This is a genomic window from Alcaligenes nematophilus, assembly GCF_026344155.1.
Taxonomy (GTDB): Bacteria; Pseudomonadota; Gammaproteobacteria; order Burkholderiales; family Burkholderiaceae_B; genus Alcaligenes; species Alcaligenes phenolicus.
This window is the reverse complement of sequence record NZ_JAPKMZ010000002.1, coordinates 230687-344146: the sequence shown is the minus strand read 5'-3', so window position 1 is coordinate 344146 and position 113460 is coordinate 230687. Positions and strand designations below refer to the sequence as shown.

At 57.2% G+C, this 113460-nt stretch carries 102 protein-coding genes and 6 tRNA genes (1 of these 108 running past the window's edge); 53 read left to right on the top strand and 55 right to left on the bottom strand.

What is annotated here, in order from left to right; genetic code table 11:
• Positions 1-73 precede the first annotated feature (73 nt).
• On the top strand, positions 74-1177 hold the full coding sequence (gene moaA / locus OSH04_RS06675) for a GTP 3',8-cyclase MoaA (protein ID WP_080748026.1): 1104 nt from the start codon (positions 74-76) through the stop codon (positions 1175-1177).
• Entirely contained in the window at positions 1174-1773 is a 600-nt protein-coding gene (gene mobA, locus OSH04_RS06670; protein WP_115634241.1) for a molybdenum cofactor guanylyltransferase MobA, read from the top strand. Before moaA ends, mobA begins: the two co-directional genes overlap by 4 nt.
• A gap of 229 nt (positions 1774-2002) precedes the next feature.
• Here the strand turns inward: mobA and OSH04_RS06665 are convergent, their stop codons facing one another.
• From OSH04_RS06665 to OSH04_RS06635, 7 genes are all read right to left on the bottom strand, one after another.
• Entirely contained in the window at positions 2003-3208 is a 1206-nt protein-coding gene (locus tag OSH04_RS06665; protein ID WP_266108144.1) for a molybdopterin molybdotransferase MoeA, read from the bottom strand.
• Positions 3209-3308: 100 nt separating this feature from the next.
• A complete protein-coding gene (locus OSH04_RS06660; protein ID WP_060186308.1) occupies positions 3309-3839 on the bottom strand; it encodes a molybdenum cofactor synthesis domain-containing protein in 531 nt (176 codons plus the stop codon).
• Positions 3832-4311 (bottom strand): molybdenum cofactor biosynthesis protein MoaE, encoded by a 480-nt coding sequence (locus OSH04_RS06655; RefSeq protein ID WP_266108143.1) that lies wholly within the window; start codon positions 4309-4311, stop codon positions 3832-3834. Before OSH04_RS06655 ends, OSH04_RS06660 begins: the two co-directional genes overlap by 8 nt.
• A gap of 1 nt (position 4312) precedes the next feature.
• Positions 4313-4570 carry a molybdopterin converting factor subunit 1 gene (gene moaD / locus OSH04_RS06650; RefSeq protein WP_009463873.1) on the bottom strand — a complete coding sequence of 86 codons (258 nt, stop codon included), beginning with the start codon at positions 4568-4570 and terminating at the stop codon, positions 4313-4315.
• A gap of 19 nt (positions 4571-4589) precedes the next feature.
• Positions 4590-5093: a cyclic pyranopterin monophosphate synthase MoaC gene (moaC, locus tag OSH04_RS06645; RefSeq protein ID WP_009463872.1), complete on the bottom strand. Its 504-nt coding sequence runs from the start codon at positions 5091-5093 to the stop codon at positions 4590-4592.
• Positions 5094-5172: 79 nt separating this feature from the next.
• A complete protein-coding gene (locus tag OSH04_RS06640; RefSeq protein WP_266108142.1) occupies positions 5173-5811 on the bottom strand; it encodes a response regulator transcription factor in 639 nt (212 codons plus the stop codon).
• Positions 5804-7774 carry a PAS domain S-box protein gene (locus OSH04_RS06635; protein ID WP_052159349.1) on the bottom strand — a complete coding sequence of 657 codons (1971 nt, stop codon included), beginning with the start codon at positions 7772-7774 and terminating at the stop codon, positions 5804-5806. The genes OSH04_RS06640 and OSH04_RS06635 overlap by 8 nt, the downstream gene beginning before the upstream one ends.
• A gap of 115 nt (positions 7775-7889) precedes the next feature.
• On the opposite strand from OSH04_RS06635, the gene OSH04_RS06630 reads away from it, so the two are divergent.
• The 3 genes from OSH04_RS06630 to OSH04_RS06620 all read left to right on the top strand — a co-directional run bounded on the left by OSH04_RS06630 (position 7890) and on the right by OSH04_RS06620 (position 10950).
• A complete protein-coding gene (locus OSH04_RS06630; protein WP_026485094.1) occupies positions 7890-8873 on the top strand; it encodes a TRAP transporter substrate-binding protein in 984 nt (327 codons plus the stop codon).
• 119 nt (positions 8874-8992) lie between these two features.
• On the top strand, positions 8993-9628 hold the full coding sequence (locus OSH04_RS06625) for a TRAP transporter small permease (RefSeq protein WP_035271196.1): 636 nt from the start codon (positions 8993-8995) through the stop codon (positions 9626-9628).
• Positions 9625-10950, top strand: a complete 1326-nt coding sequence (locus OSH04_RS06620; protein WP_035271195.1) for a TRAP transporter large permease — start codon at positions 9625-9627, stop codon at positions 10948-10950. Before OSH04_RS06625 ends, OSH04_RS06620 begins: the two co-directional genes overlap by 4 nt.
• A gap of 187 nt (positions 10951-11137) precedes the next feature.
• Here OSH04_RS06620 and tetR read toward each other — a convergent pair whose 3' ends face one another.
• A complete protein-coding gene (gene tetR / locus OSH04_RS06615) occupies positions 11138-11773 on the bottom strand; it encodes a tetracycline resistance transcriptional repressor TetR (protein ID WP_266108141.1) in 636 nt (211 codons plus the stop codon).
• Positions 11774-11940: 167 nt separating this feature from the next.
• Here tetR and tet point away from each other — a divergent pair, with 167 nt between their 5' ends.
• The 3 genes from tet (at position 11941) to OSH04_RS06600 (ending at position 15538) form a co-directional block, all read left to right on the top strand.
• Positions 11941-13155, top strand: a complete 1215-nt coding sequence (tet, locus tag OSH04_RS06610) for a Tet(A)/Tet(B)/Tet(C) family tetracycline efflux MFS transporter (protein WP_407066153.1) — start codon at positions 11941-11943, stop codon at positions 13153-13155.
• Positions 13156-13352: 197 nt separating this feature from the next.
• Positions 13353-13862: a peroxiredoxin gene (locus OSH04_RS06605; RefSeq protein WP_009463866.1), complete on the top strand. Its 510-nt coding sequence runs from the start codon at positions 13353-13355 to the stop codon at positions 13860-13862.
• A gap of 167 nt (positions 13863-14029) precedes the next feature.
• Positions 14030-15538: an MFS transporter gene (locus OSH04_RS06600; protein ID WP_266108140.1), complete on the top strand. Its 1509-nt coding sequence runs from the start codon at positions 14030-14032 to the stop codon at positions 15536-15538.
• Positions 15539-15640: 102 nt separating this feature from the next.
• Here OSH04_RS06600 and OSH04_RS06595 read toward each other — a convergent pair whose 3' ends face one another.
• The 3 genes from OSH04_RS06595 to bioB all read right to left on the bottom strand — a co-directional run bounded on the left by OSH04_RS06595 (position 15641) and on the right by bioB (position 18694).
• The gene (locus tag OSH04_RS06595; RefSeq protein ID WP_266108139.1) at positions 15641-16660 is read right to left on the bottom strand and encodes a BMP family protein; all 1020 of its coding nucleotides are present in this window, start codon (positions 16658-16660) and stop codon (positions 15641-15643) included.
• Positions 16661-16824: 164 nt separating this feature from the next.
• A complete protein-coding gene (locus OSH04_RS06590; protein WP_035271192.1) occupies positions 16825-17676 on the bottom strand; it encodes an EamA family transporter in 852 nt (283 codons plus the stop codon).
• Between the two features lies 1 nt (position 17677).
• Positions 17678-18694 (bottom strand): biotin synthase BioB, encoded by a 1017-nt coding sequence (gene bioB / locus OSH04_RS06585; protein WP_083054143.1) that lies wholly within the window; start codon positions 18692-18694, stop codon positions 17678-17680.
• Between the two features lie 288 nt (positions 18695-18982).
• On the opposite strand from bioB, the gene OSH04_RS06580 reads away from it, so the two are divergent.
• Positions 18983-19405 carry an acyl-CoA thioesterase gene (locus tag OSH04_RS06580; protein ID WP_266108138.1) on the top strand — a complete coding sequence of 141 codons (423 nt, stop codon included), beginning with the start codon at positions 18983-18985 and terminating at the stop codon, positions 19403-19405.
• On the opposite strand, the gene OSH04_RS06575 is transcribed toward OSH04_RS06580, so the two are convergent.
• From OSH04_RS06575 to OSH04_RS06555, 5 genes are all read right to left on the bottom strand, one after another.
• Positions 19382-19864, bottom strand: a complete 483-nt coding sequence (locus OSH04_RS06575) for a DUF3293 domain-containing protein (protein ID WP_035271189.1) — start codon at positions 19862-19864, stop codon at positions 19382-19384. The two genes, OSH04_RS06580 and OSH04_RS06575, sit on opposite strands and share 24 nt — an antisense overlap.
• Positions 19865-19979: 115 nt before the next feature.
• A complete protein-coding gene (locus OSH04_RS06570; RefSeq protein WP_266108137.1) occupies positions 19980-23042 on the bottom strand; it encodes an efflux RND transporter permease subunit in 3063 nt (1020 codons plus the stop codon).
• Positions 23039-24124, bottom strand: coding sequence for an efflux RND transporter periplasmic adaptor subunit (locus tag OSH04_RS06565; RefSeq protein WP_009463858.1), 1086 nt, complete (start codon positions 24122-24124; stop codon positions 23039-23041). Before OSH04_RS06565 ends, OSH04_RS06570 begins: the two co-directional genes overlap by 4 nt.
• 54 nt (positions 24125-24178) lie before the next feature.
• On the bottom strand, positions 24179-24790 hold the full coding sequence (locus OSH04_RS06560) for a TetR/AcrR family transcriptional regulator (protein WP_035271186.1): 612 nt from the start codon (positions 24788-24790) through the stop codon (positions 24179-24181).
• A gap of 175 nt (positions 24791-24965) precedes the next feature.
• On the bottom strand, positions 24966-27677 hold the full coding sequence (locus OSH04_RS06555) for an ATP-binding protein (protein ID WP_266108136.1): 2712 nt from the start codon (positions 27675-27677) through the stop codon (positions 24966-24968).
• Positions 27678-27798: 121 nt separating this feature from the next.
• On the opposite strand from OSH04_RS06555, the gene OSH04_RS06550 reads away from it, so the two are divergent.
• Positions 27799-28986, top strand: a complete 1188-nt coding sequence (locus tag OSH04_RS06550) for an MFS transporter (RefSeq protein WP_266108135.1) — start codon at positions 27799-27801, stop codon at positions 28984-28986.
• 91 nt (positions 28987-29077) lie between these two features.
• Here OSH04_RS06550 and OSH04_RS06545 read toward each other — a convergent pair.
• The 6 genes from OSH04_RS06545 to OSH04_RS06520 all read right to left on the bottom strand — a co-directional run bounded on the left by OSH04_RS06545 (position 29078) and on the right by OSH04_RS06520 (position 29750).
• A tRNA-Asp gene (locus OSH04_RS06545) sits at positions 29078-29154 on the bottom strand.
• Positions 29155-29173: 19 nt separating this feature from the next.
• A tRNA-Glu gene (locus tag OSH04_RS06540) sits at positions 29174-29249 on the bottom strand.
• 25 nt (positions 29250-29274) lie between these two features.
• Positions 29275-29350 (bottom strand) — tRNA-Ala (locus OSH04_RS06535).
• A gap of 124 nt (positions 29351-29474) precedes the next feature.
• Positions 29475-29551, bottom strand: a tRNA-Asp gene (locus tag OSH04_RS06530).
• A gap of 20 nt (positions 29552-29571) precedes the next feature.
• A tRNA-Glu gene (locus tag OSH04_RS06525) sits at positions 29572-29647 on the bottom strand.
• A gap of 27 nt (positions 29648-29674) precedes the next feature.
• Positions 29675-29750 (bottom strand) — tRNA-Ala (locus OSH04_RS06520).
• A 555-nt stretch (positions 29751-30305) separates the two neighbouring features.
• Between OSH04_RS06520 and OSH04_RS06515 the strand changes: the two genes are divergently transcribed.
• Positions 30306-33128: an EAL domain-containing protein gene (locus OSH04_RS06515; RefSeq protein WP_060185582.1), complete on the top strand. Its 2823-nt coding sequence runs from the start codon at positions 30306-30308 to the stop codon at positions 33126-33128.
• Positions 33129-33181: 53 nt separating this feature from the next.
• Here the strand turns inward: OSH04_RS06515 and lnt are convergent, their stop codons facing one another.
• The 5 genes from lnt to miaB all read right to left on the bottom strand — a co-directional run bounded on the left by lnt (position 33182) and on the right by miaB (position 38686).
• Positions 33182-34801 carry an apolipoprotein N-acyltransferase gene (gene lnt / locus OSH04_RS06510; protein ID WP_266108134.1) on the bottom strand — a complete coding sequence of 540 codons (1620 nt, stop codon included), beginning with the start codon at positions 34799-34801 and terminating at the stop codon, positions 33182-33184.
• Complete coding sequence (locus OSH04_RS06505; protein WP_009463852.1) at positions 34788-35669, bottom strand: HlyC/CorC family transporter; 882 nt, start codon at positions 35667-35669, stop codon at positions 34788-34790. The genes lnt and OSH04_RS06505 overlap by 14 nt, the downstream gene beginning before the upstream one ends.
• A 148-nt stretch (positions 35670-35817) precedes the next feature.
• Complete coding sequence (gene ybeY / locus OSH04_RS06500) at positions 35818-36294, bottom strand: rRNA maturation RNase YbeY (RefSeq protein WP_022983424.1); 477 nt, start codon at positions 36292-36294, stop codon at positions 35818-35820.
• Positions 36287-37282, bottom strand: a complete 996-nt coding sequence (locus OSH04_RS06495; RefSeq protein WP_035271175.1) for a PhoH family protein — start codon at positions 37280-37282, stop codon at positions 36287-36289. Before OSH04_RS06495 ends, ybeY begins: the two co-directional genes overlap by 8 nt.
• A 3-nt stretch (positions 37283-37285) precedes the next feature.
• Complete coding sequence (gene miaB / locus OSH04_RS06490; RefSeq protein ID WP_009463849.1) at positions 37286-38686, bottom strand: tRNA (N6-isopentenyl adenosine(37)-C2)-methylthiotransferase MiaB; 1401 nt, start codon at positions 38684-38686, stop codon at positions 37286-37288.
• Between the two features lie 262 nt (positions 38687-38948).
• On the opposite strand from miaB, the gene OSH04_RS06485 reads away from it, so the two are divergent.
• Together OSH04_RS06485 and map are read left to right on the top strand one after the other, a co-directional pair.
• A complete protein-coding gene (locus OSH04_RS06485; RefSeq protein ID WP_009463848.1) occupies positions 38949-39170 on the top strand; it encodes a ParD-like family protein in 222 nt (73 codons plus the stop codon).
• Positions 39167-39934: a type I methionyl aminopeptidase gene (gene map, locus OSH04_RS06480; RefSeq protein WP_060185584.1), complete on the top strand. Its 768-nt coding sequence runs from the start codon at positions 39167-39169 to the stop codon at positions 39932-39934. The genes OSH04_RS06485 and map overlap by 4 nt, the downstream gene beginning before the upstream one ends.
• Positions 39935-40528: 594 nt before the next feature.
• On the opposite strand, the gene secF is transcribed toward map, so the two are convergent.
• The 5 genes from secF to queA all read right to left on the bottom strand — a co-directional run bounded on the left by secF (position 40529) and on the right by queA (position 46083).
• The gene (gene secF, locus OSH04_RS06475; protein ID WP_009463846.1) at positions 40529-41467 is read right to left on the bottom strand and encodes a protein translocase subunit SecF; all 939 of its coding nucleotides are present in this window, start codon (positions 41465-41467) and stop codon (positions 40529-40531) included.
• A gap of 52 nt (positions 41468-41519) precedes the next feature.
• Complete coding sequence (gene secD, locus OSH04_RS06470; RefSeq protein WP_022983425.1) at positions 41520-43391, bottom strand: protein translocase subunit SecD; 1872 nt, start codon at positions 43389-43391, stop codon at positions 41520-41522.
• 60 nt (positions 43392-43451) lie between these two features.
• Complete coding sequence (yajC, locus tag OSH04_RS06465) at positions 43452-43796, bottom strand: preprotein translocase subunit YajC (RefSeq protein ID WP_003803689.1); 345 nt, start codon at positions 43794-43796, stop codon at positions 43452-43454.
• Between the two features lie 89 nt (positions 43797-43885).
• Entirely contained in the window at positions 43886-45022 is a 1137-nt protein-coding gene (gene tgt, locus OSH04_RS06460; protein WP_035271173.1) for a tRNA guanosine(34) transglycosylase Tgt, read from the bottom strand.
• On the bottom strand, positions 45019-46083 hold the full coding sequence (queA, locus tag OSH04_RS06455) for a tRNA preQ1(34) S-adenosylmethionine ribosyltransferase-isomerase QueA (RefSeq protein ID WP_060185585.1): 1065 nt from the start codon (positions 46081-46083) through the stop codon (positions 45019-45021). Before queA ends, tgt begins: the two co-directional genes overlap by 4 nt.
• 158 nt (positions 46084-46241) lie before the next feature.
• On the opposite strand from queA, the gene dacB reads away from it, so the two are divergent.
• From dacB to OSH04_RS06390, 13 genes are all read left to right on the top strand, one after another.
• Entirely contained in the window at positions 46242-47690 is a 1449-nt protein-coding gene (gene dacB, locus OSH04_RS06450; protein ID WP_052159346.1) for a D-alanyl-D-alanine carboxypeptidase/D-alanyl-D-alanine endopeptidase, read from the top strand.
• Between the two features lie 70 nt (positions 47691-47760).
• A complete protein-coding gene (upp, locus tag OSH04_RS06445) occupies positions 47761-48411 on the top strand; it encodes a uracil phosphoribosyltransferase (protein WP_009455167.1) in 651 nt (216 codons plus the stop codon).
• Between the two features lie 101 nt (positions 48412-48512).
• Positions 48513-49235 (top strand): hypothetical protein, encoded by a 723-nt coding sequence (locus OSH04_RS06440; protein ID WP_009455166.1) that lies wholly within the window; start codon positions 48513-48515, stop codon positions 49233-49235.
• Positions 49236-49380: 145 nt separating this feature from the next.
• Positions 49381-49698 (top strand): DUF883 family protein, encoded by a 318-nt coding sequence (locus tag OSH04_RS06435; protein ID WP_009455165.1) that lies wholly within the window; start codon positions 49381-49383, stop codon positions 49696-49698.
• 158 nt (positions 49699-49856) lie between these two features.
• Positions 49857-50246 carry a phage holin family protein gene (locus OSH04_RS06430; RefSeq protein WP_009455164.1) on the top strand — a complete coding sequence of 130 codons (390 nt, stop codon included), beginning with the start codon at positions 49857-49859 and terminating at the stop codon, positions 50244-50246.
• On the top strand, positions 50243-50632 hold the full coding sequence (locus OSH04_RS06425) for a hypothetical protein (RefSeq protein WP_035271170.1): 390 nt from the start codon (positions 50243-50245) through the stop codon (positions 50630-50632). Before OSH04_RS06430 ends, OSH04_RS06425 begins: the two co-directional genes overlap by 4 nt.
• A gap of 158 nt (positions 50633-50790) precedes the next feature.
• Complete coding sequence (locus OSH04_RS06420; RefSeq protein WP_125303742.1) at positions 50791-51669, top strand: LysR substrate-binding domain-containing protein; 879 nt, start codon at positions 50791-50793, stop codon at positions 51667-51669.
• Between the two features lie 519 nt (positions 51670-52188).
• Complete coding sequence (locus tag OSH04_RS06415) at positions 52189-53412, top strand: aromatic ring-hydroxylating oxygenase subunit alpha (RefSeq protein WP_266108133.1); 1224 nt, start codon at positions 52189-52191, stop codon at positions 53410-53412.
• Between the two features lie 18 nt (positions 53413-53430).
• Positions 53431-54396 carry a PDR/VanB family oxidoreductase gene (locus tag OSH04_RS06410; protein ID WP_266108132.1) on the top strand — a complete coding sequence of 322 codons (966 nt, stop codon included), beginning with the start codon at positions 53431-53433 and terminating at the stop codon, positions 54394-54396.
• Positions 54397-54416: 20 nt separating this feature from the next.
• Positions 54417-55289 (top strand): NAD-dependent epimerase/dehydratase family protein, encoded by an 873-nt coding sequence (locus tag OSH04_RS06405; protein WP_035271165.1) that lies wholly within the window; start codon positions 54417-54419, stop codon positions 55287-55289.
• Between the two features lie 47 nt (positions 55290-55336).
• Positions 55337-55951, top strand: coding sequence for a hypothetical protein (locus OSH04_RS06400; RefSeq protein WP_035271164.1), 615 nt, complete (start codon positions 55337-55339; stop codon positions 55949-55951).
• Positions 55952-55960: 9 nt separating this feature from the next.
• Entirely contained in the window at positions 55961-57127 is a 1167-nt protein-coding gene (locus OSH04_RS06395; protein ID WP_266108131.1) for an oxamate carbamoyltransferase subunit AllG family protein, read from the top strand.
• Entirely contained in the window at positions 57108-58418 is a 1311-nt protein-coding gene (locus OSH04_RS06390; RefSeq protein WP_266108130.1) for an amidase, read from the top strand. The genes OSH04_RS06395 and OSH04_RS06390 overlap by 20 nt, the downstream gene beginning before the upstream one ends.
• A 58-nt stretch (positions 58419-58476) precedes the next feature.
• Here the strand turns inward: OSH04_RS06390 and OSH04_RS06385 are convergent, their stop codons facing one another.
• Entirely contained in the window at positions 58477-58911 is a 435-nt protein-coding gene (locus tag OSH04_RS06385; RefSeq protein WP_035271159.1) for a hypothetical protein, read from the bottom strand.
• A gap of 246 nt (positions 58912-59157) precedes the next feature.
• A complete protein-coding gene (locus OSH04_RS06380) occupies positions 59158-60537 on the bottom strand; it encodes an MFS transporter (protein ID WP_022983431.1) in 1380 nt (459 codons plus the stop codon).
• A gap of 305 nt (positions 60538-60842) precedes the next feature.
• Here OSH04_RS06380 and OSH04_RS06375 point away from each other — a divergent pair, with 305 nt between their 5' ends.
• Both OSH04_RS06375 and gloA read left to right on the top strand, forming a co-directional pair.
• Entirely contained in the window at positions 60843-61766 is a 924-nt protein-coding gene (locus OSH04_RS06375) for a LysR family transcriptional regulator (protein ID WP_230940579.1), read from the top strand.
• Between the two features lie 94 nt (positions 61767-61860).
• Positions 61861-62277, top strand: a complete 417-nt coding sequence (gene gloA, locus OSH04_RS06370) for a lactoylglutathione lyase (protein ID WP_266108129.1) — start codon at positions 61861-61863, stop codon at positions 62275-62277.
• 125 nt (positions 62278-62402) lie between these two features.
• Here gloA and OSH04_RS06365 read toward each other — a convergent pair whose 3' ends face one another.
• Positions 62403-63947 (bottom strand): UbiD family decarboxylase, encoded by a 1545-nt coding sequence (locus tag OSH04_RS06365; protein ID WP_035271470.1) that lies wholly within the window; start codon positions 63945-63947, stop codon positions 62403-62405.
• 96 nt (positions 63948-64043) lie between these two features.
• Here OSH04_RS06365 and OSH04_RS06360 point away from each other — a divergent pair, with 96 nt between their 5' ends.
• Positions 64044-64883, top strand: coding sequence for a lytic transglycosylase domain-containing protein (locus OSH04_RS06360; RefSeq protein WP_035271154.1), 840 nt, complete (start codon positions 64044-64046; stop codon positions 64881-64883).
• A gap of 94 nt (positions 64884-64977) precedes the next feature.
• On the opposite strand, the gene OSH04_RS06355 is transcribed toward OSH04_RS06360, so the two are convergent.
• Positions 64978-66138, bottom strand: coding sequence for a pyridoxal phosphate-dependent aminotransferase (locus tag OSH04_RS06355; protein ID WP_026485133.1), 1161 nt, complete (start codon positions 66136-66138; stop codon positions 64978-64980).
• A 142-nt stretch (positions 66139-66280) separates the two neighbouring features.
• Here OSH04_RS06355 and OSH04_RS06350 point away from each other — a divergent pair, with 142 nt between their 5' ends.
• The 4 genes from OSH04_RS06350 (at position 66281) to OSH04_RS06335 (ending at position 71363) form a co-directional block, all read left to right on the top strand.
• Complete coding sequence (locus OSH04_RS06350; protein ID WP_203145078.1) at positions 66281-67180, top strand: hypothetical protein; 900 nt, start codon at positions 66281-66283, stop codon at positions 67178-67180.
• Between the two features lie 216 nt (positions 67181-67396).
• Positions 67397-69691 (top strand): NADP-dependent malic enzyme, encoded by a 2295-nt coding sequence (locus OSH04_RS06345; RefSeq protein ID WP_266108128.1) that lies wholly within the window; start codon positions 67397-67399, stop codon positions 69689-69691.
• 8 nt (positions 69692-69699) lie between these two features.
• Positions 69700-70896 carry a patatin-like phospholipase family protein gene (locus OSH04_RS06340; protein ID WP_035271147.1) on the top strand — a complete coding sequence of 399 codons (1197 nt, stop codon included), beginning with the start codon at positions 69700-69702 and terminating at the stop codon, positions 70894-70896.
• The gene (locus OSH04_RS06335; protein ID WP_009455142.1) at positions 70896-71363 is read left to right on the top strand and encodes a barstar family protein; all 468 of its coding nucleotides are present in this window, start codon (positions 70896-70898) and stop codon (positions 71361-71363) included. The genes OSH04_RS06340 and OSH04_RS06335 overlap by 1 nt, the downstream gene beginning before the upstream one ends.
• 3 nt (positions 71364-71366) lie before the next feature.
• On the opposite strand, the gene OSH04_RS06330 is transcribed toward OSH04_RS06335, so the two are convergent.
• Positions 71367-72095 (bottom strand): 16S rRNA (uracil(1498)-N(3))-methyltransferase, encoded by a 729-nt coding sequence (locus OSH04_RS06330; protein ID WP_251197166.1) that lies wholly within the window; start codon positions 72093-72095, stop codon positions 71367-71369.
• 194 nt (positions 72096-72289) lie between these two features.
• Between OSH04_RS06330 and tkt the strand changes: the two genes are divergently transcribed.
• The 3 genes from tkt to OSH04_RS06315 all read left to right on the top strand — a co-directional run bounded on the left by tkt (position 72290) and on the right by OSH04_RS06315 (position 76614).
• A complete protein-coding gene (gene tkt, locus OSH04_RS06325) occupies positions 72290-74335 on the top strand; it encodes a transketolase (protein ID WP_035271142.1) in 2046 nt (681 codons plus the stop codon).
• 12 nt (positions 74336-74347) lie between these two features.
• Complete coding sequence (gene gap, locus OSH04_RS06320; RefSeq protein ID WP_009455139.1) at positions 74348-75361, top strand: type I glyceraldehyde-3-phosphate dehydrogenase; 1014 nt, start codon at positions 74348-74350, stop codon at positions 75359-75361.
• Positions 75362-75423: 62 nt separating this feature from the next.
• Positions 75424-76614 (top strand): phosphoglycerate kinase, encoded by a 1191-nt coding sequence (locus OSH04_RS06315; protein ID WP_063688601.1) that lies wholly within the window; start codon positions 75424-75426, stop codon positions 76612-76614.
• 134 nt (positions 76615-76748) lie between these two features.
• Here OSH04_RS06315 and OSH04_RS06310 read toward each other — a convergent pair whose 3' ends face one another.
• Both OSH04_RS06310 and OSH04_RS06305 read right to left on the bottom strand, forming a co-directional pair.
• Complete coding sequence (locus OSH04_RS06310) at positions 76749-76928, bottom strand: type II toxin-antitoxin system HicB family antitoxin (RefSeq protein ID WP_238441692.1); 180 nt, start codon at positions 76926-76928, stop codon at positions 76749-76751.
• Between the two features lie 10 nt (positions 76929-76938).
• Positions 76939-77781 (bottom strand): NAD-dependent epimerase/dehydratase family protein, encoded by an 843-nt coding sequence (locus tag OSH04_RS06305; RefSeq protein WP_266108126.1) that lies wholly within the window; start codon positions 77779-77781, stop codon positions 76939-76941.
• A gap of 75 nt (positions 77782-77856) precedes the next feature.
• On the opposite strand from OSH04_RS06305, the gene OSH04_RS06300 reads away from it, so the two are divergent.
• From OSH04_RS06300 to OSH04_RS06265, 8 genes are all read left to right on the top strand, one after another.
• On the top strand, positions 77857-79299 hold the full coding sequence (locus OSH04_RS06300) for an aldehyde dehydrogenase family protein (RefSeq protein WP_083054125.1): 1443 nt from the start codon (positions 77857-77859) through the stop codon (positions 79297-79299).
• Between the two features lie 136 nt (positions 79300-79435).
• Positions 79436-80194 carry an SDR family oxidoreductase gene (locus OSH04_RS06295; RefSeq protein ID WP_009455130.1) on the top strand — a complete coding sequence of 253 codons (759 nt, stop codon included), beginning with the start codon at positions 79436-79438 and terminating at the stop codon, positions 80192-80194.
• An 80-nt stretch (positions 80195-80274) separates the two neighbouring features.
• On the top strand, positions 80275-80904 hold the full coding sequence (gene mog / locus OSH04_RS06290) for a molybdopterin adenylyltransferase (protein ID WP_052159344.1): 630 nt from the start codon (positions 80275-80277) through the stop codon (positions 80902-80904).
• An 81-nt stretch (positions 80905-80985) separates the two neighbouring features.
• Entirely contained in the window at positions 80986-82050 is a 1065-nt protein-coding gene (gene fba, locus OSH04_RS06285) for a class II fructose-bisphosphate aldolase (protein ID WP_009455128.1), read from the top strand.
• 139 nt (positions 82051-82189) lie between these two features.
• Complete coding sequence (locus OSH04_RS06280; RefSeq protein WP_009455127.1) at positions 82190-83071, top strand: phosphoribosylaminoimidazolesuccinocarboxamide synthase; 882 nt, start codon at positions 82190-82192, stop codon at positions 83069-83071.
• A 242-nt stretch (positions 83072-83313) separates the two neighbouring features.
• Entirely contained in the window at positions 83314-83826 is a 513-nt protein-coding gene (gene purE / locus OSH04_RS06275) for a 5-(carboxyamino)imidazole ribonucleotide mutase (RefSeq protein WP_009455126.1), read from the top strand.
• A 15-nt stretch (positions 83827-83841) separates the two neighbouring features.
• Complete coding sequence (locus tag OSH04_RS06270) at positions 83842-85023, top strand: 5-(carboxyamino)imidazole ribonucleotide synthase (RefSeq protein WP_407066156.1); 1182 nt, start codon at positions 83842-83844, stop codon at positions 85021-85023.
• Positions 85016-86041, top strand: a complete 1026-nt coding sequence (locus OSH04_RS06265) for an L-threonylcarbamoyladenylate synthase (protein ID WP_266108125.1) — start codon at positions 85016-85018, stop codon at positions 86039-86041. Before OSH04_RS06270 ends, OSH04_RS06265 begins: the two co-directional genes overlap by 8 nt.
• Positions 86042-86106: 65 nt before the next feature.
• Here OSH04_RS06265 and OSH04_RS06260 read toward each other — a convergent pair whose 3' ends face one another.
• Entirely contained in the window at positions 86107-86922 is an 816-nt protein-coding gene (locus OSH04_RS06260) for an alpha/beta fold hydrolase (RefSeq protein WP_060185596.1), read from the bottom strand.
• Between the two features lie 374 nt (positions 86923-87296).
• Between OSH04_RS06260 and OSH04_RS06255 the strand changes: the two genes are divergently transcribed.
• The gene (locus tag OSH04_RS06255; protein ID WP_035271462.1) at positions 87297-87743 is read left to right on the top strand and encodes a MaoC family dehydratase; all 447 of its coding nucleotides are present in this window, start codon (positions 87297-87299) and stop codon (positions 87741-87743) included.
• Between the two features lie 263 nt (positions 87744-88006).
• Here the strand turns inward: OSH04_RS06255 and OSH04_RS06250 are convergent, their stop codons facing one another.
• Positions 88007-89200 carry an acyl-CoA dehydrogenase gene (locus OSH04_RS06250; protein WP_022983442.1) on the bottom strand — a complete coding sequence of 398 codons (1194 nt, stop codon included), beginning with the start codon at positions 89198-89200 and terminating at the stop codon, positions 88007-88009.
• Between the two features lie 290 nt (positions 89201-89490).
• On the opposite strand from OSH04_RS06250, the gene OSH04_RS06245 reads away from it, so the two are divergent.
• The gene (locus OSH04_RS06245) at positions 89491-90372 is read left to right on the top strand and encodes a LysR substrate-binding domain-containing protein (RefSeq protein ID WP_026485149.1); all 882 of its coding nucleotides are present in this window, start codon (positions 89491-89493) and stop codon (positions 90370-90372) included.
• Positions 90369-92114 (top strand): gamma-glutamyltransferase, encoded by a 1746-nt coding sequence (gene ggt / locus OSH04_RS06240; RefSeq protein ID WP_266108124.1) that lies wholly within the window; start codon positions 90369-90371, stop codon positions 92112-92114. Before OSH04_RS06245 ends, ggt begins: the two co-directional genes overlap by 4 nt.
• A gap of 322 nt (positions 92115-92436) precedes the next feature.
• Here the strand turns inward: ggt and purU are convergent, their stop codons facing one another.
• The 5 genes from purU to OSH04_RS06215 all read right to left on the bottom strand — a co-directional run bounded on the left by purU (position 92437) and on the right by OSH04_RS06215 (position 96386).
• Positions 92437-93291 (bottom strand): formyltetrahydrofolate deformylase, encoded by an 855-nt coding sequence (purU, locus tag OSH04_RS06235; protein WP_164837966.1) that lies wholly within the window; start codon positions 93289-93291, stop codon positions 92437-92439.
• A gap of 25 nt (positions 93292-93316) precedes the next feature.
• Positions 93317-94432 (bottom strand): NAD(P)/FAD-dependent oxidoreductase, encoded by a 1116-nt coding sequence (locus tag OSH04_RS06230; RefSeq protein WP_266108123.1) that lies wholly within the window; start codon positions 94430-94432, stop codon positions 93317-93319.
• An 88-nt stretch (positions 94433-94520) separates the two neighbouring features.
• Positions 94521-95033, bottom strand: coding sequence for a flavin reductase family protein (locus OSH04_RS06225; RefSeq protein WP_009455106.1), 513 nt, complete (start codon positions 95031-95033; stop codon positions 94521-94523).
• 39 nt (positions 95034-95072) lie between these two features.
• A complete protein-coding gene (gene pdxH / locus OSH04_RS06220) occupies positions 95073-95705 on the bottom strand; it encodes a pyridoxamine 5'-phosphate oxidase (protein WP_266108122.1) in 633 nt (210 codons plus the stop codon).
• Positions 95706-95714: 9 nt separating this feature from the next.
• The gene (locus OSH04_RS06215; RefSeq protein ID WP_009455103.1) at positions 95715-96386 is read right to left on the bottom strand and encodes a gamma-glutamylcyclotransferase; all 672 of its coding nucleotides are present in this window, start codon (positions 96384-96386) and stop codon (positions 95715-95717) included.
• Positions 96387-96638: 252 nt separating this feature from the next.
• Between OSH04_RS06215 and OSH04_RS06210 the strand changes: the two genes are divergently transcribed.
• Entirely contained in the window at positions 96639-97439 is an 801-nt protein-coding gene (locus OSH04_RS06210; RefSeq protein ID WP_035271118.1) for a tRNA threonylcarbamoyladenosine dehydratase, read from the top strand.
• On the opposite strand, the gene OSH04_RS06205 is transcribed toward OSH04_RS06210, so the two are convergent.
• Genes OSH04_RS06205 through uvrA form a run of 3 tightly spaced genes read right to left on the bottom strand, consistent with a single transcriptional unit; the run spans position 97416 to position 104864 of the window.
• The gene (locus OSH04_RS06205) at positions 97416-98066 is read right to left on the bottom strand and encodes an aminotransferase class IV (protein WP_266108121.1); all 651 of its coding nucleotides are present in this window, start codon (positions 98064-98066) and stop codon (positions 97416-97418) included. The two genes, OSH04_RS06210 and OSH04_RS06205, sit on opposite strands and share 24 nt — an antisense overlap.
• A 10-nt stretch (positions 98067-98076) precedes the next feature.
• Positions 98077-99189, bottom strand: coding sequence for an aminodeoxychorismate synthase component I (gene pabB, locus OSH04_RS06200; RefSeq protein ID WP_266108120.1), 1113 nt, complete (start codon positions 99187-99189; stop codon positions 98077-98079).
• Positions 99162-104864 carry an excinuclease ABC subunit UvrA gene (uvrA, locus tag OSH04_RS06195; protein ID WP_266108119.1) on the bottom strand — a complete coding sequence of 1901 codons (5703 nt, stop codon included), beginning with the start codon at positions 104862-104864 and terminating at the stop codon, positions 99162-99164. The genes pabB and uvrA overlap by 28 nt, the downstream gene beginning before the upstream one ends.
• Positions 104865-105089: 225 nt before the next feature.
• Here uvrA and OSH04_RS06190 point away from each other — a divergent pair, with 225 nt between their 5' ends.
• Together OSH04_RS06190 and OSH04_RS06185 are read left to right on the top strand one after the other, a co-directional pair.
• The gene (locus OSH04_RS06190; RefSeq protein ID WP_003803595.1) at positions 105090-105218 is read left to right on the top strand and encodes a hypothetical protein; all 129 of its coding nucleotides are present in this window, start codon (positions 105090-105092) and stop codon (positions 105216-105218) included.
• 251 nt (positions 105219-105469) lie between these two features.
• The gene (locus tag OSH04_RS06185) at positions 105470-106393 is read left to right on the top strand and encodes a glycosyltransferase family 2 protein (protein WP_035271108.1); all 924 of its coding nucleotides are present in this window, start codon (positions 105470-105472) and stop codon (positions 106391-106393) included.
• A 6-nt stretch (positions 106394-106399) separates the two neighbouring features.
• Here the strand turns inward: OSH04_RS06185 and OSH04_RS06180 are convergent, their stop codons facing one another.
• On the bottom strand, positions 106400-106900 hold the full coding sequence (locus tag OSH04_RS06180; RefSeq protein WP_083054116.1) for a hypothetical protein: 501 nt from the start codon (positions 106898-106900) through the stop codon (positions 106400-106402).
• Between the two features lie 162 nt (positions 106901-107062).
• On the opposite strand from OSH04_RS06180, the gene ettA reads away from it, so the two are divergent.
• The 3 genes from ettA (at position 107063) to OSH04_RS06165 (ending at position 109636) form a co-directional block, all read left to right on the top strand.
• Positions 107063-108736, top strand: coding sequence for an energy-dependent translational throttle protein EttA (gene ettA, locus OSH04_RS06175; protein ID WP_009455087.1), 1674 nt, complete (start codon positions 107063-107065; stop codon positions 108734-108736).
• Between the two features lie 10 nt (positions 108737-108746).
• Positions 108747-109283: an isochorismatase family protein gene (locus OSH04_RS06170; RefSeq protein WP_009455085.1), complete on the top strand. Its 537-nt coding sequence runs from the start codon at positions 108747-108749 to the stop codon at positions 109281-109283.
• Positions 109284-109408: 125 nt separating this feature from the next.
• Positions 109409-109636 (top strand): glycine zipper 2TM domain-containing protein, encoded by a 228-nt coding sequence (locus tag OSH04_RS06165; RefSeq protein WP_035271107.1) that lies wholly within the window; start codon positions 109409-109411, stop codon positions 109634-109636.
• Between the two features lie 122 nt (positions 109637-109758).
• On the opposite strand, the gene OSH04_RS06160 is transcribed toward OSH04_RS06165, so the two are convergent.
• The 5 genes from OSH04_RS06160 to OSH04_RS06140 form a co-directional block, all read right to left on the bottom strand.
• Entirely contained in the window at positions 109759-110907 is a 1149-nt protein-coding gene (locus OSH04_RS06160; RefSeq protein WP_266108118.1) for an aromatic ring-hydroxylating oxygenase subunit alpha, read from the bottom strand.
• A 257-nt stretch (positions 110908-111164) separates the two neighbouring features.
• Positions 111165-111443 (bottom strand): cell division topological specificity factor MinE, encoded by a 279-nt coding sequence (minE, locus tag OSH04_RS06155; protein WP_009455079.1) that lies wholly within the window; start codon positions 111441-111443, stop codon positions 111165-111167.
• A gap of 1 nt (position 111444) precedes the next feature.
• Positions 111445-112260, bottom strand: coding sequence for a septum site-determining protein MinD (minD, locus tag OSH04_RS06150; RefSeq protein ID WP_009455077.1), 816 nt, complete (start codon positions 112258-112260; stop codon positions 111445-111447).
• 223 nt (positions 112261-112483) lie between these two features.
• Complete coding sequence (gene minC, locus OSH04_RS06145) at positions 112484-113254, bottom strand: septum site-determining protein MinC (protein ID WP_266108117.1); 771 nt, start codon at positions 113252-113254, stop codon at positions 112484-112486.
• Positions 113255-113264: 10 nt separating this feature from the next.
• Positions 113265-113460, bottom strand: the 3' end of a protein-coding gene (locus OSH04_RS06140) for a glutamine--tRNA ligase/YqeY domain fusion protein (RefSeq protein ID WP_035271102.1). The gene runs 1562 nt beyond the window's last position; 196 of the gene's 1758 nt are visible here — the last part of the coding sequence; its start codon lies off the right edge, out of view; the stop codon is at positions 113265-113267.

Below are 113460 nucleotides of genomic sequence, written 5' to 3'. Positions count from 1 at the left end.
AGAAGCAGCTCCCCCAGGTTCCGAGGCCCGGCCCTTGGAGCCGAGTGACCCGCAGCCTGCTGGAGCGGGGGTTATGCCGTCCGGCATCGAGCAGGGGGCGCAAGCGGGTGCTGCAGAGCCTGCACGCCGCCCGACCGTGCGGATTGCCGCTGTGTCAGGGCAACCTTTGGACAAGCGTCACCGCCCATTTCGTGACCTGCGCATTTCCCTGACCGACAAGTGCAATTTCCGCTGTACCTACTGTATGCCGCGGGAAGTCTTTGGCACGGACTACGAGTTCCTGCCTCATTCTTCCCTGCTCAGTTTTGAAGAGATTGAGCGCGTAGCACGGCAGGCCGTTGCTCTGGGCGTGCGCAAGCTGCGCCTGACGGGTGGCGAACCGCTATTGCGTCGAAATATTGAAGTGCTGATTGCCATGTTGGCCAAGCTGCGTACACCGGAAGGTGATGCGGTGGAGCTGACTTTGACCACCAATGGCACCTTGCTGGGTCGCAAGGCTCAGGCCTTGAAAGACGCGGGGCTGAATCGTGTCACCGTCAGCTTGGACGCCTTGGACGATGCCCGTTTTACTCAATTGAGTGATAGCGGCGTGTCGGTCTCCACCGTACTGGATGGCATTGCCAAGGCACAGGCCGTGGGTTTGAGCCCGGTAAAGGTCAATATGGTGGTGCGCAAAGGGCTGAACGATGATCAGATCTTGCCCATGGTGGAGCACTTCAAAGGCTCGGGCCAGATTCTGCGTTTTATTGAATATATGGACGTGGGCACCAGCAATGGCTGGAATCTGCAAGAAGTGCTCAGCGGTGCGGAGATTGTGGAACGTATCCAGTCCCGTTTCGAGCTGGAGCCAGTGGCCGCCCAATACCGTGGCGAAGTCGCCAGCCGCTGGCGCTTCAAGGATGGGACGGGCGAAGTTGGCGTGATCACCAGCGTCACTCAACCCTTCTGTGGAGACTGCTCGCGCATGCGTCTTTCGCCCGAAGGACGCCTGTTTCTGTGCCTGTTTGCTTCCCAGGGTTATGATGTCCGGGCGCAATTGCGCTCGGGTGCGTCCGACGAACAGTTAGCCGCCTATATGCACGGCGTCTGGACGGGACGGCAGGACCGATATTCCGAGATTCGGGGTGAGCAAACCACGAGTCGTGACCGTATCGAAATGAGTTATATCGGCGGATGATAAGCACACAGGACATCAGCGGTATTGTGCTGGCGGGCGGACGAGCCCGCCGTTTTGATTTGTCGGGCCAGATCGATAAAGGCTTGCTGCTCTTGCAGGGTCAGCCTTTGGTGCAGCATCTGGTACGTCGCTTGCGTCCGCAGGTGGGGACTATCCTGATCAGTGCCAATCGCAATCCCGAGCAGTATGTCCATTGGGGGCGTGTGGTCCCTGATGCCTTGGAGCTGGAGGGCTATCTGGGTCCGCTGGCCGGTTTGGCCAGTGTGCTGGATCAGATCAGTACGCCGTGGGCCTTGTCCTGCCCGGTGGATTTGCCTTTTGTGCCAGTGGATCTGGGCAAGCGTTTGATCAAGGCCGTTGAGGAGCAGGGCGCTGTGGCTGCCTACGCGCAGGCAGAGCGTAGCCACCCTTTATGCCTGTTACTGCGCACCGATCAGGCTGCGGGCCTGAAAGACTATCTGCTTAGCGGCGAGCGCCGTGTCATGAGCTGGCTGGAGAGCATAGGCGCGGTGGAAGTGGATTTCCGCGATGCGCCTGAACATGCTTTTTTCAATATCAACACGCCGCAGGATCTGGATCAGGCGCAAAGCTGGTAAGTCTGTTGCAGTGGCTTTGCTGCGCGAGTATTGATGAGCAGAGGAAAGCAGAGGCGGGGTTGGCTGTTCGTGCGTGAGCGTTCCGTTATGCGGCCCTCCTGAGCAGTAGGCTGTCTTTTCGTGAAGTAACTTTAAATAGCTCCAAACCAAAACAAACAACACAAAAAAAACCGCCCTGATCAGGGCGGTTTTTGTATGGCTAGTCCAAAGCGTGAATAAGCGTTCGAGCTTATGCCTGCCACTGGCTGTATTCGTACAGACGCACCACATCGCCGGGGGCGATATGAGAGTCAGCAGGGATACGTGCCAGCGCTTGTGCCCAAGGCAAGGAGCTGATGACGCCCGAACCCTGATTGTCGAAGGGGCGCACCAACAGGCGGCCTTGCTCGTCGTTGTCTACTTGTACGCGGATGAATTCTTCGCGGTCACCTGCAAAGTGGCGTTCACCTTGCAGCACGCCGTAACGTGTGGTCGGCAGCACGTGCTGCCGACCTTGCAGACGACGAATCAGCGGCGAAACCATCAAGGAAAACACGGCGTAAGAAGATACCGGATTGCCGGGCAGGCAGACCAGAGGCTTGTCGGCAATGTAGGCCAGCGCCAGTGGTTTGCCCGGCTTCATACGCACTTTCCACAGATCCAGCTGGCCGCCTATGCCTTCGATGGCAGGCTTCACAAAGTCTTTTTCCCCGACCGAGACACCGCCTACGGTCAGTACCAGGTCGCAGCGTTGCAGCAGCTCTTTCAGAGCGTCCTGAATGGCTTCCAGCGTGTCTTTGGCATGCACTGCATGCACAGTTTCAACACCCAGCGCCTGCAGCTGCGCACGCAGCATGGGGGCGTTGGAGTTGTAGATCTGGCCGGCTTTCAAAGGCTGACCAGCAGGAGTCAGCTCGTCGCCTGTGGTCAGAATGCCGACGGTCAGCAGCGGGTACACCTGTAGCTGAGCATGGCCTTGCGCAGCCAGCTGAGCAATATGGGCTGCGGTCAGTTTGGTGCCTGTTGTGATCAGCACTTCACCAATGCGCATGTCCTCGCCCCGGCGGCGGATGTTCACGCCAGCCACGGGCATTTCCAGAATGCGCACACCTTGTTCGTCTTCCTGGCAGTTTTCCTGAATCACCACCGTGTCCGCACCGGGTGGCAGCATGCTGCCGGTAAAGATGCGAATCGCCATGTTCTCTTTCAGCGTTTCAGGAATATCGCCGGCATAGCAGCGCTGCTGAATGGGCAGGACCTTGCCGTCGGCAATATCCGCCAGGCGCAGGGCATAGCCATCCATGGCGCTATTGTCGGCGGGCGGCATGTTCAGCTGAGCTTGAATATCCTGGGCCAGAATGCGTCCCAAGGCTTGCGACAGATCGCAGGTTTCGGTTTGGGTGGGAACTTGCCCTGCCTGGGCCAGCCTTTGCTGTGCTACGTCAAATTCGATCATAGGATGGATGGATTCGATAAAACAATTCGTGGCTCGGTGCGTCAGAGCACGGTGGAAAGGAGGTCGTTCGGGAGCTGTCGCTGTCATACCGTTGCAGGTATCAGGGCTTGGCTGGCTCCAGATATTCAGAGGCAAAATTGCAAGGGCGATGGTGGCTGTCCAACTGCTCTTTCAAGATTTTTTCCCAAGCCAGCTTGCACGCACCGCCCGAGCCGGGAATGCAGAACAGCAAGGTTCGGTTGGCTGTTCCCGCCAGAGCATCGGATTGCAGGGCAGAGGAACCAATATCCTGATAGGACAAGTAGCGGAACTGCTCGCCAAAGCCGGTAATGACCTGATCGAGCAAAGGCGTGACCGCTGCAATCGTGGATTTCTTATGGCTGAAACCGGTACCGCCATTGCAAATAATGACATTGATTTCCGGGTCCAGAATCCATTGGCTGAGCAGGGCGCGGATGGCGTAGATATTGTCCCTGCTGATGGCGCGCTGCACGCAGTAATGGCCGCTGTCAGTCAGGCTGGCCGCCAGATAATCGCCGGAGGTATCATCATCCGGGCCACGGCGGTCCGAAATGGTCAGCACAGCAGCGTTCAGGCGAACAGCGGGTAAATCGGTCTTGGCTTTAGACATGCTTGTCGGTGTCCGCAGAGGTATTCCAGGAGTCCGTTTTCTGGGCGTCGCTGTCGCGCTGCTGTACCCAGAAACGCTTGCCGTCAGCCAGGGTTTCGCGCTTCCAGAAAGGGGCGCGGGTTTTCAGCACGTCCATGATGAATTCGCAGGCGCGAAAAGCGTCGCCACGGTGGGCGCTGGTGACGCCAACATAAACGATTTGTTCGGTCAGGTGCAGTTCGCCCACGCGGTGCACGACCAGCGTATCCAGTATGGGCCAGCGTTGACGGGCCTGATTGCAAACCGCTTCAATCTCGCGCTCGCACATGCCGGGGTAGTGTTCCAGGAACAGGGATTCGGTGGCGGTGCCATCGGCCTGATCGCGCACATAGCCGGTAAACGTCACCATGGCACCGGCCTTGCCGCCAGCCGTGGCGCGCAGCTCGTCATTCAGGGCGGCAACATCAAAATCTTCAGTCTGGATGCGAATCATCTCAACCTCCGGTGACGGGCTCGAACACGGCCACTTCATCGCCGGGGCGGACAGGGTCGGTAGGCTTGGCGTGAAACTGGTTGACGGCCACATGCAGGCGGCCGGCCATATCGCTTAAATTCGGGTGGCGTTGCAGCAGGGCCTCGGTCCATTGCTGGACAGTGCCTTCCTGGGGCCATTCCCAGTTTTCCTGGCGCTGGCCTGTGCGTTCGGCCACTTGGGCGAAGTACAGGACGCGCAATGTCAAAGGGCTTGTCATGCTATCTCCGTGAAAGGGCTTAGAGCTGGGCAGTCCAGGTCCCGCTTTTGCCGCCGGTTTTCTCCAGCAAACGGGTCTGTTCGATCACAATGCCTTTGTCGGCCGCTTTGCACATATCGTAAATGGTCAGGGCAGCAATGGAGCAGGCCGTCATGGCTTCCATCTCTACGCCGGTGGTGTAGCGGGTGCGGCAGGTGGCCAGCACGGCAATGGTGCCTGCTGCGGCGTCGCTTTCAAAATCAATGCCGACAAAATCCAGGGGCAGGCTGTGGCACATGGGAATCAGTTCGGCACAGCGCTTGGCGGCCAGCACACCGGCCACGCGTGCGGTGTTCAGCACTTCGCCCTTGGCATTGTGCTGAGCCGACAGCAACTGGTAAGCAGCGGGACTCAAACGCACCACGGCGCGGGCCGTGGCCGAGCGGGAGGTGGCGGATTTGTGGCTGACATCGACCATCTGAACTTTTCCATCTTCATCCAGATGGGAAAGGTGCAAATCTGTGTTTTCGGTAGTGGTGCTCATGATCGCTCCGGGACCGGGCCTAGTGCGCGGTTCTAATTGTTTATGGTTGCATTATATACACCCGGCGCGGTGGCTCTGGCTAAGGCCCCGGCGGGTTGCGGTCTTCCCGCAAGCGGGCCGGGTCCAGCAGTCGGGCCAGTTCGATCAAGGTGCGAGCCTGCATTTTTTCCAGTGCCCGAGCGCGGTGCACTTCCACAGTGCGCATGGTGATGCTCAGGTCCTGGGCAATCTGCTTGTTCAGCCGTCCCTCCAGGGCCAGGGCCAGCACTTCGCGCTCGCGCTGCGACAGGGTGTCCAGCCGCTCCTCCAGTGCCTGCTCGTTGTCCCGTTCTTCCTGACTGGCTTCGTAGCTGCGCAGCACGTCCAGTACCCGGTCCACCAGATCGTTATCGTTAAAGGGCTTTTCGATGAAATCCGCCGCGCCTTGTTTCAGCGCGGTCACGGCCAGGGGCAGGTCGCCGTGGCCGGTCAGGAAAATAACGGGCAGAAGGGATTGGCGCTCGCGCAATTGCTCGAACACTTCCAGGCCGGACAGTCCATCCATACGTATGTCGAGCAGGATGCAGCCCTGCGTTTCGGGGCTCAGGGCATTCAGAAAAGCCTCGCCACTGTCCCAGAGTTCGGTGTTGACCTGACGGGTGGAGAACAGCCAGGCCAGGGCATCGCGGATGGCCGGGTCGTCGTCCACGATGTGGACCAAAGGAGCGCGCTTAGTCATGTTCGATCAAGGGTAGGGAAAACAGGAAAGTGGCACCGTGGGGAACCCCGTTTTCAAACCAGAGTTTGCCATGGTGCAACTCCACAATGGAGCGGCAAATATTCAAGCCAATACCCAGACCTTGGGCTTTGGTCGTGGTAAAGGCCTGGAACACTTCTGCCATGATCGTTGCTGCCACGCCGGGGCCCTGGTCGGCCACCATCACCAGCACGACACCATTGCTGGCCTGCATGGTCACTTCCAGTACCCGGCGTTCTGGCTCCAGGCCCGACATGGCTTCGGCGGCATTGCGCAGCAGGTTGAAAATCAGTTGTTCCAGCAGTACCTTGTCGCCCATTACGGGCAGGTTTTCGGGGTGGGAGGGCACAATCAATTGAATCTGGTGATGGCGCAGACCTGCCTTGGCCATGGCCAAGGCGCCTTGCAAGGCATCGGGCAAATTCAGAGGGCTAAGCTGTGGGTCGCGCTTGCGCACAAAGTCGTGAATGCGGTGGATGATTTGCCCCGCGCGGCGGGTTTGTTCCGCCAGGCTTTCCAGACCGCGACGCAGTTGTTTCGGGTCCAGCGGTTCATTTCCCAGCAGGTTCAGGGAACCAGCCGCATAGCTGGCAATTGCCGAGAGCGGCTGGTTCAGCTCGTGGGCCAGTGTGGAGGCCATTTCACCCATGGTAATGAGCTTGGCCGTGTGGTGGAGCTGTTCGGATTGGGAACTGGCCAGGGCTTCGGCCTGCTTGCGCGAGCTGATATCGATGATGGAACTGATCCAGCCCACGTGCCGTTTTTGCGCGTCAATCAGCGGGGATTCAAAGACCTGCACATCAACACGTGAGCCGTCCGGGCGCTGGAACAGGGTGTCAAAAACTTGCACCGAGCGGGAGGATTTCAGTCGATCTCGACGCTCCAGTGTTTCATCCATCATCTCCGGCACCCACCAGGGCATGGGTGGGGCCAGACCAATAATTTCTTCGCTGCTGCGGCCCACCAGTTCGCAAAACGCCGGGTTCACATACAGCACCTTGCCGTCCAGATCGCGGGCGCGCATGCCAGTCACCATGGAGTTTTCGATTGCGCTGCGAAAGGCTTGCTCCTGCATCAGGGCCAGCTCGGCTTCACGGCGCTTGCGGGCGTAGTGATGTTGCATCGCCAGGTTCACCACAGCCAGCAGGGCCAGGCCCGCAATCACGGTCAGTAGCAAGGTGAAGGTGGGGATGTTCTTTTGCGGGTAAGGCGTCATCAGCAAACGCACACCGTGCAAGGGCGGGTCTACCGACATGGCGTAACGCAACTGGCTTTCGCCCGGCTCGCCTTTGGAGCGTGTGGCCAGCGTCTGGTCGCTTTGGTCGATCAGGGAGACGTGATATTGCTCGGCAATCCACCAGGGCACGTTTTCCATCAGGATGGTGGCCAGCGAAAAGGTGGCGCGCAAGGTGCCGACAATATCGTTGTCTTCGTAAATGGGAACCACCAGATCCAGCACGCTTTCCTGGTGTTCATTGGAGTAATAGGCCGGTAGCCAGGTGGACGTGCGCGGCGTGCTGACGTGGGCTGCAATCCGCGTATCAGCACCGGGCGGGCGCACCAGCAAGGTGGTGCCAAATCGATCCTGCACGGCCACTTTCAGCAGATCCGGGTGGATGGTCTTGAAGTGCTGTAATTGCGTCAGCGCGGTCTGGGTCGTGACGGGCTGGGACTGGACTTCAATTTCGCTGGCAATGCGGCTTAAATTGTTCTCGTGCGAGCGCAGCTGAAAGGACAGGGATTGCTCCACCCACAAGGCATTGCGTATCAGCTCGTTGGACTGCTCCTCATCCCGTTCCTTATTGACCGCCCAGGCAAACACGCCCATCAGCAGCACAATAATCAGGATGGCCAAAATAGGCACATAGGTGCTGATCGGGTAGGCCGCCAGAGTGCGCGAGGCCGCTTGGCGTATGAATCCGGACGGACGGGCAAGACGCATCATGACAAAAGGTTTCGGATTTCCACAATAGATAATTCGGGGCCGCTTTTTTAAGCTACACGCTTTCAAGCACATCAATCAATAAAACGTGTCGGCTCTTAACCGACCGGAGGCAAACATGAAAAAGACCCTTGTGGCCAGCTTGCTGGCGTCCGTATTCTTGTCCGCGCCTGTTCTGGCTAACCCCATGATCATCAAGTTCAGCCACGTTGTATCGCCAGATACACCCAAGGGCAAGGGCGCCGTGCGCTTTAAGGAACTGGCCGAAAAGTACACCGAGGGCAAGGTGGTTGTCGAGGTCTACCCGAACTCGCAACTGTACAAGGACAAGGAAGAACTGGAAGCCCTGCAACTGGGCGCCGTGCACATGCTGGCTCCGTCGCTGGCCAAGTTTGGCCCTCTGGGCGTACGCGAATTTGAAGTGTTCGACCTGCCTTTCATTTTTCAGAACCGTGAGGACCTGCGTAAGGTGACCGAAGGTCCTGTAGGCCGCATGTTGCTGGACAAGCTGGAGCCCAAGGGCATCAAGGGTCTGTCCTACTGGGATAACGGCTTCAAGGTCATGAGCGCCAACACGCCCCTGAAAAGCGTGGATGATTTCCTGGGTCTGAAGATGCGCATCCAGTCCTCCAAGGTTCTGGAAGCCCAGTTCAAGGCACTGGACGCTGTGCCTCAGGTGATGGCTTTCTCCGAGGTGTACCAGGCTCTGCAAACGGGTGTGGTCGACGGCACCGAGAACCCGCCATCGAACATGTACACCCAGAAAATGCACGAAGTGCAAAAGCACGCCACCGTGTCCAACCACGGTTACCTGGGTTATGCCGTGATCGTGAACAAGAAGTTCTGGGAAGGTCTGCCTGACGATATTCGCCAAGGCATGGAAAAAGCCATGGAGGAAGCCACGGTTTACGCCAACGACATTGCAGAGCAAGAGAACAACGATTCCATGAAGGCCATGGAAGAGTCCGGCAAGACCCAGTTCTACCAACTGAGCGATGCCGAGCGTCAGGAATGGGTCAAGCAGCTGCGTCCCGTGCACAAGGAAATGGCTTCGCGTATCGGCCAGGACGTGATCGACGCCTTCTACAAGGCTACCGAATAAAGCCTGCTTCATCTGATTGTCTTGTACAGGTCTGATTCAGACCTGTTCTTCTTTTCTTCCCGCTACATGCTTGTGTCTGCCCGGCCCCCGGGCGGGCAGACTGTAGTCTGGAGCTACCCATGTTTTTACGATTTCTGGACCGCTTTGAGGAAATGTTCATCTCATTTCTGATGGTGGCGGCCGTAGTGATTATTTTTGTAGCGGTCTGCCAGCGCTACTCGGTCAGCCTGCTGGCTGATCTGGTGTCCTGGTCGCGGGCTCAGGGTTATGAGTCCATTACCGCCATGGCCCGTTCTACCTACCGAAGCGTGGCCGGCGTCAACTTGCTCTGGGCACAGGAGCTGTGCATTTACCTGTTTGTCTGGATGGCCAAGTTCGGCGCCGCTTACGGCGTTCGTGTTGGTATCCACGTGGGTGTGGACGTGCTGGTAAACGCTGTGGGCCCACGCTGGCGTCATCTGCTGGTGGTGATTTCCCTGTTCGCCGGTGCCTTGTTCACAGCCATTGTTGCCTGGATTGGTGGCCGCTTTGTGTATGGCATTGCCCAGACTGCTCAGGTGTCGGCTGACCTGGAAGTGCCGGTATGGATTGTGTATCTGGCGGTGCCCGCGGGCTCCCTGCTGATGTGCTTCCGCTTCCTGCAAGCCTTGATGAACTTTATCCAGACGGGCCATTTGCCTCATCACGAGCCTGCGGCGGATCTGATCGCTGAAACAGAGCGCGGTGTGTCTGAATCCGAAGGAGCGCGCGCATGACCGCCCTGATTATTTTTGCCTTGCTGGCTATCCTGTTGCTGACAGGCATGCCGGTATCGATTGCCCTGGGTCTGACGGTGATGGGTTTCCTGTTCACCATGACCGAAGTACCGATGGACAGTATTGCGCTCAAGCTGTTCACCGGGATCGAGAAGTTCGAGATCATGGCGATTCCGTTCTTCATCCTGGCCGGTAGCTTCCTCACGCATGGCGGGGTCGCACAACGCATGATTCGCTTTGCCGCTTCCATGGTCGGCCACTTGCCCGGCGGCATGGGTCTGGCTGCGGTGCTGGCTTGCGCCCTGTTTGCGTCTATCAGTGGTTCCTCGCCTGCCACGGTGGCGGCCATTGGTTCCATCATGATTCCGGCCATGGTCAAACAAGGCTACCCCGTGCAATTCGGGACTGGCATTGTGGCGACTTCCGGCGGTCTGGGCATCTTGCTGCCACCCTCGATTGTGATGGTGATGTACGCCGTGGCAACCAGCGGCATGATGGTTGAAGGCCCGGATGGGGTCAAGGTCGGTACGGCTTCTATTGGTCAGCTGTTTATTGCCGGTGTGGTTCCGGGTTTGATTCTGGCGTTTTTCCTGGGTGCCACGACCATGTTCCGCGCCTGGAAACTGGGTTACCCCCGTATGCCCCGCGCATCCTACAAGGAACGCTGGCGTGCCTTCATGGACTCCATCTGGGGCCTGATGCTGATCGTTATCGTGATGGGCGGGATTTACTCCGGTGTGTTCACGCCTACCGAAGCAGCAGCTATCAGTGCGGTTTACGCCTTTGTGATTGCGGTCTGGGTCTACAAGGATGTGAAGCTGCGCGAGGTCAAACGCATTGTGCTGGAATCGGCAGCCATGAGTGCCATGCTGCTGTACATCATCACCAACGCGGTCATGTTCGCCTTCATTCTGACGTCCGAGCAGATTCCTCAGGCCATTGCGGAATGGATCGTGTCGCAAGGCATGGGCCTGATCGCCTTCCTGCTGTTCGTGAACGTCCTGTTGCTGGTGATCGGTATGGTGATGGAGCCCTCGGGACTGATTCTGATCATGGCTCCCATCCTGTTCCCTGTCGCCATGAAGCTGGGCATGGACCCGGTTCACTTTGGCATCATGCTGGTGGTGAACATGGAGATCGGGCTGGCGACACCACCAGTGGGCTTGAACCTGTATGTGGCGTCCAGCATATCGAAGTTGGGCCTGACCGAAGTTACCAAGTCCACATTGCCTTGGTTGCTGACCGGTTTGGCCTTCCTGTTGATGATTACCTTCGTACCTGAAATTACGCTTTGGCTGCCCCGCATGATGGGATGGCTGTAGTAGTCCTGATCGCTATCCGCGAGCAGGGCAAGGTGAGCCCATGATGTGGCAGTACGGCTTGATGCAAGCTGCGCAAGACGTGAATCACCTTGAAGGCCGGGCAAAAAGCCCGGCCTTTTTTGTGAGCGATCGCTTGGGATCTCGAAAAGTTTATCGCTGCACTGACTGGGTGCAGTGGGTTAACGGTTCAGCGTTCTGTACCTTGTTTACAAAAAGGCTCAAGACCAGCGATCAAGCTGTTCAAGCCGAAATCGAACGCGGCATCCATGCCTTCCTGTTCAACTTCCTGAAACAGGGACAGCAGGTCTGGGGGAGTGTCCGCTTGCGTTGCTGAAGTGCTGGGAGCATCCGTGTTTTGCTGCTCGGATTGCGCTGCTTGCTGTTCCAGTACCGACCCCACCACATAATGGCTGATCGTCCATAGCGCCCAAACGGCATTTTTCGCCTCAAAGCCTGCCTTGCACAAAAAGCCGATCTGGGCCTGTGCAATGTCCAATTGCAATTCAGTGGGCCGAGTCCCTGCGTGGATGCGGGCACCATCCCGGTAAGACAACAACGCCGCCCGGAAACCCTGAGCATTTTTCCTCAGGAAGATACGCCAGTCCTCGTTATCTTCCGGGAGGGCGTGGCTATGTTTATTGACTAGCATGGCATGGGTCAGGGCATCAAAGAGAGCGCGCTTATCCCGAAAGTGCCAGTAAAGGGCGGGTTGCTGCACCTGAAGCCGTTCAGCCAGCTTGCGTGTGCTCAATCCGTCCATGCCCACTTCATTGAGCAGCTCCAGGGCTGTCTCGATGACGGTTTCTTTGCTGATCTTCTTCATGTGGGCTGGATCTCCGTGCTCGTAATTTATCAATGATAATCGACAGCGCATTAAGGTAAGGCTGCAAACGGCAGGGCTGCGCCTTGTTCCGCAGGGCAGTGGTGGTGTACTTGCTAATTTATCACTGATAAGTTAAAAATAAGGCTAACTTATCGGTGATAAATTAGATGCCTGATTCCAGTGCCCACCACAGTCTGTTGAACAATCGCTCTTGCTTGATTGCTCTGTTGATCCTTTGTCTGGATGCGGTAGGGATAGGTTTGATCATGCCGGTGCTGCCTTCCTTGTTGCGAGAACTGCTTCCAGTAGAGCAGGTGGCACGCCATTACGGCGTCTTGTTGTCTTTGTATGCGCTGATGCAAATTGTGTTTGCGCCTTTACTGGGGTGCTTGTCCGACAGGTATGGGCGGCGGCCTGTGCTGTTGGCCTCATTAGCTGGAGCAGCGCTGGATTACACCATCATGGCTTTGGCACCCGTTTTATGGGTGTTGTATATAGGGCGACTTGTCTCTGGGATCACGGGGGCGACAGCTGCGGTGGTGGCTTCCACCATTGCCGATGCTTCCCCGGAGCAAGAGCGGGCACGCTGGTTTGCTTATATCGGGGCATGCTACGGCCTGGGCATGATTGCCGGGCCTGCCTTGGGCGGGACCTTGGCGGGCTTGTCGACTCATGCGCCCTTTGTGGGAGCGGCGCTGCTTAATGCCAGTGCCTTTGTTCTGGCCTGCCTTTTTCTGCGTGAAACACGTGTAGCTTGTGGATCGGCGGAAAAGAAGCAGGCGCCGCCTCTCAGCTCCTTTGGTTTTTTGGGCTTGAAGCATTTAGGGCAGGGCTTGCTGGGCTTGGGCGTCGTATTCTTTATTGTCCAGCTGGTCGGCCAATTGCCTGCCGCCTTGTGGGTGATTTTCGGAGAGGATCGCTTTGCTTGGGACACCATGACGGTGGGCTTGTCCCTGACCGCTTATGGCATCACTCATGCCTTGTTCCAGGCCTTTGCTGTGGGTCCCTTGTCGCAGCGCCTGGGTGAGCGCAAGACCTTGATGTTGGGCATGATGGCTGACGCCGCAGGTTTTGTGTTGCTGGCTTTTGCTTTGCATAGCTGGATGATCTTCCCTGTGCTGGCTTTGCTGGCGGCAGGTGGTGTGGGCATGCCTGCGCTGCAATCCATGATGTCCAAGCGCGTTGCCAACGATCAACAAGGGACCTTGCAGGGCGTGTTGGGTAGTTTGAATAATCTGGGCGCCTTGATCGGCCCGCTGGGGTTCACGCAGCTCTACAGTTATACCGCTACGCAGTGGAACGGTTGGGTTTGGCTACTGGGGGGATGTCTGTATGTGCTGTGTTTCCCCATCTTGTGGCGCGCTTTGCAGCTTGTGGACTAAGAGGCCGTTGTTTCGCTGTTTGGCAAAGGGTTTGCTCGGAAACGTTTTTTTTGCTGTTGAAGGCGCGTTTTCTCTGGGGCGTGTAGGCAAGTGAAACGTACTGATAAGTATTATTTGCCTATTAGGCAGGCCAGTCTATTAGTATCATAGATTGTTCGGGCCGCCATACTGGCGGTATTTATTCATACGGAGACCTTATGTCCATTTCAGTCGGTGCGCGCGTTCCAGACGCGACCCTTAGCGAGTACATTGAAACCGCCACAGAAAGCTGCCCTATGGGCCCCAACAACTTTCAGGTGGCTGATCTGGTTAAAGGCAAGAAAATTGCCGTGTTCGCCGTTCCTGGCGCTTTCACCCCCACCTGCTCCGAGCAGCACTTGCCTGGCTTTATTGCCAAGGCAGACGAGTTCAAGGCTGCCGGCGTAGACGAGATCTGGTGCGTGGCAGTGAACGATCCTTTCGTAATGGGCGCTTGGGGCAAGTCCCTGAACGTTAATGGCAAAGTACGTTTGCTGGCCGACGGCAGTGCTGTCTGGACCAAAGCATTGGGTCTGGAATTTGACCTGACGTCCAAAGGCCTGGGTGTGCGCTCCAAGCGTTTCTCTGCCTTGCTGGAAGACGGCGTTGTCAAACAATTGAACATTGATAACGACGGCGGCCTGCACACATCGGATGCAGACACCCTGTTGAAACAGGTAAAGTCGTAAATATCTGATCCCCCGCCAGTCCGGCGTGGCGAGGGATAGAAGGATTACAAGGCGCTGGCGGCAAGCTGGCGCTTTTTTTTACCGTGCTCCTGTCGCAAAACCCAGGCCGGAAACTGGATGGTGGCGAGAGTTGGGGGCCGGTGCCGCGGTTTTTTTAGGATGTCTGGATGCTGTCATCGGTGGGTGCGTTTTCGTCCCTGTACTTTGCGACCCTGATGCTCTTGCTCAGCTCGGGCCTGTTCAATACCTTCATGGGGGTGCGCCTGACGGCCATCTCGGTGTCAGAGGTATGGATTGGCGGGCTGATTGCGGTGTATTACCTGGGCCTGGTATTTGGTGCTCGCATGGGTCACCGCCTGATCATGGGCGTGGGTCATATTCGGGCGTACGCCGCCAGTGCTGCCATTGTCACCATCTGTGTGCTGGTTCAGATTCTGGTTGATTCCATGTACGTCTGGCTGCTGCTGCGCTTTTTGGCGGGCGCGGCCATGGTGGTGCAGTTCATGGGGATTGAAAGCTGGCTGAACGAGCAAAGCGACAATAGCCAGCGTGGCACCATTTTTGCCTTTTACATGGTGTTCTCCAGCCTGGGCACCGTGCTGGGGCAGTTGTCTTTGACCCTGTTCCCGCATCTGAATTACGAGCCGTTGGTTTTTGTGGCGATCTGTTCGGCCTTCAGTCTGGTGCCGGTGGCGATTACCCGTCGCAGTCACCCACCCTTGCAAGTGCCCGCGCCCATTAACGCACGCTATTACGTGGACCGCGTTCCCTTGTCCATGATGGTGCTGCTGGTCGCCGGTATGTTGACCGGGGCCTTTTATGGTCTGGCGCCGGTGTATGCGGTGCGCGTTCATCTAAGCAATGAGCAGGCTGCCTTGTTTGTCGCCGTGTCTGTGGCCGCCGGTGTGCTGGCCCAATGGCCGGTGGGTTGGCTGGCGGATCGCATGAATCGCGTCAAACTGATCCGCATTAACGCGATCTGTTTGCTGGCCTTGGCCATTCCTTTGTGGGGCTGGTTTGAGGCCCCATTCTGGTTTCTGCTGATTTTTTCGGCGTTGTTCGGGATTCTGCAATTTACGCTGTATCCCTTGGGCGCGGCTTTTGCCAATGACAACGTGGATCCGGAGCGGCGAGTTGGCTTGAGTGCCATTTTGTATATGGTGTATGGCCTGGGGGCCTGTCTGGGGCCGCTGCTTGCCGGCGGCCTGATGTCTTATATTGGCAGCAATCTGTACTACATCTTCGTGGCAGCCTGTGGCTTGGCTTTGGTTCTGCTGGTTCGCCCGCAAAAGGTACTGGGCGATCACTTGAGCCAGGATGCGCCTACTACCTTTGTGCCTATGCCAGACAGCTTGCAAAGCTCGGCTGCGGCGGTGGCACTGGACCCACGGGTAGATATCAGCTCTGACGTGTCGCATGACCCGGTTTTCGAAGATCTGCCGCCTGTTGAAGAGCGGGTGCCTGCAACGACGGAAAGCACGGCTGCGGAGCGCAAGGCGGAGGATGAGGCTGCAGAGGCGACACTTGCCGAGGACGATAAACGGGCTGATTCTGTTGTTGGAAGCTCTGTGAATTCTGAAGGCTTGGACGCTTTTGGGAGCGCGGCAGATGTGGAAAGCTCGAGCGCTGAGCAAGACGCAGAGAAAGCGCGTAAACCCTCAGATCCAGCCCCTTAGGTCGCCGCCAGAATCGAGCATGTTCTCATGCCGGTTTACGAGCATGATTCACTCATAAAAAAAACCCAGGCCAAGCCTGGGTTTTTTATTTCTGCCCGGATCTTAAATCTGGAACTCAGGCCCGTTGAATTCGGCCTCAACCTCAATCTTGCCAGCCAGAATATCCTGCTGCAGCGCTGCAATACGCTGGCGCACGGCATCCGGTGTGTCCGGGGCCATGATCAGGCGCACCGCATCCGGTTGCTGCAGGCCAACCTTGAAGATCTTGCCGGACTCGAACTTGTTTTCGCTCAGATTCTTGCAAGCTTCAAATACGCCAATGCCTACATCGGCCCAGGCGGAACCGACGAATACGTCGGGCTCGCGGGCGACCCAGTCAATTACATTGCCAATTTCTTTGATGCCCAGTTCACGGCAGGCCTGCGTTGTGCCGCTACGGCCTTTGTTCAGCATGGTGTAGATGATGTCTGCACCAGCTTTGGCCTGTGCCTGGGTGACCCGCGCGGCCAGCTCAATATCATCCTGGTTGCCGGAGAAGTTTGTCAGCAGCTTCACATCCGGATTGGCGTGCTTGACGCCAGCGGCATAGGAAGCGCGGGCGCGCAAACCAGGGGGCACGCGTATGCCGGACTGGTGGGCCACCACGCCGGTCTTGGTCATCAGGGCGGCATAGGCGCCGGCCAGCCAGGCTGACTCTTCCTGACGCACGTCATAGCTGCTCAGATTGCTCGCAGTGACGGCACCTTGCGTGATCACAAAGCGGGTATCCGGAAACTCCTTGGCAACGGCCAGGGCAGCATCGGTGTTCTGACCGCCGTGGGCGATCAGCAAGGTCGGTTTGTATTGTGTCGCCAGTTCGCGCAGGGCGGCAATTTGCGCCTGGGTTTCGTTAGCCACCTGGTCTTTGTAGTGGCCGGTAATGGGCAACTGGTCCATGGCCTTCTTGAAGCCCTGATAACCAGCTTGCATGAAGCCGTTGTCATCAATGTGGCCGCAGAACAGGGCGGCGACGACGGGTTTGTTGGCCGCCAGCACACTGCGGCCAAGCCAAGGGGCAGCCAGTGCGCCGGCTCCAGCGGAAGCGGCGGCCAGCAGTAACTGGCGACGGGTAAATCCGGTCATGATCATGTCTCCTGTGTAGTCTCCGACGTGGGCGTCGGTAAAAATCGTTTTTTTCTAATCTACAGGAGATGAAAAGCCGCGGTCCCCGAAGTTTTAAATGTCAAATATAAGAATTCTCGTATAGTGCGTTTACGCGGGCATGTATGAGACACGTCCGATATTGTTCACCGCGGAATCAGGGCCACGATAGCGCCAATGGCCAGGGCAACCCCCACCATATTGAGCGCGCTGAGCTTTTCCTTGAAGAAGCCCGCGCCGATGATGGCACCCATGGCAATCACGCCAATATTCATGGCCGAGAACACCAGAGTGGGATTCTCCGGGAAGATCTGGTGGGCGCGGATATAAAAGAAAATATTCCCGAAGTTCAGCAGGCCCAGCACCAGGCCGGCTAAAAGGCTGCCTTTGTGCCAGCTGGTGCGCTTGGCCAGCAGCCAGCACAGCATCAGCACACCGGCTAGCGAGAAGGACACCACCAGACTGCTGGAGAAAGCTGCACCGGCTTTGGAGAGCTGCTTGAACATGATGTCGATCACGCCATAGCCTAGCCACACAGCCAGCAGCATCAGGGCAGGATGCCCGGAGCCTGCTTCCTGGCTACTGGCCTGCCGCGGACGTATCAGCAGGCACAGCAAGGCAATCAGGGCCAGGGCGATGCCCAGCAGTTTCTGACCAGCCAGTTGCTCGCCAAACAAGAGAAAGGCCGCCAGCAAGGGAATGAACAGGGACAGGCGCTGGGCAGCATCGCTCAACACAATCCCGGCTTGCCGCACTGCCGCCGCCATGAACAGAAAGACGCTGGGCAAGAGCACACCCAAGGCAATCAGAATCCACCAGGGGGTAGCAGGATTCAGCAGACTGCTGGGATGCGGTTGCAGCAATACCAGACTCAAGGTGACCGCCACGCCATAGTTGACCATGATGGCCTGGGCGACATCGATCTGCCGCTGGCGAGCGACTTTCAGCAGAATGGAAACGGCAACACTGCACAGAATGCTGGCGATCAGAGTGAGCATGTTAGAGGGCCTCGACCATAGCGCGTGGACGGGTTTGTTCCAATGACAAAGGGGGTTCGGACAGTGTGGTTTTGGCCGCTTCCAGTTGCAGGCGGGCAAACAGATCCTGGTCTGCCACAAACTGCGGGTTGCCGGTAGTCAGCAATTGCTCGCCATAGAAAATGGAGTTGGCACCGGCCATAAAGCACAGGGCCTGGGTGCTGTCATCCATGGTTTCGCGACCCGCCGACAGGCGTACGGCGCTGGTGGGCATCAGGATACGCGCAATGGCAATCGTACGTACAAACTCGAAGGGGTCCAGATCATCGACCTGATCCAGCGGCGTGCCCGGTACTTTCACCAATTGGTTGATAGGCACGGACTCGGGGTAAGGGCGCATATTGGCCAGCTGAGCCAGCAGACCAGCACGCTCGCGACGGCTTTCACCCATGCCGATAATCCCGCCGCAGCAACTGTTCAAACCGGCTGCGCGTACGCGTTCCAGCGTGTCCAGGCGGTCCTGGTACGTGCGTGTGCTGATGATCTGGCCATAGAACTCGGGGGAGGTGTCCAGATTGTGGTTGTAGTAGTCCAGCCCGGCATCTTTCAGGCGCTGCGCCTGACCGTCTTTGAGCATGCCCAAGGTGACACAGGTTTCCAGCCCCATCGCTTTGACGGCGCTAACCATCTCAACTACCTGGTCCAACTGTTTTTCGGTAGGAGAGCGCCAGGCGGCACCCATGCAAAAACGCTGAGCACCCTGTGCCTGGGCGGCGCGGGCCGCTTCCAATACCTGTTCCAGGGGCATCAAGGGTTCAGGTTCCAGCTCGGTCTGGTATTTGGAGGATTGCGGGCAGTAGGAGCAATCTTCGGGACAGGCGCCTGTCTTGATGGAGAGCAGACTGGAGAGCTGGATTTGATTGGCCGGGTGGTGCTGTCTATGTACGGTCTGCGCCTGGAACACGAGGTCCATAAAGGGCAGCTCGTAAAGCTCCATGATGCGACGAATCGTCCAGGGTGCGGGGGTATTTACAGACATGGCAGGCTACCTTATTCAGTGACGCAGCTATGCTAGGTTTTCTGCCTGTGAAAGACGACTCCTGGGGCCGGCAGGCTCCGGAGGCTTTTCTCGCTATGGGGCCTATTTCAGTGATGCTTAGACGAAATTGTCGCTAACTTCGCTTAATTTTAATTATTGTGAGAGATACAAACTGTTTCAAAGGTAGTGTTTGCAAAATGTTTCAGCGGCTGGTTCAGTGCCTGATTACCGTGGTTTCCACCTTTTTATCCGAGGTAAACTGGCAGGCGATTTTGCAAAAGGATAAACATGCACGTGTTCGAGCGCCGCATCACCGTGGAATGGGGTGATTGCGATGAGGCCGGGATTGTTTTCTATCCCAATTATTTTTATTGGTTTGATTGCACGTATCAGGCGTGGCTGCGGCAAGCAGGCTTGAGCCAGCGTATCTTGCGCCAGGAATATGATGCGGTAACGCCATTGGTGGATGTCGGTGCCAACTTCCGCGCACCTGTCACCTATGATTGCGAGATTCGCGTTTGCGTGCATGTGGCTCAATGGCTGGACCGGCGTTTCAAGCTTGAATATCAAGTCTTCAATATGGACGGCGTGCTGGTAGCAACCGGCCACGAGTGGCGCGCCTGGGCGCAGGTCTTGCCGGAAGGGCGGCTGAAAGGTGCCGCCATTGCTGAAGACTTTCGTCAGCGCTTAGAAGGGAACGGGGCTGTTTGAAGCGGCCTGATCAGACACCGGCAGGCGCTGCTGCACTTGATGCAGCTGCGGCTTGCCATTGAGCGGTATATAGACAAAAGCCAATTGCTTGAACAGGCGTGCTTGCCAGCGTGCCTGTTGCAGGCTGATGTCCAGCACCAGCAGGCTGGGTTCATCCGGCCATTTGCCCTTGGGGTCCAGATTCACAGCGGGCCACCAGCGCAGATCCAGTTTCTGCAAATCGCGCAGCAAGCTTTCCTGAACTGCATCGTTAAAGGCACGGCTGCAAATTTGCGCGCCTGGATTGCAGGCGGTCAAAATTGCCGCACCACGGCTGTTTTCTTGTTCCAGTAATTGATTCAGAGGGCGGTTGAGCTGGCCGATGCGCACGTCCATATCGCCCTTTGGGCTGTGTACACGGTAGATCGCCTTCTCGAAAGCGTGAGACAGGGCGGCGGGCAGGTCTTTCTGTGTAGACATAAGCTATCTTGCGTCGTTCTGTTCTCTGGACCCACAAGACTGGCAGTGGGATGCATGGTTTGTTTGTGTTCAAACCATGCATCCATTATTTACACAGTTTCAGCCTTCAAGCAAGTTATGAGGCGCGTGGATCCTGGATTCGATTCCAGATCGAATACAAGCTGGGCAAGAACAAGAGCGTCAGGATGGTGCCAATGGCTGTACCGCCGATCAGCGTCAGGGCCATGGAGCCCCAGAACACGGAGAAGGACAGCGGAATGAAGGCCAGTACCGCCGCCAGCGCCGTCAGAATGACGGGGCGGGCACGCTGCACAGTGGCTTCAATCACGGCATCGTAGGGCGAGGCACCTTCAGCCCGGTTGGTCTTGATCTGCTCAATCAGAATCAAGGTATTGCGCATCAGGATCCCCGCCAGACCAATCAGCCCCAGAATCGCCGTAAAGCCAAAGGGTTGCTGGAAGATCAGCAGGGCGGGCACGCTGCCAATCAGGCCCAAGGGGGCGGTCAGGAACACCATGATCATGTTCGAGAGCGAACGTACCTGAATCACGATAACCAGCAGCATCAAGGCAATCATGACCGGGAAGACGGGCAGCAGCGCGTCATTGGACTTCTTGGCCTCGGCGGTGATGCCGCTCATCTCGATCAGATAGCCAGGGGGCAGGGAAGCCTGCAAGGAGGCAAACTCCTTCATCACCCGGTTGGCCACTTCTGCCGGTTGCACGTGCGGAGCAATATCTCCCCGCACGGTCATGGTGGGCAGGCGGTTGCGACGGGCCAGCTTGGGTTCTTCCTGGATGATTTCCAGCTTGCCGACTTGCTCCAAGGGCAGGTTCTGGCCCTGATCATTCATGACGGTCAGGCCGGACAGGCGAGTTGGGTCATGGCGGTTGCTGGCCGAGCTGCGCGCCACAACCAGCACATTACGCAGGTCTTCGCGGTATTCCGCAACGGTTGTGCCATCCAGCTGCAACTGGATTTGCTCGGCCAGACTCTGGCGATTCAACCCCAAGGCTTGCAGACGTTGCGGGTCTACGTCCAGCTTCAGGACGGGTACGCGCGAACCCCAGTCCACGTTCACCTGACGCATGTCCTTGTCGGCCCGCATCACCGCCATGGCCTGCTCGGAAATATCACGCAGCTTGTCCAGATCAGGGCCTCGTACCAGGAACTCCACCGGGTATTTGGTGGATGGCCCGAACACCAGCTGAGTGGCACGGACGCGCGCTTCTGGTGTCAGGCCATCGGCCACCACTTGGCGGAAGCGTTGCAGCAGCGCATCGCGGTCGTGGTGATCAGCCGTCAGCACCACCAGACGAGCAAAGGAGGGATCAGGCAGTTCAGGGTTGTAGGACAGGAAAAAGCGCGGTGCGCCTTGCCCGGCATAACTGGTGACCAGCTTGGTTTCGGGCTGCTCGCGCAACCAGCTCTCCACCTTGCGAGTAACGGCTTGCGTGGACTGAATACTGCTGCCCTCGGGTAACTGCACTTCTACCAGCAGCTCGGGTCGGTCGGAGGTGGGGAAGAATTGCTGTTTGACGAAACCCATGCCTACAACCGCCAGCACGAAGGCCGCCACCACAATCCCGGCCACCAGAAACTTGTGGTGTACTGACCAGGCAATCATGCGGCGCAGGCGCATGTAGTTGGGGGTGTCGTAAATGGCCTGATGGCCGCCAGGACGGGCTGGAATGGCGGGCAGCAATTTCACGCCCATATAGGGAGTGAAGGCCACCGCGACCAGCCAGGACGTCAGCAGGGCAGCGGCCAGAATCCAGAAGATATTGCCGGCGTACTCCCCGGCAGAGGAACGGGCAAAACCCACCGGCAGAAAGCCGATAATCGTCACCAGGGTGCCGGACAGCATGGGGGCTGCCGTATGGTTCCAGGCATAGGCGGCGGCTTTCAGGCGGTCCATGCCTTCTTCCATTTTCACGATCATGATCTCGATCGCAATAATGGCGTCGTCCACCAGCAGGCCCAGCGAGATAATCAGCGCGCCCAGCGTTACCCGGTCAAACACCTTGCCCGTCATCATCATGATGACGAACACCATGGCCAGCGTCAGGGGCACAGCGGCAGCCACTACAATCCCGACCCGCCAGCCCATGCTGACCAGACACACCAGCAGCACCACGCTCAGCGCCGCGAAGAACTTGAACATGAACTCGCCTACGGCGGAGGCAATGTTCACCGACTGGTTGGTGACGGTATCCAGGGAGAAGCCCAGGGGCAGGGCAGCGGCAATATCTTCCCGTGCCTTTTCCAGATCCTTGCCCAGATACAGGCCGTTGTAGCCCTCCTGCATCACCACATCCAGCAACATGGCAAATTGTGCGTTGTGGTGAATCTCGAAGCTGGGCGGGTCTTCGTATCCACGGCTGATGGTGGCAATGTCGCCCAGACGCAGATTGTGGCCTTGCACGTAGATATAGGTATTGCTGATGGCCTCTACATCCTCCAGTCCGGCGCTAAGGCGCATGTGAATGCGCGGGCCATCGGTGCTGACGGCACCACTGGCTGTCATGGCGCTGCGCTTGGACAAGGCTTCCAGAATCTGTTGAGGGTTGAGCTGCAGGTTGTGCAGCTTGGCTTCGTCCAGATCGACAAAAATACGCTCGCTTTGCTCGCCCAGAATATTGACCTTCTTGACGCCGGGGACTTGCAGTAGCTGGCTGCGTACTTTCTCGGCCTCGCGAGTCAGCAGGCGCGGTGGCAAGCCAGGGGCTTGCAGCGCGAACAGGCTGAAGGACACGTCCGAGTACTCGTCGTTCACAAACGGCCCCTGCACGCCTTTGGGCAAGCGCGGAGCCTGATCCTGCAGCTTCTTGCGGAGCTGATAGAACTCGCTCTGAACGTCCGCCGGCGGCATGGTGTCTTTCAGGGTCACCACCATCAAGGCGGTGCCGGGACGGGTAACCGTCTCTACCTTGTCAAACCAGCGCAGTTCCTGCATGCGCTTTTCCATGGGCTCGGCCACCAGATCCTGCATTTCCTGGGCGGTGGCTCCGGGCCACATGGCGGTGACGGTCAGCACTTTCACGGTAAAAGCCGGGTCTTCGGCTCGACCCAGTTTCACGAAGGAGTAAATGCCGGACGCTGCCAGAGCAATGATCAGGAACAGCGTGATGGCCCGTTCACGCACCGCCAGAGCGGAGAGATTGAAGCGGCCTGTCATTGCTTGACCTCGCGTGTTTCAGGACGAACTTCCTGGCCTTCATGCAAAAGGTTAGCGCCCAACGCCACGATGGCCGTACCGGCTTCAGGGCCTTGGGACAGGTAAGCGTGTTCCTGGGCCAGTTTGGCAATGGTCACGGGCTGCCAGTGCACAGTTTTCTGATCATCAATTACCCACACGCCGGGCCCTTTACCCGCATCGTAAATTGCAGTCAGTGGTACTTGATTCAAGGCGTCTGCATCCGGGGGCGTCAAATGCACAATGGCGCTGGAACCCAGTCTTGCGGTGACATTCTCGCCCTCGAAGGAAAAGCGGGCCTGATAGCTGCGGGTTGCAGGGTCAGAGGATTGGGCCAACTCGCGCAGTTGGGCGGGCAGGCTTTCCTGGGAGTCCGTCAGCTCAATAGTGGCGCGAGTACCCAGCGGAATATCCCACTGCTCGGGCAGGCTGACAATGACATCACGTGGACCGTCCTGGGCCAGGCGCAGCACGGCTTGCCCTGGGCTGACAACTTGGCCAACATCCGCAATCTGGGCGGTAATGATGCCGCTGGCTTCTGCTTTCAAGGAACTGTATTGGTCGGCGTTGCGGGCTATTTCAGCTTGTGCTTGGGCGGACTTCAGATTTGCCTGTGCGCTACGCAGTGCCTTCTGGCTTTGTTCATGCGCCTGACGGGAAACACCGCCTTGCTCTACCAGCAGGGACAAGCGTTTGTAATCTGACTGGGCTTGTTCGGCCTGAGCCTGGGCGGCCTGCACGGCAGCCAGACGGGCGCGGTAATCCAGTTGCAGATCTTTGGGATCCAGCGTCATCAAGAGCTGGCCTTTTTCCACGTGCTCGCCGTTCTGGACCTTGCGTGTATCAATCTTGCCGCCTACCCGAAATGCCAGCGGGCTTTCCACCCGTGCGCTGACCAGTCCCAGGAAACGTCGCTGCTGATCGGCCTTGGGCTGAATCACGCTTTGAATTACCAAAGGAGCCTGAGTGCGAGGGTCGGCCTCCTGCGTCTGCTGGCTGCACCCCATCAGTACAAGGGCGGCGGACAAACTCAAGACAGGACTAAGAGAGCGAAAAAGAGCCATGCAGGACTCCGGGTAGGTAAATAGTTGGATGAACTGTAACTTGGGGCGTGATGTTCAAGGCATCAGGCTGCGCAGGATAAGCTGCGTTACCACCAGCAAACCTTGGCGGGTTTTTTCAGGCGGATGTATTTCCAGCAAGACAGGGTGTAGACAGGCGGTCAAGGCAAACAGGATGCCTTGAACCACCTCGTCCAAGGGCGTGCGGCGTTCAAAGTCGCCGCTTTCACGGCCCGCGCGCACCAGGGCGGTGATTTGGGTCAGCAAATCTTCTCTGTGCTGGTCCACTGTTGCCCAATTGTTTTGCAGCGCTTCAATGACCACTTCTTGCATGCGGCCTTCCTGCAAGAACAGCTCCAGGCTTAGCGTGCAGGCGGTTTCAATGAAGTGGCGCAGACGTTCGATAGGGGGCAAGTCGCCCTCCACAATCTGTTGCAGCTGCACGTGCATGCCTTTGAGCACAGAGTGGCAGATCGCCTGGCCGATAGCCTGCTTGGAGTCGAAAAAACGATAGAGATAAGCGCTGGACACGCCTATGGATTTGGCCAGGCTGGCAACAGAGGTCTTGCGATACCCGTAGAGCCGGAAATGCGTATTGGCCTGCTCAATGATCTGTTCGCGGCGATGATGCTCGGTCGGACCACGCTGGCCCAGGGTACTGGCTGGCATAGAAGTTGAATGTTGAAGTAACGATAACGCAATACATTAACTTCCTTGTTAAGCCGCGGCAAGTAAATTGAGGCCACATATCCCGTTTTTTTGCTTGATGGGACTCTTCTTGACAGGCAAACCTTTTAGATCAGCCGATGGCTTGAGCAGGCAGCAGGGCATCCGCAGGATGGGATCATGCTTTGAGTCTGACTTTCCAGGCTTTGGCTTGTTGAGAGCGTGCCAGGGATAGCGCTTTTTGCAAGGTAGCTGATACGTATGGTTGTTCGGATGGGAGATGCATCATTGCCTGCGCCTGAATTCTCAGCAGTTCCGGGGCGTTCCATAGTTGCTCTTCAGCGGTCTCATCAGCAAGGCGGGCCTTGATGAGTGCAACCGCTTCCGGGCTATGCCCTTGTTCGATCATTGCATGTGCAAAGTCAGACAAGAAAACAGAATATGCCGTGTCAAACCCGTGCTCCTGTAACTGTGTCAGAGCTGACTGGAGTGTCTGGAAAGGAACTTCAGCGGGGTTCTCGGCGACTTTTGCCCAAAGCGTAAATGCCGAACCATACCGTGCCCAGAACTCCAAACCATGTTGGCCAGCAAGGTGATTAAGCTCTTGCGACATTCGAGTGACCTCCTGGCTATCCCCTGAAAGCGCTGCCACCGTGCAGCTTCCTTCCGCCAGTGCACAACATAAGGTGCAAGCGTGATCCAGCGGTATGGCCTCCTCGATCGCTAATTGGGCCGCATGGCGAGCTTTGTTCGTGTTCCCCATGACCCATAGAATGCGGGAAAGAAAAGCCCAGCCCGCGACGCGCTGATCCAATCCGAATCGGAAGTGAGAGCCATGGCGTTCGTCGCGCACATAGGCATCAAGCATGGCCTCGATTTCAAATAAGGCTTCAGCGTGCCGTCCTAAAAAATGATAGGACGTGCCAATTAGACGGCGGGCAGTCAGAAAAGCGGCTCGGTCAGAGAACTGTAGAGCCAAATCCGCCATGTTCTGGCCGTGTTCCAGAGCCTGGGTGTACCGGCCGCTACGAAGATGAAAGAGCCATAGGCCGTATTCCGCTTGTAGCTGCATCTCCCTGTCGCCTAGCTGCAATGCGAGCTCGCCAGCTCGGGTCCATGCCTGTCCATTCTCTGGCGTCGGGCCGCGTGACCAGGTCAGGGAGGTGGCCAGGGCGGCTTGAATCATCATCTCCTGCTGTTCTTCTAGGGATGAGCCTGTGCTTTGTTTGAGTGCATCCGTAATTCTCTGACGACCTTCATCGTGAAGCGACAACTGTATCCAGAATGGGGCGGAGTTGGCCAGGATATGGAGCCCCAGACTGCGGTGCTGATTATTTCGGAATGCCCAGTCCAAAGCGGTTCTGATGTCATCGATGTGGTGTTCATATCGTTGCCTCCACTGGGGCGTGGGTAAGGACATCCAGTCGTGTTGAGCCTGGGATGCCAGTTGGGCAGTAAAGTGCGCATGTCTGTCCGCCAAAACAGTCTGTCGATCCCCAAGCTGCTCCAGGGCATATGCGCGCAGCATACTCAGATAGCGATAGCGGATAGTTTGCGTCCCGGCTTGCAGGGTGAGCAGGGACTTTTCAAACAATCCGTAAATAATGTCGGGCAGTCTGGTCGAGTCTTTGGGTCTTGCAGAGACGATTTGTTCTGCAGCGGAGAGGGTGAAATCGCCAGGGAAAATAGCCAGTTCCTGAAAAGCGTTTTGTTCACGCGAGTTCAGTAAGTGGTAGCTCCATTGCATGGCCTCACCCAGTGTCTGGTGGCGCCCAGAGGATGGGTTCTTCCGGGCGGCCAGCAAACCCGAGGAAATAGCCAGGTCTTCAGCGACGGCAGCCAGCCCTAGCGAGGGGACTCGGGCAGCGGCAATTTCCAGCGCCAGGGGAACCCCGTCCAGCGCTCTGCAGAGTGCCGTAATTTGATCCAGATTATCTTCTGTCAGCTTGAAGTGATAGTCTGCGGCGATAACTCGGCGTACGAATAGCTCGATAGCACTGTATGCTCGTGCGTTTTCTAACTTGATGGGGTTTGCGGGGACGCAGAGAGGGGTGATGCGAAAGACTTGCTCGCCCTCCAGTCCCAAAGGGGTTTGGCTGGTAAGGAGGATGCTCAGCTTCGGGTCGGCCTCCAGAAGTTGTTCAATCACGTGTGCGCAAGCCGAAGCGACATGTTCGCAGTTATCAATTAGCAGGAGTGCCCTGTTTGGATGCGATGCGGCCTGTGTGTCTGTGCCGACAAGGCCGGCCAAGGCGCTTGAGATGCTTGGTAATACAGAGGCGGGGCTGCCAAGTTGGGACAAGTCCGCGAAGTAAACACCATCAGGGAAAAGTGGGCTTGCTTCAGAGGCCAGTTCTATGGCCAAACGGGTCTTGCCGACACCGGCAGGGCCGGCGAGCGTGATCAGGCATTGGCTTGCAAGGAGCCGATTTAATTCCAGCAACTCCTCTACACGGCCGATCAAGGGGGACCTGGGACGTGGCAGTTTGCTCCGTGTTTGATGAGCAATAATTGGGCTTGCCGCTTGATGGGATTGCACAGCGCCGGTGAATCGATAGCCTCGGCCAAACTCCGTGGAAATAAGGTCTCTATCGTCACCCAGAGTTTTCCGTAATGATGAGATCTGTGCCTGCAAGCTGTTTTCCTCGACCACATCCTTGGACCATATCTGCGAAAGGAGTGAGTCTTTTGACACCACTTTTCCTGCTGCCTCTACAAGGTAGATGAGCACATCAAGCGCACGCTCGCCTACCTCCAACCGCACACCGTCCCGCAGCAAAAGCCGCAGGCCCGGAAATAGCTGGTACCGGCCAAATGCCAGCATATCGTCGTCGCGGGCCAGGGCGGATCTTGAGTGTTTCTGAGGGGCGGGGTGGGTACCGTTAGACATGCTTGTCTCTGGGTAAAGTTGGGCGGAAAAGCAGATTTCAGACGTCTGAAATTGTAGGCCAAAGACTTTGGCTACGTGTTCCTTCACCATGACAGCCTACTTTTTACTTTGTGAGTCAGTGATGTCCAAAGAATCCGCCTTGGTGCGTCGTCTGGATACGGCGCTTCTGATGGTGATGGCGATTGCCTGTGGCGTATTTGTCTCGAATGTCTATTACAACCAGCCACTTCTGGAACTGTTGCAACAGGCATTTCCGCAGGAAAGAGGGCTGATTAATCTGGCCCCGACGGCGACCCAGTTGGGGTTTGCTTGCGGCCTGTTTTTTCTGGTCCCTCTTGGAGACCGGGTTGACCGTAGAAAATTGATTCTGGGGCAGGCGGCGGTTTTGCTGGTCGGGCTGGTATGTCTGGCGGTAACCCCCAATGCCTGGGGGTTTGTCTGTGCGTCCGTGTTGGTGGGGATCTCTGCATCAGCCGCTCAACAAATTGTGCCTTTTGCGGCAGAACTAGCGACGCCGAGCCGCCGGGGACAAGTAGTAGGCACGGTAATGAGCGGGGTGTTGTGCGGTCTTTTATTGGGTAGGGCTGTGGGTGGCTTTATTGGCGATCATTGGGGCTGGCGGGCCACATATTGCTTAGGTGCAGTGATGACGGCGATTGCCTGGCTCATGCTTTTTCTCAAATTGCCCCATAGCAATCCCCAGGTGCATCAACGTTATTTCAGCCTTATAAGGTCCTTGATCGTTCTGTGGCGGGAAGAGCCTTTGTTGCGTAGAGCAACCCGTATTCAAGCGGTCCTGTTTGGCTCCTTTATGGGTTTGTGGACAGTTCTGGCATTGCACATGCAGGAGTCATACGGCTTGGGAGCGGATGTAGCTGGCTTGATGGGCGTTGTCGGTGCTGCCGGGATTTTGATTGCTCCATTGGCGGGTCGCAGCGCAGATCATCGTGGACCGCAGATTGTTATCACGGCTGCTTGCCTGATCATGTTGCTGTCATACCCCGTGTTGGGGCTTTGGAGCAGTCTTGCCGGTTTGATTGTGGGCATTTTGTTGCTGGATATTGGTGAGCAGTTGGCACTCATTTCCAATCAGCATGTGATTTACTCACTCCGTCCGGAGGCCAGGAGCCGATTGAATACGCTATTTATGAGCGGCATGTTCGTGGGCGGTGCGACAGGATCATGGGGGGCTGGTATTGCCTGGCGTCTGGGTGGGTGGCATGCGGTATGCCTGTTTGGAGGGGCATTAGTGCTTATCGGTTTTTCTTTGCACGGTATCCGTAGACGAGCGATAGGCACCAGAGGCTGAGAGAGGTGTTCTGGTGCGCATGCTTGCAGGCCGGAGTCCACCAATGAAAAAAGCCTGACAGATCGAAATCTATCAGGCTTTTTGAATTTTTTGGCGGAGCGGACGGGGCTCGAACCCGCGACCCCCGGCGTGACAGGCCGGTATTCTAACCAACTGAACTACCGCTCCGCAGCGGTGCCAAGAATCTTGGCGTCCCCTAGGGGATTCGAACCCCTGTACCCACCGTGAAAGGGTGGTGTCCTAGGCCTCTAGACGAAGGGGACAGGACTTACAACTAAATCGTCGTTTTGGTGGAGGTAAGCGGGATCGAACCGCTGACCTCTTGCATGCCATGCAAGCGCTCTCCCAGCTGAGCTATACCCCCAATTTTCTTTACTTCGTTTTTTAACTGCGTCAAAAAACCAAAGTATCGAAATAAGTGTCAGGCTTGACGAGGCTTGCCACTTCAAACTGCTAAAACCAGTCTGGGACTGATTTTTTAAATCTTTTGGCGGAGCGGACGGGACTCGAACCCGCGACCCCCGGCGTGACAGGCCGGTATTCTAACCAACTGAACTACCGCTCCGCAGCGGTTGCCAAGAATCTTGGCGTCCCCTAGGGGATTCGAACCCCTGTACCCACCGTGAAAGGGTGGTGTCCTAGGCCTCTAGACGAAGGGGACAGGACTCTACAGCTAATCTTCGTTTTTTGGTGGAGGTAAGCGGGATCGAACCGCTGACCTCTTGCATGCCATGCAAGCGCTCTCCCAGCTGAGCTATACCCCCATTTCGGTGTTCTTTTTGTCGACCACCAACGAAGAATTGAGATTATGAAGGTGTTTTTATCTTTGTGCAAGTCTTTTGAAGAAAAAAACCAAAATAAAGTGAAAAAACTTCAGAGGGGCTGCCAGAGGGGGGCATGGAGCAGGCAGAGGAGGCGATACCCCCGGCGTGCGGAAGCCGAAAACAGGGCTCAGGGTGAGCCTGAAATGCGCTTGTATCTTTTTGTTTTATACGGAGTTTTGTATCTTCTTTGTGTCATAACATTTCATTTGTGGCTCAATAGAAGGAAATGCTTTCAACTATTAGCGTCGTTTTTTTGTCCCTTTCAGGCTTGTCTAATTCCCTTCTTAGGCGCATAAATGCAGGGTTTGTGAGAAATTTGCGCTGCTCTGTAATCTAATGATGGTATGCTTCGTTGAGTAACATTTCACCTGCAATAATTACGTTTTGTAGGCCCCTCACTTAGCCTGCATTTTTTTATTTAATGGCGCTATGTCAGCAAAGCAGTGCATATCATCACCTCTGCCTGTTCCAGTGGATGCACAAAGACGAATCAGTTTGAGTGCTTTGCTGATTTGGGTGCTGTTGGTCTGGCTGTTGTTGATCTCCGCAACGGTTACTGTCATTTACAAGCAAAACCAGGCAGAAATTCGCCTGCAGGCAAGTAGCGGCCTCCTGCGCCAGCTCTCTGATATCAGCTATTCCGTGGCGCTGGCCGCGCCTTCCAGTTCGACGCCTGCCCGTTTGCGCCACTTGGATCAGCAGTTCCAAGGGGTGGTGCAGTTGTTGCGTGATGGCGGGGTAGTCGATGGTGTGGTCCTGGTCCCGTTGGACAAGCCCTTGCTGGGGCTGGTCTCCCAACTAAGTAATGAATGGCAGCGGCGCTTGATGCGTCTGGATTTTCCGGTCAGCTCCGAGCAAGTGCTCTTGCCAGCGGCCAGCCTGAACGCGGAAGACTCGTTATTTCGTCATAACACCCAGCAATTGCTGGATGCGTTTGATGCCTCGCGTGAAAGCGTCCGCTCGCAGCACCGCTGGACGGTGTTCTTCATGCTGGGTCTGGATTTGATCGCGCTGTGTCTGTCCTACTTCATGTTGCGTGCCTGGGCAGCCGATCCCTTGCGACAGCTGGTGGCTCAAGGCCAGGCTTTTACTGGCGGCAATTACCGTGCAAAAAGCACCAGTTCAGGCACTAGTGAAACCCGTTATTTATCGCAGATTTTGAATTACTGCGGTTTGCAGATTCAACAGCTGGATGCGCAGCTTTCTATTCAGCAGCGCAATTTATCCCAGCTCAACGCCATATGCCGCAGTTTGAGCCACAACCCTTTATTGGGAGTTTATTTATCCCGCGATGGCCGCTTTGATTTCGTCAATAAAAAGCTGGCTGAGACATTGGGATATAGCCGTGCACAATTGCGCCAGGAGTTCACGGTTGATCAAGTCTTTCTGTCGCCGCGATTTCCTTCTTTGACTCAAGTGGTGCCCGATTCGCGTTCTGGTGGCAGCAGTTTGCGCTATGAAACGCGGGCATTGCGTTATGACGGCAAATCCATTGATGTCGAGATTTGTGCCATTCCCATCGAGCTCGAGGGCCGTATGGGCATGGTGGCAGTAGTGCAGGACATCACCACGCGGGTGCGCAACGAAGTGACGGGTCGTTTGGCGGCCGTGGTGTACGAGAACACTTGCGAAGCCATTGTTGTAACGGATCGTTTTGGCCATGTGGTAGATGCCAACCCGGCGTTTAGCCGCATCACCGGCTACGAGCTGGACGAAGTGCGGGGCCGCACCTTGTCTATCCTGAACTCGGGGCGTCAGGACACGGAGTTCTACCGCAAGATGTGGCGCGAGATTTCGGAAACCGGGCGGTGGCAGGGCGATATCTGGAATCGACGCAAGAACGGCGAGGATTTTGCCGAGCGTTTGACCATCAGCACTGCCTGGAACCCGGATGGCACGGTGTATCGCCATATTGGCTTGTTCACCGACATCACCAGCCATAAGAAGCGTGAAGCGCAGATGTGGAAGCAGGCGCATTACGATCATTTGACGGGCTTGCCCAATCGGCAGATGTTCCAGGATCGCTTGCAGCAAGCGCGCGAGCAGTCGCGTCGCACAGGCTTGCCTTTCGCGCTGATCTTTATGGATCTGGATTTTTTCAAGGATGTGAACGATTCCTTGGGGCACGAGAAGGGCGACGTCCTGCTGCAGGAAGTGGCCCAGCGTTTGCAGCGCTGTGTGCGGGTAACGGATACCGTGGCCCGTATTGGTGGTGACGAGTTTACCGTCATCATCTCGGATATCAGCGATACCTCGATTGTGGAGCGCACTTGTCGCTGTTTGCTGGACACGATTGAAGAGCCTTTCCAGTTGGGCAAGAACTCGGTGTCTGTTTCTGCCAGTGTGGGAATCACGCTGTTCCCCGAAGATGGCGATGATGCCGGCCAGCTTTTGAAGAATGCGGATATGGCCATGTACGCCGCCAAGGCTTGCGGCCGTAATCAATACTGCCGCTTCCTGCCTGCCATGAGCGAAGCCGTGGAAGCGCGCCTGCGTTTCTCGCAGGATTTGCAAAAGGCACTAAGCGAGCAGCAGTTCCAGCTTTATTACCAACCCATTGTGGATTTGCGTACAGGGCAGGTCACCCGTGCCGAGGCCTTGATACGCTGGGAACACCCGCAGTTGGGCTTGGTGCCCCCTTCAGAATTCATTCCGTTTTCCGAAGATTCCGGTCTGATTGTGCTGATTGGCGAATGGGTGTTCGAGACGGCTGCCCAGGCCGCGGTGAAACTACGCAACGAGCTGGACCCCGGTTTCCGGGTCAGCCTGAATGTCTCGCCCGCGCAGTTCAAGCTCAATGGCTCCTGCGCGCGCGAGTGGGTGGAGTATCTGCAAACCCAAGGCATTCCGGGTGATGCGCTGGTGGTGGAAATTACCGAGCGCTTGTTGCTGGACGATCAGGGGCAAGCCTTGCAGCAGTTGCGCTCCTTGCGGGAGTACGGCATGAGTGTGGCGCTGGATGATTTTGGCACCGGCTACTCCTCTCTGTCGCACCTGAAGCGGTTTTCCATCAATGTGCTCAAGATTGATCAGTGCTATATCCGCAATCTGGCCCTGAGCAGCGAGGATCTGGTGCTGACTCAGGCCATGATTGTCATGGCGCAAAAGCTGGGCTTGCGGGTAGTGGCAGAAGGTGTGACCAGTCACGAGCAACTGGATTTGTTGAACAACGCCGGTTGCGACTATATGCAGGGCTATTTGTGCTCTACGCCCATCCCGGCGGATGAGTTCGTGGATTGGTGCAAGACCTGGAATCGGGAGCGTGCCGGTGGTTTTGCCGCGCGCTTGTACCCGAATGCACCGCAGGCTTTGCAATAGCAGAATCCTTTCAATCCCTGCTAGCGCAAAGCCTACCGTGAGTTTGTTGGTGCTCAGTCCTGACGACGAGAGCGCCAGGCAAAAATAATCAGAAGCAGGCCTGCCCAGATCAAGAAGGGCAGATTGCCGTATTTCACGTAGGGAGTCAGGCCTGTTGTGCCTTGAACTTCCACATCCAGCACACCCGGCGTCAGGGGCGGCAGAACCGCACGAACACGCCCATAAGGATCAATGGCGGCTGTCATGCCGGTATTGGTGGCACGCAGCATGGGACGGCCTGTTTCCAGAGCCCGCATACGTGAGATCTGCAAGTGCTGGCTCAAGGCCCAGGAATCGCCAAACCAGCCCAGATTGCTGATGTTCAACAGCAAGGTAGCGCCTTCCTGGCCAGGACTGCCTTGCACGGCCTGGATGATCTCTTCACCAAACACGTCTTCATAGCAGATGTTGGGGGCAACACGACCCTCTGCCATCTTGAAGGGCGCTTGCGGCAAGGCGCCACGATGGAAGTCCCCCAGCGGGATATTCATCATGTCCACAAACCATTGAAAGCCGGTGGGGATGAATTCGCCGAAAGGCACCAGATGATGCTTGTCGTAGTAGCTGGCCGTGCTGTTGATGATGTCCTGGGGCTGAGTCTCGGGGGTGATCAGCAAGGCGCTGTTGGTGTAGCTCAGCTTGCCGTTGACCGTGCCACGGTCCATGGGGACACCCAGCACCAGATTGGCTTGATGGCGCTGTGCCAGTTCCGTCCAGCGCAACCAGAAGCTGGTTTCCAGGCGGTTTTGCAACACGGGAATAACGGTTTCAGGCAGAACAATCAGGCGCGGCGCGTCTTCGGGGGTCTTGGCCGGCAGGTTTGCCAGCTCGTAGTAACGCTCTATGCCTTCGCTCATATTGGGGCCGAACTTGGCGCTTTGATCGATATTGCCTTGCACCAGGCGGGCAATAAAGGGCGCGCCATGGGGCTGGACCCAGGCAATATGCGGCAGACTGATCCCGATCAGGCCAAAAATCATGGCGATACCAATGCCGATCGCGCTGGAAGGGCTTTGGTTCTTGTCTTTGGAGGCGGCAAACTGGGCAATCACGGCGGCGCTGAAAGCCGACAGCCAGGCCAGGCCATACACACCCACAACGGGTGCCCAGCCGGTAAACATCCCTTCTGCGTGGGCGTAGCCGATATTCAACCAAGGAAAGCCAGTCAGCAAATTGCCGCGCAGCCATTCGCTGAGTGCCCAGCAGCTTGCCCAACCTGCTGATAACAACAATCGTGGTAGCCAGGAATCACTATCGTGCTTGGGGCGCAGTTTTTGCCAAACCGCTGAAGCCAGAGCAGGAAAGAGGGCCAGGGCGGCAGCCAGCAGCAAAACACCCAGGGCGGCCATCCAGGAGGGCATGCCACCATACTGGTGCATGCTGATGTACAGCCAGTAAATCCCTACGCCAAAATGCCCCAGCCCAAACAGATAACTGCGACCAAAGGCCTGGCGCACGGACGTCGAACCCATGATCTGCGAGCAGGCAATGGCCAGCAAGGTGATCTGGTAGAAGGGCAGAATCCAGGATGGCAGCGGGCCAATGGAAAAGGACAGGGCATGCAAGCCCCCCAGGACCAGCAGTAAAGCGACGCCAAGCGCCTGGGGTAAAGGTTTGGAATCAGGCTTGTTCAAGATTAGGCTCGGCGGGTGTGGCTCGCTGAACGTGCAACCAAAGGGCTCGTTTGGCATCCGCACGGACAACCGTGAGGCTGATGCCATCAAGCTGGGCCACATCGCCTCGGCGAGGGATATGTCCCAATTCGGACGCCAGCCAACCACCTACGGTGTCAAAGTCGTCGTTAGGGAGGTGGGTCTGGAAGGCTTCGTTGAAATCGGGGATTTCAGTCAGTGCCATGACACGCCAGCTGTCGGGGCCGGCCTGGAAAATGGTCTGCTCGGCGTCTTCATCGTATTCGTCTTCGATGTCGCCCACAATTTGTTCCAGCACGTCTTCCATGGTGACCAGGCCTGCTGTACCACCGTGCTCGTCAATAACGACGGCCAGGTGATTGCGGCTGCCACGGAACTCGTGCAGCAAGACGTTCAGGCGCTTGGTCTCGGGAATGAATACCGCAGGGCGAATCAGCGGGCGCAAATCCAGTGTGGGATTGGCGATCGAGAGCAGCAGGTCCTTGGCCAGCAAGATACCGATGATATTGTCGCGCTCCGTCTCGTAGATCGGAAAGCGGCTGTGGCCCGTTTCAATAATGATGGGCAGCATCTCGGTCAAGGGCTTGGCGATGTCCAGCATATCGATCTTGGATCGGGGCACCATGATATCGGCCACTGTTTTGTTGGCCATATCCAGTGTTCCGGCGATCATGGACAGCGATTCGTCGTCGATAACTTTGCGGGCGTGGGCCGCAACCAGGACAGACTTAAGGTCTTCTCGGTCTTCGGGTTCGTGACGCCGATTGAAAAAAGCACTTAAGCGAGAGATGGGATTGTTTGAGCTGGCCTTGGAAGGGCGGGGCTCGGGGTCGGGAGCAGAGTCTGACATTGTCCGAAGGACGAGTTAAGGAAGAAACAAGCATAACCGAAAAATGATGACAAGGTATGTACCTGTCATCATTCGGAATGCGGGAAGGGAAGTGAGGATTGGCGCAGCTTTGTCAGGGATGGGAGACCCTTTGTGACAAGTGGGCGAGCTAGCGCTCCTGGTAGGGATCGGGGATGCGCAAACTGGCCAGAACAGCGGTTTCCAGCGCTTCCATGTCCTGGGCTTCGTCCTCTTCAATGTGGTCGTAACCCAGGGAATGCAGACAGCCGTGCACCACCAGATGAGCGGCATGGTGCAGAAACGGCTTTTGCTGTTCCTGGGCTTCACGCTCCAGCACGGGCAGGCACAAGACGATATCGCCGTGGACCACGCCGTCCTCGTCCTGACCATATTCAAAGGTCAGCACATTGGTGGCGTAGTCGCGTTCCCGGTAGCTCAGGTTCAGGCTCTGGCCTTCTTCGGCGTCCACAATACGCAAGGTGGCGGAAAGGGCGGTGAAGCGATCTTCGGGGTGGATGCGTTCGACTGCCATATCAATCGTGCGCTGCATCCAGCGGCGGATACGGGAGCGGCTCAGCTCGGGGCAATCAACAGCGTACTGGACGCTCAGGGATAGATCAGGCATCACCGGCTCGTTCGTAGGCGTCCACAATTCGCGCAACTAGCGGGTGGCGCACGACATCACGGCTGCTAAAGCGCGAGCAGGAAATACCCTGCACGTTTTCCAGCACCTTGACGGCATGATTCAAGCCGCTGCGCTGGCCTTTGGGCAAGTCCACCTGAGTGGGGTCGCCGGTAATCACCGCCTTGCTGCCAAAACCGATGCGCGTCAGGAACATTTTCATTTGTTCCGGTGTGGTGTTCTGGGCTTCGTCCAGGATCACGAAAGCATGGTTCAGCGTGCGGCCGCGCATATAGGCCAGCGGTGCGATTTCGATGATTTGTTTTTCGAACAGGCGCTGTACCTTCTCCACACCCATCAAGTCATACAAAGCATCGTACAAAGGGCGCAGATAGGGATCTACCTTCTGGGCCAGATCACCGGGCAAAAAGCCCAGGCGCTCACCCGCCTCGACAGCAGGACGTGTCAGCACCAAGCGATGGACGGATTCGCGCTCCAGCGCATCGATGGCGCAGGCCACTGCCAACCAGGTCTTGCCAGTCCCGGCCGGGCCTACGCCGAAGTTGATGTCATTGTTCAGGATATTGCGCAGGTACTCGCGTTGACCGGGTGTGCGAGGACGCAGGTCGCGTTTGGCGGTACGCAGGGAAATTTCTTCCTGGCCGACGGGGGGCAGCTCGGGCAGGGGCTCGGGCTTTTCCTCTTTTTCGTGGCGGCGGCTGGCGCCCAGCTCAACCAGGCCCAACTGAATATCGTCGATATTCAGCGCACGGTGTACGGCACGCGAATGGAACCAGTCAATGGCCTTGGCAGCCTCCTCCGCGCGCTCGCCTTCAATCGAAACATGACTGCCACGCCGACGCAGGGTGACGTCATAGGCAATGGCAATCTGCTTGATGTTCTCGTCCAAAGGGCCACACAGATTGGCCAGATGGGTATTGTCCCCGTCCAGGCGCAAGGAAGTGGGCATGCGGCGGCGTTGGCTAGTCATAGATCAGGCTCCTGCAACCCGGTCATGGGTCACGATTTCTCCGCGCAAGGTATTGGTCAGTACTTGGGTCACGTGCACATCCACAATTTGTCCGATCAGGCGAGGGTCGCCGGGGAAGTTGATGATGCGGTTGTTTTCGGTACGGCCTTTCAGTTCCGAGTCGTCTTTGCGCGAGGTGCCTTCGACCAGAATGCGTTGTACGCTGCCGACCATGGCCTGGCTGATGGCCTGGGCCTGCTCGTTGATTTGCGCTTGCAGGCGGTGCAGGCGGTCCAGCTTTTCTTCTTTGCTGGTGTTGTCTTCCAGGTCGGCGGCGGGTGTGCCGGGGCGACGGGAATACACAAAGGAGAAAGACTGGTCGAAATTCACATCGCGAATCAGCTTCAGTGTCTTCTGGAAATCCTCTTCCGTCTCACCGGGAAAGCCCACGATAAAGTCCGAGGACAAGACGATGTCGGGACGCGCTTCACGCAGGCGGCGCACGATGGATTTGAACTCCAGCGCAGTGTAGCCGCGTTTCATTGCAGCCAGAATACGGTCGCTGCCGGCCTGTACGGGCAAGTGCAGAAAGGGGACCAGCTTGGGCAGATTGCCGTGGGCGGCGATCAGGCGCGAGGTCATTTCCTTGGGGTGCGAGGTGGTGTAGCGAATGCGCTCGATACCAGGGATCTCGTGCACGTACTCCAGCAGCATGGCAAAGTCGGCAATCTCGCCAGCGACGTCGGTCGGGCCACGGTAGGCGTTCACGTTCTGGCCCAGCAGCGTCACTTCACGCACACCCTGGTCGGCCAGGTCAGCCACTTCCATCAGTACGTCGTCAAAGGGACGGGAGACTTCGGGACCACGGGTGTAGGGCACTACACAGAAACTGCAGTACTTGCTGCAGCCTTCCATGATGGACACAAAGGCCGAATAACCCTCCACGCGTGCGGGGGGCAGGGCGTCGAATTTTTCGATTTCAGGAAAGCTGATGTCCACTTGCGAGCGGCCGCTGTTGCGGCGCTTGACGATCAGCTCGGGCAGGCGGTGCAAGGTTTGTGGTCCGAACACGACATCCACGTAGGGAGCACGACGAATAATCGTGTCGCCTTCCTGACTGGCCACACAGCCACCTACGCCAATGACCAGATCGGGATTGAGCGCTTTCAAATGCTGAACCCGGCCCAGATCCGAGAACACCTTTTCTTGCGCTTTTTCGCGCACCGAACAGGTATTGAACAGGATGATGTCTGCTTCTTCGGGGTTGGTGGTCAACTCCACGGGGCGATCCTGATTCAGGATATCGGCCATTTTTTCGGAGTCGTACTCGTTCATCTGGCAGCCAAAGGTGCGAATGAAGAGCTTGCGGGCAGGCTTGGTAGCAGCATCCGCGCTGGCGGGGGTAGAGATTGTGGTGTCGGTCATAGAAGGAGCCGTGACGGGTGTATATCCCGCGGGCCATTGAAAATGATGAATCGGGCATTATAACGCCCAGCCTCCCGTGAGCCACAAGCAAGCTGGGATCATGTGGGAGGACTTGTTGCAGACAGGCCGCCCTTTGGGGTGAGAAGGCTGGAAATAGTCTTGTCGGGGCATGAAGCTGGATCAGGATTTTCAGTCAGCTTCTACTTGCGTCCTGTTTTTGTGAATTATATGATTCGTATATGGATCATATAAGGATTGAAAAATGGGTATCGTGAATATTGATGACGAGCTGCACGACCAGCTACGCAAGGCGAGTACGGTTTCATGTCGCTCCATCAATGCGCAGGCGGCTTTCTGGATACGTATGGGGTTGTTGTGCGAACTGAACCCGACCATGAGTTTTAACGAGATTGTCGCCCGTGAAATGAAGGCGGCTGGTTTGGGTGAGCCTGCCGTGCCTCTGGATCAGGTGGAGTCAGCATGATCAAGACGGCAGATGAAATTGCCTTGATGGCCGAGTCGGGCCGTTTGCTGGCTCAAGTGTTTACACGCCTGGATCAATTGAACCTGATTGGCATGAACACCATGCAGATTAATGATCTGGTCGAAAGTTATATCGTCCAGGACCTGCAAGCCCGGCCCGCCAGCAAAGGGCAGTACGGTTACGCCTATGTTCTGAATTCATCGCCCAATCAAGTCGTGTGCCACGGTATGCCGTCCACGACGGATGTACTGAAGGAGGGGGATATCGTGAATTTCGACATCACCCTGGAGAAGAACGGTTTTATCGCGGATTCCAGCAAAACCTACACGGTGGGGCAGGTAACTCCTGCTGCGCAAAAACTGGTCGATGCCTGCTATATGGCGATGTGGAAAGGTATACAAGCCGTGCGCCCCGGCGCGACTTTGGGTGATGTGGGATTTGCCATTTCCCAGTACGCACGCAAGAACGGCTATTCCGTTGTACGTGATTACTGTGGGCACGGCATCGGGCGGGAAATGCACGAAGCGCCTGAAGTTTTGCATTGGGGCATGCCGCGCACAGGACTGCGATTGAAAGAGGGCATGGTGTTCACCATTGAACCCATGCTGAATCAAGGTGGCCATGCAGTGCAAACCGGGAAAGATGGCTGGACTGTGCGCACTTGCGATGGCTTGCTGTCAGCACAGTTTGAGCACACGGTGGCTGTGACAGACAGTGGTGTGCGCGTGTTGACCTTAAGACCTGATGAAACCATCCCGAATTAATTAAGTAGTTGGTCGTCCCTCCCTTGCATTACTTATGGCTTGTAGTGTGTCATCCAGTCATTGCAGCTTGTGCACTGAAAACGACAGCAGCAAGTTATCTCAGCCCGATGGAAATGAGATTTTCTGTAAACCTCGTTGATGCCGCCACAGCTGCGAGATCCCGTCATATCGTGATGGCAGTATTGCCCGTTGTATAACCGTCGTGCCGAAGTATCCCTTCAGATCAATATAGGGTGGCAGGCGTTTGTTTTATTGAGGGCCGGAGCAGGTCGGCTTGGCGGGTCATTCGCCCGTGCTGCGCACGGGTCCCCTTGTCAGAGTCCAGATGCGGGCGTGTCGTGAACTCGGAGCGCGGTTTGTCCCCCGGACAAACCGCAAGCGTGCTCCTCAAACAGCACGACCCTTGCACCCCGCATCCGGCCTCTGCCCGCGGCGAATAACCTGACTCGCCCGCCGACCTGCTCCGGCCCTCAATAAAACAAAAAGAGGCTTACTGCCGCCACTCTATTACTCGCAATCCAGCAGCCCTAGAAACAAAAAAGCCCGACATTAAAACAATGTCGGGCTTTCGTTAACAGCGAGCCAAGAAGCAACTTAGCCTTCTACAACCTCGCCGCCTTCGTCTTTCTTGATCGGCTTGACCAGATCCTCACGTTTCACGCCCAGCCACATGGAAATGGCAGCGGCCACGAACACGGAGGAGTAAATACCGAACCAAATACCGATGGTCAGCGCCAGCGAGAAGTTGTGCAGCGTTGGGCCACCGAAGAAGAAAATCGACAGCACCATCATCTGGGTAGAACCGTGGGTGATGATGGTACGCGAGATGTTCTGGGTGATGGACAGATCAATAATGTCCGACACCGACATCTTGCGCTGCTTGCGGAAGTTCTCACGGATACGGTCCATCACCACAACGGATTCGTTCACGGAGTAACCCAGCACAGCCAGGACGCCGGCCAGCACCGACAGCGAGAACTCCCACTGGAAGAATGCGAAAAAGCCCAGAATGATGACCACGTCGTGCAAGTTGGCAATCGCACAAGCCAGCGCCAGCTTCCACTCAAAGCGGAAGCCCAGGTACAGCAAGATACCGGCGACCACAAAGGCCAGGGCCATCAAACCGTTATGCAGCAGTTCCTGCCCCACCTGTGGGCCGACGAACTCCACACGGCGCAGCTCCACGTCCGAGTGCTGCTGCTTCAAGGCCTGGAGTACTTGCTCGCTTTGCTGGGTAGAGTCTTGTCCGTCCAGAACGGGCAAGCGGATCATGATGTCCTGCGACGTGCCGAAGTTCTGTACCTGGAAGTCGGTATAACCCAGCGACTGAATCGAGCCTCGCACATCTTCGACCTGCACGGTTTGCTGATAGTGCACTTCCATGACCGTACCACCGGTAAATTCGATGGACAGGTGAAAGCCGCGCACAATAATGAAGACGACCGCTGCAATAAATGTCAGAAAACTGATCAGGTTCAGCACCAACGCATGGCGCATGAACGGGATAGTGCGGTGAATACGAAAAAATTCCATGATGCTTTATGCCTGTAGTTGGGCCTGGCCGGTTTGCACCGGCCCCGGCACTTTACTTCTTGTCCTGTGGTTTCCAGACCTGACCAATGGAAATACCCTGCAGGCGACGACGGTTGCCATACCAGAGGTTGACCAGGGCACGAACCCCAACCACCGAAGAGAACATGGAGGTCAGAATACCGATCACGTGTACGACCGCAAAACCACGGATAGGACCGGAACCGAAGGCCAGCAAAGCGACACCCACAATCAGACTGGTCAGGTTGGAGTCGAAAATAGTGGCCCAGGCACGATCAAAACCCAGGTGAATGGCTTGTTGCGGCGAGGCACCATTGCGTAGCTCCTCGCGGATACGCTCGTTGATCAGCACGTTGGCGTCAATGGCCATACCCAGTGTCAGGGCGATGGCAGCAATACCCGGCAAGGTCAGGGTGGCTTGCAGCATGGACAAGACAGCCAGCAGCAAGAGCACGTTGAAGGTCAGGCCAATGGTGGAGAACAGACCAATCAGGTGGTAGTACAGCATGATGAAGATGGCGATCGCAATAAAGCCGTACAGCGTGGCGTTAAAGCCTTGGCGAATATTGTCGGCACCCAGGCTAGGGCCAATAGTGCGCTCTTCAATGATGCTCATGGGGGCGGCCAGCGAACCGGCACGCAGCAGCAGGGAAATATCGGCGGCTTCCTGAGCATTCATGCTGCCGCTGATCTGTACCTGGCCGTTAGGAATTTCGCTACGGATAACCGGAGCCGTCACCACTTCACCCACGCCATTTTCAAACAGCACAATGGCCATGCGCTTGTTGATGTTGTTGCGGGTAATGTCGCGGAAAATGCGCGAGCCCTTATTGTCCAGCGTCAGGTTGACGGTGGGTTGCTGGGTTTGCGAATCACGACCGGGCTGGGCGTCCTGCAGGTTTTCACCTGTCAGGATGACCTGGCGACGCAGCAGCAGGGGGGCACCACCACGCTCGGTGTAACGCTCCAGACCAAAGGGCACGGTGCCCGAGTTCAAGGCCGCAACGGCAGCAGGCGAGTCTTCCACCATGCGCAGTTCCAGTGTGGCCGTACGACCCAGAATTTCCTTGGCTTTGGCTACATCCTGCACACCGGGCAGTTGAACCACGATGCGATCGGACCCTTGCTGCTGAATTACAGGCTCGGCTACGCCCAGCTCATTGATTCGGTTATGCAAGGTGGTGATGTTTTGCTTGAGGGCGTTCGATTGCACCTGAATGGTGGCGGCTTCGGTCAAACGGGCTGTCAGACCGCTGTCACCGGCAGGGGTGAAAGCCAGATCAGGCATGGCGCGACGCATTTCTGATTGAGCGCGGTCGCGATCGTCTGCCGAGGCAAAGCTCATGCGCAGCGAGTGACCATCACGCTCGATGCCGCCAACAGGCACTTTGGCTTCGCGCAGCACGCTGCGGGCATCAGCCACCATGGAGTCGTAGCGGGCTTGAAGCGCGCCTTGCATATCCACTTGCAGCAGGAAGTGCACGCCACCGCGCAAGTCCAGGCCCAGGTGCATGGGGTGGGCACCCAGTGCGGTCAGCCAGGCAGGCGACGCAGACACCAGGTTCAGCGCGACGGTGTAGTCGGGGGCGGTAGCTGTGGAGTCCTTGTTCAGTTCGCGCTCGATCAGGTCTTTGGCCTTGAGCTGAACATCGGTGGACTCAAAACGGAAACGCGCAGTGGCGCTAGGTCCGTTTTGTTCAAAATACGAGCCCGTCGTAGGAATATTGTTTTTCTTGAGCAGCTCTTCAACGTGACTGATCAGGTTGGTTTCAAGCCGGACCGTGGATTTGGCGCTGGAAACCTGGACAGCAGGAGACTCACCAAACAGATTGGGCAAGGTATAGATCAGGCCGATCGCCAGCGCGACCAAGACGATGACATATTTCCAGAGAGGATAACGATTCATGGGATATCTACGACGGGTGCAGAAATGGCAACCCCGGACCGAGGTCCGGGGTCGGAGGCATTACAGCGACTTGATCGTGCCCTTGGGCAGAACAGTCGTAACGGCCACGCGTTGGACCAGAACTTCAACAGGCTTGTCGGTCAGGTTGGCCACTTCAACGGTCAGGTAGTTGTCGTGAACTTTGCTGACTTTGCCCAGCAGACCGCCGGAGGTGATTACTTCGTCGCCTTTGGCCAGGTTGGATACCAGGTTGCGGTGCTCTTTCTGACGCTTCATTTGAGGACGAATCATCAAGAAGTACAGCACAACGAACATCAAGATGATGGGCAGCATGCCCATCAAGGCATTTTCGCCGCCGGCAGCTGCCTGGGCGGGGATGAGAGTCAGAATGTCAACAGCGGACATGTGGGGCTCCTGAGGATTTTTTTGTGTGGGTTGTCAAAAACTAACGGTGTATTGTAGCGGCACTTTATTGCGGTATCACAAACAGCGTGTCATTCAATACCGCGCGCCCGATCCTGGTGGAACTGCTCCCGCCAGGCCGCGAAACGCTTTTGCTCGATAGCATCGCGCATCTCTTGCATGATCTGCAAATAGAAATGCAGATTGTGCAAGGTATTCAAACGCGAGCCGGTAATTTCATTGGAACGCTGCAAATGATGCAAGTAGCCACGCGAGAAATGCTTGCAGGTATGGCAGGTGCAGCTGGGATCCAGCGGGCGGGTATCGTCGCGGTAGCGAGCATTGCGTATCTTGATGTCGCCGTAACGGGTAAACAGCCAGCCATTGCGCGCATTGCGGGTGGGCATGACGCAGTCAAACATGTCCACGCCCTGGCTGACCCCTTCCACTAGATCTTCCGGTGTACCCACACCCATTAGATAGCGGGGGGCATGCGTGGGCAGTTTCGGGGTGGTGTGCGCCAGAATGCGCATCATGTCTTCTTTGGGCTCGCCTACGGACAGGCCGCCAATGGCATAGCCTTCAAAGCCGATGTCGGTCAGACCAGCCAGGGATTCGTCGCGCAGGTCCTCGTACATGCCGCCTTGCACAATGCCAAACAGGGCATTGGGGTTATTCAGACGCTTGAATTCCTCGCGTGAACGGCGGGCCCAGCGCAAGGACATGCGCATGGATTTAGCCGCTTCGATATGCGTGGCGGGACGGTCGTCAATCAAGTAGGGCGTGCATTCATCGAACACCATGGAAATATCGGAGTTCAGGGAGTACTGGATTTGCATCGACACTTCAGGCGTCAGAAACAGGCGCTCGCCAGTGATGGGGGAGGCAAACTTCACCCCTTCCTCGGTAATCTTGCGCATGCCTTTCAGGCTGAATACCTGAAAACCGCCCGAGTCCGTCAGGATGGGCTTGTCCCATTGCATGAAATTATGCAGGCCCTGGTACTTGTCCATGACATCCGTGCCCGGACGCAGCCACAGGTGAAAGGTGTTGCCCAATATGATCTGCGAGCCAATCTCGTTCAGCTCGTGCGGCATCATGGCCTTGACGCTGCCATAGGTGCCTACCGGCATGAAAATGGGGGTTTGCACCACACCGTGGTTCAGGGTGATCTGGCCACGGCGAGCGGCGCCATCGGTGCTTAAGAGGTCAAACTTCAGTCCACTCATGGGGTAGGAGGCTCAATGAACATAGCATCGCCGTAACTAAAGAAGCGATACCGGGATTGGACGGCGTGCTGGTAGGCACGTTGTATGGGTTCGATCCCCGCCAGGGCCGATACCAGCATCAGCAAGGTGGACTGGGGCAAATGAAAATTGGTGATCAGTGCATCCACCCACTGGTACTGGAAGCCGGGGGTAATGAACAGGCGCGTGTCGCCTTCAATGCTGCCATCGGCGCAGCGCTGGTTCATGCCGGGCTCTTTGCTGGCGGCAGACTCCAGCGAACGCACACTGGTGGTGCCCACGGCAATGACGCGGCCACCGGCAGCGCGGGTGGCTTCGATCTTGGCCAGGGTGGCGGCGGGCACATGGTAACGCTCGGCGTGCATGACGTGTTCGCTGATATTGTCCACACGCACAGGCTGAAAAGTGCCTGCACCCACGTGCAAGGTCACAAAGGCCTGGTCCACGCCTTGCTCGCGCAAGGTGTTCAGCATGTCGTCGGTAAAGTGCAGGCCAGCCGTCGGGGCGGCCACGGCACCGGGGTGACGGGCGTAAACAGTCTGGTAGCGCGAGTCGTCTTCCTCGTCCGCTGCGTGGGTAATGTAGGGTGGCAAAGGCGTGGCGCCGTATTGCTCCAGCATGTCCAGCACAGGCTCGTGAAAGCGCAGCGCAAACAGGGCGTCTTCCCGCCCGGTGCAATCGGCCAGTACCTTGCCGTCGGCCAGTTCCAGCAAAGTGCCAGGTTTGGGGGACTTGCTGGCGCGGATATGGGCCAGAGCCGTATCGGGGCCGGTTACGCGCTCGATCAGCACTTCCACCTTGCCGCCGCTGCTTTTCTGGCCATGCAGGCGGGCCTTGATGACGCGCGTATCGTTAAAGACCAGCAGGTCACCCTTGCGCAGCAGGCTGGGCAGGTCGGTGAACTGGCGGTCATGCAATTGGCTGGCACCGTCCAGATGCAGCAGACGGCTGCCCTGGCGCTGGGCCGGCGGGCTTTGAGCGATCAGATCAGGGGGAAGCTCGTAGTCGAACTGGGCGATAGTTAAAGAGGGGTCGATGCTCATGGTTTGTCGTAAAGGGCCACTGGCCAGAAGGCCGGGCCTGATGGGGTAACCGACTATTTTAACGCTTTGCCGCCAGATTGCTGAAACGGCCATATCCGTGGTGTTTTTCTTTCGGTATGCTTGGGTCTTTCCTGAATTGATCTGTTGGAGACGAGGGCATGGGCGTTTTAAAGGCAAAGCCTGTTTTGAGTCGTTGCAAGCACGTGGCTCTGGCCACCTTGCTCATGGTGCAAGGCGCATCACTAGCCCTGGCCCAGGCCTTGCCGCCCGAGCTGGCTTCGGTATGGAACGCCAGCCGCTTGCCGCAATCGTCTCTGTCCATCGTGGTAGACGAGGCGGACGGTCCGCGTCTGATCGGCGTCAATCCCCAGGAGCCCCGTAACCCCGCCTCGGTAATGAAACTGGTCAGTACCTGGGCCGGTTTGTCCGCTCTGGGGCCAGAATATACCTGGCGTACGACGTTAATGGCCCAGGATGGCCTGCAGGTGGACGAACAAGGCACTTTGAAAGGGCCTTTGTACATCAAGGCGGGGGGCGATCCGTTTTTGACCGTGCCGCAGTTATGGGACATGTTGCGCGAGCTCCGCTTGCGTGGGGTGAAGAATCTGACCGAAGTTATTGTGGATCGTTCCATCTTCGGCAACGTCACCATCAATCCGGGTGACTTCGATAATGCGGGTGACCGTCCCTATAACGCCAGCCCGGATGCCATGATGGTGGGGCTAGGCGCTTCCCGGCTGGTGTTCCAGCCAGATACACAGGCGCGCAAATGGATTGCGATTATTGACCCGCCTTTGCCCGGAGTGCGCGTACAGGGTGAAGTCGAGTGGTCGACGGCGACCTGCCCTGGTTCGCCTGTTGTTGGTACCCAGATTCAGCCTGAAGCCGGTGGCATGGTGGTCCGTGTCAGTGGCAAGGCCGCCGCTTCTTGCGGCGAGTTCAGCGTTTACCGCCTGGTTCATTCCCAAACCGAGTTTTTCGACAAGCTGTTCCGCAGCCTGTGGCGCGATCTGGGCGGCACCCTGGCCCGCGACATCAAAGCAGGCCGTGTGCCGGCTCGTGCGCAGGCGATTACCTGGCATGACTCGCAGTCCCTGTCTGACCTGATCCGTCTTATTAATAAGCAAAGCAACAATGTGATGGCCCGTACCATTTTGCTGACCGTGGGCGCAGAAATGAATGGCCCCGGTGCCACGGTGGCCACCGGCGAGCGCGCCGTCATGAACGTGCTCGGTCGCCAGGGGGTCAATACCGCAGGCTGGACCGTGGACAACGGCTCGGGCCTGTCACGCAATGCCCGCGTCACGGCGGGTGGCATGGCTGACATGCTGAAAGTCGCCTGGCGCTCGAACTGGATGCCCGAGTACATTTCGTCCTTTGCGATCTCCGGTGTGGACGGCACGGTGCGTTCGCGCTTGCGCGATGACGAGGTTCAGGGCCGTGCCCACTTGAAAACCGGCACGCTGCGCGATAGCCGTGCCTTGGCCGGTTACGTGCTGGGAGCCAGCGGAAAGCGGTATATTGTCGTCATGATGGTCAATGACGAACGTTCTGCCTCTGCCCGACCCTTTTTTGATGCGGTGGTGAAGTGGCTGGCAGTACGTTGACGATCACGATAGTGCGGGCTGCTGTGCTGCAGCCCTGTTTTTAGTTAGTCCCTAATTTGATGAAGCAATCATGCCCATACACGAAATACGCCACCCTTTGATCCGCCATAAGCTGGGCTTGATGCGCAAGGCAGATCTGAGCACGAAAAATTTCCGCGAAATGTCCCAGGAAATCGCCTCTTTGCTGACCTACGAGGCGTGCAAGGATCTGCCCCTGGAACCCACCACCATTGAGGGTTGGTGTGGCAATGTGGAAGTGGAAAAGCTGGCTGGCAAGAAAGTGACAGTTGTGCCCATCTTGCGCGCTGGTATTGGCATGCTGGACGGGGTGTTGAGCTTGATTCCTGGCGCCAAAGTCAGCGTGATCGGTATTGCTCGCAACGAAGAAACCTTTGAAGCCCAGACCTATCTGGAGCGTCTGGTCGGCGAGCTGGATCAGCGTTTGGCCCTGATTATCGACCCCATGCTGGCAACAGGTGGTTCCATGGTCGCCACGATTGATCTGCTGAAAAAAGCAGGCTGCAAGAATATTCGCGCTTTGGTGTTGGTGGCTGCTCCGGAAGGCATTGCCACTCTTGAAAAACATCACCCTGATGTCCATATCTATACCGCGTCCATTGATCAGCATCTAGACGAGCATGGTTATATCGTGCCGGGGCTGGGTGATGCGGGCGACCGTATTTTTGGTACTCGCCAGAAGGTTCAGGACGGCGAACTCTAAGTCCAGAACTTGTCGTGCTTTTTTACAATCCCTTGCCAGTACGCCAGAGGGGATAGGCATAATAAAGAGTCGAATCTAAGTTTCACTGAATCAGGATGTACATGAAACTGAATGCTTGGATGGCTGCACCGCTGTTGGTCATGTTGGGCCTGAGCTCGGCTCAGGCTGGTTTGTGTGACGTGCCTTTCATGCGTGACGGTGGGCAGATACAACTGACTGGCTCGGGCTTTCTGGCCTTGGGCGCTGATCTGGCTTTTTCTGACGTGAAAAAGCAGGGCGGTGATCAGTGCCAGGCGCGTGTACAGGGCAAGGCCAGTGTAGCTCTGGCCGGTTTGCCGGCCAGCAAGCCCAATATTGACTACGTGATGACGGTGCGCGATGGCCGCACCCGTTTCCAGCGCGATGATGGCCGTGGTGGTCTGGAAGCCGTTCAAGGTTCGTTTGACCTGCGCCTGCTGGGCCTGTTTTCCTACGAACACGGTGGGCTGCAGGAAGGGCAGACCTTCCCGCGCCAGGATTTCCAGATCAATCTGGACAAGCGCTCCCAGTCCAACGCCAATGTCTTGCGCATTCATACCGGTGCGAAGACGGTTGGAGCTCAACAATCGGTACAGACTGCATTGGGCAATTACCAATGTTGGCCTATTCGTTATCAACGCGAGATCGAGCCTACCCAGGCCAGTTTCAGTGGCATCAGTCTGCCCATACCGGGCATCAACTCCCAAGTTACGGATTGGTATTGCCCGGATGTGCAGATGGTGATGAAGCAAGAAAGTATTCAGAACGGTGTCCCGTCCACGGTGGATGTGACGCAACTGAAGTAAACCTGCGACTGACTGGTCTCAGGTACACCGAGTATCTTTATCCTGAAAACAGCGGGTTAAAGAATTTTGTGCGGCGCTGCTATGGCGCCATTCACTTGGCGATACGTATTTGTCGCGTGTCCCTTTCAACTGCAAGGAGTTATTTATGGCTACCAAGAAAAGTGTGGAAAACAGCGGAGACAAATTCATCGAAGAAGTGAAAGCGAGCTTGGATGAAGCTGAAAAACTGATGCGTGAGGCCGCTGAAGCCACGGGCGACAAGGCCGGTGAGCTGCGTGAGAAAGCGCTGCGCTCTCTGCGTGTGACCCGGGATTCCCTGCATGATGCTCAGGAAGCCGTGGTCGAGCACAGTGTGCGTGCCGCCAAGGCAACCGACAACTATGTCCACGACAAGCCCTGGCAAGCCATCGGCGTGGCCGGTATTGTGGGTCTGATGTTCGGTATGCTGATCAGCCGACGTTAATCTGTCTTTGCTCTGCGCTGCGAGCCCTTTGCTGGGCTGCAGCAGCATAAAAAGCAGCCCTGCCGATCTGGACTTTGCGGTCCAGATCGGCAGCCTCTTAGAAATCAGGCTCTTGTCATTGCATGCAATGGCAGGATGTCGCAGAGCAGGGATAAATCATGGCGCTTAGGCAAACTATCAGTCAGCTTGGTTCTACCTTGATAGGGGCTGTCAGTACCAGGCTGGAGCTGTTCGCTCTGGAAGCCGGTCAGCAAAAGGCAAGCCTGATCACCATCTTCAGCATGGTGTTTGGCGCACTGCTGTTCTCCACTCTGGCGGTGCTGGTTTTCAGCTTGTTGCTGGCGTTGTACTTCTGGCCTACGGATTATCGTTACTGGGCTTTGGGAGTGCTGGTCGTTCTGTATGCCGGTTTGGGAGTGGGTCTTTTCCTGGCCGTACGCCGTCGTCTGACCACAGGCCCGATTCCTTTTTCGGCCACCTTGTCCGAGTTGCGTCGCGATGTCGCATTTATTGAGCGCTTGAGGGATTCCGAGGGAGACGGCAAATGAGCACGAAGCAAGAGAGCATGTCCGCCCAGGAGCGGGCTGTGCGTATTGAACTGTTGCGAGTCCGCGCCTCGTTGGAGCGGCAGACCATGTCGTCCCAGATCCACTCCCTGGGCGAAGATTTAAGCCCCGGCAATTTGTGGAACAGCGTCAAGCCTTCGGGTTTGAGCATGGGCGGTGTGGTCACCAGCGCGCTGTCCTTGTCGCGCCGTTATCCGTTCCTGTTGTCCGGTGCTTCTGCCGTGCTGAGCAGTTTTGGCGGGCGCTGGATGCGTATCGGGGCTTTGGCTCTGGGAGCTTGGAAGCTGTTTGATTCTTCCAAGTCGGCACGCGAGAAAGCACGCAATGTACTGGTTCCGGTACGACGCAAAACCGATGTGGACGAGTAAGTCTGCTTGTCTGTTTGAAAACCGGCCCAGGCCGGTTTTTTTTTGCCTGCCAGAAGTTCCACGTTCTGCCCGACTGGTTTTTGAAGGCGGCAAGGCTTATGCTCCGATAATAAATAATTCCAGAACAAAGCTACCCACATCAGGAGACATAGCCCGTCATGCAGGTGCCATTACTGAATGCCTTAAGAACCTTTACGGTGTCGGCGCAAAGGTTGAACTTCACCAAGGCGGCAGAAGACCTGCTGGTCTCTCCCTCGGCAGTCAGCCACCAGATCAAGGTGCTGGAGGAGTATCTGGGCTGCAAGCTGTTTTTGCGTAAAAACCGTTCGCTGGAGCTGACGGATCAGGGCCAGTTTCTGTTTGACCGTTTGCAACGGCCTTTTTACGAGATCAATCAGGCCTTGAGTGAATTGCGCATGCCTCACGGCAAGAGCCGCATCAATCTGTCCTTGCGGCCCTTTGTGTCCAGCATGTGGTTTACCGGGCAACTGGGGGATTTCTGGCTGAAGCATCCGGATATTGAAATCAACTTGCTGCACAGGTTGCAGGCACCGGATTTTTTCAGGGACAACATCAATTTTGCAATTGTCTGGGGCAAGCAGGGCGACTGGCCGCAGTTGCAGACCTTGCGCATCATTCCCGGCAATTTGACGCCAGTGTGTGCACCGTCTTATTTGCAGGCGCATGGCCAGATCACCTCCCCGGCGGATCTGAACCAGCATGTGCTGATTCACGAAGAAAATCAGCTGTGCTGGGAGCAGTGGTTACGCAAGGCAGCAGGACAGGAGCTGACGGCCAAGAAGAGCTTTCACATTGATGACACCAATGTGCGCATGAATGCGGTCTTGAATGGCCAAGGGGTGATGCTGGGCTGTCCGGCCTTGTTACAGCCTTTGATCGACAAGAAGGAAATTGTCCAGCTGTTCGATGTTTGCCTGGAAGAGTACGCCTATTTTCTGGCCTACCCCAAGGAGGCGAACCTTAGCCGACAGGAGCAGGAGTTTGTGGATTGGGTCGCGTCGATTGCAATCCGCTAGGCGGTAGTTGCTTGATGGTTGCCATGTGTTGTGCTCGGTGACCGGGCTTTTTTCGCTCTTTGCTTACCGTGTCTCTGTCTCTGCGTCTTTAAAAAAACCTGCAAATATGCAGGTTTTTTTTATGTATCGGCCTTCCTGAACCAGGCTGGATACACATCGTACATCGTACATCGTACATCGCACATCGTTCATTGCTCATTTCTCATCGATCAGGGTGTGGAACCCCGACCTGACGTGCGTGGCTGGAGGTTTTATCAAGCTCCGCCTAGTTCTCACACCGCTCATCCCTGGTTCCAAATGGCTGACACGCAGCCCTCAATCGGGCTTTACGTCGCCGAGAACGGCCTCATTTTGCAGTGATTGCGATCCACCGCTTTCCCTTCGTCCGATTCAACAACAAAAAAAACTCATCGTTCCGTCAAATTTGCTCAATTTTCAAGCGTCGCTCCCTGTCGCATGATTGGCCTGACCTAATAAAAGCCATTCATGGTGCTCATGCAAACCAGAGGAGATATTGAGATGAATACCGCTCTACGTTCGCCCATTGCGATTGAAGAATTTGACCGCAGCTACTTTCAGCAGGAAACCGACGAGGTTTTCGCCTTGCCCCCCGAGTGCTTTACCTCGGAAGAGTTTTTCCAGTTTGAACTGAATGCCGTCTGGAAAAAGCAGTGGTTCTGTGTGGGCCGTGCAACTGACATCCCCAATGCCGGCGACTTCTTCACTTTCGACGTAGGCAATGATGCCTTGTTCGCCATTCGCACCCGCGAAGGCGGCATTAATGTGCTGTCCAATGTCTGTCGTCACCGCAATATGCTGTTGCTGGAAGGGGCAGGCAATGTACGCCGCATCAGCTGCCCCTTGCACGCCTGGGTCTACAACATGGAGGGCGAGCTGGTTTCCGCCCCAGGTCTGACCGATACCGGTGCCAGCTTTGACCCCAAGAGCGTCTGTTTGCCCAAGATCCGCGCCGAGGTTTGGGAAGGCTTTATCTTCATCAACTACGACGCTACGGCACCGGCCTTGCAAACCCGCCTGGGCAATCTGGGCAAGCAACTGGCGAACTATCGCATGTCCGAGCTGAAGTCCTCGGAACCCCTGAAGATGGAAGGTTTCGACTGGAACTGGAAGATCTTCAATGACGAGTGTTACCACTGCAGCTTCCTGCACGCCTCCTCCTGGGGCGGCATGTACGAAACCAATCCGGATCGTGTGGATGAAACCGCTGTCTTCAATGACGTGGCCAATGGCATTGTCTCCTACAACCTGATCTCCACCCACAAAGACGCAGCCCCCACGCATACCGGCTCCATCTTGCAGCCGCCCATGAAGGGCTTGACTGACCAGGAGCGAACTCAGCTTTCCTACGTGACGGTAGCGCCCAACCTCTTGCTGGTGGCCATGCCCGACAAGGTGAAGTACTTCATGTGGCTGCCCAAAAGCGCCAAGCAGTCCACCTATGGCGTGTCCTGGATGTACCCGCAGGAAACGTTGGAGCGCGAGGACCACAAAGAGAAGTTCGATCAGGAACACGATGATCTGTACCCCGTGATGATCGAGGACCTGTTTGCCTGGCGTCGTTCGCATCAAGGTATGCAATCCAACTTTGCCTCCCGTGGTCGTTTGACCAATGAAGAGCTGGTCATCAAGCGTTTGCAAAACTGGCTGATTGATCTGTACCGCGCCGAAGAGCGCCGTGTGGACGAGCAAAGCCGGGTATTGCCGATCCGAGCGATTGCCTAAGGGAGCAGGAGCAGCATCATGCAGCAAACTTTGCAAACACGCGTGTTGAAGAAAACCAGGCTGTCAGAGCGAGTCGTAGGCCTGACCTTGGGTTTGCCAGACGGGGACGCGTTCCCTGTCTGGGAGCCGGGTGCGCATATTGAGCTGGAGCTGGCGGTGTCAAAGACCGAGCCGCTTTACCGTCAATATTCCTTGTGTGGCCAGCAGGCCAATACCCGTGAATGGCAAATTGCCGTTCTGAAAGAAGAAGCCGGGCGGGGCGGCTCTGCGTATATCCATGAGGTGTTGCAGGAAGGTGATGCGCTGGCTGTCAGCGTGCCGAAAAATCACTTTCCCTTTGCTGCAAACAAGAAGTGCTTTTTTGTGGCCGGGGGCATAGGCATCACGCCTATCGTGCCCATGGTCCAGGCCGCTGCGGTAGCCGGCCTGGACTGGCATTTGCTGTATCTGGCAAGAAACGCAGCGGATTTTATTTTTCTGCAAGAGCTGCAACAAGTGGATGCTGCGCGTATCACCACGCATGCCTCCAATCAGGACGGGCTGTTTGATCTGCAAGGCGCATTGAAAACGCTGGATGCACAGACCGTCGTCTATTCCTGCGGTCCGCAGCCTTTGCTGGCCGCTTTGGAAAACTATCAACAGGAACAGGCCGATATTGGCTGGCAACTGGTGCTGGAACGCTTCTCGGTAGAGACCGATCCGGCCCTGCTGCAAGGCAAGGGCTTTACCGTGACTTTGCAAAAATCGGGCAAAAGCATCGCGGTAGCGGGGGATGAAACGATTCTGGCCGCCTTGAAACGGGAAGGCGTACGGGTCAAGTGCTCATGCCAGAACGGCACCTGCGGCACCTGCGAAACCGTGGTCATTTCCGGCTTGCCGGAGCATCGGGATTTTGTGCTGTCGCCAGAAGAACGGCAGCTGAATGAAACCATGATGATCTGCGTTTCGCGCGCCTTGTCGGCCGAACTGGTTTTGGATCTATAACAATAAACAGGAGAAACACCATGAAAAAAGTGGTGGTTACAGGCGGCTCGGGCCGTGTGGGCTCGTACGTGGTACAGCAATTGATGCAGACCATGGATGTGGTCGTGGCGGATCTGAAACCCAGCCAGCATCAGGTTTCTTTTATTCAAACGGATGTGATGGATCTGGAGGCCGTGCGTGCGGCCACCAAAGATGCCGATGCCGTGATTCACCTGGCGGCAATTGATTTTGACTGGAAGGCCGCCGAAGAGCAGTACATCAACGTCAATGTGCGCGGCACCTGGCATGTGCTGCAAGCCTGTCGCGAAAACGGTGTCAAGAAAGTGGTGCTGTGTTCCAGCATTTCGGCTTGCGGTCTGTCCGAGATGCGAGCTGATTGGAAACCCCAGTATCTGCCTGTGGACGAGGCCCATGAAAACAAGCCTTATCAGGCCTACAGCGTCAGCAAGATCGTCATGGAGCAGATGGCAAAAAGCTTTAGTGATGCCAGCGATATGGAAGTGATCTGCTTGCGTCCACTGGCCGTGGTGCTGCCGGAAACCATTGCCGAGTACATCCAGTTTGTCGACAGCCCGCAGCGTAACTGGCTGTTCTATTACATCTGGGCTGCAGATCTGGCGCGTGCTTTTGAGGCCGCCGTGAATCTGCAAGGTTTGCGCTACGGCGTGTTTTTCATTAGCGCAGACGATAGCTCCCACCCCTTGGCAACCACAGACTGGTATCAGCAGATTATTGGCCCTGTGCCTGAAATCAAGAACCCACGCTGGTATCAGAACAATCCTCGTGCCTCCATTTTCAGCAGCCATGCGGCCAAGGAAATTCTGGGCTGGCAACCAAGCACGGACTTCCAGCAACTGCGCCAGGAATACGCGGTGGAAAAAGACCTGGCGTGAAGCGCCCAGGCGCCCTTGACGAACAAATTGAACACGGAGACTTGAGCATGACGGGAATTAAAACCGGCACCTTGGATTGGACGGGTGACAACCCTTTTATTTACTTGAAGACTGACCCTGAACAGGACTGGTCGTCCTTGTCCCTGTACTTTCGCATCGCCAGCTCGGCGTATGGCAGCGGCCAGGCCATCCTGGTGTTGGACAAGCCTTACGAAGACGGGCAGGACAGCGACGCGCGTTTGCTGATCACGGATAACAAGCCCTTGGCCGAGTATCTGGTACGGGACTTCGTGCGCCATTTTGGCCTGTTTCGCAAGGCGGTGGCGCTGGACAAGTTGCAGGTCTTGAGTGACGGCGTTTTCCAGACAGTGAACCGTTTCCCTGAGCTGGTCAGCGAATCTGTCACCTCCGCCAGTGCAGGTCTGACGGTGGAATTGCAATGGCATCACATGACGCAGCCAGCGATTTGTGTGGACCTGCCGCAAAGCCAGACCCAAACCCAGCAGCACGAAATGATGTGCGTGTTCCACCCGGCCCAGCAAGCCAGGGTGCTGATCAATGGCACGGCCTTGCCGGGCAACACCATAGAGCGGGACTTTAACGGCTCGCGTGCGCAGTCCGCCAGCCTGGCGAACAGCGAAACCTGGGTGCGCGTGGCGTAAGGAGACGATATGGCTCAGCATGTAGAGACGCAGGCCGTGATGCCAGCCTGGACAGGGGTCCGGCCTCTGCAATCCATTTTGCCCTCGCAAGGCCGTCTGGTCCTGCATGCCGGGCCACCGTTTCGGGATGCACAGGAGCTGCCTGCCGCAATCCGAAATTCGGTTTTGATCGGCATTTTGTATGAGGGCTGGGCAGCTAGCAAACAAGAGGCGCAAGCCTTGCTGGACGCAGGGGGCGTGCAACTGGCTCCCGCGCAGGATTACGGCGTGGTGGTGCCATTGGCCGGAGTGGTGACGCCGTCCATGTATCTGATTGAGGTCAGCGACAGCAATCGGCCCGACTACAAGAAATACTCGGTGCTGAATGAAGGCATGCAATGGTGTACCCGCCTGGGTATTTTTGCCGATGAAATGGTGCCGCATCTGCGTTGGCTGCATCAGGATTTGGGTGTGCGGCTGGCTGCACAGTTTCAGGGGCCGGTCGCTCTGGGGCCTATTGTTCAGGCTTCCTTGCTCAATGGTGATGATGGTCATGCTCGTACCATGCATGGCTCCCGGCAGTTGGCCGACATTATTGTCTCCTGGGGCATTAATGACGACGCCAGCCAAAGCTTTCTATATGGTGCGATGGCTTGGGCCTTGAATTACTGGATGGCCGCCAGTGCCTTGATTCTGGCAAATCAGGCTCCTGCTGATGGCGCAGATGCCATCGTTAAAGTCGGCGGTAATGGCTTGCGCTTTGGTTTGCAATTGGCCAGCTCCACAACTTGGCTGGTTACGGATGCTCCTGTTATTGCTGGCAATAAAGAGCCCGGTAATGAGCAGGCAAAAGCACTGGGTGCCCTGGGCGATAGTGCTGTCGTGGATTTCGTAGGGCTGGGTGGCCAGTGTCTGGATCTGGCGGGAATGAGTGCCAGGAATCTGCACGCCTTTCTACCCTCGGACTACCTGACGCGTCAAAACAAGTTCCTGAAAACCCGCTTGCCCTTTCTGGCCGGGCGCAATGGTATTAGCGATTTTGCGCAAGTGATTGCCAACAATACCGGCCCGTTGGTGCTGCTGGGCATGATTGACGGTGCCGGAGAACGTGGCCGTGTTGGTGGTGGGGTGGCGACGGTGGATGCCTCTTTATTGCAAGCTCTCAAGGAGTGGCAGCATGAAACGACAGTGGTTTAAGCTGCCTTTGCATCAATTGCTGCATGCTCTGCATACGGGCGAAGCCAGTCTGCCGGAGATCGTGGCCTCCTTTTATGAGCGCATTGCTATACGCGATGACAAGATTGGTGCCTGGCAGTATCTGATTGATCAGGACGACTATCTGGCCGAGTACGAAAGCCGCAGTGATTTTTACAAGGCCTCGCCCTTGATGGGCCTGCCCTTTGCGGTCAAGGACGTGATTGATACGGCGGGTATTCCCACCACAATGGGCTCGGCCATTCACCAGGATCGGATTCCGGATCTGGATGCTTCCTGCGTGACCGCGATGAAAGCGGCAGGCGGCATTTTGATGGGCAAGACGGTCACAACCGAGTTTGCTTACTTTCAGGCTGGCAAGACGAATAACCCGCATGATGTCGAACGCACACCCGGCGGCTCCTCCAGCGGCTCTGCTGCTGCCGTGGCTGATTTCATGGTGCCGGTAGCCTTCGGCACACAGACGGCGGCATCGGTCATACGGCCCGCATCCTACTGCGGCTGCATTGGCTATGTAGGCAGCAAGAACGAGTTTTCCTTGCGCAATATTCAGCCGCTGGCTCAGTCTCTGGACTCCCTGGGCATACTCAGCAACGATGTGCTCGACACGCTCTTGCTGCGCAATATCCTGCTGCACAAACCCTTGAGTTTGAGCACGCCGGGAGCGCAGGCGGCTTGTGTGTTTGGTGTTTTTTCCGGGCAGGCATTGGGCGACGTTCAGGACAAGATGCTGGAGACCGTGCAGGCGTGCCAGCAGGATTTGTCGGAACAGGGGCATACGCTGGTGGATTTTCCCTTGCAGGACGCCGTTGTTGAATTGACGGCCTTGCATGCTCAGATCATGGCTTATGAAGTGGCCCGGAATCTGGTGTACGAGCAACAGCAGCATGAAACCTTGAGCGCCCATATGCAGTCCTTGATGAGCACGGGTCTGGCTTTTCCCTACAAGGAGTACATCGCTGCCTTGCAAAGAGCGGACACGCTCAAACAGGCAATGCTGCAGTGGTTTGCAGATAGTGGGGCGGATTTCATTCTGGCACCTGCGGCAGCCGGTGTTGCGCCTTATAAAACCGAAGGAACAGGGGCACCTTTCATGAGTCGTGCCTGGCAGTTGCTGGGTTTGCCGGTGGTGTCCCTGCCTTTGGGGTATTTCCAGAAGTTGCCTATGGGTTTGCAGTTGATTGGAAAGCCGCACCAGGATGATGTTTTGCTTTTACAGGCGCGTCAGTTGCAGCAGCGCTTTTTAAACAGCAGCTCAGTTCTGGCGGTGTAGTTTTCTTTTTTCTTTTAAGCGTCCTGTTTTTACAGGACGTTTTTTTTGGGCTGCGTTTTTATAGTTTGGGCAGCAGGTACTTTTCAAAGAGCCATTTCAAACCATACAAGGCCCCGAAAATAATCGCGGCAATGGCCAGAAAATCTGCGCTGAAAACGCTTTGCTGTTTATGGGACAGCTCCATATAAACGTGCTCGTCAGCGGGACGGGCGTAAGTCATGGGAATGGAGGTCTTGGGTAAAGTGGCCTGCAAGACGACATAGCTGCCATCGTCAGCCGCTTGCATCAGCAGCTCGTCCACCTGCGTGGGAGCCAGACCGTCGTGATGTCCTGGCTTGCACAACTGCCGGGTTCCCTGAGCCCAGTTGTCATTACTCTCGGGGCAGGAGGCCTGGATGCGGTAGCCATTGCTGAATTGAACCGTCAGCCACCCTTGGGCATGCGAGGCGGCGTCGCTGCTTACGGTTACGTCGGTAAGGCTGATGGTGGTCATGGTGCAAATCCCTTGGGCAGTGCAAGCGCATTCTTCAGTCTGCTTAAGGCAGGAGGTGAGTCTATATTTGACGCGGGCTATAGAAGGCTATTCTATAGAAGCCGGTATGGGAATACTGTTTCTGTATGGGCAGAATCAGCTTTATGTGAATTGCTTTTAATGTAAATCAATGCTCTTTTTCCATAAAAAAACAGCCCTGTTTTACAGGGCTGTTGATTGCGGAAAACCAGCGGGAATAAAGAAGGCTTAACTGGCGCCTGCCTTGCCCATGCTGACAGCCGGTTTGGCATCATGAGCCGGTTCGGTGTGGTAGCGGCGCAAAGGCTTGTTGGCAGTTTCGGGCATCAGCACAGTCACCCAGAAAAAGCACAGAACCGCGACCACCGTGACGTAAAACGCGGGAGCCAGATAGCTGCCTGTTTGCGCCGTCAGCCAGATAGCCAGGTAAGGTGCGGTGCCACCAAAAATTGCGAAGGTGATGTTGTAGCACATGCTCGAAGCGGTATAGCGCATGTCGGTCGGGAACATCTCCGAGAGCAGGGTGACGGCCACCACGCTGGCAGCCACCTGACCAATACCGATAATCAGCATGCCGAAAATGGCAGCCTCCAACGAAGCTCCCTTGCTGACGATCATATAGGCCGGAATGGTGAACAGCGCATGCCAGACAGCGGCAAATTGCATCATGCGACGGCGGCCCACCCGGTCCGAGATCACACCGGCAAGCGGGGTCAGGGCGGTGACAAACAGCAGGGCAACCATGTTCGCAGTCAGGGACTGGACGGAGGACAAGCCAATGACCGTGCGCAGGAAGGTGTTCATGTAGGTGGAGAAAATGTAGAAGGACAGGGCGTACAGCACGATAAAGCCGCCCAGCTTCACAATATTGGAACCCTCTGCCTTGAACACCTGGGATGCGCTGTAGCTGAGCTGGCCTTTTTTCTCCGCACGCATTTGCTGGAACTCGGGCGACTCGGCCAGATGATCCCGAATGAAGAAGGCCACGATGCCCATGGGAACGGCCAGCAGGAAGATGGTGCGCCAGCCCCAATCGCCCATGGCCTCGGTACCGACAATCGCGGCCAGACCGGCGCTGATCCCGGCTGCCAGTGCAAACGCAAAGTAGGTGGCACCGGACATGGCCCAGGCGTAGGAGTTGCGTTTGTTCATGGGGCTGTGTTCAACGGTGTAGATGGTGGCGCCCGTATATTCGCCACCGGCCGACAGCCCCTGAATACAGCGGATGATGATCAGCAGAACCGGAGCCCAGATGCCAATGCTTTCATAGGTTGGAATCAGACCGATGGCGGCGGTGGACCCGGACATCAGCAAGACAGTCAGGGCCAGAATCTTCTTGCGGCCAATGCGGTCGCCCAGCCTGCCAAAGTAGATGCCGCCCAGGGGGCGAACAATAAAGGACACCAGAAATACGGCAAAGGTGGCCAGCAGGCCCGCCATCTTGTCTTCCGAGGGGAAGAAGTTTTGTGCGATGTAGACGGCCATATAGCCGAACAAGGCAAAGTCAAACCATTCAACGATCGTACCGGCCGCTGAACCCATCATTACTTTCTTGATGTGACCCGTATCGGTATGTTCCGATTCGGCCACGGTGCTTTCCCTTTGCATACTTATGTCTCCTCAAGTATTGGGACTATCTGTTTTTTGAAATCAAACCCTGTGGGGGTAGCTGGTTTTTTATTATTTCTACGTGTCTATCTTTTCTTGGTATTGGTTGAAAGCTCGGCTAGAGCATCGGCTGCAACAGGATGAGTTCCTCCTTTCCGTGGGGCTGGGCATCCGGTCCTGGCATGCTTGCAAAGCGCCATCCAGTGCGTGCTAGATAAGCTAATCCTCTGCAAATTGCTTGTCCATTCACTATTCGCGCACTATTATTGATCGCGATGTTATCAATCTAAAATATGAGCGAAACCATGATTCCCGCACGCCTGGATTTGCATCACCTGCGCGCCTTTAAAACGGTGGCCGAACAGTTGCATTTCAAGAAGGCGGCGGAGCTGCTGCACATCACGCAACCGGGCCTGACGCGCATTATCAAAAAGCTGGAAGATGATTTGCAGGTGGACCTGTTTGAGCGCAGCACCCGCCAGGTCAAGCTCACAGCGGCAGGCTTTTTACTGCTGCAGGAAATCGAACAGGTTTTTGTGCATCTGGAGCGCGGTATCGAGCTGGCTCAGAAAGCCAAGTTTGGCGATATCGGACACCTGATCATTGCCTATAACGACTATGCGGTGCAGGACGTGCTGCCCAGAACGCTGGAGCACTTCAAGCAGCAGTATTCGAACATCACAACCGATTTGTTATATATGCCCACGCAGCAGCAAATACAGGGCTTGCAGCAGGGCAGTCTGGATCTGGGCTTTGGCTTTGCTTTCTCTGATGACCCCGAGGAACTGGGCGTGCTGTGGAAGCCGGTATGTCGTGATGATCCCATCGTTCTTTTGCAGAGCGATCATCCTTTGGCAAAAGAAAAATCCATCCCCTTGGTGGAACTGGCCAATGAGCGTTTTGTAGTGGGCAGCAAGACGCATTGGCAGGTCTGGCGGCGCTATTTCTATTCCCTGTGTCGACATGCCGGTTTTCATCCCAATTCCGTGCAGGAAGCCAGCACCATTACCGGCATCATGAGCATGGTGGCGGCCAATATCGGCATTGCCGTTTTGTCGCAGTCCTTGCGCAAGTACGTGCACCGTGATCTGGTGGCGATTGATCTGGACTTGTCGGGCCAGCATCCGCAGTCCTTCATCAACATCATGTGGCAGGAAAGCAATGCCAATCCCTGTGTGCCTTTATTCATCCAGACCATCTCGTCGGAGTTGATGGCAGCCAGTGCGTAAGGCTTGAGTATTTCTCATGGACCCTTGATGAGCGGTCATGATGCAAGGAGGGCGGTTTTGCTACATTGCAATTTTCAACCCTCTGCCCCTTGCTATGAGCACTTCCCAAATACAGTTTGGCCTTGATCATGTCATGTTGCGTGTCCTGGATCTGGAGCGGTCTCTGGCGTTCTACCGCGATATTCTGGGTATGCATGTGGTGCGCCACACAGACTATGAGTCTGGCCGCTTTACCAATGTGTTTCTCAGCTTTGACCAGAGCACACAGTCCAGTCTGGAGCTGACCTGGAACTGGGATCAAAAAGAGCCGTATGAGAAGGGTGGGGCTTTTGGTCATCTGGCCTTGATGGTCCAGGATGTGCATCAGGCGGTGCGTTATCTGGAGGAGCAGGGCGTCAGGATCAAGACGCCACCTAAACAGATGAATCACGGTAAACGTACCATTGCCTTTGTATTTGACCCGGATGAGTATCTGATTGAGCTGGTGGAGCCTTTGGCCTCGCCGACCTGATACTGGCCTTGGGCGTAGCGGTGACTGGCCCGCATTGAAGAGCAGAATAAAACAAAGACCATGCACCGTTGCGGTGATGGTCTTTGTTTGTTTTTGGAACGTGCCATATGAAGGCGCGTTCTGGCTTACAACCCCAGCGAACTCCACATATCGTCCACTTTCTTCTTGGTGGACTCATCCATCTGGATAGGCGTACCCCATTCGCGCTGGGTTTCTCCGGGCCATTTATTGGTGGCATCCATGCCCATCTTGCCGCCCAGTCCCGAAACGGGCGAGGCAAAGTCCAGATAGTCGATAGGCGTGTTTTCCACCAGCACGGTATCGCGCACCGGGTCCATGCGGGTGGTCATGGCCCAGATCACTTCTTTCCAGTCGCGCGTGTTCACATCCTCGTCCACCACCACGATGAACTTGGTGTACATGAACTGGCGCAAGATGCTCCAGACACCAAACATCACGCGCTTGGCATGGCCTGCGTATTGCTTGCGAATCGACACCACGGCCAGGCGGTAGCTGCAGCCCTCGGGAGGCAGGTAGAAGTCCACAATTTCAGGCAATTGCTTGCGCAGAAGGGGTACAAAGACTTCGTTCAGCGCAACGCCCAGAACGGCAGGCTCATCGGGCGGCTTGCCGGTGTAGGTGCTGTGGTAAATCGGGTTGCGGCGCATGGTGATGCGCTCGACAGTAAAGACCGGGAACCAGTCCTGCTCGTTGTAGTAGCCGGTGTGGTCGCCGTAAGGGCCTTCCAGTGCCATTTCGTAGCTGCTGTCTGCGGGCGGCTTCATCCCTTCAGGCACCTCGGGGGCCAAGGCATCCGGGTGATTGCTGGGCAGGATATGGCCTTCCAGCACAATCTCGGCCCAGGCGGGGACAGACAAGTCGCTACCCAGGGCTTTGGCCACTTCGGTGCGCGAGCCGCGCAGCAAACCGGCAAACTGGTATTCGGACAGACTATCGGGCACGGGGGTGACCGCACCCAGAATGGTGGCGGGGTCGGTGCCCAGGGCAACGGCAATCGGGAAAGGTTTGCCGGGGTTGGTCAGTGCATGATCGCGGAAGTCCAAGGCACCGCCACGGTGGGACAACCAGCGCATGATGAGCTTGTTACGGCCAATCAGCTGCTGACGGTAAATACCCAGGTTCTGACGCTTGGCATGAGGGCCTTTGGTAATCACCAAGCCCCAGGTCAGCAAAGGAGCCACGTCGCCGGGCCAGCACAGTTGCAAGGGGATCTGGTTCAGGTCCACATCCTTGCCTTCCAGCACCACTTCCTGACACGCGGGAGAGCGGACATTCTTGGGGCTCATATCCCACAGGGCGGACTTGAGCATGGACACTTTGGACAGTGCATCACGCATCCCGGTGGGGGCTTGCGGCTCTTTCAGATTGGCCAGCAGCTCGCCAGTGTCGCGTAATGCCGACACATCCTGTGCACCCATGCCCCAGGCGACGCGTTGCGGCGTGCCGAACAAATTGGCCAGGACAGGCATGGCGGCTTTGGAGCCTTGATGCTGGGCGTTTTCAAACAAAAGCGCCGGTCCACCGGCACGCAGGACCCGGTCACTGATTTCAGTCATTTCCAGCGAGGTGGAAACTGGCTGCGTAATCCGTTTCAGATCGCCCTTGGCTTCCAGCTGGGCAATAAAGTCTCTCAAGTCACGGTATTTCACAGAAGAACGGGGCTCCGCTTGCAGATATTTTTGGTTAAGACCTTGAACAGGTTCTAAGGTTAACATCGGGCAGTTAGCAATACTAAGGATGATCCCATGGGCTTCCAAGATATGGACTATGTACTTAGTCGCTCGGCCCGCACCCTGACGTATCGCATCGGTGAGTTTGTGCACGTGTGTGCCATGTACCTGGGCATTGCCGTACTGGTGACGATTGCAGCCTGTGTGGTTGTGCCGTCGATGCGCGCTCAGTTTAACCAGCTTTATACCGGTCTCGTGCAAACCCTGCGCCCCGAGGCGGTGAAATACGATGCGTACAGCCAGGCGGTCTGGCCAGCGGACAAGACACAGCCCAACCTGTCCGAAGAGGGCGAGGACTTGAGCCAGACAGAACAGCAGCAAGCTGTCTCTACTTATCAGGGCTTTATGAAGAACCTGCGTGCTTCGGTCACCGGGCAGCCCATTGCGGGCGTCACGGCGGCTCAGCAGCAGGCCTTGCGCAGCTATTTGGCGCGCAAGTACAAGATTGCCTATTCGGTGGCGGGGGCCTTGATCCACACCGCTTTTATTGTGGGCAAGGAAAAGAATCTGGACCCCCAACTGATTCTGGCGGTGATCGCCATTGAGTCACGCTACAACCCCTATGCGGAAAGTCATGTAGGTGCGCAGGGCCTGATGCAGGTGATGACCAAAGTCCATAAAGAGAAGTTCGATATCTATATGGAAGGGACGTTGGCCGTGCTGAGCCCCGAGGCAAATATTCGGGTGGGTGCGCAGATTCTGTCGGACTGTATTCGCCGCCGAGGGTCTATTGAAGGTGGCCTGGCCTGTTATGTGGGCGCAACCGGGCCTAGCGATGGCGGCTATGGCGCGAAGGTGCTGGCTGAACGTCGCCGTATTGCCTTGGCCTCGGGCATTCCGGTCCGGGCACGCTAAACAGTCTGAATGTAAAAAGAAATCGGGCCTTGCGGCCCGAAATACTTTACTGGAGTCGGGCTGCATTGCCCGGCAGACTGAAACGATGCCGGGTTTAGCGGCCCAGAAATTGTCCCAGACGACTGATCGCTTCTTGCAAGCGGTCCATGCCAGTGGCGTAGGACAGGCGCAAGGTGTAAGGCGCGTGGGCCGTACCAAAGTCCCGGCCCGGCACAGCGGCCACACCGGCCTCGTGCAGCAGTTGCTGCGAGAAGGCATCGCTGTCCTGACTGTACTCACGAATATCCGTATAAATATAGAAAGCGCCATCCGGGCGCACGGGTACGCGCAGGCCCAGACGCTCCAGCTCGGGCAGCAGATAATCACGACGCTGTTTGAAGGCCAGGCGACGCTCTTCATAAATCGCCATGGTTTCAGGTTCGAAGCAGGCCAGGGCGGCATGTTGGGCCAGGGAGGGAGCGCAAATTGCCAGACTGGCGGCCATGCGCTCGCAAGCCTCTGTCATCCAGGTGGGCAGGATCAACCAGCCCAGACGCCAGCCTGTCATGTGGAAGTACTTGGAAAAGCTATTGATAACAATAATGTCCTGATCCAGGGTCAGGGCGCTGAGCGGTGCTTCTTCATAAAACAGACCCAGATAGATCTCGTCCATGATGATGAAGCCGTCACGGGCGCGCACTTCCTTGATCAGCTCCTGCAGAGCAGGGCGGGAAATGGTTGCGCCAGTTGGGTTGTTGGGCGATGCAATCAGGACGCCGCGTGTTTTGGGGCCCCAGTGTTCGCGAATGTGCTGGGCGCTCAGTTGAAAGCGCTCGTCTGCCGAAGCGGGAATCAGGCGCGCTGTGCCACCCGCAGCCATGATGAAATTCTGGTTGGCCGGGTAGGAGGGATCGGGCATCAGCACTTCGTCACCCGGATTGATCAGTGCCAGAGTTGCCAGCGACAGGGCACCCGATGCGCCTGCGGTCACCACAATGCGGGATGGGTCAACACGGGCCTGGAACTGCTGCTCGTAATACAGGGCAATGCGTTCACGCAAAGCCGTCAAACCAGCAGGGGCGGTGTACTGGCTCAAGCCTTGATTACTGGCCTGATGCAGCGCATCGACCACGGCTTGCGGGGCGGTGAAGTCCGGTTCGCCTATGCCCAGGCTGATAATGTCGCGGCCCGTGGCCTTCAGGGCATTAGCCTGTTTGAAGAGTTCAACAGCATGAAAAGGAAGAACATGTTCGGTACGACTGGCGAGGCGGGACATACGGCAAATCTCGGGTAAAAAGTGTATTGTAGGACCTTGCTCAAAAGGGCGTCAGGTGGCTGTGGCATGTGCGTGTGCCCTGTAGGGGTACAAACCGTCGGGCCAGTGAGACTCAAGTTTAGGTTTGTTGCAGGAAAAGTCTATGGTTTCTTCGTCGCGGCGTGCATTTTTGATGGGGCGTCGTCCTCCCCAAACAGCGTGGCAGACATTTTGTTCACGTCTGAAAGCTCGGGTTCAAGGTGAGTGGTCAGAACTCAGTGCGGAACCGGATCACGAGCAGGCTCGTCTGGAGCCTGCCTCCAGCGCGGATGTCCATATGGTGTTGACGCTGGCCGCCGAGTACGGTGTGACGGTGTGTCTGGAAGGTGTGCCGCAGGCCAGTGAAACCGATGGTCCCTTGATTGTTCTGGCACCGGGCCGACAGATGGCCCGCTGCGACCGTCTGGAGCCCAACTCCAATCGCTGGTTTGTTCAGCCCGGCTGTCTGCTGGGTGAAATGGAAGCCAAAGGTTTTCAAGGACTGGCCAATGCGCCTGCCGGGATGACCGTGGCCGCCTGGCTGGCGGATCGACGCCAGCATGATTGGCCCACAGGTCGCACTGCCTTGTCGGGCGTGTTGCATTGCTCGGTCATTCTGGCTGACAACACGCAGGCAGCTTTGGGGCCCTTTGGTCAGGAAAACCGCAACCCGCTTGATAGCCTGCGCATGCAGCAGTTGATTCCGGCCCTGTTCCAATTGATGGGCGAATCCGAAACGCAGGCCTTGAGACAGGAACAATGGCCTTGCCGCTATAGGCTGGATGCACTGGAGCCGGTTGAGGGCGAGGGCATTAATCTGGCTCATCTGATGCTGGGCCACGGCGGTGATTTGGCCTGGGTGGAATGGCTGGTGCTGGATGATGCCGTTTTAAGCGGCTCGGACCCGCAAGATTGGTCCTGGCCGAATCAGGAGCAGGCCTGGCAAGCTCAGGATGTGGATAGCCGCATCAAAGCGCTGTTTGATCCAGCGGACCGATTTTCCTATCCGGGCCAGACGCTGTAAGTTTGTCCAGGCCTGTGCTTGACCCATGTTGTAACTCAAGGGCTAGAATGGTCCTTGCTTTGGCCTTGAGGGCCAGGCAAGGCGACTGGGGTTTCGGAGACAAGAACAGCATTCAGCGTATCAAGCCACGCGCTTGTTTTAATTCACGCTGACAGGCAATGGCAGCGCTCTGGCGATCCCGGTCCGTTTTGAATGGATTTTTGGGTAGGTATAAGCATGGACGCCAATTTTCGGAAAGCAGCCCTGGAATATCACGAGCAGGGCAGACCCGGAAAGTTATCGGTCACGCCGACCAAGCAACTCTCCAACCAGCGCGATCTGGCACTGGCCTATTCGCCTGGGGTTGCGGCCGCTTGCGAGGAGATCGTCAACGACCCGCAAAATGCCTTTCGCTACACCGGTCGGGGCAATCTGGTTGGGGTGATTTCCAACGGCACCGCTGTGTTGGGCCTGGGCAATATTGGCGCGCTGGCTTCCAAGCCGGTCATGGAAGGCAAGGCCGTGCTGTTCAAGAGTTTTGCGGGTCTGGATGTCTTTGATATCGAGATCAATGAAACCGACCCAGACAAGCTGGTGGACATTATTGCGGGTCTGGAGCCGACCTTTGGCGGCATCAATCTGGAAGACATCAAAGCACCCGAGTGTTTCGAGGTGGAGCGCAAGCTGCGCCAACGCATGAGCATTCCTGTTTTCCACGACGACCAGCACGGCACCGCCATTTGTGTGACGGCCGCCTTTCTGAATGGCCTGAGCGTGGTGGAAAAAGACATCAAGCAGGTCAAGGTGGTGACTTCGGGGGCCGGTGCGGCCGCGCTGGCTTGCCTGGACCTGATGATTGATATGGGGCTGCCGCTGGAAAATGTCTGGGTTACGGATATTGATGGCGTGCTGTATGAAGGCCGTCCCGGCAATCCCGTGCCCGAGCTGGCCCGCTTTGCCAAGCAGACCGACGCCCGCAGCCTGAGTGATGTGATTGAGGGGGCCGATGTGTTTCTGGGCTTGTCCGCCGGTGGCGTGCTCAAGCCCGAGATGTTGAAGAAAATGGCTCCCCGGCCCCTGATTCTGGCCTTGGCCAATCCCAATCCCGAGATCCTGCCTGAAGATGCCCACGCCGTGCGTGATGATGTCGTCATGGCAACCGGCCGTTCGGATTACCCGAACCAGGTCAATAATGTGCTGTGCTTCCCTTATATCTTCCGTGGTGCGCTGGATGTGGGAGCCACCACGATCACGCGCGGCATGGAGAAAGCCGCTGTGCTGGCTATTTGTCAGCTGGCGCGTGAAGAGCAGGATGAAGGCGTAGCCGCTGCTTATGGTCTGGAAGAGGTTTCTTTTGGCCGATCCTTCTTTATTCCCCGTCCGTTCGATTCACGCCTGATCGTGCGCATTGCGCCTGCCGTTGCCAAAGCGGCGATGGACGAGGGCGTGGCGACGCGTCCGATAGCGGATTTGAAAAGCTATATCTATCAGCTGCGTCAGTTCGTCTACAAGTCCGGCTCCTTCATGAAGCCCATCTATTCGCTGGCCCGTGGCCTGGTGCAGGACGGCGCCAAGTCCCGTGTGGTCTTTACCGAGGGTGAGGACGAGCGTGTATTGCGCGCCGTGCAGATTATTGTGGATGAAGGTTTGGCCAGCCCGATTCTGGTGGGGCGTCCGGCTGTCCTGCAGCAACGTATTGAACGCTATGGCCTGCGCCTGCGTTTGGGCATTGATGTGGAAGTGACCAACCCCGAACAGGATGATCGCTTTCACCGTTACTGGACCAGCTATTGGGAAATCATGTCCCGTCGCGGTATCAGTAAAGAGATGGCGCGTGTGGAAATGCGTCGTCGCCCAACCTTGATCGGCGCCATGATGCTGCATCTGGGTGATGCTGATGGCATGATTTGCGGTACGGTGGGCCGTTACGAGAACCATCTGGAGCTGGTCGATCAGGTGATTGGCAAGGCACCCGGCGTGGAAACGTATGCGGCCATGAATATTCTGCTGCTTAGCGAGCGTACCGTGGCCTTGACGGACACGCACGTGAACCACGATCCCGATTCGGATCAGGTGGCCGAGATCACCTTGGCGGCAGCTCGCAAGATGCGTCAGTTCAATATCGAACCCAAGGTGGCCTTGCTGTCCAGCTCCAACTTCGGCACCAATGATTCGCCTGCCGCCGTCACCATGCGGGGTGCGCTGGAGCGTGTGCGCAAGCTGGACCCCAGTCTGGAGGTGGACGGGGAAATGCACGGCGATTGCGCGCTGGATGAAAAGGCCCGCCATCAAATCCTGCCCACCTCGGCCCTGACTGGCGAGGCGAACTTGCTGGTGTGCCCGAATGTGGAGGCGGGCAATATTGCCTACAACCTGCTCAAGACGGCTGCCGGTGGTAACGTGGCAATCGGCCCCTTCCTGTTGGGGGCACGAGCACCGGTTCACATCATGACGTCCACTTCTTCGGTGCGCCGTATCGTCAATATGACGGCGGTCACGGTAGTGGATGCCAACGTCGCTACTGAAGGCTGATACCTACCATGATCCAGCGCTCTCCCGCTCCTGTGGCATTGGTCCTGAATGGGGGCGGGGCGCGCGGTGCGTATCAGGCCGGGGTGCTGGCCGGTTTGCTGGAGCTGCTGGATCCTGATCGCAATCCTCAGTTTCGCAATCCCTTCGATATTATTTGTGGCTCTTCGGCAGGCTCCATCAACGCGGCCGGATTGGCGTGCCGCGCCGACAGGCCTCATGAGGCTGTAGACCATATACAACAGCTGTGGGGCTCGTTGCGCACCAACGATATCTTTCATGCTGACCCTTTGCAGTTGCTGGCGACCAGTGTGCACTGGGTGGCCACGCTGGCCTTGGGCTGGCTGGCGCCGCGTCTGCGTGACCATGTGCCGCACTCCATGCTGGATAATTCGCCCCTGCGCGACCTGCTGGAAGAGAGCCTGGACTTCGACCGTTTGCAGCGCAATCTGGCCCAGCAGCATGTGGGCGCGCTGGCGATTACAGCAGCGGCCTACACCACTGGTGAGCACCTGACTTTCTATCAGTCTGACGAGCGTATTCGCCCCTGGACGCGCAATCTGCGCCGTGCCATCCCCGGTGTCATCGGGGTGGACCACCTGATGGCTTCCAGCGCCATTCCCTTCATGTTTCCGGCTCAGTCTCTGCAAGTGGGCAAGCAAACTCAGTGGTGCGGGGACGGGACGATGCGTCAGTTGGCACCCATCAGTCCGGCCATTCATCTGGGAGCGCACAAGGTGCTGATTGTGGGTACCGGATACGCCGACAACACCTATCACGAACAGGAATCCAAGGATCCGCCATACCCCTCTTTGGCGCAGATCAGTGGCTATGCTTTATCCAACATATTCCTCGATAGTGTGTCAACGGATATTGAGCGTATGGAACGCATCAATACATTGCTTGCCTATATGCCTGCAAATGTATTACAAAGCCAATCGCTGCGTCCTGTCAGCACGTTTGCCATCACCCCCAGCCGCTCGCTGGATGAAATTGCCACTCGGCATATTCATCAGATGCCAACTGCTGCACGTACCCTATTTCGAGTACTTGGTGTATCTTCAAAGTCCGGTCCGACCACAGGCGGTGCATTAATTTCATATTTGTTATTCGAGTCCGGCTACACCCAAGAGCTGATCGAGTTAGGAAAGACCGATACCATGAGTCGTCGTGAAGAAGTGTTAGCGTTTTTTAAGGAAGCGTCCTGATGAGCCAATCCCTGACTTTGCAAGAAGCTTTGCAACAAGGCGGTGTGCTCGACGCAACGGGCCTGACGGCTGCTGATTTTCTGGAGCAGGCACAGGACCAGGGGCTTACCGCCCTGGAAGTAAGTTGCGATCGTGCGCGCAATCGTTCCGCTGTGCTGCGAGCAGTCGCCAAGGCTGTCGATTACCCTGAATTTTTTGGTGGCAATCTGGATGCGCTCTACGATTGCCTGTGTGACACCGTGCTGGATCAGAAAGCAGGCCTGGCCCTGTGGCTGGACAATCTGCACAGTGGTGATCCTGCATTGGAAAAAGACGCCCAGGCTATTTTGGGCGTATGTGAAGATGTGCATGCCTGGGCCTCGAATAACGAGCGCCGTTTTGTATGTGTCGTTCTGCACGCTGGCAAGCATCCTGACCCTGAACCGGGTGAGACCCCTGCTTCCTACTCCAGCCAGGACGAAGAATAAGCCTTATTCCCAGCCTTGCAAGGCGCTGATCGCTGCTGTCAGCGCCAAGGCGGCGGTTTCGGTTCGCAGCACGCGGTGCCCGAAACGAATCGCCTGAGCCTGGGCTCCCAGTGCCACCTTCTGCTCTTCGGGCGACCACCCGCCTTCGGGGCCGATCATGATAGTCATGGCCTGATCTTGCGGTCCAATGGCCTGCGCCAATTGCTGGGGCGCATCGGGATCACAGAACAGATGCAGGCCAGTTTCCGCCTCGCGGAAATATTCGGCCAATGTCAGCGGCGCTGACAGTTCCATCAAGCGGTTGCGACCACACTGCTCGCTGGCCGACTCAATCACTCTTTGCCAATGGCCCATACGCTTGGCCTGTCGCTCCGCGTTCAGTTGCAGCACGCTACGTTGCGCGCGAATCGGCACAAAGCGGCTGACGCCCATTTCCACGGCTTTTTCAATAATCCAGTCCATCTTGTCGCTGGAGGCAATGCCTTGCAGCACCGTTATGCGACCGGCCAGCTCGCGGACAGGTGTTTGGGCATCGCCCAGGCTGGCAAAGCCCTTTTTGCCATCAATGCGCAAGGTGGCGGGATACTGGGTTCCGCGCCCGTCAAACAGGACAATGTCCTGACCGTCCTTCAAACGCAGCACCCGGATAGCGTGATGCGCCAGAGCCTCGGGCAGGGCGATCTCGGTCTGGGCCGTCAAGTCCAGGGGGTGGTAGAAACGGGGAGCTGCCATATCAAGACACCATCAAGCATAAAAAACCGCACAAGCATACCGTACCCAGGCTTCGGGGAGAAAGCGCAAGGCCCCAGCTCAAGTGGGGGCGATTTAGCGCCAGCAATGCTAAAATAGCGCGTTTTATAAACTAATCAGGGCCGTGAGCCGTCCGCCTGTCGGAATTGTCGCGCCGCCGCCCCAATGAGCTTCTAATGGATATTGCGTCAGCCTCTGATAAAACCCTAGCCAATGCCATCCGTGCCTTGTCTATGGATGCCGTGCAACAAGCTAATTCGGGCCACCCCGGTGCGCCCATGGGCATGGCCGATATCGCCCAGGTTCTCTGGTCCCGGCACCTGAAACACAACCCTGCCGACCCTGCCTGGTTTGATCGCGACCGTTTTGTGTTGTCAAACGGCCACGGTTCCATGCTGATCTACGCTTTGTTGCACCTTAGTGGCTACGACCTGCCCATGGACGAGCTGCGCAACTTCCGTCAGATGCATTCACGCACTCCCGGCCACCCTGAAGTGGGTATTACCGCGGGCGTGGAAACCACCACAGGTCCTTTGGGCCAGGGTTTGGGCAATGCTGTTGGCTTCGCATTGGCTGAAGCCTTGTTGGCGCGCGAGTTCAACCGCGAAGGCCACGATGTGGTCGACCACCTGACCTGGGTTTTCGCTGGCGACGGCTGTTTGATGGAAGGTATCTCGCACGAGGCTTGCTCCTTGGCCGGTACCTGGAAACTGTCCAAGCTGGTCGTGATGTACGACGATAACGGCATCTCCATCGACGGTAAGGTCGAGAACTGGTTTGGTGACGATACGCCCGCCCGTTTTGAAAGCTACGGCTGGAACGTGATACGCGCGGTTGACGGCCACGATGCCGCTTCGATCAATAGCGCGATTGAACAGGCTCGCCGCAACGCGAAAGAGGGCACGGGTCCTACCCTGATTTGCTGCCGTACCGTGATCGGCAAGGGTGCTCCTAACGCCGCCGGTTCCGAGAAGGTTCACGGTGCCCCACTGGGCGCTGATGAAATTGCCGCCACCCGTGCAGCACTGGACTGGAACCACGGACCGTTTGAAATTCCTCAGGAAGTCTACCAAGGTTGGGATTGCCGCGAAAAAGGCGGCGCCCAGCAAGCGGAATGGCAAAAGCGCTTTGACGCTTACAGCCAGGCTTACCCTGAACTGGCCGCAGAACTGGCTCGCCGTCTGAAAGGCGAGCTGCCTGCCGACTACAGCGCCAAAGTACAGGCCTTTATTGAAGAAACCGCTCAGAAAGCCGAAACCATTGCGTCGCGTAAAGCCTCGCAATTGGCCATTAGCGCTTTGGTCAATGTGCTGCCAGAAATGCTGGGTGGCTCGGCTGACCTGACCGGCTCGAACTTCACCGACTGGAAGGGTGCCGAAGCCGTACGTGCCCACGCCGACGGTGTGCATTTCGGTCGCCACATCAACTACGGTGTACGTGAATTCGGTATGGCCGCCATCATGAATGGTCTGGCTCTGCACGGTGGTTACCTGCCTTTTGGCGGCACCTTCCTGACTTTCTCCGACTACTCGCGCAACGCCATCCGTATGGCTGCCTTGATGAAGCAGCGTGTTGTGCACGTATTCACCCACGACTCCATCGGTCTGGGCGAAGACGGTCCGACACACCAGTCCATCGAGCACGCCAACAGCCTGCGTTTGATCCCCAACCTGCATGTCTGGCGTCCTTGCGACACCACGGAAACGGCGGTGGCCTGGGCTTGCTCGGTCGAGCGTCCTACCAGCATCGGTATGGACGTACAGGACGGTGGTCCTAGCGCCTTGCTCTTGTCGCGCCAGAATCTGCCTTTCGTCGAGCGCGATGCGCAAACCATCCAGAACATCCGTCGTGGTGGCTACGTGCTGCGTGATGCGCAAGATGCGCGCGCCATCATCATGGCAACTGGCTCGGAAGTGGGTTTGGCGCTGCAAGCACAGGAGCAGTTGGCTCAGCAAGGTATTGCGACCCGTGTGGTGTCCATGCCTTGTACTAACCTGTTCGACGCGCAGGACAAGCAGTGGCGTGATCAGGTCCTGACACCCGGCATCCCGCGTGTTGCGGTTGAAGCCGGTACCACAGGTCTGTGGTTCAAGTACGTGGGCCTGGAAGGCGCTGTAGTGGGTATCGATACTTACGGCGAATCCGCCCCGGCTGGCGTCCTGTTCAAGCATTTTGGTCTGACAGCAGAGAAGGTCGCTGCGGCCGTTCAAGAAATTTTGTAATTGGAGTCTGACATGACGATTCGCGTCGCAATCAATGGTTATGGTCGTATCGGCCGCATGATCTTGCGTGCCCACTACGAGTACGGCAAAAAACACGATATCGAGATCGTGGCCATCAACGCCTCGGGCGGTGCCGAGATCAACGAACACCTGACTCGCTATGACTCCGTGCATGGCCGTTTCAACGCTGATGTGTCGCTGGATGGCGATCATCTGGTGGTCAACGGCGACCGTATCCGCCTGCTGAGCCAGCGCGATGCGCTGACCCTGCCTTGGGCTGAGCTGGGTGTGGACGTAGTGCTGGAATGTACCGGCGCTTTCACCACCAAGGAAAAGGCTGGTGAGCACATTCAAGCCGGTGCCAAGAAAGTCATCATCTCGGCCCCCGGTGGCAAGGATGTGGACGCCACCATCGTGTACGGCGTGAACCACGACATTCTGAAGAGCACCGATACCGTTATCTCCAACGCATCGTGCACCACCAACTGTTTGGCTCCCCTGGTTGCTCCTTTGCACAAGGAACTGGGTGTGGTCAGCGGTCTGATGACCACCATCCACGCTTACACCAACGACCAGGTTCTGACCGACGTGCGTCACAAGGACATGCGCCGTGCCCGTTCGGCCACCAGCAGCATGATCCCCACCAAGACCGGCGCAGCGGCTGCCGTGGGTCTGGTGCTGCCAGAACTGAATGGCAAGCTGGACGGTTACGCCGTGCGCGTTCCCACCATCAACGTGTCCATGGTTGACCTGACTTTCGTGGCCAGCCGCAACACCAGCGTTGAAGAAGTGAACGGTATTCTGAAAGCCGCTTCGGAAGGCGCCATGAAGGGCATTCTGGACTACTGCACCGAGCCTCTGGTTTCCATCGACTTCAACCACACTACCGCCTCCAGCACGGTTGACTCCCTGCTGACCAAGGTGACCGGCGGCAATATGGTTAAAGTGGCTGCCTGGTACGACAACGAATGGGCCTTCTCCATTCGCATGCTCGACAGCACCATCGCACTGATGTCGGCCAAGTAAGATCTGAATAGCAGGGGCGGGATTTCCCGCCCCTGTCACGTTAATTCCCAGAACAAAAAATCATGTCTACAAGCATCAAGACCTTGTCTGCGTTGGCCGAAACGGACGCGCTGCGAGGCAAGCGGGTATTTATCCGCTCTGATCTGAATGTCCCCCTGCAAGACGGACGTATCACCGAAGATACGCGCGTGCGTGCCTCGGTGCCTGCCATTCGCATGGCGCTGGATGCCGGCGCTGCGGTGATGGTCACGTCTCACCTGGGTCGCCCTAAAGAAGGCGAGTGCCAGCCTGTGGATTCGCTGGAGCCCGTGGTGCAACGTTTGTCCGAGTTGCTGGGCATGCCCGTTGAGCTGCGTCGCAATTGGCTGGATGGCGTGCAAGTGTCGCCCGGTCAAGTGGTCTTGCTGGAGAACTGCCGCTGCAATGTGGGGGAAAAGAAGAACGATCCCGAGTTGGCTCGCAAAATGGCAGCCTTGTGTGACGTTTACGTAAACGACGCCTTTGGTACGGCTCACCGTGCTGAAGCGACTACCGAAGGTATCGCCCGCTTTGCTCCCGTGGCTTGTGCCGGTCCTTTGCTGGAAGCCGAGTTGAAGGCCTTGGGCCGTGCCCTGAACCAGCCTGCCCGTCCTCTGGTCGCGATTGTGGGTGGTGCCAAGGTGTCCACCAAACTGTCCATCCTGCGCGCTTTGGCTGAAAAGGTTGACCAACTGGTGGTCGGTGGCGGCATTGCCAATACCTTCATGATGGCTAGTGGCCTGTCCGTGGGCAAATCCCTGGTGGAAGAAAGCCAGTTGGAAGAAGCCCGTGAAGTGATCCGCATCATGAAAGAGCGCGGTGCCGAGGTGCCTATCCCTGTGGATGTGGTGTGCGCCAAGTCCTTTGCCGCTGATGCAGCGGCTGAAATCAAGGCTGCTGATCAGGTTCAGGACGATGACATGATTCTGGACGTGGGCCCGCAAACGGCTCAGCAGATCGCTGACATCATCGCCAAGGCTGGCACCGTGGTCTGGAACGGCCCTCTGGGCGTGTTCGAGTTCCCGGCCTTCGCACAAGGCACCGAAACCCTGTCGCGCGCGATTGCAGGCTCCAAGGCCTTCTCGATTGCGGGCGGTGGCGACACCCTGGCAGCGATTGCCCAGTTCAATATTGGTGACGATGTGGACTACATCTCCACCGGCGGCGGCGCATTCCTGGAATTCCTGGAAGGCAAGCGTTTGCCAGCCGTGGCTGCGTTGGAAGACAAGGCTTAAGCCAGTCTTTGCTTCGTAAGAAAAAGCCAGTCAACGAACGTTGGCTGGCTTTTTTGTTTTCTGCCTACTTGGATAGGCCAATATCGACCATCATCCAACACCCCTCTTTATAGTCCTCATGTTCAAACCAGTCTTCAGGTGTGGTCGGTGAGGGGGGGGGAGCTATCACCGAAGCAGTGTGCCTTAACCGCTTCTTGGGCAGCCCGAGCAAGATTCTGTAATTCATCAGCTGCTGCAAAACAGCCTGGGAAGTCGGGGAAGCGCGCGCCATAGGCGCTATGTTCATCCTTGTGCACGTGGAGTGGATAGAGCATGGACTGCGCTTCACGCCCCATCTTTAATCAACTGAGCATACCCTTGCATCGCATCCGGCCAATCCAGCTGAAAGCCGCTGTCCAGCAGTCGCTGGTTGCTCAGACGTTTGCCACCTTCATTGGATTGGCGTCGTTCTGGGTGGGCCACTTCCAGTAGATCCGCCAGTCCGTCATACAGTTCGGTAATTCGATAAGGGCGGCTATCCGTACCTATGTAGCAAGGGAAGGGCGCGGGAGTGCGTAGCAGGTGCCAGCAGGCACGCGCAGCGTCTTCAATATGCAGGCGGTTGGCCCAGTGCTCCGGATCGTCCGGCACTGTTGCGCGGCCTTCACGCAGGCGGTCCAGTAATTGAGTACGCCCTGGCCCGTACAGGCCGCTGGGGCGGATGACGACGGCTTGGGCCGGGATGCGGTGGTGCAGCAGCTGCTCGGCCTCCAGCAGTACTCGGCCATTGAATTGCGTAGGCTCTGTGGGCGAGTTCTCGTCCACCCATTCAGTGCTCGGCCCGTAGACGGCGCTGGATGATACAAAGACAAAGCGTTTCAAGGCTTTTAGGTCCAGCTCGTTGAGCAGGTTTTCCAGACCGTGCAGAAATACCCGCTCATAAGCAGCCTGGCTACGCTGGTCGGGAGAGACAGCGTAAAGTACGTGGGTGATTTTACGGTGCTTCAGGCGCAGGGAGGTGGGCTCGCTCAAATCAGCTTCCACCCATTCGATCCCGCTGTGATCGTCCAGGGGAACATGACGGCGCAGGCCGATCACCGGCCATTCGTGATGGCGGGCCAGCATCCCGGTGCGGGTGCCCAGATCGCCAGCGCCCGCTAAGAGCAAAGTACGTTGTCGAGAGTCCAAAGCAGCAGGTCCTTGAGTAGAATGATCTCGAGCAAAGCTCGATTGGCTGAGATAACAATAGCATTGGAGGCGGTCATGGAGTGTCGCAATTGGATTGACGGACAGCAACTTGGCGCGGAGGGCGGTGGTTTGCTACCGGTTATCGACCCCTCCACAGGCGAGACCTTCGCCCGCTTGGCGCAATCGTCCGAGGTGGATATTGATTGGGCCGTACAGGCCGCCCGACGTGCCAGCCAGGGGCCGTGGAGCCGTCTGACGGCCGCCCAACGCAGCCAGTTATTGCTGCGTTGCGCTCGAACTCTGTCTGATGCCCGAGAGGAGCTGGCGCGGCTGGAATCTCGCGATACCGGCAAGCCTTTGCGTCAGGCCCAGTCCGATGCTGCTGCCATTGTCCGCTATTTTGAGTTCTATGCGGGCGCGGTGGACAAGCTGCATGGTCAAACTATCCCGCTGGGCTGGGAGATGACGGCGTTCACCTTGCGTGAACCCTTGGGAGTTACCGCGCACATCATCCCCTGGAATTACCCCTTGCAGATCTTCGGGCGCAGCGTAGCCGCGTCCCTGGCTGCGGGTAATACCTGCGTGGTGAAACCGGCAGAGGATGCCAGCCTGTCCTTGCTGCGCGTGGCCGAGTTGTTGCACGAAGCGGGTTTGCCAGCGGGAGTGCTGAATATCTGCACGGGGCTGGGTAGTGAAGCCGGGCAGGCTCTGTCTGCTCATCCGGATATCAATCACATTTCCTTTACTGGCTCTCCCGGCACAGGCCGTCAGGTGGCCTTGCAAGCAGCACAGAATTTTGTGCCGGTCACCTTGGAGCTGGGCGGCAAGTCTCCACAAATCGTGTTCTCGGATGCGGATCTGGATGCCGCTTTGCCGGTCGTGGTCAATGCGATTGTGCAGAACGCAGGGCAGACCTGCTCGGCAGGGAGTCGAGTGCTGATTCAGCGCGCTATTTATGGCGACTTTACCGAGCGTCTGGCCGAAGCCTTCAAGGCGCTGCTGACCGGGGCGGCCAGCGACAATCTGGATTGCGGTCCCCTGATCAGCGCGCAGCAGCAAGCGCGGGTGCGTTCCTATCTGGAAAATCTGGACCAGGACGGCATTGTGGTGCTGGCGCAAGGCAAGCTGGACTCCAAGGCCCCCGCAGGCGGCTTTTACCAAGTACCTGTTTTATTGGGCCATGTGCCTGTTGAACATCGTCTGGCGCAGGAGGAAATCTTCGGTCCTGTTCTGGTGGCCCAGCCCTTCGGTACAGAGGAAGAAGCCATCGCCATGGCCAATGGCACGCCTTACAGTTTGGTGGCCGGGGTCTGGACCCGCGACGGGGCTCGTCAAGTGCGTATGGCCCGGCAACTGCGAGCCGGGCAGGTCTTTGTGAATAATTACGGTGCGGCAGGCGGGGTGGAACTGCCTTTTGGTGGAACCGGCCAGTCCGGCATAGGCCGCGAGAAGGGCTTTGAAGCCTTGTACGCCCTGACTTCCCTGAAAACGGTTGCGCTACGTCATGCGGCCAGCTGATCGTAGGGGTATTTAGGGGTAAGCGCGGCTGTGGAGGTTCGGGTTTTCTGGCAGCATGGCAACTGAACGCTAAACAGGTTTCACCGATGGCGGCGCAATGCCGCCATTTCTATATAAAAAGCAGAAGGAGACAAACATGCGATTGCAAGACAAAGTGGCTATCGTGACGGGCGGTGCATCGGGTTTTGGCCTGGGCATTGCACAGCGCTTTGCACGCGAAGGAGCGCGTGTACTGATTGCCGACCTGAATGCAGAGCAAGGGCAGGCCGCAGCGGCCCAGATTCAGGCACAGGGTGGTCAGGCCATTTTTGCCGCTTGCGATGTCTCGCAAGGGGACGAAGTTCATGCCCTGTTGGATATTGCCCTGCGCGAATGCGGTGGGCTGCATATTGTGGTGAACAATGCGGGCACCACGCATCGCAATAAACCGTTGCTGGAGGTCAGCGAAAGCGAGTTCGATCTGGTCTATGCCGTCAACGTGAAAAGCATTTACTGGACCGCCAAACACTTTGTGCCGTATCTGCGCGCCCAGGGCTCGGGCTCTTTCATCAATATTGCGTCTACCGCCGCCTTGCGTCCGCGCCCCGGACTGGTCTGGTACAACGGCACCAAGGGCGCGGTGGTAACGATCAGCAAGGGTATGGCGGCCGAGTTGGGGCCGGATAATATCCGGGTGAACTGCATTAATCCGGTGATTGGTGACACGGCGTTGCTGGAACAGTTCATGGGCATGCCCGATACGCCGGAAAACCGCAGCCGTTTCTTGGCGGGAATTCCGCTGGGACGTTTTTGCACACCCAAGGACGTGGCAGCGGCAGCGCTGTATCTGGCCTCGGACGAGGCCGAGTTCATTACAGGCACTTGCATCGAAGTAGACGGCGGCCGTTGTATTTAAGCCCCACTGCGATTCGTTACAATCGTGCTATTGGCAGGCCCGTTCAGGGCCTGTAGTTTATTTCGCTTCCAAGGAAAAGCATGACATTCAATCGACAGTCTCCCCGCGAGCATCCGGATCAATTGCGTATCGGCTTGGTGTCGGTTTCAGATCGCGCCTCCAGCGGACAGTACCAGGATCAAGGCATACCGGCGCTGCGCAGCTGGCTGGACTCCGCCTTGACGGTAGCGCCTGCCTATCTGGAACGGCTGATTCCCGACGAGCGTGCCCAGATTACCGACACCCTGGTCGACTTGGTGGAAGCGGGTTGCGACCTGATTTTGACTACCGGTGGCACTGGTCCGGCGCGTCGCGACGTGACGCCGGAGGCCACTCTGGACGCTGGAACGCGCGAAATGCCCGGTTTCGGTGAACAGATGCGTCAAATCAGTTTAAAATTCGTACCAACAGCGATTTTGTCGCGGCAAGTTGCGGTCATCCGAGAAATTCAGGACCACGCTGCTCTGATTATCAATCTGCCTGGGCAGCCCAAAGCCATTCAGGAAACTCTGGAAGGATTACGGGATTCAGAAACCGGACAAGTATTGGTGCCGGGTATTTTTGCAGCAGTCCCGTATTGCATCGACCTGATTGGTGGACCTTACGCACAAACTCACGAGCATGTGGTCAATGCGTTCCGCCCCAAGTCGGCGCGTCGGACCGCCAGTTAATACGCTTACAAACAATCGGCTGTGCACGGAACCGTGCCCGGCCAAGTTTTTCAATTATTTTAGTCTTCAGGAGGTCTTCTCATGGCCCTAGTTTCCATGCGCCAGCTGCTCGATCACGCGGCCGAGCACGGTTATGGTATTCCAGCGTTCAACGTCAATAACCTGGAGCAGGTCCAGGCCATTATGGAAGCCGCCTCGGAGACGGATAGCCCCGTCATCATGCAGGCATCGGCCGGCGCCCGTAAATACGCAGGCGAAGCGTTTCTGCGTCACCTGATCGAAGCTGCTGTCGAGTCCTACCCCAACATCCCTGTGGTGATGCACCAGGACCACGGCCAGTCCCCCGAGATTTGCAAAGGCGCTATCGAACTGGGTTTCTCCAGTGTGATGATGGACGGCTCCTTGCTGCCCGACGGCAAGACCATTGCCGATTTTGAATACAACGTGGAAGTTACCCGCAAAGTGGTCGAAATGGCTCACAAGCTGGGCGTGACCGTTGAAGGCGAACTGGGCTGCCTGGGTTCCCTGGAAACCATGCAGGGCGACAAGGAAGACGGTCACGGTGCTGACGGCGTTCTGACTCTGGACCAGTTGTTGACCGACCCCGAGCAGGCTGCTGAGTTTGTGACACGCACTCAACTGGATGCACTGGCCATCGCCATCGGTACCAGCCACGGTGCTTACAAGTTCACCCGCAAGCCTACCGGCGACATTTTGTCCATCGAGCGCGTGAAAGAAATTCACCGTCGTTTGCCCAATACTCACCTGGTCATGCACGGCAGCTCCAGTGTGCCTCAGGAACTGCTGGCTGAAATCCGCCAGTTCGGTGGCAACATGAAAGAAACCTACGGCGTGCCTGTGGAAGAAATTCAGGAAGCCATCAAGTACGGTGTGCGCAAGGTCAATATCGACACCGATATCCGTTTGGCCATGACCGCTGCCATCCGTCGTTTCCTGTTCGAAAACCCGGAGAAATTCGACCCACGCGAATACCTGAAACCTGCTCGCGAAGCCGCCAAGAAAGTGTGCGTGGCCCGCTACCAGCAGTTTGGTGCCGCCGGTCAGGCCTCCAAGATCAAGGCCATTCCTTTGCAGGAAATCGCCCGCCAGTACAGCACCGGCGAGTTGTCCCAGATCGTTCAGTAATTTTGTCAGGCGGAGCAGGAGTGGGCAGCACGACTGCCCGCCCCGGTCTCCGCGTCTTTGCCCGGTGCCGCAGGCGCCGGGATTGTCGTCCCGCCTGCATCCATAGTCAGCGGGATGTTTTCGTTTTAAGGATGAAATCGTGCAAGAGCCCTTACATCAATCCAGCCTGAGCTCCCTGCCGCTACTCGCGCGCGGCAAAGTTCGGGACATGTATGCGGTGGGTGAGGACAAGTTGTTGATTGTGGCCAGTGATCGCATTTCGGCATTCGATGTGATTCTGGACGATCCCATTCCCGGCAAGGGCGCTGTCTTGACGCAGATGACCGAGTTCTGGCTGAACAAGCTGGCGCACATCATCCCTAATCACACCACTGGCGTGAACCCGGTTGATGTGGTGGCGCCTGAAGAGCGCGCCCAAGTGGAAGGCCGCTCCATGGTGGTCAAGCGCTTGAAGCCCATCATGGTGGAAGCCGTGGCTCGTGGTTATCTGATTGGTTCGGGCTGGAAAGACTACCAGGCTACCGGCGCGGTATGTGGCATCACCTTGCCGGCTGGCCTGAAGCAAGCGGCCAAGCTGCCTCATGTGCTGTTTACGCCGGCTGCCAAAGCAGAAATGGGCTCGCATGACGAGAACGTGGATTTCGCCCACGTGGTCAAGGAAGTCGGTCAGGAGCTGGCCGAGCAAATCCGTGATGTGACCTTGCGTTTGTACACCGAAGCTGCTGACTACGCGGCCAGCCGTGGCATTCTGATTGCCGATACCAAATTTGAGTTTGGCCTGGACGATCAAGGCCAGTTGCATTTGATGGATGAAGTGCTGACCCCGGATTCCTCGCGTTTCTGGCCAGCCGACAGCTATGCCGAAGGCATCAGCCCACCGTCTTACGACAAGCAATTTGTGCGCGATTGGTTGGAAACCCAGGTTTGGGACAAGACGCCACCCGCTCCTCGCTTGCCTGCTGAGGTGGCCGAGCGTACGGCTGACAAATACCGTGAAGCCCTGGAACGCCTGACAGCGTGAACGATTTACAGCCCGGACAGGCGCTCGCCGTAAACGAGCTGCCTGCTCGTCCTTCGCAGGGTGCCAAGCGGCTGCATGTCCTTGGACGACTTAGCTACAGCGAGCCGGGCTTTGGGGGAGGGCGATGGGCAGAGCAAAGTCTGCCTCGCCGGAAAACCCATCATTGGATGGACCCTGCTGTTTTTCTATTTACCAAGGCGCCTGGCAGCATGGCGCCTTCTTCCTTTTAGGGCGTATCTCTAATGAGCGTACAAACTCCTGCGGCCCCCACAGTGGGCATTGTGATGGGTTCCTCCAGCGACTGGGATGTCATGAGCCAGGCTGTGGCCATTCTGGACGAATTTGGCGTGTCCTATGAGTGCCGTGTGGTCTCTGCCCACCGCATGCCGATTGATATGGTGGACTATGGTGCCCAGGCTCCGGCCCGTGGCCTGAAAGCCATTATTGCCGGTGCAGGCGGCGCGGCTCACTTGCCCGGCATGCTGGCTGCCCTGACGCACTTGCCCGTGTTTGGCGTACCTGTACCTTCGCGCTACCTGCGCGGTGAAGATTCCCTGCTGTCGATTGTGCAAATGCCCAAGGGCGTGCCGGTTGCTACCTTTGCCATTGGCGAGGCTGGTGCCGCCAATGCCGCGCTGCACGTGATTGCCAATCTGGCGGTCAACGATGCTGTGCTGACTGAAAAACTGATTGCGTACCGTGCCCGCCAGACCGAGGCCGCCCGAGCTATGCGTGTTCCTCCTGCTACTGCCTGATTTTATTTTGTGATGATGACCCCCATGACTGATGTTGCCCTTCTGGTCCCTGGCTCCTGGCTGGGCATGATTGGAGGCGGCCAACTGGGCCGCATGTTCTGCCATAGCGCCCAAAGCCTGGGCTACAAGGTGGCCGTGCTGGACCCGGACACCCATAGCCCTGCAGGCGCAGTGGCGGATCTGCATATCTGTGCGGCCTACGATGACGCACAAGCGCTTTCCCGTCTGGGGGACTTGTGCCAAGCCGTCAGTACCGAGTTCGAGAACGTCCCGGCGCAGTCCTTGCTGACCTTGGCCCAGCACACACGAGTCACACCGTCTGGTGATGCCGTAGGCATTGTGCAGGATCGTATTCGTGAAAAAGCCTTTATCGCGCAGGCCGGTGTGCCGGTGGCTCCTTATGCGGCCATCGAAAGCCTGGACGATTTGCAGGCCGCTGACAGCGCCTTGTTCCCCGGCATTTTGAAGACTGCGCGTTTTGGTTACGACGGCAAGGGTCAGGCACGTGTGGCAGACCGTGAACAGGGGCTGGCTGCCTTCAAGGAGTTCGGTTCCCAGGCCTGTGTGCTGGAAGCCCTGCAACCCTTGAAATCCGAAATTTCGGTTGTCTTGGCCCGTGGCCTGGACGATCAGGTCAAAACCTTCCCATGTGCCCGTAATGAGCACCGTGATGGCATTTTGGCCGTGTCCACCATCAGCGCCCAGTTTCAGGATGATGCCTTGTCCGAGCAGGCCCGTCAGGCGGCTGCCGCTATCGCCCGTACGCTGGACTACGTGGGTGTCTTGTGTGTGGAGTTCTTCATTCTGGAAGATGGCCGTTTGTTAGCCAATGAGGTGGCTCCCCGTCCGCACAATAGCGGTCACTACACCATGAACGCCTGCGTCACCAGCCAGTTTGAACAGCAAGCCCGCGTGATGGCGGCCTTGCCTTTGGGTGATACCAGCGCTTTGTGTCCTTCCATGATGCTCAACATCCTGGGCGATATCTGGTTTGATGAACAGGGCCAGATGCGTGAACCTGATTGGGCTGCCTTGCTGGCTGTGCCTGGCGTGTCCTTGCACCTGTACGGCAAGGCCGAGGCCCGTGTTGGCCGCAAGATGGGTCACGTCAATATTGTGGGCGAGTCGGATCAGCAAGTGCGTGAACGCACTGCCCGAGCCGCCGCTGCCTTGCGTATCGCGTTTGATCATGAGTGATTCCACCCGTAGCCCTTCCGAGCAGCAGATAGAGCAAGCCGCCCGTGTGCTGGCACAAGGGGGGCTGGTGGCCTTTCCAACCGAGACAGTCTACGGTCTGGGCGCGGATGCAGAAAACCCGGCGGCGGTGCAACTGATTTACAAAGCCAAGGGCCGCCCTGCGAATCATCCCTTGATTGTGCATGTGGCCCCCGGTGCCGACTTGCGTTATTGGGTGACGGATATTCCGCCCGTGGCGCAGCAATTGATTGATGCCTTCTGGCCGGGTCCTTTGACGCTGATCTTGCCGCGCAATCCGGCTATTCCGGATACGGTCAGTGGCGGGCAAAGCAGCATTGGTATTCGTTGCCCTTCCCATCCGGTGGCACAGGCTTTGCTCAAGCGCATGGCAGAACTCAAGCCCAGCGGTCAGGCCGGTGTGGCGGCGCCTTCGGCCAACAAGTTCGGTCAGGTATCGCCCACGGCGGCCAGCCATGTACGCGATGAATTCGCGGACATGAGTGCAGAGGAACTGCTGATTGTGGAAGCGGGCCCGTCGGAAGTGGGCATCGAGTCCACCATTGTGGACGTGTCGCGTACTCATCAAGGTGTGGGTGCCGTGCTTTTGCGGCCTGGCCACATTAGCGCCGCCATGATTGCCGAGGTTATCGGCTACGAACCCGCCAGCCCGGATCAACAAGCCCCACAGGTTTCGGGCAGCTTGAAAGCGCACTATGCGCCTCGTACCCCTCTGTCTTTATTTGATGAAAATAGAGCGGCTGCGGTGCAGGCTGCTTTGAGCCAGGGGGGCAAGCAGGCCATTGTCGCTTTTGCCTCCTTGCCGCCATTTTCGGCGGAGGTGCACGACTGGTATGTGTGCAGCCCGGATGCGCAGCTTTATGCCCAGGACTTGTACGCCATGTTGCGTCGTCTGGACCAAGGCCAGTACCAACATATTTGGGTGCAGCGTTGCCCGGATACGCCGGACTGGCAGGCGGTCAATGACCGCCTGGGCCGAGCAGCAGCAGCCTTTGAATAAGTCTGCTGTTTAGTAGTGCGTGTGTGCTTTAAGGGCTGAGCTTAGGGACTGAGTGAGTTCGCTACTTAGCGGGCTGTTCGTTTCAGAAAGTCCACAATCGCCTGGTTCACCTGCGCTTCCTTATCCCGGTAGGGCAGGTGACCGCATTGCTCCAGTTCCAGCAGCTCCGTGTGGGGCACCAGCTCCTTGATGCGGCGGATCTGTTCCAGCGTGCCGTACTCATCATCTACGCCCTGAATCGCCAGAATCGGGCAGGTGATACGGCTGACCTCTTGTTCAATATTCCAGTCGCGGAATCGGGGATCGGTCCAGGTGGCGTTCCAGCCCCAGAAAGCGGATTCCACATCATCGTGATAGCGGCCCAGACGTTCGCGTAAAAAGCCTTGCTCGTAGGCTTCGCGGGCAACCAGAATGCCGCGCAGGGAAATGTCTTCCACGAACAGGTGCGGGGCCATCACTACAATGCCTTGCAGCTTGTCGCTAAAGCCACTGGCCGCCAGCAGGGCAATCGAGCCACCATCGCTGTGGCCGACCAGCACAATCGGGCGCTTCTTGCCGTCTTCGCCCAGTTGCTCCAGTAGTTGAGGCAGCACGTCCAGCGACTGCTCATGCAGGTAGTCGGGCTCTTTGGGGCGATTATCCGGGCGAGGGGTGCTGCGGCCATAGCCATAGCGGGAATACATCAGGCCGCTACAGCCGGTTTGTTCGCACAGTTGTGCCGGCCAGTCTTTCCACATGGCAATCGAGCCCAGACCTTCGTGCAGGAACACCAGCAAAGGGGCGGTTTCCCGTTCGGGGGCAATGCGTTGATATTCCAGCTGGATGGCTTGTGAGCCCTGAGTCAGGCTCGCAAATTGCAAAGATGAATCGAGTGTTGTCATAGCCTTGGTTGTGCATAGCCCCGAACAAACCGGGCGCTCAGGTAATTAGTAATCAGGAAACTCTCTTTATGCCATAGATTGGTATAAGACGCACAGGCTGGCTTCTCCTGATACCGGATGTGGACAGTTTGCTGCGGTTTGTGGCGCAGTAGGGGCAGGGGCTGCAAATTCTGGCAGAGATGGTAGAGTGGCGATCTCGATCTTTTTTGCCGCCGGGCCGTTCCAAGGTGAAAGCTCCCCCTTGGAGGGGCAGCAAGCCGAAGGTGTAGCGTGGGGGCTTTTTTTGTCGCCGGGCCGCCCCAAGGCAAAAACTCCCCCTCGGGGGGCAGCAAGCCGAAGGTGCAGCGTGGGGGCTTTTTTCGTTGTACAACAACATGAAATTTGCTGAATTTGAAGTGGGTATGGTCATCAAGCACCCACTTGTCCCTGTGACTCGCGAAGAAATGCTGGAATTTGCCCAGAAATACGATCCGCAGTCCTTTCATATTGACGACAAGCAGGCCGAAGAGGGCCATTGGGGCGGTTTGATCGCCAGCGGCTGGCTCACTTGCGGCAAAACCATGCGCATGGCCGTGGATTCTGCCTTGCACGATTCCGAGTCCTTTGGTTCGCCCGGTCTGGAGCGTCTGCGCTGGGTTTTGCCTGTGCGGGCCGGTGATTCAATCCGTCTGGAGGCCACGGTGGCGTCCAAGCGTGTGTCCAGCAGCCGTTCAGATCTGGGTATCATTCGCTGGAATTGGAATGTGTTCAATCAGCGTGATGAGCTGGTGCTGGAAATGGAATCGACCAGCATGTTTGAGTTGAAGTCCGAACAAGAATAAAAAGACCGCCACCGCATAGTTTTGGTTTACCAACTTTCCAGCGGCCATTTTGATCTTGAGACGGCCCTGCGACTGGAAAGAACCTTCATTCCAGGCTTTTTGCCCGCTGCTTATGAAGGGATACTGTTTACCTCGAGTCTCTCGGCAGTAAAAACCGTAAATGCAGACGGGAGAGAAGTCCCCTTACGGCATGTAATTCACCAGTTTGTTCCGGTTGAAACGGACAAGGGCAAAGCCTTTGGCTTTGCCCTGTTTGGTTTGCTTTAGAAGAAAGCCTGAATCCCGGTTTGTGCGCGTCCCAGAATCAGGGCATGTACGTCGTGGGTGCCTTCGTAGGTGTTCACCACTTCCAGATTGACCAGGTGGCGAGCAATACCGAACTCGTCAGAGATACCATTACCTCCCAGCATGTCGCGTGCCAGTCGGGCAATATCCAGTGCCTTGCCGCAGGAGTTGCGCTTCATGATGGAGGTGATTTCGACCGCCGCTGTGCCTTCGTCTTTCATGCGTCCCAGACGCAGGCAGCCTTGCAGCGCCAGTGTAATTTCGGTCTGCATATCAGCCAGTTTTTTCTGGATCAGTTGATTGGCCGCCAAGGGGCGACCAAACTGCTTGCGGTCCAGGGTGTACTGGCGGGCGGTATGCCAGCAGGATTCGGCGGCGCCCAAGGCACCCCAGGCAATCCCGAAGCGGGCCGAGTTCAGGCAGGTGAAAGGGCCACGCAAACCCGAGACATGGGGCAGCATCTGGCTGTCTGCAATCTCCACATCGGCCATGACGATTTCGCCGGTCAGGGAAGCACGCAAGCCTACTTTGCCGTGAATGGCCGGGGTGGACAGACCTTTCATGCCTTTTTCCAGAATGAAGCCGCGGATCTTGCCGTCGTCGTCACCACCCACGACTTTGGCCCAGACCACCAGCACATCGGCGATGGGGGAGTTGGTAATCCAGGTCTTGTTGCCGCTCAGACGATAGCCACCGTCCACTTTTACAGCGCGGCTTTCCATGGCGCCGGGGTCCGAGCCATGATTGGGTTCAGTCAGGCCAAAGCAGCCAATCCATTGGCCGCTGGCCAGCTTGGGCAGATATTTCTGTTTTTGTTCTTCGCTGCCAAATTCAAAAATCGGCACCATGACCAGAGAGGATTGCACGCTCATCATGGAGCGGTAGCCTGAATCCACACGCTCCACTTCGCGGGCGATCAAACCATAGCTGACATAGTTCAGACCAGCGCCACCGTAGGCTTCGGGAATGGTGGCCCCCAACAGGCCCAGCGAGCCCATCTCGGCAAAGATGGCGGGGTCAGTCTGTTCGTGGCGAAAGGCCTCCAGTACGCGTGGCAGCAGCTTTTCCTGTGCATAGGCGTGGGCGGCATCGCGCACCATGCGCTCTTCATCGCTCAACTGCTGATTCAACAGCAGGGGGTCGTCCCAATGGAAAGAGGGATTGGCAGACATAGAGGTACTCCGGGAAGATCAAAGAGGGTCAGTCAGGTGGAGCCTGGATGGGCGCCATCAGTCTGGAAAATAGAAAAGAGCTGCTTCAGTATCGCTGACAGTCGCCACTATGAGCAGCAAGCGCATCTTCAGGTGGCTGTGGATCAGCGAGATCAATATAAAGTCTCAGCATAGTGTGCATAAAGCGCACAAGGCAATTGATAAAATTGCACAATGTCGTGTTCTGGCGTAACGATCCGGCTCTGCACTGAATGAGGAGGGCTGAGGCGGCATGATTAAGAGGAAGAGCTATGAGACAAGGCGTACCCAGTTTGGGCGCATTACAGGCCTTTGAGGCCACGGCCCGCTTGGGGACTTTTTCCCGTGCGGCCGAGGAACTGTCCTTGACGCATAGCGCGGTGTACCGGCAGGTTAGCGGCCTGGAACAACGTCTGGGCGTGACCTTGCTGACACGGGTGCGGCGGCGTCTGGTGTTGACTCCGGCAGGGCGCGATTATGCTGCTCGCATCCGTCACCATCTGGAGCAAATCGGCAAGGATACTTTCAGCCTGATTGCACGCGCCGGTGTGGGCCGCAGCATCCATCTGGCCGTGTTGCCTACCTTGTCGACCGTGTGGTTGATGCCGCGTCTGGCCCGTTTCTCCCAGCGCTATCCGGATATCACCGTCAGCCTGTCCGTGCGTACCACTCCGTTTCAGTTTGGCGACCACCCCTTTGATGCTGCCATTTATCATGGACGGCAGTTGTGGCCGCAAACTGAAGGGATCAAGCTGTTTGACGAAGGCGAACTGGTGCCGGTCTGCTCGCCCAAGCTGGCCGCCAGTGGCGATTGGCAAAAGCTGGTTCACCTGCATATGTCCACTCGCCCCGATAGCTGGTCGGACTGGTATCGATCTGCCGGTCTGGAGCCTGATTTGCGTGTCAGTTCCGGCCCGCGTTACGAGCTGTTCAGCCTGGTGATGGCGGCATTGCATGCTGACATGGGCGTGGCCTTGATGCCGCGTTTTCTGGTGCAACAGGCGCTGGAGCAGGGCGAGCTGATCATGCCGCTGGACCATGCCATGCCTGTCAGTGAGGCCTATTTTTTTAGTTATCCCACGGCCAATGAGCCCAGCGAAGCGGTGCTTTTGCTGGAACAATGGCTGCTTGAGGACCAAAAGGAGAACACATGAGATTGCACTGGAAACCGGCTCTGTTGTCGGCTGCCTTGACCTTGGCTCTGGCGCTACCTGCGCACGCTCGGGAAGCAGCCAACCAGCATTTGAACCCGGAAACCGCCAGCAGTGTCATGCAGCGTGACAAGCTTGTCACCCAGAAAAGCATGGTGGTGACGGCACATCCTTTGGCGACACAAGCGGGTTTGCGCATCCTGGATCAGGGAGGCAGTGCGGTGGATGCGGCTATTGCGGCTCAGTTGGTTCTGGGGCTGGTGGAACCACAGTCTTCCGGCATTGGCGGTGGTGGCTTCTTGCTGATGTTCCAGCCCAAGACCGGCCTGATGAGCTATGACGGACGGGAAACGGTGCCCGCAGCCAGCAGTCTGGATCGCTTCGAGCTGGACGGTAAAACCATGTCCTTCAAGCAGGCGGTCAATAGTGGTCGCTCGGTAGGCGTACCGGGTTTGTTGCGTGCCCTGGATTTGATGCATAAAGACGGTGGCGTGCTGCCGTGGGCGAATTTGTTTGACCCGGCGATTGAGCTTGCCGAGGTCGGTTTTGAAGTCAGCCCACGCTTGAATACCTTGATTGCCGATAATCCTGAACTGGCTGACAAGGCGGCTACACGTGCCTATTTTCTGGACGAGCAAGGCAAGCCCTGGCCAGTTGGTCATCGTTTGCAGAACAAGGAATATGCGCAGGTGCTGCGCTTGTTGGCCAGGCAGGGTGCACAGGCTTTTTATCAAGGTGAACTTGCCCAGGATATGGTGGCTGCCGTCGCTGCCGATCCCATTGCGGGTGATCTGGCCGTGTCTGACTTGACGCAGTACCGCGCCTTGCGTCGTGAACCCCTCTGTATGGACTGGCAGCAAGTGGCTCTCTGTGGCATGGCACCGCCCAGTTCCGGGGCTATCAGTGTGATGCAGATGCTGGGTATCTTGCAGCACACGCCCATTGCTGCGGCGAAGCCGCAATCTGTGGAAGCGATTCACTATTTCTCTGAAGCGGGGCGTTTGGCCTTCGCGGATCGGGATGCCTGGGTGGCCGATCCGGCATTTGTGTCTGTCCCTCAGCAGGCTTTGCTGGCTCCGGAGTATCTGAAATCCCGCGCTGCCTTGATTCAGCCAGACCGATCCATGGGACACGCTCAACCGGGTAAGCCCTTGGCCGACTCACAGGCTGCCAGCGACAACACGCCCGAGCTGCCTTCCACGACGCATTTGTCCGTGGCGGATGCCAAGGGGCAAGTGGTGTCCATGACCACTTCGGTCGAGTCAGCTTTTGGTAGCAAGATCATGGTGCATGGTTTCTTGATGAACAATCAGCTGACTGACTTTGCCTTGAGCCCCAAAGACGAAATGGGACGCCTGTCCGTGAATCGGGTGGAGCCCGGCAAGCGTCCACGCAGTTCCATGGCACCGATGATGGTGATGCAGGATGGCCGTCCTGTCATTGCCCTGGGCTCACCCGGTGGCAGTGCCATTATTCCTTATGTGGCTCAAGCCCTGACCGGCATGTTGATGTGGAATCTGGATGCTCAACAGGCAGTCAGCCTGCCCCACTACGGCAGCCGCAATTGGGCGACTGAGCTGGAAGCTGGGACTACGGTGACGGAACAGGCGCAGGCCTTGAGGGCAATGGGGCACGAGGTGCGTGAGCAGCCTTTTCCTAGCGGTACGCATGTGATTCGCTGGACTCAGGAGGGACTGGAAGCGGGGGTAGACCCTCGGCGTGAAGGGTTGGCGTTAGGGCAATAAGCAGAGCTTGTAGCCGTGTACCCGAGGTAAACATGGGTCTTGCCGACGAGACATGCTGCAAGCGCATGGCGGACTTGGGTAAGCAGTCAGTATTCGGGAGAGGCTGTTGGCGATTTGAAGCAGATACTCGTCAGAGATTGGCAGAGACAGCAGTCGATCGTTGCCAGAGGCTGGTAGAGCTAATTGCCAAGTAGCTAGCAGGCACAAATCGTCTGGCTTCTGAAAAAATGGGTGACCAGTAAGAAGCCCTCAATGCGTGGATCTATATCCATAGCATTGAGGGCTTTTTTTCAGTCTCTTAAGTCCGGTCTGATCTCGCTGCTTAGCGGAATACCACCGTGCGCTGATCGTTCAGCAAGATGCGGTGCTCTACGTGGGCACGTACTGCACGGGCCAGAACCAGAGACTCCACATCGCTACCGATCTGGGTCAGTTCGGCTGGGCTGACCGAGTGGGTCACGTGTTCCACGTCCTGCTCGATGATCGGGCCTTCGTCCAGGTCAGCCGTTACGTAGTGGGCGGTAGCACCAATAATCTTCACACCGCGAGCATGTGCCTGATGGTAGGGGCGTGCGCCCTTGAAGCTGGGCAGGAAGCTGTGGTGAATATTGATGGCGCGGCCAGACAGGGATTGGCACAGATTGGTGGACAGAATCTGCATGTAGCGGGCCAGCACAACCAGATCAATCTTCAGGTCACGAGCCAGGTCGATGATTTGCTGCTCTTGCTCGGGGCGGGTTTCCGGTGTCACGGGCAGGTGATGGAAAGGGATGCCATAAGAAGAAGCCAGACCGGCGTGGTCGGTATGGTTGGAGGCAACGGCAGCAATTTCCACCGGCAGTTGGCCGCTATGGGCGCGGAACAGCAGATCGTTCAGGCAGTGGCCTTGGCGGCTGACCAGGATCAGCAGGCGGGCTTTACGCTGGGCGTCATAAATATTGGCGTCCATGCTGAATTTTTCAGCAATGGGTGCGAAGCTGGTTTGCAGCGCATTGACGTCCTGCTTTTCGGGCAGGGAAAACTGGATGCGCAGGAAAAAGCGGTTGGTGGCGGCGTCGCCGAACTGCTGTGCCTCAAGAATGTTGCCGTTCTGCTCAAGCAGCCAGCCCGATACGCTGTGGACAATGCCGGTACGATCCGGGCAGGATAGGGTCAAGATGTAATCGTTCATCGACAGTATTGTAAAGATTTCAGAAAAGTTTTTAAGCTGCCTGGGCCAGGGTTTCTTGGCTGTGTTGTGCAATCGCTAAACACGCGGTCAGGCCGGGGGATTCGATGCCGAACAGATTCAGCAGTCCGGGTATGCCGTGCTCGGCGGGACCCGAAAAGACAAAGTCGGCTGCCGCATGGCCTGCGGGCACAATTTTAGGCCGGATACCGCTATAGGCGGGGTTCAGGCTGTTATCAGGCAAAGCGGGCCAGTACTCGCGCACGGCCGCGTAAAAAGATTGGCCCCGCTGCGGGTCCATATCGTAGTTCTCGTCCTGTACCCATTCGGTGTCCGGGCCAAAGCGGGCTTGACCGGCCAGATCCAGCGTCAGATGCACACCCAGCCCGGCTTTATTGGGCATGGGGTAGATCAGGTGCTTGAAGGGCGAGCGACCCGCCAAAGAGAAATAGCTGCCTTTGCACAGATAGGCATGCGGGATATGGCTGGCATCCAGCCCCTCGATCTGGCGTGCGGCGGCGACCGCGCCCAAACCAGCCGCATTGATCAGATGGGTGCTTGTCAGGCTGAACGCTTCTGCGCCACCCACATGCACTTCAAAACCTTGTCCGGGCAGGACACGCGCACTGACAAAGGGCGTATTGAAGACCAGTTGGGCACCGTGGTTCTCCGCATCGCCTTGCAAGGCCAGCATCAAGGCATGGGTATCTACAATGCCGGTGGAAGGAGAGAGCAGGGCGGCGCTGCAGTTCAAGGCCAGCTCCAGAGCCTGGGCCTGGGCGGCATTAAGCCACTGCAAATCGTCTACGCCACAAGCCCGCGCCTGGGCCTGTAATTTCAGCAGGTCTGCTTCCTGTTCAGGTGTAGTCGCCACAATCAGCTTGCCACAACGGGCATGGTCGACATGGTGTTCCTGGCAGTAGTCATACAGCCGGGCTTTGCCTTCTACACACAGGCGGGCCTTCAGGCTGCCCGGTGTGTAGTAAATGCCTGCGTGTATGACCTCTGAATTGCGGGAACTGACGCCATTGCCAATGCTGGCGGTTTGCTCGATCAGCAGAACCTCCATGCCTTGCTGGGCCATTTGTCGGGCGCAGGCCAAACCTACGACTCCCGCTCCCAGCACTATGCAATCGACATCGTTTGCCATGAATCAGGACCTTATTGGCGCGTTGGAGCAAAAGGCGTAGTGTACTCCCGCCATGCTGTCGTCGTCAGGGCTGCGTTGCAACACCCCGTCACGCCAGGGAAGGAGTCAGGTCAAAGTCGCCCGCATGGTAGATCAGGGGCTGATGGGCGCTGCGTTCGCAGTGGGTGACTTCACCGATAAAGATCAGGTGATCGCCTGCCTCATGCACGGCATAAGGCTTGCACTCGAACCAGGCACTGCAGCGCTCGTCGTCCAGCATGAGCAAGCCGTGCGGGGAACGCTTGATGGGGTGATCGCGAAAACGCTCGGCCTGATCGCCCCAGGCAAAGCGCTTGGCCAGCGATAGCTGACTGGCTCCCAAAACGTGAATCACGTAGCCCTGGCCGTCCACAAAGTGTGGCAGGGACTGGGAGCGCTTGGCCAGCGACCACAGCACCAGAGGTGGGTCCAGGGAAACAGAGTTAAAGGAGCTGACGGTCAGGCCAATGGCCTGATCCGGGTGGTCTTTGTTGGCACCGGTCACGACCGTCACGCCAGTGGCGAAACGGCCCAGTGCCGAACGGAAGAAGTCGCTATCGAAGGTAGAAGAAAAAACAGTCATTGCATCAATGCTGAGGGCAGGCGTCCCCAAGGGAACGGCTTAAGGAGCCAGTCGGCTCACCTGCCAGTCAGATGTGTCCTTGCGGTCGAACACCAGCCTGTCGTGCAGGCGCGAGGCACGGCCTTGCCAGAATTCGACATGGTCTGGAGTCAGTCGGAAGCCACCCCAGTGTTCAGGGCGGGCGGGATGTTCACCTAAGCTTTCAGTGTACTGCTTGGCACGGGCATCCAGCTCTGTGCGGCTGATGGGTTGGCTTTGCGGCGAGGCCCAGGCCCCAATGCGAGAGCCCAGAGGACGGCTGTGAAAGTATTCGTCGGATTCGGCCGCGCTGATGCGGCTGATGCGGCCTTCATAGCGCACCTGGCGCTGCATGGAGGCCCAGAAAAAGGACAGGCTGGCCCAAGGGTTATGGTCCAGGTCCGTACCCTTGCGAGATTGGTAATTCGTGAAGAACACCAGGCCTTGTTCGTCGTAACCCTTGAGCAGAACAATGCGCGCCGATGGGCGGCCTTCGGGGTTCACGGTGGCCAGCGTCATCGCCGTGGGTTCGACTTCTTTCAGCTCAATCGCCTGATCCAGCCAGCGTTGGAATTGCTGGCGAGGATCGGCACAGAGTTCGTTTTCGCTCAGGGAAAAGCGTTCGTATTCGTTACGCAAATCGGCAAGGGACATGGGGCGCTCTTAGGCTTGTTGAGGATTAAGCAGTGCAGTCTGGCTCTGTAGTAATTGAACCACTGATTGCAGGCGTTTATCCAGAATTTTAGAGCGTTGCAGCGCCGAGGCGGTTTCCATGACGTATTCGATGCAAGGGCCGTTGGTTCCCTGGGCCGAGTACACCACTTGTCGCAACTGTTCGTCCGGCATACGGGGGACGTAGGCGTCGGTCTTGCGGTTCATGGTAAAGACCAGGGCACGAATATCGCCCTGGCTGGTGCGGCAGCGCAACCAGCGAGGAATATAGGCACCGCTGGGCATTTCGCGCAGCCATAGGGCATCGAATACCTTGGGGACGCTTTCGGCGGGAATACGAAAGGCCATGCCCCGGCAAGAACCGCCTACATCCAGCCCGAAAACCAGACCGGGCTGCTCGGGCGTACCGCGGTTGATACGTGACCACAAGCACAGCGCCCGATGGTAACCGCGCAGCAAGGCTTGGCGCTGCTCGGCAAATTCAAAATCGGGACGCCAGATCAGAGAGCCGTAACCATAGACCCACAGGTCTTGTTTTTCACACCACTGCACCTCTTCCAGGGATTGACGCAAAGAGGCGTTGCGCTCTTCGTCAGTCAGGACACGAAAGCTGCACGGTGTGGGTACGGCGGAAGGCGAGGCGGAAATAGAATCGATGTTCACGGCAAAAAGGGGAGGTAAGCCAAAATCACAGATGCTTGAAACCTATGACAATTGTAGAGCAAGCACAGTCCACTGTAGCGGGCTTTGATGCTGATAACTAAGGAAAAATACTAATTTGCTTATATGAGTGTTGCTATTTGGCAGGGCACAGTCAAGCCATCAGGGCATAAGGCCCGTTTCGCAGGCTGGTCAGGGGCAATTAGACGTAGAATTAACGGGTTTGGCCGCATGGGCCGGTGATGGACAGATTGCATGACAGAGCAGCACAACATGGATGCCGAACGCCGTTTCGGCGGTTTGGATCGTTTGTATGGAGCCGGAGCGCGAGAGCGTCTGGCGGCCGCCCATGTGATGGTGGCGGGTATCGGGGGCGTGGGAACCTGGGCGGTGGAAGCGCTGGCCCGTTCGGCCGTAGGCCGAATTACCCTGATTGATCTGGATAATATTGCTGAATCGAATATCAACCGCCAACTGCCTGCTCTGGACAGCACCTTGGGCATGGCCAAGATTGAAGCCATGGCCCAGCGCATTGCGCAGATCAATCCTCAGTGCCAGCTGCAGCTGATTGAAGATTTTGTCACCGAGGATAATGCGGCCAGCCTGATGGAGCAGCGTCCCGACGTGTTTCTGGATTGCACTGACCAGGCTAGTGCCAAGATTGCTCTGATCTTGCAGGCCAGGCGCTGCAAGGTGCCCCTGCTGAGCTGCGGCGGGGCAGGAGGCAAAACCGACCCGCTGACGTTGCGCCGGGGAGACTTGTCGGTAGCACGCCATGATGCCTTGCTGGGCAAGCTGCGCCAGATCCTGCGCAAGCAGCATGGCTTTGCGCGTGGCAGCGATGCTCAGGGCCGCGCCTTGAAGCGTGTGCCTCGCATGGGAGTGGATTGCCTGTGGTTCGAGCAGGAAACGCGTCTGCCACAGAACTGGACCCAGGCTGAAGACGGTGCGCTGCAAGGACTGGCCTGCGCGGGTTATGGCTCCGGGGTCACTGTGACGGCCAGCATGGGCATGCAGGCCGCCGACTACGCCTTAAACCGGATACTGAACCAGTAAGGCGTCCTGCCAGCCACGCAAGGCATTCGAGACTCGGATTGCCTTGGCGTTCAGTAAATCCTCCAGGGAAATTTCGGTTTCACGAACCAGCTTGCTATTGAGAAGCGCCTGCCGTTGCACGCCGGGCAAGAGCCAGCCTTGGGCGGGCGGTGTCCACCACTGGCCCTGTTCGTCCTGAATATAAATATTGCTGCGACTGCCTTCACAAACCCGGTTCTGTGTATCCAGATAGATCACATCAAAGATTTGGGGATGCTTTTCCAGCAGGGCGCTGGCCTCTTGATACCAGGGGCGATGCGTCGTCTTGTGCGAGAGCAGCGGGTCCTGAGCGGGCAGGGGTGTGCGGGACAGGCATAGCTGTAAGGGGCCTTCCAGTGCTGGCAGTGCGTTCGCCTGTGCCTGGGCGCTGGCGTCGGCACCCCACAAGATACGTAGTCGCAAGGGAGTGTTGACCGGGGCCTGGCCCAACGCGGTATGCATGGCCTGCAACCAGGTTTGTGCATCCCAGTCGTAGCCCAGTTCCGTGCAGCTGCGTGCCACGCGCTCCAGATGCAGTTCCAGCAGGGGGATCTGGCCGTCCGCGTCTACCCGCAAGGTTTCTATCAATTCAGGTTTGCTTTGGCTCATGATGCTGCCTTTAAGTCAGTGTTACAGGGGCCTGCAAGACACGTGCTTTCCACAAGCACTCCAACCATTCCTGGTCCGGGTCCGAGTCCAGCACAATGCCACCGCCCACGCCAAATGTTCCTTGACCATGATTGTTCAGCTCCAGACTGCGGATGCTGACATTCAGGGACAAGTCGCCCTGGGGGCTGAGATACCCCACCGAGCCGCAGTAAATACCGCGTCGCTGCGTTTCCAGTTGGCGTATGCATTGCATGGCGGCCAGCTTGGGGGCGCCGGTAATCGAACCACAGGGAAACAGGGCGCGTAGCAGGGTCTGCAGGCTGCAGTCCGGGTCTACCTCGGCCTGGATGCTGGAAGTCATGGTCCAGACGGAAGCGTATTGCTCTACATCGAACAGACTGGTGGTTTGCACGGTGCCGGTGCGGGCCACCTGGCCCAGATCGTTGCGTAGCAAATCCACAATCATCAGGTTTTCGGCCCGGTCTTTCAGGCTGCTTTGCAGCTCCTGGGCGTTTTTCTGATCTTGAACAGGGTCGGTATCGCGCGGGCGGGTGCCTTTCATGGGGCGGGTCCGCACAGTGTTGCCACGTTTTTCCAGAAACAGCTCGGGTGACAGCGACAGGATATGACGATCACCCAGATCCAGATAAGCACCGTAGGCTACAGGGTGGCGGCTGGCCAGTGCGGTATAGAGATCACGCGGTGCCATGCCGGATTGAATGCACAGGGGCATGGTGTAGTTGATCTGGTAAAAATCCCCGGCCTGCAAACCTTGCTGAACCTGGGCCAGCGCATCCCGATAGTCTTTCTGACTGATTTGAAGGCTGACCTTCAATTCGGGCTTTGCCTGACTATCCCATAAAGCCACTTCCTGCGCCTGCTCAAACACCAGCGCATTCAGGGGCGCATGGGACGCTGCATCACGCGCAGACAGACGGGGTTCGAACAACTCGGCCAGTTCGTAGTCCAGTGCCAGGGCCACCCAGTGGCCGGCTTGGCGAGCCTGTTCGATTTTTTCAAAAGCAGTACTTAAGTCCTCAGGGCTACGAGCCTGGATATGGCCCAGGTAGCCCTGCATTTCCAGCGCATAGCCTTTTAGTCTGTCTTCAAATCGGCCATACATGCGCCGTGTTCCTTTAAAAATTCCGCCAGGGCCATGCCGGTATGCGAGGCATGGTTGGCTTGTACTTGATCCGGCGTGCCTTGCTCCACTAGCCTGCCGCCGCCTGAGCCGCCTTCGGGGCCCAGATCGACAATCCAGTCTGCTTCGGCAATCAAATCCAGATTATGTTCAATCACCAGCACGGTATGACCGGCATCGACCAGTCGGTGCAGCACCACAATCAGCTTTTCCACATCCGCCATGGACAGGCCTACGCTGGGTTCGTCCAGCACGTACAAGGTGTGCGGAGCCTTGTAGGCGCGGCCTGTGCGAGTCAGACCTTCGTCCAGACGGGCCTTGACCAGTTCGCTGACCAGCTTGACGCGCTGCGCCTCGCCACCGGACAGGGTGGGGGAGGGTTGGCCCAGGGTCAGATAACCCAGGCCCACGCTTTGCATCAGCTGCAGGGGGCGCAATATTTTAGGATGTGCGGCAAAGTATTCAACCGCTTCGTCTACATCCATTTGCAAAAGCTGACCGGCGGAGACGTCGCGCCAGGTCACCGCCAGGGTTTCCGGATTGAAGCGCTGGCCGTGGCAGGCGTCACAAGGCACCTTCACGTCCGGCAGGAAGCTCATTTCCAGGGTGCGCATGCCTTGGCCTTCGCACAAGGGGCAACGGCCATCGCCGGTATTGAAGGAGAAGCGTGAGGCGCTCCAGCCGCGCAGGCGGGCATCGTTGGTGTTGGCAAACAGTTTGCGCACCTCGTCCCAGAAGCCGATATAGGTGGCCGGGCAGGAGCGGGGGGTTTTGCCAATGGGGGTCTGGTCTACTTCCAGCACGCGGTCCAGGCTTTCCCAGCCGCTGATGCTGGAACAACCCTGCCACACCGGTTTTTCTTTGCTGCCGACCACGCGCTGCAAATTATCCAGCAGCACATCGCGGGCAAAGGTGGATTTGCCGGAGCCTGACACGCCCGTCACCAGACTGAGCTTGCCCAGCGGAATACCGGCCTGGACCTTGTTCAGGTTATGCAGGCTGGCATCGTGCACCGTCAGCATGGGTGCATCGGCCTGGACGGGACGGCGTGCCTGCATGGGGTGCTTGAGCGGCTCGCGCAGATAGCGGCCAGTCAGCGAATTGGGGTTGGCCTCGATTTCTGCCAGTGTGCCCTGCGCGATGACTTCACCGCCGCGTTTGCCCGCACCGGGGCCCATATCAATAATGTGCTGGGCACGGCGTATGGTGTCTTCATCGTGCTCGACAACCACCAGCGTATTGCCGTTGCCTTCTAGACGCGCCATGGCGTTCAGCAGAATCTGGTTGTCGCGCGGGTGCAGACCGATCGTGGGTTCATCCAGCACATAGCACACGCCCTGCAGGTTTGAGCCTAACTGGGCCGCCAGACGGATACGCTGGGCTTCCCCACCCGACAAGGTGGGGGCGGCACGATCCAGCGCCAGATATCCCAGGCCCACTTCGTGCATGAAGTCCAGACGGCTGCGGATTTCGTTCAGAATGTCGCGCGCAATATCGGCCTCGCGGCCACTCATGTTCAGGTTGCCAAAAAAGGTCTGCGCTTCATCCACGGGCAAACCGGCCAGCTTGGCAATGGATTGGTCGCGCCATTCAAAAGCCAGAGAGACCGGGTTCAAACGTTGGCCGTGACAGCTTGGGCATTCCACGGCTTCGCCTTCGTAGCCGTTATTCCAGCTGTTCTCTTCGCCCGTTTGTTCCTGGTCGAAGCCGGTCAGCTTCAAGCCCGTACCAAAGCAGTCCTTGCACCAGCCGTGCTTGGAGTTGTAGGAGAACATGCGCGGGTCCGGCTCGGGGAAGCTGGTGCCGCAGCACGGGCAAGCCCGCTTGACGGAGAAGTGTTGCTGGCTGGCCGTGGACAGCGGTTGACCTTGTCGGCGTTGCTCCAGCGACATGGAACCCGATGGCGTCAGGGGGGCCAGCACACTGAAGGAGCCGTGACCCAGCTCCAGCGCCTCGCGTATGGCTTGGCGCAGTTGCAGTTCGTGGCGAGGGTCAATAATCAGGTCGGCTACCGGCAGTTCCAGCGTGTGTTCGCTGTAACGGTCCAGGCGCGGCCAAGGGTTGACGGGGATGAACTCGCCATCCACGCGCAAATGGGTATAGCCCTTGCCCTGCGCCCATTTGGCCAGGTCGGTGTAGTAGCCCTTGCGAGCGGTGACCAGGGGAGCCAGCAAACCAATATGCTCACCCTTATGATCACGCAGCAATTGCGCGGCGATTTGCTCGGCCGTTTGCGGGGCCACAGGCACATGGCAGTCCGGGCAGTATTGGGTGGCCAGCTTCACATACAGCAAGCGCAGGAAATGGTGGATTTCCGTCATGGTGGCCACGGTGGATTTGCGACCCCCACGGCTGGTGCGCTGCTCAATGGCAACGGTAGGTGGAATACCGTAGATTGCGTCCACATCGGGCTGACCGGCGGGTTGCACAATCGCGCGGGCGTAGGCGTTCAGGGATTCCAGGTAGCGGCGTTGACCTTCGTTAAACAGAATGTCGAAGGCCAGGGTGGATTTGCCCGAACCGGAGACACCCGTCACGACGGTGAAGGTGTTGTGCGGAATGCGCACCGAGATGTTCTTCAGGTTGTGTTCGCGTGCATTCAGGATGGCGATCTGGCCATCGTTGCTGCCGCCCGAGCTGGCCTTGTAATCTACCTCGGGTTCCTGGAACAGGGCCGAGCCTTTACCCAGAATGGCTTGTTCGTATTCTTTCAGGGCATGGCCGGTGTGCGATTGCTCCAGCGCCATGATGTCGCCAGGCGTACCCGTGCCCAGCAATTGGCCGCCATGTTCGCCGCCTTCGGGGCCCAGATCAATAATCCAGTCTGCCGCGCGGATCAGGTCCAGATTGTGCTCAATAATCAGCAGGCTGTGACCAGCGGCCAGCAGCTTGCGGAAGGCGCGCATCAGGCGGGCAATATCGTCAAAGTGCAGGCCGGTGGTGGGCTCGTCGAACAGGAACAGATTGCCTTTCTTGGCGACCTTCACCTGGCTTAGACGGGTGCGCGAAGCCTGGGCCAGATAAGCCGCCAGTTTCAAGCGTTGTGCCTCACCGCCCGAGAGCGTAGGCACAGGTTGGCCCAGTTTCAGGTAATCCAGGCCCACATCGGCCAGGGGTGCCAGGCCGGTTTGCACATCGCGCAGGCCTTCAAAGAACTCCATGGCCTGATGTACGGTCATGTCCAGTACCTCGTCAATCGAGGCGCTGCGACCAAAGTGTTCGATACGCACTTCCAGCACTTCGGGGCGGAAGCGCTTGCCATCGCAATCCGGGCAGCGCAGGTACACGTCCGACAGGAACTGCATTTCGATATGCTCAAAGCCCGTACCGCCGCAAGTCGGGCAGCGGCCATCGCCACTATTGAAGCTGAAGGTGCCGGGCGTGTAACTGCGTTCTTTGGATAGCGGGGCCTGGGCAAACAGCTTGCGGATAGGGTCAAAGGCACCGACATAACTGGCCGGGTTGGAGCGGGCCGTTTTGCCGATAGGCGTCTGGTCCACCATCACTACTTCGGCAATTTGCTCGGCGCCCAGCAAGGCACCGTAAGGGCCAGGGGCTTCCGTCGGCTTGCCTTGCTGTTTCAGGATGGCCGGGTAGAGCACGTCCTGGATCAGCGTGGATTTGCCCGAGCCGGAAACACCGGTCACGCAGACCAGACGGCCCAGCGGAATGGACACGGAGATATGACGCAGATTGTGTGCGCTTACGTCTTCCAGCAGCAGGCGCGGGGTGTTGTCGGCCACAGGCATGGGGCGGGGTGATTCGATGCTCAGCTCGCCACTCAGGTAGCGGCCTGTCAGCGTTTCTGCACCGCGCAAGGCTTGGGGCGAACCATCAAACAGAATCTGACCGCCACGCTCGCCAGGGCCGGGGCCCATGTCCAGAATACGGTCGGCGGCCACCATCACTTGCGGGTCGTGCTCGACCACCACCAGGGTGTTGCCATTGCCGCGCAGACGATGCATCACTTCAATAATGCGGTGCATATCGCGTGGGTGCAGGCCAATCGAGGGCTCGTCCAGCACGAACAGGGTGTTCACCAGCGAGGTGCCCAGTGCCGTGGTCAGGTTGATACGCTGCACTTCACCGCCAGACAGGGTGCGGCTTTGGCGGTCCAGCGACAAATAGGACAGGCCCACATCGCACAGATAATCCAGGCGGGACAGGGTTTCTTTCAAGAGCAGATCAATGGCCGCATCGCGTGCATCGCCAAAGTGCAGGCCACGGAAAAATGTGCGTACGTGCTCGATGGGCAAACGCATCAGGTCCGGGACGCTCAGGCCGGGCATGGCATCCAGTTGCTCGCGCAGCCAGTTTGAATGCACGGGCATGAAACGCGGGTAGCGGGAATCGGCGGGGGCCGCTTGATCGCCCACACGCCACAAGCTGGCTTCGGGTTTCAGACGCGAGCCGGCGCAGGCCGGGCAGGTGTTGTAGCTGCGGTATTTGGACAGCAGCACACGCACGTGCATCTTGTAGGCGCGCGACTCCAGCCAGTCGAAAAAGCGCTGTGCACCGTACCACTGGGTTTTCCAGGCCTGATTGCCGCCTTTCCAGTCCGGGGTGCCGTTAATCACCCAGTCGCGCTCTTCCTGGCTCAAGTCCTTCCAGGGCACGCTCAGGCGTACACCGGCTGCCGGAGCGTAGCGCTCCATCTCGACCTGACATTCTTTGTAGCTGGCTGTCTGCCAAGGGCGGATCGCACCTTCCAGCAGGCTTTTGCTGGGATCGGGAACGACCAGGCCGTAATCAATCCCCATTACCCGGCCAAAGCCACGGCAGGATTCACACGCGCCCAGGGGCGAGTTGAAGGAGAAGGTGCTGGCTACGGGCGTGCTGTATTCAATATCGCACTGGGCACAGTGCAGGCCCTGGCTGAAACGCCAGGCGGTTTCCGGGCCATCGGCACTGGCCGAAGCATACACCGTCAACTTGCCTTGTCCGTGGCGCAAGGCCGCTTCAATCGCTTCCATGAAACGTTCCGGCTCTACCGTGCTGGCACGGAAGCGGTCCTGAATCACATAGAGAAGCTTTTGCTCCGTGGGGGCGGCTTTGCTGCTTTTGCCCTTTTTCGTGCTGCTGCTGGCCGTGACGGTCTGTGTTTCTTCGTGGTGCAGGCGGGTGTAGCCCTGCTGATGCAGCAAGGTTTCAATTTCTTGCTGCGTGAAGTTGGCCGGAACCTTGACGGCAAAGGTCAGAACCAGGCGTGGGTCATCGTGGTCCTCTGCCAGCTTGCGAATCTGTTTGGCGATGCTGTCGGCATTGTCGCGGCGCACAGGCTGGGCGCACTGGCGACAATACAACTCGCCCAAGCGGGCGTACAGCAGCTTGATGTAATCGTTCAGCTCCGTCATGGTACCCACGGTACTGCGCGAGTTGCGCACCGGGTTCACCTGGTCAATGGCAATGGCGGGCAGAATGCCTTCAATGCGATCGACCTGAGGTTTGTCCATGCGGTCCAGGAACTGGCGCGCATAGGGGGAGAAGGTTTCTACATAGCGTCGTTGGCCTTCTGCATACAGAGTGTCAAAGGCCAGCGAACTTTTGCCTGAGCCGGAAACGCCGGTAATAACCAGTAACTCGCCCGTTTTGATACGTACATTCAGGTTTTTCAGAGTGTTCTGGCGGGCGCCAAAAATGCGAATTTCTGAGCTCATGGCAAGGTCGGCTTTCTGGAGAGGGCAGAGTAGGGAAGCGGCAGCGAAAAGGCCTGTCAAACAGGCCCCATGCGCCAGTGAGAGCGGTACACGCCAGCAAGGTGTTGCCAGGGATGCACACTCTAGCCTTTGTATCTTAACGCGGATTACGGTAGAATTTCTGGTTAGCTATTGCGCTTTTGTCGGGATCATCCGGCAGGGCTTACATTAAGATCGGAGATCACCATGGCGGAAATCAAACGCACTCGCCGCAACACGCTGGAGCGTCGTTGCCTGGGTAAAGCATTCAAACGTCTGTTTGTGCGCGCACCCAAGGGCGTTTTCAAAATGCTGGAAAAGGTCAAGCGCGTCTAAGTGCCTGGCTTGAGCGGTGTACAAGCAGAAACCTGATTTTTCAGCTTGAAATCACACCCAGCAGCAAAAAAACCACAGGCTTGCCTGTGGTTTTTTTGTGCGCGTTTGATTTTGCTTCGGGTTTGTCTGGAGCCCTGCAGATAGTGCGCTGCACAGCGCCGTGCTTGCTTTATGATGATGTCATTCTGATGCAGATGTAAGTAGCTGCCCGTAACAATAATCAAAACAGTGGTTTATGGGGACACCCGCGTATGGAATGGCGCCATTTGTTCACCGTCCTGACACCTAGCTATAACCGCGCTCACACCTTGGAGCGCGTTTATCGTTCCTTGTGCGAGCAAACCTGTCAGGACTTTGAGTGGGTGGTCATTGACGATGGTTCCACAGACGGGACACGGGAACTGGTGCAAGGCTGGCAACAGCAAGCCTCCTTTCCGATTCATTATGCCTGGCAGGAAAATCGTCACAAGAAGGCGGCGTTCAATCACGGCGTGGCTCTGGCCCAAGGTGAACTGGTCGTTGCTTTGGACAGTGATGACACCCTGCTGGTGAATGCGCTCTACGATATGGCGCAGATCTGGGCCGACATCCCTGTATCAGAGCGAGCAGCTTATGCAGGCATTACGGGTCTGTGTGTGCGACCGGATGGCAAGGTCGTCGGGGATATGTTTCCCCAGGATATTTTTGATGCCAGCTCTTTGGACATGAGTTTTCGCTACCACGTGCGGGGCGAGAAGTTCGGCTGTTTGAGTACCGCCGTACTGCGCAAGTTTCCCTTTCCCGATCAGATCGACGGCTTTGTGCCTGAAAGCCTGGTGTGGCGGGCGATTGCCCGTGCGGGCTACAAGAACCGATTTGTGAACACCGTATTCCGTGTCTACCACGACAGCCCGGACTCCTTGTCGGTGCAAGGCAAAACCAGCCAGCAACATGCACTGGGCTTGTGGCTGCTGGCGCAGGATACGGTGGTGAAGTGTCTGCCCTGGTTCCGCTACGAACCCAAGGCGTTCTTGATGGCTGCCGCGCGTTACACCCGCTTTGGGCTGCACCTGCGTGCCAGTGGGCGCAAGCCACCAGCAGGTTATGGCTTGAAAGGCCTGGCGTCTTATCTGCTGGTGGGTTTGATGTGGCCGGTGGGTGTCGCTTTATATCTGCGGGACAAGCGACGGGCCTGAACGCGATTAGTGCAGGGTGTGGCCGTGCACGCCCGGTTCCGGGCTGTCATCATCGTCGTCCTCGTCGTCTTCATCCGTCTCATCCTCGACGGCGAAGGCATCTTCGCTCAGGGCGAAGGGCAGCAATTCTTCCAGGGTCTCGGTCCAGGCGACTTCCTCGCCTTCTTCGTCCACTTTGATAAAGCGCACAGGCTCGGCATCACTTAACTGGATGGCCCACAGGTAACGGCAGGCGTAGACCGCCGTGTCCTTGGGGTCCAAGCCGCCGCGGTTGCCCACGATGCGGGCCTGTTCGCCGCCTACCTGCACAATCGTGAATTCGCTTTCGTCTTCATTCTTGTCCAGGGGCATGGCAAAGATGACCCATTCAAAGCCGGTTTCTTCCGCTCCCACGATCTCGGCCAGGACGGCACGACCCAGGTAGGCACTCAGCGCATCGGCGGTGCGGCCCAGGGTTTCGATCTCTTCGGTGGTAAATACAAGTTCAGGGGCGTCAGGTGTGGGCATGGCGTTTTTGGATTGTCAGCAAAAGTGAGTATATTACCTGAGACAGGCCTGCACTCAGGCCGGGTGTTTCGTTCTGAACCTGACAGAAGCGCACCTTTCGGGCGCCAAACGCCTACAATCCCAGTTTTCCGAACACGACCTGTTTTTCCTTTTTAGGTTTATATGGCTCAATACGTTTATTCGATGAACCGCGTGGGCAAGATTGTGCCGCCCAAGCGGCAGATTCTGCGCAATATCTCCTTGTCTTTTTTTCCAGGTGCCAAGATTGGTGTGCTGGGCCTGAACGGCTCGGGTAAATCCACCTTGCTCAAGATCATGGCCGGGGTAGATACCGAGATCGAGGGCGAAGCCGTCCCCATGGCGGGGATCAAGATCGGTTACCTGCCACAAGAACCTCAGCTGAACCCCGAACACAGCGTGCGCGAAGCCGTGCAGGCCGGTTTGGGTCAGGTGTTCGAGGCGCGTCAGCGTCTGGAACAGGTCTACGCCGAATACGCCGAGCCCGACGCAGATTTTGACGCTCTGGCCGCCGAACAGGCCGAACTGGAATCCATTATTGCCGCCGCCGCGACCAGTGGTGCGGACGACATCGAAACCCAAATGGAAATCGCGGCCGATGCGCTGCGTCTGCCACCTTGGGATGCCTCCATTGCAAACCTGTCCGGTGGTGAAAAGCGTCGCGTGGCCCTGTGCCAGTTGCTGCTGTCCAAGCCTGATATGTTGCTGCTGGATGAGCCCACCAACCACCTGGACGCGGAAAGTGTGGATTGGCTGGAAGTGTTCCTGCGCCAGTTCCCCGGTACCGTCGTAGCAGTCACTCACGACCGTTACTTCCTGGACAACGCCGCCGAGTGGATTCTGGAACTGGACCGTGGCCACGGTATTCCCTGGAAAGGCAACTACAGCTCCTGGCTGGAGCAGAAAGACGACCGTCTGAAGCAGGAAGAGGCGTCGGAAAGTGCTCGTCAGCGCACCATCAAGAAAGAGCTGGAGTGGGTGCGCCAGAACCCCAAGGGACGTCAGGCCAAAGCCAAGGCTCGTCTGGCCCGTTTCGAGGAACTGTCCTCGCACGAATACCAGAAGCGCAACGAGACCCAGGAAATCTTCATTCCTGTGGCCGAGCGTCTGGGTAATGAAGTTATTGAGTTTGAAAACGTCAGCAAGGGCTATGGCGATCGTCTGCTGATCGACAACTTGAGCTTCAAGGTGCCAGCTGGTGCCATCGTCGGGATTATTGGTCCTAACGGTGCCGGTAAGTCCACCTTGTTCCGCATGCTGGCCGGTAAAGAGCAGCCCGATTCCGGTACGGTCAAACTGGGCCAAACCGTCAAGCTGGCTTATGTGGACCAGTCGCGCGATGCCCTGGCTAATGAAAAGACCGTCTTTGACGCGATTGCCGATGGCGCAGACCTGCTGACCGTGGGCCGCTTTGAAATGCCATCGCGTGCGTACCTGGGCCGCTTCAACTTCAAGGGCGCGGATCAGAACAAGATCGTGGGCAATCTGTCTGGCGGGGAGCGTGGTCGTCTGCACCTGGCCAAGACCCTGATCGCCGGCGGCAACGTCTTGCTGCTGGACGAACCATCCAACGACCTGGACGTGGAAACCCTGCGTGCCCTGGAAGATGCCCTGCTGGAGTTTGCCGGCTCGGTCATGGTGATCAGTCACGATCGCTGGTTCCTGGACCGTATCGCCACCCACATTCTGGCTTTTGAGGGTGATTCGCAGGTCGTATTCTTTGATGGCAACTATCAGGAATACGAAGCAGACAAGAAGAAACGTCTGGGCGAAGATGCTGCCAAACCTCGTCGTATCCGCTACAAGTCCCTGAAATAAGGAAAGTGCCATGCCTGTGCTCAATGCTCACCAGTCTTTCGTCCTGATTGTGGATATGCAAACGGGGCTCCTGCCCGCCATTGCAGACCACCAAGCCTTGGTCGAACGGGCCGGGAAGCTGGCACAGGCGGCGCGTCTTTTAGGGGTGCCGGTGCTGGCAACCGAGCATTGGGCCGAGAAAATCGGCCCAACCGATGCTTCTTTGTTGCCACATATTGATAAAGTGCTGCATAAAACCCACTTCGATGCCACGCGCGAAGCCGATTTTTTGCCTGCCTTGCCGGTAGGGCGCACACGAGTCTTGTTACTGGGTACAGAGTCTCACGTGTGTGTGTTACAAACTGGCCTGGGTTTGATGGAGCGCGGTTATGAGCCTGTGCTGGTCGGGGACTGCGTAGGCTCGCGCCATCCCGAGTCCCGACAAGCCGCCTGGGATCGCTGGGCGATGCATGGATTGGAGCGCGTTAGCGCCGAAATGGCCATGTTTGAATGGCTGGAAACGCCGGCTAACCCTGTATTCAAGCAGGTTCTGGCCTTGATCAAATAAACTGAACAAAAGCTGAATTACATCTGTTGCGTTGCCTAACAATAGGGTCTGGACTAATTGGCTCCGTAGGGTGAAGATAGACTTTAATGCCGTGTTGAGCACGGATACTTCACGGAGGTTTACGGATGAAAATGACGACTATCACTAAAGTGGGTATGGCCACGGTTCTGGCCGTCGTGATGGCGGGCTGCTCTTCCTGGGATGGTATGAGCAAACGTCAAAAGGGTGCCGTAACCGGCGCGGGTCTGGGTGGTGTTGCCGGTGCAGTGATTACTGACGGCGGCATTCTGGGTACGGTCGGTGGCGCAGCAATTGGTGGCGTGATCGGCGATCAGATCGGCAAGAACCGCTAAATTCAAATTCTCTGATTGAGCTGAAACGCTCATCGGATTAAAAGCCTCAAAGCCTGGGAGATTCCTCCCGGCTTTGAGGCTTTTTTCTTGCTTAGGGCAGTAAGCTGGCTTGCGGTGATGTCTTACGGGTGGTGCCGCTCGTCCATCATGGAGCGATACCATTCGTGAAAGTGCTTCATGCCGTCTTCCAGCGGTGACTGGTAGGGGCCTACCTCGCAGACCCCACGCTCCATCAAGGCGCGGCGGCCGGCATCCATACGTTCGGCAATCTCATCATCTTCTATGGCCGTTTCCATATAGGCGGCGCGTTGTGCTTGCACAAAGTCACGCTCGAAGGCCACGATGTCTTCCGGGTAGTAGAACTCCACCACATTCATGGTTTCCTGCGGCCCCTTGGGGTACAGCGTAGAGAGCACCAGCACATGCGGATAGATCTCGATCATGTGGGTGGGGAAGTAGGTTACCCAGACGGCACCGAAATCCGGTGCTTCGCCCTGGCGGTAGGCCAGCAGATTGTCATGCCATTGGCGATAGGTAGCTGAGCCTGGACTGGCCAGGGCCTGATGCACGCCGACTCGTTGCAGGCTATACCAGTCGCTGAACTCCCACTCCAGGTCATCACAGGTCACGAACTGACCCAGACCGGGGTGGAAGGGGGCGACGTGATAGTCCTCCAGATAGACCTCGATAAAGGTCTTCCAGTTGTAGTTGCACTGGTGGATTTCGACGTGATCCAGTACATAGTCCTGAAAGTCGAATTCAGGGCGGCTGAACAAGGCGGCCATATCCTGGGCTGGATCGCGCGGGCCTTCAAACAGCAGGCCATGGCAATCGCGCAAGGGGTAGCGTTCCAGGTTCAGACAGGGCTTGTCCTTGAAACGGGGAGCCGCCAGCAAGTCGCCTTGCGCGTTATAAGTCCAGTTGTGCAGGGGGCAGACAATATTGCCGCCTGTGCTGCTCAGGGAGCCGTGGTTGGCCTGATTGGGCTGGCCGGGCATGCCACCAAGCATCAGGGCCTGACGATGCCTGCAGACGTTCGAGAGCAGTTCTACGCCGTGTTGGCTGCGTATCAGAGTACGGGCAGCGTTTTCCTGGATCAAGGTGCGCCAGTCGCCGGGTTCGGGAACAAGTTTTTCATTGCCAACGTACAAGGCCGACTGCTGAAAAATACGCTCTTGTTCGCGCTCGAACAGAGCGTGGTCGAAATAGGCGCTAACAGGAAGCTGGGGGTGAGCGGGCACAAGACGTGCCATCTGACCGAGCTCGGTCATGATTCCCTCCGCATGGGTCAATAAGCCAGGCCTCAGGGGGCATCGATGGCACTACTTGCCATCTCTGGCGCGAAGAAAAATCGGAACGGGCCGATTACCAAGGGAAAATTGTACCTGATCTATTAGCCGCCTAGCCGCATTGCGCTGCTCGTTGCAGGTGTTTTGCGGCTTGCTTTTGGTATAGGGAGCAGCCATGAAAATGGCCATCCGCAAGGGATGGCCATTTCAAGCAGCAAAGTTTTTTTGTCAGCGACGCTTTACTTGTTTTCCAGCGTGCTGGCATCAATTTGCGGCATTTCGATTTTGACTTCCAGCACTTCCAGCGAGTCCTGGCGATCAAGGTTCACCTTGATGTCATCGGGATTAATCTTCACGTAGCGCGAGATCACTTCGACCAGCTCTTTTTGCAAGCGGGGCAAGTAGTCCGGGGCAACACCCCCTTGGCCACGTTCGTTAATAAGGATCAGTTGCAGACGGTCCTTGGCAACTGTTGCCGACGTTTTCTTGTGACCGAGCAGGAAGGACAGGAAAGACATATTACTTTCCTCCGAACAGGCGCTTGAACAGACCTGGCTTTTCGTAATCCACAAAACGCAATGGTTTTTCGCCACCCAGGTAACGATCTACGATGTCCTGATAGGCCTGGGACACATCACTTTCCTTGATATGGATAACGGGTACTCCTTGGTTGGATGCTTGCAGCACGGTTTCCGACTCGGGGGTGACACCAATCAGCTTGATGCGCAAGATATCTTCAACGTCTTGCAAGGACAGCATCTCGCCGTCCGACACGCGTTTGGGGCTATAACGGGTCAACAACAAATATTCTTTGATGGGCTCTTTGCCCTGTTCACCACGTCGCGATTTGGCGGCCAGAATGCCCAGGATGCGGTCCGAGTCACGAACCGAGGACACTTCGGGGTTGGTCACAACCAGCGCATCATCTGCGAAGTAGGAGGCCATCAAGGCGCCGGTTTCGATACCTGCGGGCGAGTCGCACACAATGTATTCAAAACCCATGCCCTTGAGCTCTTCCAGTACTTTTTCCACACCTTCGCGGGTCAGCGCGTCTTTGTCACGCGTCTGGGAAGCGGGCAGGATGAACAGATTTTCCAGCTGCTTGTCACGGATCAGGGCCTGGTTCAATGTGGCTTCGCCCTGGATCACGTTGACGAAGTCATACACCACGCGTCGCTCGCAACCCATGATCAAGTCCAGGTTGCGCAAGCCAACGTCAAAGTCGATGACCACGGTCTTGTGACCGCGCATCGCAAGACCAGATGCAAAACTGGCACTGGTGGTGGTTTTGCCCACGCCACCCTTGCCGGAGGTCACTACAACTATACGCGCCATGACAATCGGATTCCTTTGTTTTTCAAGTCACATAATCGTAAAGCATAACGGGCCTAATTTTGACATCCGTTCTGCCACTTAGCCTACTGCTTAGAAACAAAACATATCAATTGCTTTGTTCCGTGTCAGCTTACACGGTTGCGCTTGCACTTGCTTGCTCTCATGCGGGCTCTCAGTGCAAGCCTCTATAAAAAGCGCCGGCAAAAGCCGGCGCCTTGTACTGCTAGGAGCTCAGAGGATCAAATCTGAGCGTATCTTCTTCCAGCGTGACGACAACGGGCTTGTTGCGTAGCTGTGCATCCAATCGCGTTTCAATAATGCGATACACACCGGCAATGGCAATCAGTTCCGGGTCCAGCTCGATGGTGAAGATGCGTGCTTTTGCATCGCCACGGGCACCAGCCATGGCCTTGCCGCGCAGTGGACCGTAGACGTGGATATTGCCATCGGCTACCACTTCTGCACCCTGGCTGACCGCCCCGATCACGATCAGATCCGTGTGGCGCGCGTAGATGCGCTGGCCGGAACGCAGCTGACGGTTGATGATGAGCGCAGCCGGAGCAATAGCGGGCGGTGGCGGGGCGACCGCCGCAGGTGCTTCTTGCTGGGCGGCTTGCGACAACACGGGCACTTCCTTGTCCGGTGCGGCCTGGGTTTGGGGGCGGGCTGGCGGATTGGACAACTCCACATGCGGCAAGCCGCTGTCGATGGCGTTATCGGCATGGTCAGGGTGGGCAATGATACCCACCGGGTGCAGCTTGTGCTCACGCAAAGCGGCAACCAGGGTGGCCCAATCCACCGGCGCATCAATAGCGCTGGCATCAATGACGACGGGTTCGTCCTCAAAGAAGGAGCCAGCGTCTTTCATGCGTTGAGACAGAGCGGCTAACTGCTCGGCCGTGTCAGCCGAACGCAGCACCACCCGTACGGCGTACAGCGTGGCGCTTTTGAAATCCAGGGCCTGCGGCCCTTTGGCATGAGTCTGATCGTTCACGTCAATAGCCTTAGACCCAAGTGTCTTTCAGAGTCGTAGTACGGTTAAGAACGGGTTTTTCTGGCGTGGAGTCCACACGGTCCGCCACAAAGTAGCCCAGGCGTTCAAACTGCCAGCGGGCATCGGGCGTAGCCTTGGTGCCGGGTTCCAGCCAACCTTGAATCACGCGCAGCGAGTTCGGGTTGATGTGCTCCAGGAAGTCCTGG

Excerpts from the sequence above, each read along its gene's own strand:
- moaA (WP_080748026.1), top strand. The coding sequence starts at position 74 with ATGCCGTCCGGCATCGAGCAGGGGGCGCAAGCGGGTGCTGCAGAGCCT.
- mobA (WP_115634241.1), top strand. The coding sequence starts at position 1,174 with ATGATAAGCACACAGGACATCAGCGGTATTGTGCTGGCGGGCGGACGA.
- OSH04_RS06665 (WP_266108144.1), bottom strand. The coding sequence starts at position 3,208 with ATGATCGAATTTGACGTAGCACAGCAAAGGCTGGCCCAGGCAGGGCAA.
- OSH04_RS06660 (WP_060186308.1), bottom strand. The coding sequence starts at position 3,839 with ATGTCTAAAGCCAAGACCGATTTACCCGCTGTTCGCCTGAACGCTGCT.
- OSH04_RS06655 (WP_266108143.1), bottom strand. The coding sequence starts at position 4,311 with ATGATTCGCATCCAGACTGAAGATTTTGATGTTGCCGCCCTGAATGAC.
- moaD (WP_009463873.1), bottom strand. The coding sequence starts at position 4,570 with ATGACAAGCCCTTTGACATTGCGCGTCCTGTACTTCGCCCAAGTGGCC.
- moaC (WP_009463872.1), bottom strand. The coding sequence starts at position 5,093 with ATGAGCACCACTACCGAAAACACAGATTTGCACCTTTCCCATCTGGAT.
- OSH04_RS06640 (WP_266108142.1), bottom strand. The coding sequence starts at position 5,811 with ATGACTAAGCGCGCTCCTTTGGTCCACATCGTGGACGACGACCCGGCC.
- OSH04_RS06635 (WP_052159349.1), bottom strand. The coding sequence starts at position 7,774 with ATGATGCGTCTTGCCCGTCCGTCCGGATTCATACGCCAAGCGGCCTCG.
- OSH04_RS06630 (WP_026485094.1), top strand. The coding sequence starts at position 7,890 with ATGAAAAAGACCCTTGTGGCCAGCTTGCTGGCGTCCGTATTCTTGTCC.
- OSH04_RS06625 (WP_035271196.1), top strand. The coding sequence starts at position 8,993 with ATGTTTTTACGATTTCTGGACCGCTTTGAGGAAATGTTCATCTCATTT.
- OSH04_RS06620 (WP_035271195.1), top strand. The coding sequence starts at position 9,625 with ATGACCGCCCTGATTATTTTTGCCTTGCTGGCTATCCTGTTGCTGACA.
- tetR (WP_266108141.1), bottom strand. The coding sequence starts at position 11,773 with ATGAAGAAGATCAGCAAAGAAACCGTCATCGAGACAGCCCTGGAGCTG.
- tet (WP_407066153.1), top strand. The coding sequence starts at position 11,941 with ATGCCTGATTCCAGTGCCCACCACAGTCTGTTGAACAATCGCTCTTGC.
- OSH04_RS06605 (WP_009463866.1), top strand. The coding sequence starts at position 13,353 with ATGTCCATTTCAGTCGGTGCGCGCGTTCCAGACGCGACCCTTAGCGAG.
- OSH04_RS06600 (WP_266108140.1), top strand. The coding sequence starts at position 14,030 with ATGCTGTCATCGGTGGGTGCGTTTTCGTCCCTGTACTTTGCGACCCTG.
- OSH04_RS06595 (WP_266108139.1), bottom strand. The coding sequence starts at position 16,660 with ATGACCGGATTTACCCGTCGCCAGTTACTGCTGGCCGCCGCTTCCGCT.
- OSH04_RS06590 (WP_035271192.1), bottom strand. The coding sequence starts at position 17,676 with ATGCTCACTCTGATCGCCAGCATTCTGTGCAGTGTTGCCGTTTCCATT.
- bioB (WP_083054143.1), bottom strand. The coding sequence starts at position 18,694 with ATGTCTGTAAATACCCCCGCACCCTGGACGATTCGTCGCATCATGGAG.
- OSH04_RS06580 (WP_266108138.1), top strand. The coding sequence starts at position 18,983 with ATGCACGTGTTCGAGCGCCGCATCACCGTGGAATGGGGTGATTGCGAT.
- OSH04_RS06575 (WP_035271189.1), bottom strand. The coding sequence starts at position 19,864 with ATGTCTACACAGAAAGACCTGCCCGCCGCCCTGTCTCACGCTTTCGAG.
- OSH04_RS06570 (WP_266108137.1), bottom strand. The coding sequence starts at position 23,042 with ATGACAGGCCGCTTCAATCTCTCCGCTCTGGCGGTGCGTGAACGGGCC.
- OSH04_RS06565 (WP_009463858.1), bottom strand. The coding sequence starts at position 24,124 with ATGGCTCTTTTTCGCTCTCTTAGTCCTGTCTTGAGTTTGTCCGCCGCC.
- OSH04_RS06560 (WP_035271186.1), bottom strand. The coding sequence starts at position 24,790 with ATGCCAGCCAGTACCCTGGGCCAGCGTGGTCCGACCGAGCATCATCGC.
- OSH04_RS06555 (WP_266108136.1), bottom strand. The coding sequence starts at position 27,677 with ATGTCTAACGGTACCCACCCCGCCCCTCAGAAACACTCAAGATCCGCC.
- OSH04_RS06550 (WP_266108135.1), top strand. The coding sequence starts at position 27,799 with ATGTCCAAAGAATCCGCCTTGGTGCGTCGTCTGGATACGGCGCTTCTG.
- OSH04_RS06505 (WP_009463852.1), bottom strand. The coding sequence starts at position 35,669 with ATGTCAGACTCTGCTCCCGACCCCGAGCCCCGCCCTTCCAAGGCCAGC.
- ybeY (WP_022983424.1), bottom strand. The coding sequence starts at position 36,294 with ATGCCTGATCTATCCCTGAGCGTCCAGTACGCTGTTGATTGCCCCGAG.
- OSH04_RS06495 (WP_035271175.1), bottom strand. The coding sequence starts at position 37,282 with ATGACTAGCCAACGCCGCCGCATGCCCACTTCCTTGCGCCTGGACGGG.
- miaB (WP_009463849.1), bottom strand. The coding sequence starts at position 38,686 with ATGACCGACACCACAATCTCTACCCCCGCCAGCGCGGATGCTGCTACC.
- OSH04_RS06485 (WP_009463848.1), top strand. The coding sequence starts at position 38,949 with ATGGGTATCGTGAATATTGATGACGAGCTGCACGACCAGCTACGCAAG.
- map (WP_060185584.1), top strand. The coding sequence starts at position 39,167 with ATGATCAAGACGGCAGATGAAATTGCCTTGATGGCCGAGTCGGGCCGT.
- secF (WP_009463846.1), bottom strand. The coding sequence starts at position 41,467 with ATGGAATTTTTTCGTATTCACCGCACTATCCCGTTCATGCGCCATGCG.
- secD (WP_022983425.1), bottom strand. The coding sequence starts at position 43,391 with ATGAATCGTTATCCTCTCTGGAAATATGTCATCGTCTTGGTCGCGCTG.
- yajC (WP_003803689.1), bottom strand. The coding sequence starts at position 43,796 with ATGTCCGCTGTTGACATTCTGACTCTCATCCCCGCCCAGGCAGCTGCC.
- tgt (WP_035271173.1), bottom strand. The coding sequence starts at position 45,022 with ATGAGTGGACTGAAGTTTGACCTCTTAAGCACCGATGGCGCCGCTCGC.
- queA (WP_060185585.1), bottom strand. The coding sequence starts at position 46,083 with ATGAGCATCGACCCCTCTTTAACTATCGCCCAGTTCGACTACGAGCTT.
- dacB (WP_052159346.1), top strand. The coding sequence starts at position 46,242 with ATGGGCGTTTTAAAGGCAAAGCCTGTTTTGAGTCGTTGCAAGCACGTG.
- upp (WP_009455167.1), top strand. The coding sequence starts at position 47,761 with ATGCCCATACACGAAATACGCCACCCTTTGATCCGCCATAAGCTGGGC.
- OSH04_RS06440 (WP_009455166.1), top strand. The coding sequence starts at position 48,513 with ATGAAACTGAATGCTTGGATGGCTGCACCGCTGTTGGTCATGTTGGGC.
- OSH04_RS06435 (WP_009455165.1), top strand. The coding sequence starts at position 49,381 with ATGGCTACCAAGAAAAGTGTGGAAAACAGCGGAGACAAATTCATCGAA.
- OSH04_RS06430 (WP_009455164.1), top strand. The coding sequence starts at position 49,857 with ATGGCGCTTAGGCAAACTATCAGTCAGCTTGGTTCTACCTTGATAGGG.
- OSH04_RS06425 (WP_035271170.1), top strand. The coding sequence starts at position 50,243 with ATGAGCACGAAGCAAGAGAGCATGTCCGCCCAGGAGCGGGCTGTGCGT.
- OSH04_RS06420 (WP_125303742.1), top strand. The coding sequence starts at position 50,791 with ATGCAGGTGCCATTACTGAATGCCTTAAGAACCTTTACGGTGTCGGCG.
- OSH04_RS06415 (WP_266108133.1), top strand. The coding sequence starts at position 52,189 with ATGAATACCGCTCTACGTTCGCCCATTGCGATTGAAGAATTTGACCGC.
- OSH04_RS06410 (WP_266108132.1), top strand. The coding sequence starts at position 53,431 with ATGCAGCAAACTTTGCAAACACGCGTGTTGAAGAAAACCAGGCTGTCA.
- OSH04_RS06405 (WP_035271165.1), top strand. The coding sequence starts at position 54,417 with ATGAAAAAAGTGGTGGTTACAGGCGGCTCGGGCCGTGTGGGCTCGTAC.
- OSH04_RS06400 (WP_035271164.1), top strand. The coding sequence starts at position 55,337 with ATGACGGGAATTAAAACCGGCACCTTGGATTGGACGGGTGACAACCCT.
- OSH04_RS06395 (WP_266108131.1), top strand. The coding sequence starts at position 55,961 with ATGGCTCAGCATGTAGAGACGCAGGCCGTGATGCCAGCCTGGACAGGG.
- OSH04_RS06390 (WP_266108130.1), top strand. The coding sequence starts at position 57,108 with ATGAAACGACAGTGGTTTAAGCTGCCTTTGCATCAATTGCTGCATGCT.
- OSH04_RS06385 (WP_035271159.1), bottom strand. The coding sequence starts at position 58,911 with ATGACCACCATCAGCCTTACCGACGTAACCGTAAGCAGCGACGCCGCC.
- OSH04_RS06380 (WP_022983431.1), bottom strand. The coding sequence starts at position 60,537 with ATGCAAAGGGAAAGCACCGTGGCCGAATCGGAACATACCGATACGGGT.
- OSH04_RS06375 (WP_230940579.1), top strand. The coding sequence starts at position 60,843 with ATGATTCCCGCACGCCTGGATTTGCATCACCTGCGCGCCTTTAAAACG.
- gloA (WP_266108129.1), top strand. The coding sequence starts at position 61,861 with ATGAGCACTTCCCAAATACAGTTTGGCCTTGATCATGTCATGTTGCGT.
- OSH04_RS06360 (WP_035271154.1), top strand. The coding sequence starts at position 64,044 with ATGGGCTTCCAAGATATGGACTATGTACTTAGTCGCTCGGCCCGCACC.
- OSH04_RS06355 (WP_026485133.1), bottom strand. The coding sequence starts at position 66,138 with ATGTCCCGCCTCGCCAGTCGTACCGAACATGTTCTTCCTTTTCATGCT.
- OSH04_RS06350 (WP_203145078.1), top strand. The coding sequence starts at position 66,281 with ATGGTTTCTTCGTCGCGGCGTGCATTTTTGATGGGGCGTCGTCCTCCC.
- OSH04_RS06345 (WP_266108128.1), top strand. The coding sequence starts at position 67,397 with ATGGACGCCAATTTTCGGAAAGCAGCCCTGGAATATCACGAGCAGGGC.
- OSH04_RS06340 (WP_035271147.1), top strand. The coding sequence starts at position 69,700 with ATGATCCAGCGCTCTCCCGCTCCTGTGGCATTGGTCCTGAATGGGGGC.
- OSH04_RS06335 (WP_009455142.1), top strand. The coding sequence starts at position 70,896 with ATGAGCCAATCCCTGACTTTGCAAGAAGCTTTGCAACAAGGCGGTGTG.
- OSH04_RS06330 (WP_251197166.1), bottom strand. The coding sequence starts at position 72,095 with ATGGCAGCTCCCCGTTTCTACCACCCCCTGGACTTGACGGCCCAGACC.
- tkt (WP_035271142.1), top strand. The coding sequence starts at position 72,290 with ATGGATATTGCGTCAGCCTCTGATAAAACCCTAGCCAATGCCATCCGT.
- gap (WP_009455139.1), top strand. The coding sequence starts at position 74,348 with ATGACGATTCGCGTCGCAATCAATGGTTATGGTCGTATCGGCCGCATG.
- OSH04_RS06315 (WP_063688601.1), top strand. The coding sequence starts at position 75,424 with ATGTCTACAAGCATCAAGACCTTGTCTGCGTTGGCCGAAACGGACGCG.
- OSH04_RS06310 (WP_238441692.1), bottom strand. The coding sequence starts at position 76,928 with ATGCTCTATCCACTCCACGTGCACAAGGATGAACATAGCGCCTATGGC.
- OSH04_RS06300 (WP_083054125.1), top strand. The coding sequence starts at position 77,857 with ATGGAGTGTCGCAATTGGATTGACGGACAGCAACTTGGCGCGGAGGGC.
- OSH04_RS06295 (WP_009455130.1), top strand. The coding sequence starts at position 79,436 with ATGCGATTGCAAGACAAAGTGGCTATCGTGACGGGCGGTGCATCGGGT.
- mog (WP_052159344.1), top strand. The coding sequence starts at position 80,275 with ATGACATTCAATCGACAGTCTCCCCGCGAGCATCCGGATCAATTGCGT.
- fba (WP_009455128.1), top strand. The coding sequence starts at position 80,986 with ATGGCCCTAGTTTCCATGCGCCAGCTGCTCGATCACGCGGCCGAGCAC.
- purE (WP_009455126.1), top strand. The coding sequence starts at position 83,314 with ATGAGCGTACAAACTCCTGCGGCCCCCACAGTGGGCATTGTGATGGGT.
- OSH04_RS06270 (WP_407066156.1), top strand. The coding sequence starts at position 83,842 with ATGACCCCCATGACTGATGTTGCCCTTCTGGTCCCTGGCTCCTGGCTG.
- OSH04_RS06265 (WP_266108125.1), top strand. The coding sequence starts at position 85,016 with ATGAGTGATTCCACCCGTAGCCCTTCCGAGCAGCAGATAGAGCAAGCC.
- OSH04_RS06260 (WP_060185596.1), bottom strand. The coding sequence starts at position 86,922 with ATGACAACACTCGATTCATCTTTGCAATTTGCGAGCCTGACTCAGGGC.
- OSH04_RS06255 (WP_035271462.1), top strand. The coding sequence starts at position 87,297 with ATGAAATTTGCTGAATTTGAAGTGGGTATGGTCATCAAGCACCCACTT.
- OSH04_RS06250 (WP_022983442.1), bottom strand. The coding sequence starts at position 89,200 with ATGTCTGCCAATCCCTCTTTCCATTGGGACGACCCCCTGCTGTTGAAT.
- OSH04_RS06245 (WP_026485149.1), top strand. The coding sequence starts at position 89,491 with ATGAGACAAGGCGTACCCAGTTTGGGCGCATTACAGGCCTTTGAGGCC.
- ggt (WP_266108124.1), top strand. The coding sequence starts at position 90,369 with ATGAGATTGCACTGGAAACCGGCTCTGTTGTCGGCTGCCTTGACCTTG.
- OSH04_RS06230 (WP_266108123.1), bottom strand. The coding sequence starts at position 94,432 with ATGGCAAACGATGTCGATTGCATAGTGCTGGGAGCGGGAGTCGTAGGT.
- OSH04_RS06225 (WP_009455106.1), bottom strand. The coding sequence starts at position 95,033 with ATGACTGTTTTTTCTTCTACCTTCGATAGCGACTTCTTCCGTTCGGCA.
- pdxH (WP_266108122.1), bottom strand. The coding sequence starts at position 95,705 with ATGTCCCTTGCCGATTTGCGTAACGAATACGAACGCTTTTCCCTGAGC.
- OSH04_RS06210 (WP_035271118.1), top strand. The coding sequence starts at position 96,639 with ATGACAGAGCAGCACAACATGGATGCCGAACGCCGTTTCGGCGGTTTG.
- OSH04_RS06205 (WP_266108121.1), bottom strand. The coding sequence starts at position 98,066 with ATGAGCCAAAGCAAACCTGAATTGATAGAAACCTTGCGGGTAGACGCG.
- pabB (WP_266108120.1), bottom strand. The coding sequence starts at position 99,189 with ATGTATGGCCGATTTGAAGACAGACTAAAAGGCTATGCGCTGGAAATG.
- uvrA (WP_266108119.1), bottom strand. The coding sequence starts at position 104,864 with ATGAGCTCAGAAATTCGCATTTTTGGCGCCCGCCAGAACACTCTGAAA.
- OSH04_RS06190 (WP_003803595.1), top strand. The coding sequence starts at position 105,090 with ATGGCGGAAATCAAACGCACTCGCCGCAACACGCTGGAGCGTCGTTGC.
- OSH04_RS06185 (WP_035271108.1), top strand. The coding sequence starts at position 105,470 with ATGGAATGGCGCCATTTGTTCACCGTCCTGACACCTAGCTATAACCGC.
- OSH04_RS06180 (WP_083054116.1), bottom strand. The coding sequence starts at position 106,900 with ATGCCCACACCTGACGCCCCTGAACTTGTATTTACCACCGAAGAGATC.
- ettA (WP_009455087.1), top strand. The coding sequence starts at position 107,063 with ATGGCTCAATACGTTTATTCGATGAACCGCGTGGGCAAGATTGTGCCG.
- OSH04_RS06170 (WP_009455085.1), top strand. The coding sequence starts at position 108,747 with ATGCCTGTGCTCAATGCTCACCAGTCTTTCGTCCTGATTGTGGATATG.
- OSH04_RS06165 (WP_035271107.1), top strand. The coding sequence starts at position 109,409 with ATGAAAATGACGACTATCACTAAAGTGGGTATGGCCACGGTTCTGGCC.
- OSH04_RS06160 (WP_266108118.1), bottom strand. The coding sequence starts at position 110,907 with ATGACCGAGCTCGGTCAGATGGCACGTCTTGTGCCCGCTCACCCCCAG.
- minE (WP_009455079.1), bottom strand. The coding sequence starts at position 111,443 with ATGTCTTTCCTGTCCTTCCTGCTCGGTCACAAGAAAACGTCGGCAACA.
- minD (WP_009455077.1), bottom strand. The coding sequence starts at position 112,260 with ATGGCGCGTATAGTTGTAGTGACCTCCGGCAAGGGTGGCGTGGGCAAA.